This is a genomic window from Microbacterium sp. Marseille-Q6648 (genome assembly GCF_943181415.1).
Lineage (GTDB): Bacteria > Actinomycetota > Actinomycetes > Actinomycetales > Microbacteriaceae > Microbacterium.
The window spans coordinates 1,422,847-1,538,189 of record NZ_CALPBZ010000001.1 but is presented as its reverse complement, the minus strand read 5'-3'; the positions used below and the strand labels follow the sequence as shown (position 1 = coordinate 1,538,189).

The following is a 115,343-nucleotide window of genomic DNA, read 5'->3' as shown; positions in this document are numbered from 1 at the left end:
CCCCCGACCAGCCTCCGGTGTCGGCGAACCCGCCCGCGAGAGCCATCGCAGCGCTGACACCCCAGAGGATCCCGACGGCGTAGAGGTACCTCCCTACGCCGTTCCGTGGACGCGTCATCAGGATGATCGCGCCCACGATCGGGAATCCGCTGAAGCCGAGAAGGCCCGTGACCGCACCGAATCCGACCGCGAGAGCGGCGTTCAGCGCGAGGAGCACGCCCACTCCCACCCAGATGGCCGCTCGACGAGCATTGTCGCGCGCACCGCGGGGGATCATGATGGCGCGCTCCCCGCCGCCGGCCCCATCACCGGATCCATCAGGTCGCCGTCCCTGTTCGACGAAGGCGGAGCGGCGCGGTCACAGCGTGGGTGAGCGTGCGGATGCCCGCGTTGTGACGCACATTCCTCCAGTTCGCCCAGAGCCGCCGGCGGTCGACGCAGATCGTCTGCTCGCCGACCTCGACCTCTCCGACACCGTGGGCGGCGGCAAGGTTGCGCAGGACACCCGGCCAGAAGACGTCCTCGCCCCGTCGTGCGAGCGGCCACATGCTCTCGAAGAGCGGGTCCGAGCAGCGCAGGAGCATCCGGATCTGGGCGATCGTGCGGCCCGTGCCGTCGGTCTCGGCGGAGAAGGTGATCATCGCCGCGAACATGTGCCCCTCTGGTGTGAGGAAGGTGAAAGAGGTGTCGTCGGCGTAGAGCACCATGATGCCGGTCGTCATCCCGCCCGCCGTCAGCGCCGTGACATCGCCCGGTTCGATCGCAGACACCGAGCCGTGGAATCGCCCCATTCGCGGCCAGTACCGGCCGAAGTGCGCGCGCCAGTCGGCGATCAGGGTCTCGGGGGTGACCGAATCGCCGAGGTCGGCGACGTAGGTGCGCTGCCATAAGCGGCCGAAGCCGTTCATGGGGCCTGCGACGCGCTTGCCCTGAACGTTGTAGCCGTGCGGTTCGGTGGGGTCGCTCACCTGCAGGCGATCCACCTTCGCGGCCCAGAAGGCCGCGTCCCGAGGTACCGCACCGTTCTGTTCTGCCATGCTCATCCTCCTTGTGTGGAGAGCGCCCGGATCGCCGATTCGGTGTCGTCATGGAGCGCGATCGCCTCGTCGAGCCGGGTGAGCTCGAAGATCTGCCGGTAATGATCGGTCAGGCCGACCGCGGCGATCCGCTGCTGTCGGCGCTGTCCGCGGACGAGCAGCGTCACGAGCATGCCGATCCCGCCGCTGTTCATGTAGGCCATGCCCGAGAAGTCGAGGACGATGAGTTTCGCGCCGCGGTCGGATGCGCTCTCGTGCGCCGCCATCAGGTCGTCCTCGCACGCTGCGGTGACGTCGCCCGCGATGGTGATCGCCGCCGCCCCCGGTGCGGGGTGAGTGACGTCCATGCGCGCTGCGGATGCCATGACGATTCCCTACCCCTTCACCGGCTGCACGATGTCGATGAAGTCGCTCAGCCGGGTGATCTCGAAGATGTGTCGGTAGTGCTCGGTGAGGCCCGAGGCCCGCACGCCGATCCCCTCCGCGCGTGCCCGCGCCAGAAGGCTGACGATGAGGGCGATCCCCGTCGAGTTGATGTAGTCGACGTCCGTGAAGTCCAGCTGAATCGACGCGGGCGAGTCGATGGATGCCGCGGAGAACGCCGCGTCCAGATCCGTCGTCGCGTCCCTGTCGATCCTGCCCACCAGGACGACATCGACACGATCGCCCTTTCGACGAATTTCATGAGTCATTCCCATGGTTCCCTCCGCCCCGCGCGACCGTGGCCGCCGCATCCGTTCCATCCACACGCATCACGAGTCGGACGACGTGCCGATCGCCGTCGCCGAACTCCTCGACGTGGTCGACGAGCTCGCGCACGAGGAACAGCCCCCACCCACGGGGTCGCTGCAGTCCGGCCAGCTTCAGGTCCAGGTCCGGCGTCTCGGCATCCTGCCGAAGTCCCCGGCCGAAGTCGGACACCTCGACGGTCACGTACTCCGAGGTTCGCCGGGCGGTGATGAGCACGTCGAGCGCGGCGTCTGCGCGGTTGCCGTGCTCGATGGCGTTCATCACCGTCTCGCTGACGGCGGTCTTGAGGGCGTCCAGGCGCGCACCCTCCAGCGCCGTGGCCGCGATCGAGGCGACCTTGTCCATTGCATCGCGCTCGTTGCCCGGCTCGCTCGCAACAGAGAACGACAGCGAATCGGCGACTCCGCCGCGGCGACCTCGCTGGAGTGTCACCAGGGTGATGTCGTCCTCCTGGTCGACGCCCGCGGAGAACGCACCCAGGGCGTGGACGGCGTCGTCGACGAGCTGCTGGCCGGTGTCGGCCCCTGCGACCAGCGCTGCGGTCCGCCCGAATCCGAACATCTCACCATCGGCGCGGTGCTGCTCGGTGATGCCGTCGCTGTACAACAGCACGATCTCGCCCGGCCCGATGACGGTCTCGTGCTCTTCGTAGACGCTGCCGGACATCAGTCCCAGCGGCATCCCGCGCGCGTGCAGCTGGACGACCCGTTCGCCGCGCTGCACATACGGCAGATTGTGTCCCGCGTTCGCGAAGTGCGTGCGGCCGGACTCGAGGTCGAGCACCAGCACGAGGCACGTCACGAACATGTGGGTGGGGATCTGCGGAATGAGCAGTTCATTCACGCGGCGAAGCACCTCGCCCGGTGAGGTCACCGCGGAAGCCGCCGATCGCAGCAGCGCGTGCGTGCTGGCCATCACGAGCGCAGCCGGCACGCCCTTGTCTGTGACATCGCCGGTGACGACCATGATCCTGCCGTCGGGCAGCTCGATGAGGTCGTAGAAGTCCCCGCCGACCGTGCGCGCGGGCCGGTAGAAGGCAGCCACATTCCACCCGCCCAGTTCCGGCAGCTGGGCCGGAAGGAACTGCTGCTGGATGAGCTGAGCGACATGCAGCTCCTGCTCGATGCGTTCCCGCTCCCGGGCCTCACGCTCCTGCACCCGCATCAGCTGGCCCAGCCGCAGGGCCGGCGCCGCGTACCGTGCGAGGCTGTCGAGCAGTCGGCGGTCGTTGCGGGAGTACGTCCTCTCCGAGAGCCGCTGTCCCAGAGCGAGGATGCCGACGAGTTCGCCGCTCGTGACGAGCGGCACGACCAGCTGCACTTCCTGGGCGATCATCCTCGCCACCGCGGGAGAGTACGCGGGCAGCGCGCCGATGTCGACGGGTCCCGAGGCGGACTGCAGATAGACCAGCAGCGGATCACCGGGTTCGATCTCGATCTCGATCCGGCGAGCCCGCGACGGAACCGCACTCTGGTGACCGCGACGGGCAGCCCTGGACGTCCTTCGGTCTCCGGCCCGTCGGCGCCCGCGCTCGCCGCCGTCCGGCCCGTCCTGCACGTCGAGCCGCTGCGGATCCGCCGCCGTCTGCGTCGCTGTCTCGAGCGTGTCGGTCATCCGATCCTCCTCGACCGGACCGCTGCACAGCGGCCGGTACTGCAACGATGATGCTCCGGCCGGCGTTCCGAAAGCGTTACGGATTCGAGTTGATCTGCGAACTCGGAACGCTGTGGATGCCCTCACACCGTTACGGTGTCCTCAAAGGGGTGATCGTGTCCGTGCGACTGGAGCTGCTGGGACCGCCTCGCGTGCGGCGGGACGGCGCAGACGTGCGGTTCGACACGCGCAAGGCAGTCGCTCTCCTGGCCCTGCTGGCGGTCACGGGGCGGGAGTTCGGCCGAGACGCGCTCGCGGGAATGCTGTGGCCGGACCTGGAGAGGACGCGCGCTCGCGCCGCTCTGAGGCGCACGCTGTCCGTCGCGGCCGCCGTCGGTCCATCGCTCGTCGTGCACGCCGATCGCGTCGGTATGGATGCCGGGGCGGTGGACTGCGATGTGGTCGAGTTCCGCCGACTCGCCGCGTCGCCCGACGCAGCCGATTGGCGCCGCGCTGCAGACTTCGCAGCCGAACGGTTCGCGGAAGGCTTCGCGCTGCGAGACAGCCCGCCGTTCGACGATTGGATGCTGGGCGTCGCCGACGAGCTGCGCAACGAGCTTTCTCGCACCCTTGCCCGGCTCGTCGCCACGGCCACCGACGGCGGCTCGTGGCCCGAAGCGGTCGAATGGGCCCGGAGGCGCGTACAGGTGGATCCGCTCTCGGAACCCGCACACGCCGACGTCATCCGGGTGTCGGCATGGGCCGGTGACCGGCCCGGGGCGCTGCGCGCCTACCGGAGTCTGGTGCGACTCCTCGACCGCGAGCTCGGGGTGGCGCCCCTCCCCGAGACGTCGGCGCTGCACGAAGACATCCGCGCCGATCGACTCGCGCGACCCGCGACGGCATCCGTCCCCGAAGCGCCGCAGCCCACCGTCACACCGGACGCGTCCCCCGCTCAGCCGGCGACGAGGCTCGTCGGGCGAGAGGATCACCTGGCGCGACTGGCCGATGCGTGGAGTGCGGTGCCGGCATCCGGTCGCCTCATCGGCATCGTCGGCGAACCTGGACTCGGCAAGACCGTCCTGGCTGCGGCGGTAGCGGAGCATGCGGGGGGCCGGACCATCCGGATCGCCGGACGGGCGTCGGAATCGATGCTCGCCTACGCAGCCGCTAACGACCTGGTGCGCTCACTGCTGACCGTGGAGCCGGATCTCGTGGTGACCCTGGGGTCGTCCGCGGCGCCGTTGGCGGCTTTGGCCACACAGGTCGACGGTCCCGCACCGCGAACGATCCGTACCCCTGGCGACCTGCAGCGCGTGCACGAGGCCGTCCGCACAGCGATCGAGAGACTGACGGTCGGGGAGCCCCTGCTGCTCGTGGTCGATGACGCGGAACTGCTGGACAGGCCCTCTGCGGCGCTGCTCGGGTACATCGCGCGGCGGCTTCCGGCGGGCGTGCTCCTTGTCGTCGCGTGGGCACCGGGGCTCACGGACGGGCCTCTCCAGCAGGCGGTCGCGGAGTCCGGCGAGACGATCCTGCTGCAGCCGTTCGACGAGCGTCAGATCGTCGAACTCGCCGGACAAGGCGTCGACGCGGCGGAGGTCCTGCGCCGAACCCGGGGCGTCCCGCTGCTCGTGCGAGAAGTGGTCGCAGCGCCCTCGGAAGCGGAGGGCGGCCAGGTGCGCGACATCGTGTCGGCTCGCTTCACCGCGGCGTCCGAAACGGCACGACAGGTCGTAGCGGCATCCGTCGTGATCGGCTCGGTCGCCACGCCGGAACTGCTGCGCGCGGTGAGTGGGCGCGACGAGACCGAGACCGTCGAAGCGATCGAGGAGGCGGTCGCCCGGGGCCTTCTCGTCGAGCACGACGACACGCCCGGCTACGACGCGCCGCACGACCTCGTGAGGAGCGCGGCGTTGCAGGGGCTGTCGCTGGCTCGGCGTCGCCTCCTGCACGCCCGCGTCGCCGACGTCCTCGCGCGGCGGCACGCGGTCGATCCGCGTGCCACGCCTGCCGGTTCGGTAGCCCAGCATCTCGCGGAGGCGGGTCGCGAAACGGAGGCGGCATCGTGGTTCCTGAAAGCGGCGGCTGAGTCGGCGAGCGTGTCCGCCCACGAGGAATCGATCCTCCAGCTGCGGGCAGCGCTGGCCCTGGGCCGAGGCGGTGTCGACGAGTACTCGGCGATCGGAGCCGCTCTCGTCCGACTCGGTCGCTATCCCGAGGCGCTCATCGCGCTCGACCAGGCCTCGGCCATGGCCGAGGGCGAACCTCGACGTCGATCCGAGATCGAGCACGCCATCGCAGGGGTGCACGACCGTCTCGGTGACTGGGCACTGGCTCAGGCCCATCTGGAGGCGGCACGCGATCTCGCCGCAGAGGGGCCGGGGGGTCGCCGAGCGCGGGTGTCGGCAGACCTCGCACTCGTACTGCATCGCCGGAGTCACGACCTCGAAGCGAGGGAGGCCGCGAGTGCGGCCGAGCGCGCCGCCGTCGCATCGGGTGACGATGCGGCACGCACGCAGGCCGGCAACGTCCTCGGGATGATCGCCCTGGCCGACGGGCAGGTCGTGCGCGCCGAAGAGCATCTGCGGGATGCCGTCGCGCGCGCTCGCGCCCACGGCAACACCGATCTGCTGATCGCCGCGCTGAACAATCTCTCACGGGCGCTCGCCGCCGCCGGTGACGGTCCGCTCGCGCTGGACGCGGCGCGCGAGGCCCTGGTGCTCGCCGAGCGGCAGGGCGACCGTCACCGTCTCGCGGCTCTGCATTCGCAGACCGCCGACCTGCTGCACGCCGCCGGTCGAAACGATGAGGCGGTTGCGGAGCTCAAGCTCGCGGCGGCCGCCTTCGCCGACGTGCAGGGCGCGGCGGTGCGGCCCGAGGTGTGGACCCTCACCGAGTGGTGAGGGGAGCGACGGAGGCTCCGCGCGGCCCCTGTGCGCTACCGGTAGTTGATGAACTGAAGGTCGACGTCGAGGTCGGCGGCCTTCAGCAGACGCTGCACCTCTTGCAGGTCGTCGCGCGACTTCGACTGCACGCGCAGTTCGTCGCCCTGGATCTGCGACTTGACGGACTTGGGCCCCTCGTCGCGGATGATCTTCGAGATCTTCTTCGCGTTCTCGGAGGAGATGCCGTCCTTGATCGTCGAGACGATCCGGAACTCCTTGCCGCTGGCGGCCGGCTCGCCGGACTCGAGGCTCTTGAGCGAGATCCCGCGCTTGATGAGCTTGGTCTGGAAGACGTCGAGAACCGCCTTCGCGCGCTCTTCGGAGTTCGCCTTGATCAGGACGCTCTCGCCGGACCACTCGATCGAGGCGCCGGTGCCTTTGAAGTCGTACCGCTGCTCGACCTCCTTGCGCGCCTGATTCAGGGCGTTGTCGGCCTCCTGGTGGTCCACCTTGCTCACGATGTCGAACGAAGAATCAGCCATGCGGGGAAGTCTAGCGACGCGGACGCCGCCACCACCCTGCTGTGGCCGCGACGCCTCTGTAAGCGGTTCCAGCATCCATCAAAGGTCACGGCCTGATATCGAAGCGAACGTACTGTTTGCGCGATCGGCTTCGGTGACGTAAAAATGTAAGCGCTTGCAGTCATTGCTGCGGGCTTGAAGAACGGACTTCACGTGCCTACCGGCCCGAGAGTCCGGTTACACGCATTCAAGAGAGGCACACACCAATGAAGGTGAACAAGAGGAGCATCGTCGCCTTCGGCGCGATCGCCGCTGTTTCCTCGCTCGCGCTCGCCGGCTGCTCGTCCAGCACCGGTGACAGCGGCAGCGAGACCGAAGCCCCGTCCGCCGACTTCTCGGGCGAGATCACCGTCTGGGTGGACGCGGACCGCGCAGGCGTCCTCGAAGAGGCCGCCGCAGACTTCACCGAGACCACCGGCGTCGAGGTCAACCTCGTGCAGAAGGAGTTCGGCGAGATCCGCGACCAGTTCGTCCAGCAGGTTCCGACCGGCGAGGGCCCCGATGTGGCCGTCGGTGCGCACGACTGGCTCGGCGTGCTCGTCACCAACGGCGTCGTCGCCCCGGTCGAGCTCGGCGACAAGGCCTCCGAGTTCGAGCAGGTCGCGGTCGACGCCTGGGCCTACGACGGCCAGACCTACGCCGTCCCGTACGCCATCGAGAACATCGCGCTCCTGCGCAACACCGACCTCGCGCCCGAGGCGCCGGCCGACTTCGCAGACATGGTCGCGATGGGCGAAGAGGCGGGCACCGAGTACCCGTTCCTGGTCGGTCTCGACCCCGAGGCCGCCGACCCGTACCACCTCTACCCGTTCCAGACGTCGTTCGGCGCTCCCGTCTTCGGCACCAACGAAGACGGCTCGTACAACGCCGACGACCTGCAGATCGGCAACGAAGGCGGCCAGGCGTTCGCCGAGTGGCTGGGCGAGCAGGGTGCCGCCGGCGTGTTCAACACGAACATCACCGGTGACCTCGCCGTCGAGAACTTCACTTCGGGCAACTCGCCCTTCTTCCTCACCGGTCCGTGGAACGTTCCCGCAGCCGAAGAGGCGGGCATCAACCTCGCCGTCGACCCGATCCCGTCGGCCGGTGGCGAGACCGCTCAGCCCTTCGCCGGCGTCCAGGGCTTCTTCCTGAGCGCCGAGAGCGAGAACCGCCTCGCGGCCAACGAGTTCCTCGTGAACTACCTCGGCAGCGAAGAAGTGCAGACCGCGCTCTACGAGGTCGGCGGGCGCACCCCGGCCCTCACCGCAGCCTTCGAGGCCGCTGTCGCCGCAGACCCGCTGACCGCGGGCTTCGGTGAGGTCGGTGCTGAGGCTGTGCCGATGCCGAGCATCCCCGAGATGGGTTCGGTGTGGCAGTTCTGGGGCGTCACCGAGGCGGCCATCATCAACGGCGGCGACCCGGCGTCGCTGTGGGAGAAGATGGCGGCCGACATCCAGACGGCCATCGAGTAACACCCCTCCAGGCGGGGCGGCACCCACAGGGTGTCGCCCCGTCGTTCCGAGCCCTAGGATCCCGACCAAGGAGGCCGCCGATGACGACGCCGACCACACAGGACCGCCCGGCCGCGGTCGATCGCAAGAAGCAGACGCGATCCAAGCAAGCCGCCCGCATGGCGGAGGCCGCCGGAGGGGGCTGGAAGGTCCTCCTCGTCAAAGTCATCGCGCTCGGCATCATCGATGCCCTCGCGCTGTACTCGATCTTCGTGCTCATCCAGAGCGAGCAGTGGATCCCGGCCGCGATCATCGCCGTCGTCACCCTCTACGCCAACTGGATCTACTTCAGCCGCGGCCATCTGCCCGCGAAGTACCTGGTCCCGGGGCTCATCTTCCTCTTCGTCTTCCAGGTGTTCGCCGCCCTCTACACGGGCTATGTCGCGTTCACCAACTACGGCACCGGCCACAACAGCACCAAGGACAGCGCGGTCAACTCGCTGCTGCTGTCGGCGCAGGAGCGCGTCCCCGACTCGCCCGCCTACGGCCTCACCATCGTCGAGCAGCTCGGCGAGTTCTCGTTCCTCGTCACCGACCCCGAGGGCAACGTCGAGATCGGCGGCGACGAGCGTCCGCTGACCCCCGTCGACGGCGCCGAGATGGACGGCGGCAAGGCGGTCGGGCTCACCGGGTACAACACGCTCGACTTCGCCGGGATCGTCGCCAACCAGAACGTCATCGCCGACATGGCCGTGCCGCTCAGCGAGGACCCCAACGACGGCGCCCTGCGCACTCCGGACGGGTCGTCGGCTTACGTCTATCTGTCGAACCTCGTCTACGACGCGGATGCCGACACGATGACCGACACGCGAGACGGTGTCGTCTACACCGACATCGGCACCGGAGCGTTCACGGCCGAGGACGGCACCGAGCTCATGCCCGGCTGGCAGATCTGGGTCGGCTTCGACAACTTCACCCGCGCGTTCGCGGAGGAGTCCATCCGCGGCCCGTTCTTCACCGTGCTCGTGTGGACGTTCGCGTTCGCGTTCCTCTCGGTGGCGACGACGTTCGTCATGGGCCTGTTCGTCGCGATCGTCTTCAACGATCCGCGGATGAAGTCCAAGAAGTACTACCGGCTCATCATGATCCTGCCGTACGCCTTCCCGGGGTTCCTCTCGGCGCTGGTGTGGGCGGGAATGATGAACCAGGAGTTCGGCTTCATCAACAACGTCCTGCTCGGCGGGGCCGACGTCCCCTGGCTCACCAACGAATGGCTGGCGAAGTTCAGCATCCTGCTGGTGAATCTGTGGCTCGGATTCCCCTACATGTTCCTCATCTGCACGGGCGCGCTCCAGGCCATCCCCGATGAGCTGCAGGAGGCGGCCCGCGTCGACGGCGCGACCGCGTGGCAGGTCTTCCGCAACATCAAGCTGCCGCTGCTGTTCGTCGCCGTCGCACCGCTGCTGATCGCCTCGTTCGCCTACAACTTCAACAACTTCAGCCTGATCTACATGCTGACCGGCGGCGGCCCGCGCGATGCGACCGCCGGGGTCAACGTCGGAGCCACCGACATCCTCATCACGATGGTCTACAAGGTCGCGTTCGTCGGCTCCACCGCCGACTACGGACTGGCCAGCGCGTTCTCGATCATCATCTTCATCCTGGTCGCGACGATCTCGGTCATCGCGTTCCGACGGACCAAGGCCCTCGAGGAGCTGAACTGACATGAGCAACCTCCAACCCGGCGCCCCGGCATCCGGAGCCCTCGTCGAATCGGTGGCCACCGCGAAGGACGACACCGTGGCATCCGCCGGCAGCGGCCACAGCGACGCGGGGGTCCGCGGCGAGCACAAGGCACCGCCCCGGCCCTTCAAGCGCTACTTCCGCGAGACCGGCTGGCGACACATCGTCGGCGTGGTCGTGGCGATCTTCGCGATCTTCCCGCTGATGTACGTCTTCTCGGCATCGCTGAACCCCGGCGGCACACTGCTGACGGCGAACGGCCTGTTCCAGAACGTGAACTTCGAGAGCTACGCGACGCTGTTCACCTCGAACCAGCAGCCCTACGGCGCGTGGTATCTCAACACCCTCATCATCGGGCTCGTGACGTCCGCCGGCACCGTGATCCTCGGCGCGCTCGCGGCGTATTCGTTCTCGCGCATGCGCTTCACCGGCCGCCGGTTCGGGCTCACCACCCTGCTGGTGGTGCAGATGTTCCCGCAGATGCTGGCGATGGTCGCGATCTTCCTGCTGATGGTCGCGATCGGCGACATCTTCCCGGCGATCGGCCTGAACTCGCAGATCGGTCTCATCATGGTCTACCTCGGCGGCGCGCTGGGGGTGAACACGTACCTCATGTACGGGTTCTTCAACACGGTGCCCGCCTCGATCGACGAAGCCGCCAAGATCGACGGCGCGGGCCACGCCCGCATCTTCTTCACGATCATCCTGCGACTGGTCGCGCCGATCCTGGCCGTCGTCGGACTGCTGTCGTTCATCGGGACCTCGAGCGAGTTCGTGCTGGCCAGCGTCATCCTCATCGACCCCGACAAGCAGACGCTCGCCGTGGGTCTCTACAAGTTCATCTCGGACGAGTTCTCGAAGAACTGGAGCGTGTTCGCCGCCGGGGCGGTGCTGGCGGCCATCCTCCCGGTCGGTCTCTTCCTCGCCCTCCAGCGCTACATCGTGGGAGGCCTGACCGCCGGCAGCGTGAAATAGCGGATGCCGGGACGTACCGCTTCTCGCATTCGTCGGGTGCGGGGGATGTCAGCCGTCCTCGCGACGGCAGCCGTCCTCGCCGCCTGCACGGCCCCGGTGGGGCAGGAGCCCGCGGCCGCGGCGCCGGATGTCGGCATCCAGCTGTTCCAGCTGCCCTGGACCGCGATCGCCGAGGAGTGCGAGACGACCCTCGGGCCGAACGGCTTCGCGTGGGTGCTGACCTCTCCGCCCCAGGAGCACATCGACCGTGAGGAGTGGTGGGCGTCGTACCAGCCGGTGAGCTACGACCTCGAGTCCCGGCTCGGCTCGCGCGAGGAGTTCGCCGAGATGGTCGAGCGCTGCGACGCCGCCGGAGTGGAGATCATCGCCGACGCGGTCGTCAACCACATGACGGGACAGGACACCCCCGGCGTCGGATTCGCGGGCACCCCGTACGAGCACTACGAGTACCCGGGCCTGTACACCGACGCCGACTTCCACCACTGCGGGCTGACGTCCTTCGACGACATCGAGGACTACACCTCTCGCGAGCAGGTGCAGACGTGCGAGCTGGTGAACCTCGCCGATCTCGACACCGCCAGCACGACCGTCCGCGAGACGATCGGCGCCTACCTCGACGACCTGCTGTCGCTGGGCGTGGCGGGATTCCGCATCGACGCGGCCAAGCACATGCCCGCCGACGACGTCGCGGCGATCGTCGGCGCGCTGCCGGAAGGCACGCGCATCATCAGCGAGGTCATCCGCGGCGGAGGCGAACCCGTCGTCCCCGAGGAGTACACCGCCTTCGGCGAGGTCTTCGAGTTCACCTACGCGCGGGACCTCGCTCCGGCGCTGTCCAACGGCGTGTTCTCGGACCCCGGGCTGGAAGGGGAGCGGCCCCTGCACGTCTCGCCCGACCGCGCCGTCGTCTTCGTCGACAACCACGACACCGAGCGCGGCGAGGCCGACGTGACCTACCGGGACGGCCCGCTCTACGTCATCGCGAACGCCCTCATGCTGGCCGACGACTACGGAACTCCCGTCGTCTACTCCGGGTATGCCTTCACCGACCGCGACGCCGGCGCCCCGACCACCGCCGACGGCGTGGTCGAGGCGACGACGTGCGCCGAGGCGGATGGCCCCGCGGGCGAGTACGAGGACGGCGAGCGCACCTGCGTCCAGTCATGGCCGGCCATCACGGGGATGCTGGAATTCCGCGCGTATGCCGGTGACGCACCCCGCATGCCGGGGGTCGACGACGGCGACGCGTACGGCTTCGAGCGCGAGGGCCGTGGTGTCGTCGCGGTCAACGTCGGCGACGAGACGCACGTGATCGAGATTCCGACGTCCCTCGAAGACGGGTCGTACTGCGACGTCGTCTCCGGCGGCGCCGACCCGGCATCGGGCGACCGCTGCGCGGGTGCCGAATACACCGTCGCGGACGGCGTCGCGACCTTCGAACTGGGGCCCGCTGCGGCCGCGGCCATCCATGTCGGCGCGCGCCTCTGACGGGCTGCGCAGGGTGCGGCATCCATGGCACAATCGTCACCGCCCGCTCGCGGGCACCGTCTACAACTGCACAACAATTCAAGGGCTCTGTCACGGCTTCCCGGCTGTGCAACCACGTCGCATCCACCGGCGGCGCTGCCGCCTGACCTCGTGAAAGGCCCGTCATGACAACCCTTCTTCCGCACCACGACGGCTCGCCGCTGTACGTGTCGAACCTCGAGCCGGCGCTCGGCGAGACCGTCACCGTGCGCCTGCGCGTTCCCGCCGGCTACGGCCCGATCGTTGCGGTGGGCACGCGCTCCAATCCCGATCACGAGCCGGAGTGGACCCGGGCGGTCCGCGCAGGGGAGGTCGACGGCTGGGAGTGGTGGGACGCCCCCGTCACGGTCCGCAACCCCCGCCACGGCTACCGGTGGGTCATGCGGCACGCCGACGGCCGCGTCGAGTGGCTGAACCAGACCGGCATCCACACGCTCGAGACCCTCGACGCCGAGGACTACGCGCTGGTCGCGTCGCCGGCCCCGCCCGCGTGGATGTACGACGCGGTCATGTACCAGGTCTTCCCCGACCGCTTCGCCCGGTCCGCCCGCGCGGACGAGCGCGACGTGCCCGACTGGGCGGTGCCGGCGCAGTGGAGCGATCCGGTCGACCCGATCTTCCCCGGTCGCTCCCAGCAGTTCTACGGCGGCGATCTCGACGGCGTGATCGACAAGCTCGACCACCTCGTGGGCCTGGGCGTGAACCTGCTCTACCTCACGCCGGTCTTCCCTGCGGCCTCCAACCACCGCTACGACGCGTCGAGCTTCGACCGCGTCGACCCCCTTCTGGGCGGCGACGAGGCACTCGTCCGGCTCATCGAGGCGGCGCACGCCCGCGGCATCCGGGTGATCGGCGATCTGACCAGCAACCACTCGGGTGACCGGCACGAGTGGTTCCAGGCTGCGCTCGGCCACCCCGGCGCGCCCGAGGAGGAGTTCTACTACTTCACCGACGAGGCCAACACGCAGTACCAGTCGTGGCTCGGCACGCCCACGCTGCCGAAGTTCAACTGGGCGAGTGAAGAGTTGCGGCACCGCTTCATCGAGGGCCCGGAGTCCGTGGTGGCGAAGTGGCTGAAGGCTCCGTTCCACCTCGACGGCTGGCGCGTCGACGTGGCGAACATGACCGGTCGCCTGGGCGAGATCGACCTGAACGCCGAGGTCCGCCAGCTCATGCGGCGCACGATGATCGAGATCAACCCCGAGACGATCCTGGTCGCCGAGTCGACCAACGACGCCGCGAGCGACCTGCAGGGCGACGGCTGGCACGGCGCGATGACCTATCCGTCGTTCACCCGGCCGCTGTGGGGCTGGCTCTGCGAGCCGACCGAGCAGTCGTACCTGACGGCGGAGGGCGAGACGCGCACCGAGCCGTGGTTCTTCGGGCAGCCCATCGGCGGCATCCCCCGCTACACCGCGCGCGACTTCGCGGGCGCGGTCGTGCGCTTCACGGCCGGCATCCCGTGGCGTGTGCGCCTCGGCAACATGCAGCCGCTGGACACCCATGACACCGGCCGCTTCGCCACCAACGCCGGCCCCGGCACGATCCCCGTCGCCGCGGGCCTGTCGATGACCCTTCCCGGGATGCCGGTGGTCTTCGCCGGTGACGAATACGGTCTCACCGGCATCGACGGCGAGATGAGTCGCACGCCCATGCCGTGGGGGAGCGAGGACGAGCCCGAGACGGCGGAGCGGCTCGCCCTGTACCGCGACCTCATCGGACTGCGGCGCGCGCACCCCGCGCTGGCCACCGGGGGCATGCGCTGGGTGCACCTCGACGACGACGCGATCGTGTTCGTCCGCGAGTCGGCGGACGAGACGATCCTCGTGCTCGCCGCGCGCGGCGACGTCGACGTCGAGCTGACGCCGGGCCTGGTGACCGGCGCCGAGGCGGCCGAGGCGCTGTTCGGCGAAGCCACCCTCGGCGCCGCCGGCGACGGCGCGGTACTGCTCTCGGCCGACGGTCCGGCGTTCGCGGTGTGGCGCCTGAACGGTGTGACGGCGCCCGCTCCCGCACGGGTCGGCGGCCTCGCGGCGGACGACGATCGGGGCGTTGCGGCCGCAGACGCCGCCACCCCGGCCGACGAGGTGGCGGGGGAGTGACCTCGCCCGAGCGGTTCGCGCAGCTGAGCGCGGGCCTGGCCGCGGGTGTGCGCTCGCGCGAGGGGCTCGTCGGGCTGGTCCTCCTGGGCTCCGCGTCGGATGAGGCAGAGGCACGGCGTGACGAGTGGTCGGATCACGACTTCTTCGCCATCACCGAATCGGGAGCGGGCGCGCGCATCCGACCCGATCTGTCGTGGCTGCCCGAGCAGGACAGACTCGTGCTCACCGCGCGCGAGGGCGAGATCGGCTTCGCGGCGGTCTACGACGACGGGCACGTCCTGGAGTTCGCCTTCTCGGACGCCGACGAGCTGGCGGGCGCGCTCGCCGGTGAGGCCACCGTCGTGGTCGACGACGCCGCGGGGACGACAGCCGAGCTGGTGGCCCGGTCCCGCGCGCGCGCCGAGCCCGCAGACCGGTTCGATCCCGCCAACGACGTCCGCCTCGTGCTGGTGAAGCTGCTGATCGGGGTCGGACGCGCTCGCCGCGGCGAGGTGCTCAACGCCAACGGCTTCATCCGGCAGTGGGCGGTGCAGCAGCTCGTGCAGGCGATCCGCGGGCGTTTCGCGGCAGCGTCCACCACCGCCCGCGACACCATCGACCCGCTGCGGCGGTTCGAGCAGGACTTCGCCGAGTGGGGCGCGCGCATCGCGTCCGAGCTCGATCGTCCGCTCGAAGCAGCCGCCCGCGGGCTGTTCGATCTCACCCGCGAGATCCTCGAGCCCGGCTGGTCGGACTTCCCGTCCGCCGCAGCCGACGCCGTCGCCCGGCGCCTCGGCTGGAGCTGACCTCCCCGAGGCCGTCACCCCCGGCATCCGATGACGACGACGGATGCCGGGGGTCGGCCGCGCTCGTACACTGAGGGTCGAGGTGATGCCATGCGTTCGCTGACCGAGGCCGAGATCCGAGAATCGTTCGTCAATGCGATGCCCGAGGAGATGAGGCTCGTCGCGGTGCCGCACGACTTCGCGCTCGTGGAGTGGGATCACCAGGACTTCTACGCGTGGCGGGACCCCCGCACCCGCGGACGCGGCTACCTCGTCGCAGAGGTGGACGGCTCTGCCCGCGGCGTCGTGCTGCGCGCGGCCGAAGGCACCTCCCGGGCGCGGGCCGCCATGTGCAATCTCTGCCACACCATGCAGCCGGCGGATCAGGTCTCGCTCTTCAGCGCCCGCAAGGCCGGTCGCGCGGGTGAGCACGGCGACAGCATCGGCACGTACATCTGCGCCGACCTGTCGTGCCACGAGAACGTCCGCCTCGCGGCGCCCCTCGCTCCCAACGAGGTGCGGGCGAGCGTCGACATGCGCATCGACGGCACCCGCCGCCGCACCGAGGCCTTCGTCGGCCGCGTACTCGAAACAGCAGGGAGCAGGACATGACCGGACCGGTGGTGGTGATCGGCGATGCACTCATCGACGAGCTGCGCGACGACAGCGGCGTCCGCGAGTTCGTCGGCGGAGCCGCCCTCAACGTCGCGGTCGGCCTGTCGCGACTAGGGGTCTCGACCGCGCTCATCGCGATGGTCGGCGACGACGAGGCGGGCGATCACATCCGCAGCTTCCTCGCCGACTTCGGTGTGCGGCTGATCCCGACCGCATCGCCGCTGGGCACCGCGCGCGCCGTGAGCACGCGCAGCGGCGGCGGCGAACCCGAGTACGTCTTCAACGAGGCGTCGCAGCGGCGCCGCATCCGCTACGGCGACGCCGAGCGCGCAGCCATCGCCGAGGCGCCGCTCGTGGCCATCAGCTGCATCGCCCTCGACGACCTCGCACAGACGCGGGAGCTCGGCGAGGTGCTCAGCGCCACGGGCGTCCGATTCGCGATCGACCCGAACCCGCGCACCGGCATGCTGTCGGACCGCGCGGAGTTCGTACGCGGCTTCGAGGGGCTCGCCGCCTCGGCGACCCTCGTCAAGGTCGGCGAGGACGACGCGACGCTGCTGTACGGCGAACCGCTCGACACCCTGCGCGCGCGGCTCATCGACCTCGGGGCAGGAGCGGTCCTGGCGACCTACGGCTCGGCGGGCGCGGCGATCGAGGCCGGGGGCGCGGTCGTGAATCGACCGATCTCGGCTCTGCCCGGGCGCATCGTCGACACGATGGGAGCGGGCGACGCCGCGTTCGCGGCCACCCTCGCGGCACTGCTCGACCGCTCGCCCGGCAACCAGGACGAATGGGGGGACGTGCTGCAGTACGCCATGGACGTCGCCGCCGCGACGTGCCGCTTCGAGGGCGCACTGCTGCGCCTCCCGCGTGCGCTCGAGGACGACGACATCGACCGCATCGGCACCTGACGCCGCCGGGCCGCCTCGATTTCGGAGCACGGGCCGGGACAGAGTAGGATTGTTGATCGCGCCTCTGGTCGACTGAGAAAGCCGGGCGGGTGCGCACCTGGCGAGTTACCCAAGCGGCCAAAGGGATCTGACTGTAAATCAGCCGGCGTAGCCTTCGGGGGTTCGAATCCCTCACTCGCCACCGATTTCGAGGGGCTCCGCATCAGCGGAGCCCCTCGGTCGTTCCCGGGGTTCCGTCGGCGGCATCCCGTCGCGGGGTGGCCGCGTGCCAGGATGGTCGGGCGGGTGACGGCACCCGCGGAAGAGGGAACGCCATGAACGCGCCAGACCACACGACGCCGGTGACCGAACGCTCCGACGCGTCCACGTCGCCGCTGCTGCGCGCCGCGATCTGGGTCGCCATCGGCGCGCTCATCGCCGCCGCGATCGTCTGCGTGGTGTGGGTGCTGATCGGCTCGCAGAACGGGATCGTCGGGCGCGCGTTCCTCACGATCCTGCTGCTCGTCGGCTTCGCGGGCGTGGCGATCCTCGACGCCCACCTGGCGCCCCGGCGCCCCGCATGGTTCGCTCTGGCGAGCATGGCGTCATGGGTGGCGGCCCTGCTCATCGGGGCCGTGCTCATCTGGATGCCGGAGCGCTACTCGTGGGGCGGCTTCACCCGCTTCGTGCAGTTCCTGCTGATCGTGCTCATCCTGCAGCTCGCGCTCCTGCACGTGCGGCTCTACGCCAAGGCGTTCCAGCGCTACGTCACCCCGTTCACGCAGACCGTCGCGATCGTCACGATCTCGCTCGTCGTCGCGCTGGCCGCCCTGCTCATCGTGCCGCTCGTGGTGAACGAGTGGGTCGACTTCCCCGAGCTGTACTGGCGCATCGTCGTGGCCGCGGCGATCCTCGCGGCGGTGGGCACCGCCCTCATCCCGCTGGTCAACGTGCTCTTCGCACCGAAGAAGCCGCAGGCCTTCCCGGGGCCGGCCTACGGTCATGCCCCCGCGGTCCCCGCCACCGCGCACGCGAATCAGCCCGCGGCAGCCGTCCCTGCGACGGCATCGTCCCCGGCGGCGGCGAACCCCGACGACACCGGTGAGCTGCTGCCGTGGCCGACCTTCGTCGACGGCGCCACGCCCCTGCCGATGATGCCCGACGGGTCGCCCGACTGGGGTGCCTACTACACCGGCTACCCGTCCGAGGGCGCCCAGGTCTTCGGATACCCGCAGCCCGCGCCCTACGGATCCCAGTCGGATGCCGCGCCGCCGGTTCCGGCCAGCCCCGCACCGCCCGTCCCGCCCGCCCCCGCGGTGCCGCCGGCGCCGTCGACCGCGGAGGAGCCGGCACCCCGCCCCGCCGCTCCGCCGGCTCCCGCGCCCGAGGGCTTCCGCCCCCCCGCCCTGCCGCCGCGCCGTAACCCGGATCAGCGGTCGAGGATCTCGAGCGCTGCCATCGCGGCGTTGTGTCCGCCGATGCCGCTGACCGCGCCGCCGCGCCGAGCGCCCGATCCGCACAGCAGCACCGTCGCATGTTCCGTCTGCACGCCCCACCGCCGGGCCGGGGAATCCCGCACGTCCGCGTCGTCGGCCCAGGGCCACGACAGGGGCCCGTGGAAGATGTCGCCGGAGGTCATACCGAGGTCGTCCTCGAGGTCCGCCGTCGTGCGCACCTCGATGCAGGGGCTCCCGTCGGGGGCCACGAGGACGCAGTCGTCGATCGGTTCGGCCAGCACGGAGTCGAGCGAGCCACGAGCCGCAGCCAGCAGCTCGCTGCGCGCGGCATCCCGGTCGGCGCGGGCCACCAGGCGGTGCGGCACCTGCAGCCCGAACAGGGTCAGCGTCTGCGCGCCCTGCGCACGCAGGTCGGGGCCGAGGATCGTCGGGTCGGTGAGGGAATGGCAGTAGATCTCGGCCGGCAGCGGGTCGGGGACCCGCCCTGCGGTCGAGGCCGCGTGGGCGGCATCGAGCTGGGTGAGGGTTTCGTTGATGTGGAAGGTGCCGGCGAACGCCGCCTCGGCGGCGACGCGCTCGTCGCGGAGGCGGGGGAGTCGGCGCAGCAGCATGTTGACCTTCACCTGCGCGCCCTCGGGCTGCGCCCCTCCGGTCGGCGCGGTCCCGGCTGAGCCGCCCGATGCGGCATCCGAGCCCCCCAGCAGACGGGCCAGCACCGCCGGGCCGACACCGCTCAGCACCAGCCTCGCGTGCACGTGCTCTCCGCCCGCGAGGGTCACCTCGCCGTCGGGCGTCACCGACTCGACCTCGACCCGGGTCCTCAGCTCTGCGCCGGCCTCGCGCGCGGCCCGGGCGAGCTCGCCGCTGACGGCGCCCATGCCGCCCACGGGCACATCCCAGTCGCCGGTGCCGCCGCCGATCACGTGATACAGGAAGCAGCGGTTCTGGCGCAGGTCCGCCTCGTCCGCGGCGGCGAACGTCCCGATGAGGCCGTCGGTGAGGGCGATGCCCCGCGCGAGATCCGTAGCCAGGGCTCCGCGGACCATGCCGCCGAGCGGCTGCTCGACGAGTTCGCTCCAGAGCCGGTCGTCGCCGAGCCGTTCCCGGATGCTGCGCGCCGACGTCAGCGGCTCGGTCACCGTCGGGAACAGCAGTCGGGCCAGCGGTGCCAGTCGGTCGTAGAACGCCGCGAACCGCCCGGCCTCGGCCTCGTCGCCGGTCGCGCGCATGAAGGACGCGGCCGTGGCTGCGGCATCCTGCGTGTCGACGAGGATGCCGCGCGTGGTGTCGGCCGGATCGGGGGTGTACGAGGAGTAGCGACGCCGCAGCAGGGTGAGGCGCAGGCCGAGGTCGTCGATGATCTGCCGGGGGAGGAGGCTCACGAGGTAGGAGTAGCGCGAGAGGTGCGCGTCGACGTCCGCCCACGGCCGCTCGGACACGGCAGCGCCGCCGACATGGTCGAGACGCTCCAGCACGACCACGGAGCGACCGGCGCGCGCGAGGTAGGCCGCGGCGACGAGGGCATTGTGGCCGCCGCCGACGATCGCGACGTCGTAGGTGCGGCGAGCGGGGGCGGGGGCCTCGGGCATGGTCACACGGTAACAACGGTCGGGCGTAGCGTGGGGGTGTGACCGCACCCGCCGACCTGCAGCAGCTCGCCGTCGAGATCGCCCGCGAGGCCGGTGAACTCGCACGACGCCGCCGATCCGAGGGCGTCTCGATCGCGGCGACCAAGTCCGCCGTCGCCGACATCGTCACCGAGGCCGACCGCGAGGTGGAGCAGCTGATCCGCGACCGTCTCGCTCGCGCGCGGCCCGACGACGGCTTCCTCGGCGAGGAGTCCGGCGCCGAACGAGGCACGAGCGGCATCACCTGGGTGGTGGATCCGATCGACGGCACGGTCAACTACGCCTACGGCATCCCCTCGTACGCCGTCAGCATCGCCGCCGTGTCGGGGGAGCCCGACCCCGCGACGTGGGATGCCGTCGCGGGCGCCGTCTTCAATCCGGTCAGTGGCGAGCTGTTCCGAGCCGCGCGGGGCGAGGGTGCCTGGCTCGGCGACGAGCGACTCGCGGTCAACGCCGAGCCCACCGCTGCCGGCGCGCTGCTGGCTACCGGGTTCGGCTACGACCCCACGACCCACGCCGGCGACCTCGCGCGCGTCGCGCGGGTGATGCCGCTCGCACGCGACCTGAGACGCATCGGCGCGGCATCCCTCGACTTCGCCTTCGTTGCGACAGGACGACTGGACGGGTACTTCGAGCCCGGGCTGCAGCCGTGGGACCACGCCGCCGGTGCGCTCCTGGTCGAAGAAGCCGGGGGCCGCGTGTGGCGCGAAGGGGGAACCGCCGTGCGTCGGCTGTTCGTAGCCGCGGGGCCGGGCCTTTTCGACAGGCTGTGGCGCGCGGCATCCGGAGCCGAGTGAGGGCGTCCGGCGGGGCCGAAGCTGAAAACCCTGTTACCGTTCGGTTTCGTACATGGCATTCCCAGTCGGCCTTGGGTAGTGTTTACCCGATCGTTACTTTCGTCGCCCGCACGGCGTGAGTGATTTCCTCCCTCCGAGTACGCCCCTCGCTCGCCCGAGCGACACGACCCGAGAGCCCCACCCCGCTTTGCCTCTTGATACCCCTCTGGCTGCCCCTGCGCCTACGCGCCGTTCCAGCCGAACCGCCGCCACGCCTGTCCAGGTGACCGTGGAGCGCGTCGAGGTATCGCGAGCCGAACTGCGCCGTCGCGTGGCAGACACCGGCTCCACGGCCTCGCTGCCCGACCGGGTCGACCTCCCGCAGGACGTCGAGCCGGCGACCGCGCCTGTTGCCGAGGCCGCTCCCGCAATCGTCGTGCCCACGTCGCGTCGTGCGCGCCGCGCCGCCGGACCCGCGGTGACAGCGGACCAGCCGGCGCCCCCCGTCGTCGATGAGGTCGACGCCACCGGGCCCGATACGGCGGAAGTGCAGGCCGTCCGCCTGGACGTTCCCGTCGTCGACGCCGACACCGGCGCGATGACCGCACTTCCCGAGCCGACGCTCGGTCGCCGAGCCCGCCGGGTGCGTCCTCAGCCTCAGCCCGCGGCCGCGCGTCCCGACGCCGTCCTGGTTCCGGCCGAGCCGTTCGAGCTTCTCGAGCCCTCGGGCCCGGACGCGCCCGCAGACGAGGCCGCCGCTGATGACCAGGACGCGGCAGCCCCGGCATCCGATGTCGATGCCTTCGCCGCCGCGGTGGCCCTCTTCTCGTTCACCGGTGAGACCCCGGTCCAGGCTCCGGTCTCGGTTCCGGCGGCCCCGGTGTCTGCCCAGACCGTCGTCGCGCACACCGCGCCGCGCACGCTCCGCGGGCGCAAGGTGCTCAAGAACCTCGCCACGGCCTCGTTCTCGGTGGGGGTCATGGGTATCGTCGGGCTGATGACCGTCGGCATGACGACGCCCGCTGAGGCCGTCGCCGCCGCCAACGGCGCTGAATCGGCGGTCACGGTCGTCGCCCCCGGCGACACCGAGGCCGGCATCGCCGCCGACGAGATCCAGGCGTACGTCGCCCCCTCGGGTACCGAGAGCGTCGACCTCACCCGCACCGAGAAGTACGACACGCTCACGATGGCCGAGATCGCGTCGGAGTCGGGCATCCAGAACTTCTCCAACTTCTTCGTCAACGACCCCAACGCCGAGATCCAGTGGCCGTTCGCGGTCGGCGTGCCGATCAGCTACGGCTTCGGCATGCGCTCCGGTCGCATGCACGAGGGCGTCGACTTCACCCCCGGCGCGGGTTCGCCCATCCAGGCGATCGCCGACGGCGTCGTGCGCGAGGCGACGACCGCGGGCGGCGCCTACGGCGTGCACGTGATCATCGACCACGAGATCGACGGCCAGCTCGTCTCGAGCCACTACGCGCACATGGAGTACGGCTCGCTCAAGGTCGAGCCCGGCCAGAAGGTCACGGTCGGCACGATGCTCGGAACGACGGGCAACACCGGGCGCTCGTTCGGCGCCCACACGCACTTCGAGATCCTGATGAACGGCACCACGGCGATCGACCCGATTCCGTGGCTTCGGCAGTACGCCGGAGGCTGACCCGCGATTCAGCAGGATGCCGCGGCTCTGGTATTCTCTTCTAGTTGCCTGCTCGCAGGCAGCACGCCCCGATAGCTCAGTGGCAGAGCACTTCCATGGTAAGGAAGGGGTCGTCAGTTCAATCCTGACTCGGGGCTCGCAGCATCCATCGTCGCGACGCGGATGCCGTGCGGCGGGGTAGCTCAGTTGGTGAGAGCGCACGACTCATAATCGTGAGGTCGCGGGTTCAAGCCCCGCTCCCGCTACAGATTCAAACCCCCGGTTCGCCGGGGGTTTCGTCGTTTGGCGCATCCACGGGCGGCGGAATGACCTGCTGGACCCACCGCGCCTCGGTGCAGATCCGTCGACGGGTGAACAGCCAGCGGCCGTCGATCCGCGCGTACTCGTCCTCGTAGCGGATGAGGAACGCATGGTCGAGATCGAACGGGAATCTGCCGTTCTGATGGTGGTCCCGATAGAGGTGGTGTGCGGTGCAGTAGACGATCCCGGTCGCCGTGTCGCCGTGAAGATCGATCCGCTGCGTCGTGACGAGATGCATCGTCCGGTCGTAGCGGCGCAGCTGATCCTCGGGGATCCGCAGGACGTCCGCGTGACCGCGAACGGTGTCGCCGCTCTCGAGCGCGATGTGCGGGGCGAAGAGCGCGCGCCACCGTGCCCGGTCATCGGTGTCGAGGGCCACCGCGTACTCGTGCGACAGACGCCGGATCGCCAGATCGTCCGCGATGAGTTCGGGCGACTCCTCGGCGTGCTCGTTGGGCATGTCCTGATTCACGCGGCCTGCAGGAGCGACGCGGTGGGGACATGTGCGAGGTCGAGAGCGTCGGCGACGCTGGCATTCGTCAGTACGCCCTCGTGCGTGCTGAGACCCCGCGCGAGCGCTTCGTCCGCGGCCAGGGCGTTCCGCCAACCCCGGTTCGCCAGGGCGAGGACGTAGGGCGCCGTCGCATTCGTGAGCGCCATGGTGCTGGTCTCGGGTACGGCCCCGGGCATGTTCGCCACGCAGTAGAACGTGGTGTCGTGAACGGCGAAGGTCGGCTCGTCGTGAGTGGTGGGTCGTGACCCCTCGAAGCACCCGCCCTGATCGATCGCGATGTCGACGAGGACCGCGCCCGCCTTCATACCCGCGACCATCTCGTCCGTGACGAGCTTCGGCGCGGCGGCGCCGGGGATCAGAACGGACCCGATGACGAGGTCGGCGTCCGCGAGCTGCCGCGCGATCTCGAGATTCGAGGAGTGGCGCGTCTGCACGTGGCCCGAGAGGTCGGACTCGAGTGTCTTCAGCCGATTCAGCGAGAGGTCGATCACGGTGACGTCGGCGCCCAGTCCGACGGCGTTGCGCGCAGCGCTTTCGCCCGCGACGCCCCCGCCGATCACCACGACCTTCGCCTTGCGGGTGCCGGCGACGCCGCCCAAGAGGGTTCCGCGCCCGCCGGCCGGTCGCATGAGGTGGTACGCGCCGACCTGGATGGAGAGTCGGCCTGCCACCGCGCTCATCGGAGCCAGCAGGGGCAGGCTGCCGTCCTGCAGCTGCACCGTCTCGTACGCGATCGCCGTGGTCTTGCTGGCGAGCAGCGCCTGAGCGCACTGTCGAGACGCAGCGAGATGCAGGTAGGTGAACAGCACCTGCCCCTCTCTCATTCGCGGGAACTCCTCCGCAATGGGCTCCTTCACCTTCAGCAGCAGGTCGGCTCGCTCCCACACCTCGTCCGCCGTCGCCACGATCCGGGCGCCCGCGCCCGCGAAGGCTTCGTCGGTGATGCGCGAACCCGCGCCCGCCCCGCTTTCGATCAGCACCTCGTGCCCGTGGCGGGTGAGGGTGTCCACCATCTCGGGCGTCGCTGCCACCCGGTCCTCGTTGTTCTTGATCTCTGCCGGTACGCCGATGCGCATCATCCACGGTCCTTTCCGCTCACAACGAAATGGTGAACGAACGACCGCAGACGCAGTATTCTTTCGACGAAGATTCGCCGAATCTGCAATAACTCGCAGAAAATGCGTTCTGCAATCGAGAGCAGGGTGATGTGATGAAGCATCTGCGCGCCGACGAGGTCGACGACATCGATCGTCGCATTCTGGATGCCCTCGCCGACGACGGGCGCATGACCAACGCAGAACTCGCCGCCCGAGTGGGCATCGCGCCTTCGACGGCCCACGGGCGAATGCGCGGGCTGGTCGAGCGAGGCGTCATCACGGGCTTCGTCACCAGTGTCGACGCAGCCAAACTGGGTCACGGATTCCAGGCGCTCATCGGCGTCACGCTGCGGCCCGGGGCCCGGCAGGAGAGCATCGTCGATTTCGCCGAGCAGACGCGAACGTTTCCGGAGGTCGTGCAGATGTTCTTCCTGGGCGGCGTCGACGACTTCATCGTCCACGTCGCGGTGGAGGACTCGTCTGCTCTGCGGCGGTTCGTCGTCGAGAACATCTCGGGTCATCCTCGTGTGGCCTCGACGAGGACCAACATCATCTTCGACTATCACCGCAACGTCGTCGTCGAGTCCTTCACCTGACGCGCGCGTCTGCCCGTCCCTTCATCAACCCCTGCTCCCGTCGGAGCGGGGGTTGCGTCGTCGTGCACCGTGAACGACTCGCCCGAGGTGGTTGACACGAACGAACGCATAGTGAACACTCGTGCGTACACCGAACACGCACCCATGATGGCGCCAATCAGTCCCGCCCTGCCATCACGCGGCGCTCCGCCCGAACGTCGAAGGAGAAGTCTCGATGAACAGCTTCATCGCACCCCGCCGGATTCTCATCGGCCTCGCAGCCGCTGCCGCGTCAGGCCTCGTCCTCGCCGGCTGCACCAGCGCCTCCACCGGCGGCGACTCCGCTGAGACGGACGCAGCGAGTGTGGAGGTCGCGGGTGTGGTGATCGAGAAGGATGACGACCTCGCCGCGCTCGTGCCGCAGGAGGTCGTCGATCGCGGCACGCTCACGGCCATCCAGTTCGACAACGCGCCGGCCGACACCTTCTTGGGGGAGGACGACGAGATCACCGGGTGGGGACCCGACCTCGGCCGCGCCGTGGCCGGACTCCTCGGGCTCGAATACCAGGCCGAGGTATCGGGGGCGTTCGACACCTTCATCCCCGGCATCGAGAACGGTCGCTACGACACCTCGTGGGCATCGATCATCGCAACGCCGGAGCGACTCGAAGTCGTCGACATCGTCGCGGTGCACGAGAGCACGACGGGCGTGATCACGAAGGAAGGTGCGGGCCTCAGCATCAGCGCGCCGGAAGACCTCTGCGGCCTCCGCGTGGGCGCCCTCGCGGGATCGGCGTTCCTCATCCAGATGGAGGAGATCGTCACCCTCTGCGAGGACGCGGGCGAGTCGGCTCCGACGATCGACTCCTTCCCGCAGCAAGGCGCCGCGCAGCTGGCGGTGAGCTCGGATCGCATCGACGCGTTCATGACGGCTAAGGGCCAGCTCTCGTGGCTCCTGCGCGAGGACAGCAGCGCCGAAGGCTTCGAGATCCAGCCGCTGGACTATCAGCCCAACCTCGAGGGGGTCGCCGTCAGCCGCGATTCCGGCATGACGGAGGCGATCACGGCCGCGATGAACAAGCTCATCGAAGACGGTTCGTACGAGACGATCATGGGCTTCTGGGACATCGACTTCGGTCTCCTCGACGAAGCCGTCGCCAACCCCGACGTTTCCGGCTGACGCCGGTCCGCCTGCATCGACAGTCATGGCATTCGCACGGCCCGCAGGGGCAGACAGAAGATCCTCCAGACTCTCCGGGCGGATCGCGCTCGTCCTCGGAGCGAACCAGGACCGTGGCGTCGCCGCCGCGACCACGCTCGCGAGCCTCGGCGCGCGCGTCGTCGTCGTCGACGGGGACGCCGAACGGCTCGAGGCGTGCTTCGGGGGCGACGCGCGCTTTCGCATCCGCCCGTTCCCCGTGTCATGCACCGAGGACCTCGTCGACCTCGCCGCGGTCTTCCCCGAGACGGACGTCCTGATCCAGTGCGGCGACGATCTTCCTTCGCCCGTCTCGTCGTGTCTGGAAGCGATCCGACCGTTCCTCCCCGCGATGGCGGCACGCCGTCGGGGATCCATCATCTCGATCTCGTCCCCGCGGCCATCCTGTGCAGGTCGCGGGGGCGGGCCCTCGTCGGCGGAGGGGACGCCCAGCGGCATGCTGCGCAGCGTCGCGGCCGACATGCAGCCGTTCGGAGTCCGCGTGAACGTCGTCGAAGCCACCGGTGTGGAGTGCTCCTCCGCCGTGACGTTCCTCGCTTCGGACTCGTCCGCCCATGTGTCGGGCTCCGTTCTCGCGATGGAAGGCGGCTGGACGGCTCTGCGGAGCCTCGACGACAGTCGCGTCCCGACGAGCTCGGCACGTTCGCACGGCGCGGGTTTCGCCATCTCGACGGGACGCGCGGCCGAGCGCCCCGTCCCGTTCCCCCTTTCGCTGCCGGTGGGCCCGCGCGGGATGCGGAACACGACGACCGAGGACCTCTATGAGCGACGACGCGCCTGAGCGCGGGCCCGTCCGCGGCCCGCTCACGACCACGCTCCAGATCGGACGTGAGTCGTCGCGCAAGCAGGTCCGCGTCCACAGCGGCCGCCGCATCGCGGGCCGGATCGGCGGCTGGGCGCTGCGCATCCTGGTCGTGCTCATCGTCCTCGAGATCGTGTCGAAGTTCCTCACCGCCGACGCCATGCGATGGGACGTCGTGGGGGAGTACCTTTTCAACGCCAAGGTGCTGGACGGGGTTCTGCTGACCCTTCTCCTCACCGCCGTCGCGATGATCCTCGGATGCCTCATCGGGCTGATCCTCGCCCTCATGAAGATCTCCAACAGCCTTCTTCTCAACGCCGCCGCCGACGGCTACATCTGGCTGTTCCGGGGTACGCCGCTGCTCGTGCAGCTGCTGTTCTGGTACAACCTCGCGAGCTTCCTCCCGACGCTGTCGATCGGCATCCCCTTCGGCCCGCAGTTCGTCGAGTTCGACACCAACACCGTCATCACGTCGATGGTCGCGGCGATGCTGGGGCTCGGTCTCAACGAGGGCGCGTACATGTCGGAGATCATCCGCGCCGGCATCCAGTCCGTCGACCAGGGGCAGGGCGAAGCGGCCGCGGCCCTCGGCATGTCGCGCCGGCGAGCGATGCGTCGCATCGTGCTTCCGCAGGCGATGCGCGTGATCGTGCCGCCGACGGGCAATCAGGTGATCTCCATGCTCAAGGGCACGAGCCTGGTGAGCATCGTCGCGATCAGCGAGCTCCTCTACACGGTGCAGGTCATCTACGCGCGCACGTTCGAGACCATCCCGCTCCTCGTCGTCGCGTGCATCTGGTACCTCGCCCTCACGACGGTCCTCTCCATCGGCCAGAGCTACATCGAACGGCACTACGCCCGCGGGGCGACCCGGAGCGCGCCCGACACCTACGCCACGAAGCTGAGGCGGATGCTGGTGCGCAGGACGCCGATGCCATACACGCCCCAGGAGGCTCCACGCTCATGAGCACCGTCGCCGACCCGATCATCCGCATCGAGTCCGTCAGCAAGAGCTTCGGACCCCTCGAGGTGCTGCACGGCGTCGACCTCGAGGTCTTCCCTGGCGAGGTCGTCTGCGTCATCGGTCCGTCCGGTTCGGGCAAGTCGACGCTCCTGCGCTGCGTCAACCACCTCGAGCGCCCCGACGCGGGAGTCGTCCGCCTGGACGGCGAGATCGTCGGCGTCCGTGAGAGCCGGGGGCAGCTGGTCGAGATCGCACCCGCCGAGCTGGCGCGTCAGCGCACCGAGATCGGCATGGTGTTCCAGAGCTTCAACCTCTTCGGACACATGACCGTGCTCGAGAACATCGTCGAAGCGCCCACCCAGGTGCTCGGCACACCCCGCGCCGAGGCGCAGGCCCATGCGCAGCAGCTTCTGCAATGGGTGCGTCTCGAGGGCAAGGAGTCGACCTATCCGCGGCAGCTCTCCGGCGGTCAGCAGCAGCGCGCGGCGATCGCACGCGCGCTCGCGATGCGTCCGAAGGTCATGCTGTTCGACGAGCCGACATCGGCCCTCGATCCCGAGACGGTGGGGGAGGTCCTCTCCGTCATGCGCCGGCTCGCCTCGGAGGGGCTCACGATGATCGTCGTGACGCACGAGATCGAGTTCGCACGCGAGGTGGCCGACCGGGTCGTGTTCATGGACGAGGGGCGCATCGTCGAGGTCGGCGCCGCCGCGCAGGTCCTCGACACCCCCCGCGAGGAGCGGACGCGCCGATTCCTCTCGCGGATCCTGGACACCCGCGCCGACGTCGAAAGCTGAGGCCGGGCGCTCCGTCAGCGGTGCGTGCCCATGAGGGCGATGTCGGAGCTGATCTGCGCCGTCGCCTCGAGCAGCGGCTGCAGACAGGTCTCGATCAGCTCCTCGACCGAGACGCGCGATGTCGACACGGTCACGTTGACAGCGCTGATGTACTCACCCGTGCGCTTGTCGACGACGGGCGCCGCGATCGACCGGGCGCCCAGATCGAGCTCCTGATTGTTCAGCGCCCATCCCTGCGCGCGCACTTCGGCGATGCGCTCCCGCAGTTCGCCCTCGTCGGTCACGGTCTGGGGTGTGAACTTCTCCCGCGGATACGTCCGGAAGAACTCGTCCAGTTCGTCCGGTTCCATCGCCGAGAGGAGCACGCGTCCCGTCGAGGTGCAGAAGGCGGGGATGCGGCGGCCGATGCTGACGCGCAGGGGCATGACCGATTCGGCGGCGGCGCGGGCCACGTAGACGATGTCGCCGTCGTCGTACTCGCACGCCGAGCACGACTCGCCCAAGCGCGCGGAGAGCTTGCGGAGATGATCCTGGGTGATGTCGACACTCGACGACGACGACAGGAACGCGTAGCCCAGATCCAGCACGCGGGGCCGCAGGTAGAACCTGTTCTGCTGCATGCCCACGTAACCCAGCGTCTCCAGCGTCAGCAGCGAGCGTCGTGCCGAGGCCCGGCTGAGGCCCGCGATGCGCGCCACATCGGCGAGGGTGAGCATCGTGCGCTCATCCGAGAAGGCCCGGATGACGGCGAGTCCGCGTGCGAGCGATTGGACGAACTCGCCCGAGGGCTGCCGGGGCTCTTCGTCGTTCATGTCGTGCTCCCTCAGGAGTGGTCGCGGCACTGCAGGATCGATTCACCTTACTGAGAAGTGTGCGCAGAACGAACCATCGACACTCTCGGGCGGCCCCTCAGCGGATGTAGGAGGCGCCGTTCACATCGATCGTGGCGCCGCTCAGATGGCGCGTGCGTCCGCTCGCGAGGAGGGCGACCAGCTCTGCGATCTCGGCCGGCGGGACCATCTCCTGCATGGCGAGCGTCTGGAGGAGCGCCTGACGTCCGCCGCGATCCTCACCCGCGGCCGCCGACATCTGCGTGTCGACGACGCCGGGTGCGATGAGGTACGCGAGCACACCCTGCGCGGCATAGGCGCGGGCGATCGTCTTGATCGCGGCGGCGGTGGCCGCTTTGGATGCCGCGTACACGGCGAGGTTGGCGTTGCCCGCACCGCGCTGGGCAGCCCAGCTGCTGAGTCCGACGATCGACCCGCCGCCGGTGTCGAGGAAGTGCGCGACGGAATGCCGCAGGAGTCCGAGCTGGCTGCGGGTGTTCACCTGGAGCGCCTCGTCGAGAGCCGCCTCCCACACGTCGTCGGGTGCGTCGAGTTCTGCCTTCGGCATGACGGCGGCGTTGAGGACGACGACGTCGATGCGGCCGGCCCACGCCGTGGCCGCCCGCCACAGGTCGGTGGAACCGGTGGGCGACGACAGGTCGGCCCTGACCAGATGCGCCGCACCGGCCGGGAACTGCGCCGTTGCCTCGCGCGCTGCGTCCTCGTTCGTGCGATAGTGCGCGACGACGCGCGCACCCGTCGGCGCGAGGCGTTCGACGATCGCGCGTCCGATGCCGGCGGACGCGCCGGTCACGAGGATGGTGCGGCCTGCGAGCTCGGTCATCGGGGTGACGGGATCCGGTGCGCGGCGAGTGCAGAATCCATGAGTGACCTCCAGCGGGGTGGGTGCGAGACGACACCCCCGAGCTTACGCGGTAGTGTTCGTTTTGCGACGAACAGTTCGTACTGCGAACGTGCCGACGGATCGTGAACGGCACCGACGCCCACCCCGAAGAGGAGAGCGCATGCGGGTGACGTCCCCCGGCATCGGTGCCGCCGACGAGTCCGGATCCCTGAAGTACGAAGGCCGTGACGTGCCCGTCGCGGCATCCGACACCGTCGCCTCGGCCATGGTGGCGGCGGGCGAGCTCGGCAATCGCCGCGACGACCGCGGAGACCTTCGCGGCGTGTGGTGCGGCATGGGCGTGTGCCACGAATGCGCGGTCACGGTCGACCACCGCGAAGGCGTCCTCGCGTGCGTCACACCGGCGCGTGCGGGACAGGTCGTCGAGACCCAGGCATCCCGCCGGCGCGTCCCCACCGAGGTGACCGCGCCCCGGCCCGAGTCCGAGCTCACGCCGGACGTCCTCGTCATCGGCGCGGGCCCCGCAGGTCTCGCCGCAGCCCGAGACCTCGCCGCAGGCGGAGTCGATGTGCTCGTCGTGGACGAGCGCAAGAAGCTCGGCGGTCAGTTCTACAAGCAGCCCGACGCCGCCTTCCCCGTCGACCCCGACCGACTCGACGGGCAGTACACCGCCGGCCGCCGGCTGATCGAGGCCGCCCGCGGCGCGGGGGCGGAGATCCTTCTGGGCGTCTCGGTATGGGCCGCGTTCGAGGCCGATCGCCTGATGGCGCGTTCCGACACCGAACGGTGGGTGATCCGCCCCCGCCGCCTCGTGCTCGCGGCGGGCGCCTACGAGCGGGGCGTGCCGATCCCCGGGTGGACGCTGCCGGGGGTCATGACCACCGGCGCCGGCCAGACCCTCCTGCGCTCGTACCAGGTCGCCCCGGGGTCGCGGGTGCTCGTCGCAGGCAACGGCCCGCTCAACATCCAGCTCGCCGCGGAGCTCGCCGCTGCCGGCGTCGACGTCGTCGCGCTCGTCGAGGCCGCCGCGTTCCTCTCTCCGATGCGCGCCGCGGCGGGCATCCGCATGGCGTGGAACGCCCCCGGTCTCACCCGCGACGGAATCGGCTACCTCGCGGGACTCGCCCGCCGGCGCGTGCCCATCCTGCCCGGCTCGGTCGTCACCTCGCTGGAGGGCGATGCCGACAAGGGGGTGCGCCGCGCGACGATCGCGCGACGGGACGCGGAAGGACGCGCCATCGGATCCCCCCGCTCATTCGACGTCGACGCCGTCTGCCTCGGCTACGGCTTCCTGCCGAGCAACGACCTCGCGCGGAGCCTCGGCTGCCGTCACGAGTACGACCTCGCGCGCGGCGCGCTCCGGACGGCGACCGACGAAACCGGCCGCACCTCGGTGCCGACGGTCTGGGCGATCGGCGATTCGGCCGGAGTGCGCGGAGCCAAGTACGCCCAGGTGCAGGGCGCGCTCGCCGCAGCGGCGATCATCGCCGACCTGCACGCGCGTCCGGCGTCGGCGGACAAGCGGGTGCTGCGCGCGGCACGACGCCACCTCTCGTTCCAGGAGGGGGTCAACGCGCTCTTCGCCGCGCCGGTGCTGACCGATCAGCTCGCCGAGCCGTCGACCGTCGTGTGCCGATGCGAGGGTGTGACGCACGGCGACCTCGTCGACGCGATGACGGAGGGGGTCTCGTCGCCCGGAGCCGTCAAGCGGGTCACTCGCGCGGGCATGGGCAAGTGCCAGGGTCGCTACTGCGGGCCGGTGCTCATGGAGATGGAGGCCAGGCTTCAGGGCGCGCCGGTCTCGGAGCGCTCCGGCTTCGCTCCGCAGGCCCCGGTCAAGCCCGTTCCCCTCGGCGACGTCGCAGCGCCGTGAGCGGGGCCGGTGCTCGCGCGCGCCGCGGGCGGTCCGGCATCCGTCGTGGCTCGCCGACCCGCGGCCTCGCCCTAGAACCGGTCGGGCGCGAACGGCGTCAGATCACGGTCCGGGTCGCGTCCCAGCACCAGATCGCTCAGGATGCGTCCCATCAGCGGGGATGCCGTGAACCCCATGTACGGGTAGAAGCCGAGCCATACTCCGGGGTGGCCCGGGACGGCCCCGATGATCGGGCTGTGGTCGGGGGTGCCGTTTCCGATTCCCACCCACGTGCGCAGCAGCGACACATCGGCGATCGACGGGGCGATGCGCGTGGCCATCGCCAGGTTGGCGCGAAGCGACTCCGGGTTGACCACCCACTCGCCGGCGGCGTTCCGGCGGGCCGGCCACCCACCGCCGATGAGGAGGGTGCCGGACTGCGCCTGCTTGAACGTCAGCTTGCCGCCCGCGTAGTACACCAGGTGCGAGACCATGGGGTCGATGCGCTCGGTGACGCTCACCTGGACGGCGCCGCTGGAGATCGGCAGGTCGAGGCCGAAATGCCGGCCGAGCGCCGGCATCCCGTCCCCGCCCGCGAGCACGACCTGGCGGGCGACGACCTCACCCCTCGGGGTGCGGAGGATGTGCAGGCCGCGCTCCTCGCGGAACCCCTCGACCGGCGACCGGGGCATCAGCACGGCGCCCTGCGCGACGGCGCGGCGGGCGAACGCGGGGGCCACCAGGAGGGGATTCGCCTTGCCCTCGATGGGGCACAACTCACCACCCACCACGTCGTCGGTGACCCACGGCGCGAGCTGCTTGACGTCATCCGCGGACAGCATCCGGCTGTCGATGCCCACGCTGTTCTCGAACGCGACCTTGGCCTCGATCGCCGGCAGCTGGTGCTCTTCGTCGGCGATGAGCAGACCGCCCTTCTTGCCGACCTGCAGGTCGGTGCCGAGCTCCTCGCCCAGGGTGTCCCACAGGCGAAGCGAGTCGGCGAGGAAGCGCAGCGCCGGCAGCCACCCGCGCGCCCAATCCTCGCCCTCTTCGAGGAAGGGCTCGTGCTGGATCTGGCCGTGGAGGCTGCCGGCGTTGCGCCCGGACGCCTCGGTGTTCATGTCATGGCGATCGAGGAGCACGACCGAGCGCCCTTCCGCGCTCAGGTGGTACGCGGCGGCCGTTCCGCTCGCGCCACCGCCGACGACGGCGACATCGAAGACTTCGCCGTCGGTCTTTCGATTTGTCATGAGAACACCGTATCCTGGCGTTCACAATACGTACATGTGTGCGCAGAGAGGTCATCCATGGCTGAGAAGTTCACCGGTTCCTATACCGTCGCCGTCACTCCGTTCACCGAGGACCTGAGCGCGATCGACGTCGATCGCCTCAAGGCCTTCCTGGACTGGCAGCTGCACGAGGGTGTGCCGGGAATCATCATGCTCGGCACCACGGGTGAATTCCTGACTGTGACACCCGAGGAGCGGCGCATCCTCATCCGGGAGACGGTGGCTCACATCGACGGACGGATCCCCGTCCTCATCGGCACGGCCGACGCGTCGACGAAGAAGGCCGTGGCGCAGAGCGTCGAGGCGCGTGATCTGGGAGCGGACGGTCTCATGATCATCTCGCCGTACTACTACACGCCCACCGACGACGAGGTCTACCGCTACTTCGAGGCGATCGTCGCCGCGCAGGACCTGCCGATCATGCTCTACAACAACCCGGTCACGTCGAACGTGGACCTGAGCGCCGAGCTGGTCGCCAGGCTGGCCAAGGACTTCGCCACGGTCTCGTACATCAAGGAGTCCTCGCAGGACATCGCGCGGGTGCGGGATGTGATCGATCTCGCAGGCGACGACATCACGGTCTACGCCGGGGAGCGGGTCGTCGACTCGTTCCTGCTCGGCGCCGAGGGCTATGTGAACCCCTACGGCAACTACATCCCGCGGGCGTCGGCGGGCATCTGGAACCTGCTCGAAGCCGGGCGCATCGACGACGCGCGTCGAATCGACGGGCTCATCAAGCGCCTCGACGCGATCATCGCCGCAGGACACCCCACCTATGGGCACCAGTGCTACTCGAAGCGCCTCGCGGCGCGGGCCGGCTACCCGGTCGGCACCGTCCGGCCGCCGCTCACGTCGTTCGCGCAGCTCGGCGCCGAGGGCGAGGAGCGCCTGGCCCGCATCGGCGCGATCATCGACGAACTCGACGTCGTCACCGCGGAGCTCGGACTGTGAGCGCGGCCGATGTGACGTGGCTGCGGGACGCCGTCTACGAGATGTACGACGCCTACATGGCGTCCGATCGCGCGCGCGCCGACTCCTTCATCGCCGATGACGTCACGCTGTAGGACACCGAGCACGAGCCGCTCGTCCACGGCCTCTCCGGTTTGAACCAGCTTCGGGATTCCCGCCCGGCCGGCAGCGTGGCAGCTGTCGCGGGCATCGACGTCACGACGGAGCCGGTGATCGACGTCTTCGGTGACATCGCCGTCGTCCGCCACACCTTCACCGTGCGTTTCACCGACCCCGGCGCATCCGATGAGCGGGTGCGCAACACCGGCGTATGGCAGCGCCGCGACGGGCGCTGGCTCATGGTGCACAACCACGAGGACGTCCTCCCCGGCCCGCCGTCGCACACCCCCCACCAGAAAGAGGATCCGAAATGAAACTGTCCCCCCGGCTGATCGGAGCGGCTGCGATTCTCGCCGCCTCCGCACTGGCGTTCAGCGCCTGTGCCGCCCCTGACATCGAAGGCGACGCCACCGACCCCGACGGTGGTGCCGAGGTCGAGTCGCTGATCATCGACAAGTCGTTCGACCTGGTGACCGCCGACCCGGCTCGCATGTTCGAGACGACGGGCGGCATCGTGCTGCACGCCGTCTACGACAGCCTGCTCACCTTCGAGGACGGAAACGCCGAGGAGCCGCTGCCGAGCGTCGCCTCCGAGTGGTCCGTCAACGATGACGCGACCGAGTACACGTTCACGATCCGCGACGGCATCACGTTCTCGGACGGCACGCCGCTGACATCCGCGGATGTCGTGTTCTCGCTCGACCGCGTGAAGAACATCCAGGGCAACGGCTCGTTCCTCATGGCCGGTCTCTCGGTCGAGGCCCCCGACGAGTCCACGGTGATCATCACGTCGGATGCCCCCAACACCGCCGTGCCCGCGATCGTGACGAGCCCCACGCTCGGCATCGTCAACAGCGCGCTCGTGGAGGAGAACGGCGGCACCGCTGCCGAGGGTGCCGCGGAAGCCGACACCGCCGAGGCCTTCCTGAACGAGACGTCGGCCGGCAGCGGCCCGTACATGCTCGAGTCCTTCGACACGACCACCGAGACGGTCCTCGTCGCCAACCCGGAGTACTGGGGCGAGGCGCCGGTGTACGACCGCGTCGTGCTCCGCAACGCCACCGCCGAGGCGCAGCTCATGGACGTCCAGAGCGGCACCGCGCACGTCGCCCTGGATCTCGGATCCGACCAGATCGCCGGGCTCGGCGAAGACGTCATCGTCAGCACGTCGCAGTCGCCGACGATCTTCTTCTTCTTCCTCAACGCCAACCCCGAGGTGTCCGAGATCACGTCGTCCCCGGACTTCCGCGAGGCGGTCATGTACGGGCTCGATCGCGACGCGATCGTCGAACTCGCCGGTGAGGGCGCGGAGCGCTCGTACGGAATCGTTCCGTCGTTCTACGTGGGCGCCCTCGATGCCGACGCGGCGATCCAGCGCGACGTCGAGCGAGCCACCGCTGCGGTCGAGCGGCTCGGCGGCGATGTCACCGTGGAGCTCGAGTACGCCAGCGACTTCTCGAGCAACGGCCTGAGCATGGGCCCGTTCGCCGAGCGCATCGCGGCGCAGCTGGCCGAGGTCGGGATCACCGTGAACCTCGCGCCCGGTCCGATCTCGACGACCCTCGAGAGCTACCGCGCGGGTCAGGAGGAGATGGGCCTGTGGCTGTGGAACCCGGACTACCCGGATTCCGCCGACTACCTCGCCTTCGGTCCCGGCGGGATCGTGGGCGAGCGCGCCGGCTGGACGGCCGGCTCGGCGCCCGAGCTCGAGGCGGTCATGGCCGAGGTGTCGACCGAGACCGACGCCGATGCCCGCGAGACTCTGTACCGTGAGTTCCAGGAGCTGCACAACGCGGAGGGGGTCATCGTGCCCCTCTTCCAGCCCGCCGCTTCGGTCGTGGCAGCCTCGTCCGTCGGCGAGGTGCGCTACGACCCGGTGTTCTCGCTCGACATCGCCGCCATCGGTCGCTGACGCGCGAGCGGTGCCCCCGGTCCACCACCCGGGGGCACCGCATCCCTCCCCCCACGAGAACGAGGTCGACCTGTGGTGCTCTTCATCGGCAAACGGCTCGGAGCCGCGGCCCTCCTGGTCGTGGGGACGGTTCTCGTCGCCTTCGTCCTCACCGCGGTGCTCCCCGGTGACGCCGCGACGGCGCGGCTCGGCGAGCGCGCCGCCGCAGACCCGGAACTGGTCGCCGCCATGCGCGAGCGGATGGGGCTGGACCGGCCTCTCTGGGAGCAGTTCTTCATCTACCTCGGAGGCATCGTCCGCGGCGATCTGGGCACCTCGATCCAGACGACGCGACCGGTCCTCGTCGACCTCCAGCTGTTCGGCCCCGCCTCTGCGGAGCTGGCCCTCTTCGCGACGCTCATCGCGGTCATCGTGGGCGGCGGGCTGGGCATCGTCGCGGCGCTGCGCGCCAACGGTCCGGTGGACAACGTCCTGCGCGCGGTCAGCCTGGGCGGCGTCTCGATCCCGATCTTCTGGTTCGCCCTCATCGCCACGGCCGTCTTCTCCACGCAGCTGCGCTGGTTCCCCTCTTCGGGAAGGCTGGATGCCGGGGCGATCCCCCCGCCGCGTGTCACCGGATTCTTCACGATCGACTCGCTGCTCGTGGGCGATCTCGACCTCTTCACACAGGCGGTCACCCACCTGATCCTTCCCGCCATCGTGCTCTCGGCGCCCATGGTCGGCCTCCTCATGCGCTTCACCCGGGCCTCCGTGCTCGACGTGCTGGGACAGGAGTACATCCGCGCCGCCGAGGCGAAGGGGCTGAGCTCCCGCACGGTCGTCTTCGGGCACGTGCTGCGCGGCGCCCTCGTGCCCGTCATCACGGTGGTGGGCACCGCGTTCGCCTCGCTGCTGGCCGGTACGGTGCTCGTCGAGCAGATCTTCGCGTGGCCCGGTATCGGGTCCTACGCGTACCGGGCGGCATCCACACTCGACCTGTCCGCCATCGTGGGAGTGACGATCTTCGTCGCCCTCATCTACATCTTCGTCAACCTGATCACCGACATCCTGTACGGGGTCATCGATCCGAGGATCCGCCGCGCATGACCACCACAGAGAAGGCCCTCGAGGCTGTCGACCCGATCCGCGATGTCGAGTCGAGGAAGTGGATGCCGCGCTGGCGGCTGCCCGCCGCCTGGCGGCGCCCGCTGGCCATCCTCGGGATCGTGATCATCGCCTTCTGGGTGCTGGTCATCCTGTTCGGCCCCCTGCTCTCGCCGTACGATCCGCTCGCGCAGGACTCGGCCCGCTTCCTGCCGCCGTCGCTGGCGCATCCCTTCGGCACCGACGGCGTCGGGCGGGATGTGCTGTCCCGCGTGATCCACGGTGCCCGCATCAGCATCCCCATCGCCGTCATGCTCGTCGCACTCTCGCTCCTGATCGGAGCGACGGTCGGAGCGATCGCGGGCTACTTCGGCGGCCTGGTCGACGCCGTGCTGATGCGCATCGTGGACCTCTTCTTCGCCTTCCCGGCGATCATCCTGGCGATGGCGGTGTCCGCCGCCCTCGGCCCCTCGCTGGTCAACGCCGTGCTGGCGATCGTGGTGGTCTCGTGGCCCGCCTACGCCCGCGTGACGCGATCCCTGGTGCTGGGGCTGCGCGACAGCAACTTCATCGCGGCCTCGCGGCTGATCGGCGCGTCGTCCTTCACGACGCTGCGCCGAGACATCGCTCCCAACATCCTGGGCCCGATCGCGGTGATCTGCACCCTCGAACTCGGCAACGCCATCCTGCTGCTCAGCGGTCTCAGCTATCTGGGGCTCGGAGCGGTTCCGCCGACCCCGGAGTGGGGCGCGATGGTGTCGGAGGGCTCGCGCGTGTTCTACAACTACTGGGTGGCGCTCTTCCCGGGCGTGGCCATCCTGAGCGTCGTCCTGGCGTTCAACTTCATCGGCGACTCTCTCAGGGACGCCCTCGATCCGCGCACGTCGCGCGCCGTCCAGGCGATGGAGCTGTGATGAGTGCGCTTCTGGACATCTCCGGTCTCCGCATCGAGCTCGGCGGGCGTGCGCTCGTCGACGGAGTGGACATCACCGTCGGCCCGGGGGAGGTCGTCGGCCTGGCGGGCGAGAGCGGCAGCGGCAAGACGCTGACCGCGCTCACCGCGCTCGGGTTCGTCCCCCACGGTGCCGCGGCGAGCGGACAGGTCCGCTTCGACGGGCGCGATGTCCTGGCGCTCAGTGCGGGCGAACTGCGCCGGCTTCGCGGCGATCGGGTCGCGGTGGTCTTCCAGGACCCGATGACCTCGCTCCATCCCATGCTGACGATCGAGCGACAGCTCACCGAACACCAGAGGGTCCACCGGGCGATGACGCGTCGTCAAGCCCGCGAACGCGCCGTCGAGCTGCTCGACCGGGTGCGCATCCCCGACCCGCATCTGGCGGTGCGCTCCTACCCGCATCGGTTCTCGGGGGGCATGCGTCAGCGGATCGCCATCGCCTCGGCGCTGGCGTGCGAACCCGAACTCCTCATCGCCGATGAGGTGACGACCGCGCTCGACGTCACCGTCCAGGCGGGAATCCTCCGGCTGCTGGAGGACCTCCGGCGGGAGTCGGGGATGGCCATGCTCTTCATCACCCACGACCTGGCGGTCATGAACGTCGTCTCGGATCGCCTGTACGTCATGCGGGACGGGCGGGTCGTGGAGTCCGGGCCGAGCCGCGACGTGCTCGCCGATCCGCAGCATGCCTACACGCGAGCGCTCGTGGAGGCGCTGCCCGATACGGAGGGGGCGCGATGACGGCGCTCGAGGTGGACGACGTCGTCGTCGAGTACAAGGTTCCCGGCCGACCGTCCGTCCGTGCGGTGTCGGGAGTGACCCTCGACGTCGCCGCCGGCGAGGTGCTCGGGCTGGTCGGCGAGTCCGGGTGCGGCAAATCCTCGCTCGGCCGCGCCATCGTGGGACTCAACCCGCTGGCCGCCGGCGAGGTGCGTGTCGACGGCCGCGCCATCGCTCCGCTCGGCCGCCGCGCGCGGCCTCGGGCCGACCGGGCGGTGCAGATGGTCTTCCAGGACCCCTACTCCTCGCTCAACCCCCGCCGACGCATCGGCCGGCAGCTGCAGGATGCCATCGCAGCCCGGAGCGGAGCCGCCGCACGGGTGGGCGAGCTCCTCGAAGCGGTGGGTCTCCCCGCCGCGGCTGCGGCGCGATTCCCTCATCAGTTCTCCGGCGGCCAGCGGCAGCGGATCGCCATCGCGCGGGCTCTCGCGTCCGAGCCGCGCGTGATCGTCGCCGATGAACCGGTCTCGGCGCTCGACGCCTCCACCCGCCTGCAGGTCGCGGGACTGCTGTCCGAGACCGCTTCCGCGCGGGGCGCCGCGCTGCTGATGATCTCGCACGACCTGTCGGGTCTGCGGGTGATCGCCGATCGGATCGCCGTGATGTACTTCGGCCGGATCGTCGAGGTGGGCCCGACCGACCAGCTGTGGGAGCGCCCGCAGCATCCGTACACCCGGGCGCTCATCGGCGCGATCCCGCGGCTCGGTCGCGATGCGCCCATGCCCGCCGAACCCGAGCGCCGGGAGCGGGTCGAGGTCGCGGAGTCCGAGGCCCGCCTGGTGCCGTGCGGGCCGGGGCACTTCGTCGCGGCAGAGGCGCTGGTGGAAGCATGACGTCGGTCGGTGGTGCCGTACCCCGGTGGGCGACGCGGGGGGATGCGGTGCTGCGGAACGTCCGTGTCGTCGACGTCGTCGACGGCACGGTGGGCCCGAGCACGTCCATCCTCGTGCGGGACGGCCTGATCGAGCGCATCGCCGAGGACGCCTCGGAGGGCGCGCAGGTGCCGACCGCCGACCTGGACGGCGCGTACGTCCTTCCGGGGCTCATCAACATGCACACCCACTTCTCGCTGTCTCTGCCGGGTCCCAGCGGCGCCGATGTCGAGGCGTTCGGCGAGGCGGGTCTCGCGCTCTACATGGCCGACGGTGCTCGCCGCACCTTGCACAGCGGAGTCACGACGGTGCGGTGCGTGGCCGAGAAGGGCCATGCGGACTTCGCCCTGCGACGGGCGATCGACGCGGGATGGGTCCAGGGCCCTCGCATCTACACCGCCGGGCGCGCCCTGGCGTGCACCGGCGGTCACGGCAGCGGTTCGGACGACACTCTCGAGTGCGACGGGGCCGATGCGTTCACCCACGGTGTGCGCGCGCAGATCAAAGCGGGTGCCGACCTCATCAAGCTGATGATCTCCGGCGGCATCGCCGGCGAGCACGAGACGATCTCGACGCCCCAGCTCACTCGGGACGAGATGGCCGCGGCCATCTCGACGGCCCATGCCTGGGGACGGAAGGTGACCGCCCACGCCGGTCCCGCGGACGTCATCGCCGAGGCGGTCTCGCTCGGGATCGACGGCATCGAGCACGGCTACGAACTGACACCGGACGTGTGCGCCGCGATGGCCGCGCAGGGCACGGCGCTGGTTCCGACCCTGGTCGTGACACGCGCGAGTGCGTTCTTCGATGAGCTCGGCGTCCCCGCCTGGATGCAGGAGCGCTCACTGGGGGCGGGGGAGCGCCATGTCGCGTCGTACCGGATGGCCCTGGAAGCCGGGGTCGAGGTGCTCCTGGGCAGCGACATGCCGCCGTTCTGGGCGTTCGAGGGCACCACGGCGGTGGTGCGTGAGCTCGAGCACATGCACGCATTCGGCCTCGACCGCGCAGCGACGCTGCGGGCCGCCACCCTCTCGCCCGCTCGCTGGCTCGGGATCGACGCGCAGACCGGGAGCATCGCGGTCGGCAAGCGGGCCGACCTCATCGCGATGCGCGGGAACCCGCTCGATGACATCTCGGCGCTCCGCGGGATCGGGATGGTCATGAAGAACGGCGTCATCGTGCGCGACGACAGGGAGAACGAGTGAGCGAGCCCGACGCCGACATGGAGCTGTTCGACCTCGAGGTCGTCGTCGATCGCGTCGAAGGACGCCCGGTGTGCGGGCTGCACCCGGGGGACCGGTTCACCGTGACCGAGAGCAACCGCGTGCGGATACCCGAGGGCGGGCACTTCTGCCTCTACGCCCTGGCCGCGGTTCTGCCGCTGCTTCCGGCGAAGCAGCGCCGGATGCCGGAGGCCGACTGGCTCGAGCGTGACAGCTTCGTCGCGTGCCCCGACCCGGACGAGAGGCTGATCATGAGGATCGAGCGAACCGGGGTGTCGCGACTGCGCTCGGGTGATCTGACGTGACCGGCGACGGCGTTCCGATCACGCTCGGGCTGCAGACGGACAAGCCGCGCGGAGCCTACGCCCGACTGGCCACCTTGGCAGAGGAGCGGGGATTCTCCGGTGTGACGGTGTTCAGCGATCTGATGTACCAATCGGCCATCGTCCCGCTGATGGAGATGGCATGGGCGACCAGACGCATCCGGCTGGGATGCGCCTGCTGGAACCCGTTCACCCTGCACCCGTACGAGATCGCGAACCAGGCCGCGCTCCTGGACGACCACAGCGGGGGCAGGGCCTACGTCGGCCTCGCACGGGGTTCCTGGCTCGGATCCGTGGGGCTCGAACCGCAGCGGCCGCTCGCTCAGCTGCGCGATGCCATCGGCGTGATCGACGCGCTGCTCGCGGGAGACGGCCGCGGATACGAGGGCGAGCACTTCCGGGTGGATGCCGGTGCGCGCCTGGTCGGCGCAACCCGCCCGCTGCCGATGCTCGTCGGCTCGTGGGGACCCCGGGGAGCGGCGATCGCGGGCCGATTCGCGGACGAGATAAAGATCGGGGGGTCCGCGAACCCGGCGATGATCGGCGTGACCCGGGAGCGGGTGCGGGCGGGCGCTGACGCGGCCGGTCGTCCGGTGAGCGACGTGGGAATCGTCCTCGGAGCGGTGACGGTGGTCGACCGCGATCGCCGGCTCGCCCGACGGGCGGCTCGACGCGAAGTGGCGATGTACCTGGACGTGGTCGCCGAACTCGACGTCACCGTCGAGCTGCCCGAGGGCCTGCTGGACGGGCTCCGCGATCGGCTCCGCGACGGTCACGACGATCCCGGGGCGCTGATCCCGGACGACGTCCTGGATCTCTTCGCCTTCGCAGGCGATCCGGAGGACGTCGCGGCACAGGCGCAGCGCCTCATCGATGCCGGGGTCGATCGCATCGAGTTCGGCACACCCCACGGGCTCGACGAGGGCGAGGGCATCGATCTGCTCGGACGCGCGGTCCTGCCTCGGCTGCGCGGCGCCGCCTACCCTCAGTCGTGATGCGCGACGCCCCGCGGGCTCAACGTAGGAAATGTAACTGCCCCGTTACGGCTTACATTCATAAGTAATTATGGTCGAGAACATTTCACATGCTTCTCAATTGCAGGGTCTGTGGTGCAGACTGGTTCCATGCTGACCACTGACCCCGATACCGACGCCGAAACCCTCCGCGACGCCCCCTTCGACTTCGCATCGCGTCAGGAGCGCCTGTGGGACGGGCTCGACGCCGAGGGCATCGACGTGCTCTTCCTGCCGGCGTCGCAGTCCGACCTCGAATACTTCACCGGCGTCTCGCGCCGGGCGCCCTCGTTCGGCAACATCGGCTACACGAATCACTGGATCTCCGGAGCGTTCATCCGCCCTGGAGAGGCTCCGCTGTTCGTCCTCACCCGGCACTTCCAGGAATTCGACCTTCCCGACGGCGTCGCCGGCGAGGTCGTGACGGCGACCGAGACGGACGACGGCGGCGCCGTGTTCCGCCGTGCGTTCGATGCCTACCGTTCGCGTCCGGGACGGATCGCGGTCGGCGGCCGTCCGATCCAGGAACACTGCGCGCACGAGCGCGACGGGGCGGAACGGATCGCCCTGGCCGGGCGCACGTGGGCCGAGACCACCATCGAGCTGCGCCGACACCGGCCCGACGCCGACCTCGTCGTCGCCGACACCATCCTCAACCGCATCAGACGCATCAAGGACCCGCAGGAGATCGCGTTGATGCGCCACTCCGCAGCCATCGTCGATGCCGTCATGGCCGACGTCGCCCCTCGCGTCGTCGCGGGAGTCACCGAGCTCGACCTCGCCGCAGAGGTCGATCTGCGGATGCGCAGAATGGGTTCGCCGGGCGCCTCCTTCGACACGGGCGTCTGGGCGATGGGTCCCGACCTCGGCCGTGACGCCTCGGTGCGCGTGTCGACGGGCACCCTCGGGCCGGGATCGGGTGTGAGCTTCGACTTCGGGGCCATCACCCGCGGCTACTGCTCGGACTTCGGGCGGACCGTGCACATCGGCGATCCCAACGACGAGTACCTCGAGGTGTACGACATCGTGATGGCCGCGCAGGAGGCGGGGCGTCGCGCCGCCGTCGTCGGTGCGACCGGCGGCGACGTGCATCGCGCCGCCCGTCGCGTCATCGAGGAAGCAGGCTACGGCGACTGGTTCCGCCATCGCACCGGCCACTGCATCGGTCTGGATGTGCACGAGCTGCCGTACATCTCCGAAGAGGACGACACGCCGCTCGAGGCGGGGATGCTGTTCACCATCGAGCCGTCCGTGTTCTGGCCGGGCCGCGTCGGCGTGCGGGTCGAAGACGTCTTCCTGCTCACCGAGGACGGATGCCGGTCCATCAACGATCATCCCAATGACGCCGTCATCAACTGATCCGGCGGGTGCCGGCGCCCCTGTCGGGCTGCGGCACGCGCGACCGGGTCCCGCGGCGTGCGCGTCGCGGGCGCGGCGATAATCGCGCGACCGTATGCTTTGCACGACCGGCGCGACGGCACCACCTCTCTCACAGACAGGACACGGCATGGCTCCATCAGATGCGCAGCGGGATCTCTCCGGCGATCGCCCGCCTCGCTCCCCGATGTCGAACATGACCCGCGAGGTGCAGAAGCCGCGCCCGGTCGTCGAGCTCGACGAGATCGATCGGAAACTGCTGTTCCTCCTCAGCGACGACCCCCGGGTCTCCCAGCGCCAGCTGGCGAAGGCCGTCGGCATGTCGCCACCGGCCGTCGGTGAGCGGATCGCGCGGCTGGAGCGCCAGCAGGTGATCCGCGGCTACACGACGACCGTCGACTGGTCGGCGCTCGGCTATCCCGGACTCGTGTATATCCCGATGACCCTGGCCACCGATGCCGACCTGGGTGAGATCCTCGCCGAGCTGCGCGGCATCGCCGAACTCACCGAGCTGGTCGTCGTCACCGGCAGCTACGACATGATCGCGCGGTTCAGGATCCGCGATCACGCTCACCTCCAGGCTCTGCTCCTCGACCGGATCTGGCCGATCCGGGGGCTGCAGCGCATCGAGACCTTCCTGGGGCTCGGCGAAGTGGTGGGGGAGCGCACCGTGCGCGATCTGCTCGAGAACTCGGTTCAGATCGAGGCCCTTCCCCGCGAAGACTGAGGGCTTCTCGACTTTTCAAACGTTCACTGTTGTGGACTTTGCACCTTTCGTAAGACAATGTCTGAGTCGGAAAAGACTTACACGCGACGGGCGTGACGGGTCGGGCTGGATGAACGCCCATCCGACGACACGGAAGGACGCTCCTTGCCTCACGCCACGACCGCGGCCACGCGTCTGCCGCACTCGGGCATCCGCGAAATCGTCGACCTCGCGATCGCGGCACCGCACCCGGTGATCCGCCTCGAGATCGGCGAGCCGGACTTCGCCACGCCCGCCCACGTCGTGGATGCCGCGTTCGAAGCCGCTCGCGTGCGGACCTCCTACGTCCAGACCGCGGGCATCCCCGAGCTGCGGGATGCCCTGGCCGCCCGGCTGACACGCGCGACGGCGACGTCCGTGCCCATGGAGCGCGTGCTGATCACGCACGGTGCGGTGCAGGCCGTGGACGCGGTGCTCTCGGCCGTGCTCGCGCCCGGGGACGAGGTCCTCGTGCCCGATCCGGCGTGGCCGAACTATCAGATGCAGGCGACGCTCCTCGGCGCCCGTGCCGTGACCTATGCGCTGCGGCCCGACGACGCCTTCCAGCCGGACATCGACGAGATCCGCCGGCTGGTGACACCGCGGACGCGGGCGATCGTGCTCAACTCGCCGAACAATCCCACCGGAGCCGTGCTTCCTCCGCACATCCTCGCTGCCGTGGTCGACCTCGCGGTGGAGCGCGACCTCCTCGTCGTCAGCGACGAGGTCTACGACGAGATCGTCTTCGAAGGCGTCCACTCCTACGCCGCGGCGCTGTCCTCCGACCATGTGGTCTCGGTGCACAGCTTCTCGAAGACCTACGCGATGACCGGGTGGCGGGTCGGATACGCCCTCGTTCCGGCGTGGCTCGCCGACACCGTCACCCGCATCCTGGAGCTCGAGACGTCCTGCGTCTCGAGCGTCACGCAGGCGGCGGCGCTCGCGGCCACCACCGGACCGCAGGACGTGGTGGGTGAGATGCGCGACGCGTACCGGTCCCGCCGCGACGTGGCGGTCGGTGTGCTCGCCCAGGCCGGAATCGACATCGTGGTCCCGCGTGGCGCCTTCTATCTCATGCTCCCGCTGGACCCGCACACGGACTCGCGCGCCGCCGCGCTGGACCTGGTGAACGCCGGCGTGTCCTTCGCCCCGGGTTCGGCGTTCGGGGCATCGGCGCCGCACCACCTCCGGGTGTCGCTCGCCAGCAGCGAGGACCGCATCCGCGAGGGTCTCCAGCGCTTCCTGGCCTGGCGCGCTGCGGGCGGCCTGGCCTCGCCGTTGGCAGGAGCGCACGCACGATGACCGACGGCACCGGAACGCGCTTCTCGCTGCGCGTCAACAACGACCTCGATCTCACTGCGCTGACAGGGCTGGCGGTGGCTGCCGAGGCTGCCGGCATCGACCAGCTGTGGGTGTCGAACGACCTCATGCTGCGCGCCGCACCGGTCCTGCTGGGCGCCCTCTTCGAACGCACGACACGGCTGCAGCTGGGCATCGGCATCATGAACCCCTACACGGTCCATCCGGCCGAACTGGCGATGACGGCCGCGACCCTGCAGGAGATCTCCGGCGGGCGCTTCCTGCTGGGACTCGGCGCGGGGTCGGCGGAGTTCCTGTCGTGGGCGGGCATCGAGCAGGAGCGCCCGCTGACGGCGACGAGAGAGGCGCTGCGCGCCGTCCGCGCGCTGCTCGCGGGGGATCAGCCCGCGGATGTCGCCGGGGCGGGCGACGGCTGGGCCGCGCACGTGCCATGGGGGCTGCCCCCCGTTCACGTGCCCGTCTACATCGGCGCCATGAGTCCGCGGATGCTGGCCTTCGCCGGCGCCGAGGCGGACGGCGTGCTGGCTCTTCTCTTCCCGCCAGAGCACTTCGAGACGGCGTCCGGACTCGTCTTCGACGGCGCCCGCGCGGCCGGGCGCGAGCCCTCGGAGCTCGACATGCCGGCCTGCGTCTGGCTCGCCCTCGATGAGGACCGCGAACGCGCCGAGCGCGCGATGGCGCTGAAGCTCGCATATTACGGGGCCGCATTCTCCCCCTACCTCCTCGCGCGAGCCGGGCTGGTCTCCGAAGACTTCGCGCCGGCGGCCGCAGCTCTCCGACGCGGAGACGAGGACGCCGCCGTCGCCGCTATCACTCCGGCGATGCTGTCGCTGGGCATCTGCGGCGATCCCGACACCGTGATCGCCCGCTGCCGCGCCCTGCAGCGGCAGGGGGCACGGCATCTGTCCTTCGGGCCGCCTCTGGGCCCCGACCCCGTGGCCGCGATCGACCTCCTCGGTCGCCGCGTCCTTCCCGAACTCAGGAGAACCGCATGAGCGTCCCCGACCTGGTGGCACTGTCCGACGACATCGACGAGTGGGCGCGTGACGCCGCCTTCCGGTCGTCGGATGACATCCCGCGTCTGCGCCGGGCATCCGACTGGCTGCCGGAGTTCACCCCGGAGTCGGTCGAGGAGCGCCGTGCCGCACTGAAGGGCTTCCGCGAACGGCTCGCCGGGATCGAGCCCCCCGCCGACGACGTCGCAGCCCAGGTCGATCACCGGATCCTGGGCTCCGTGCTCGATCGCGTGGAATGGGATCTCGATGTGCTGCGCAACTGGGAGCGCGATGCGGTGTTCCTGGTCGGGCAGATCCTCGGACCCTGGTTCGACCTGCTCCTGCCCCTGCCCCCTTACGGGGCGGACGTCGAGCGCGGTCTCGTCGTCGTCGCGCGATCGATCCCGGAGCGGGTCGAGGCGGCACGCCTGAACCTCTCCCGCGCGGGGGTCGCGGACCTGGCGCGCGTGGCGGCGGTCGACCTCGAGGACATCGCCGCGCGCTTCGCGGCGTCGGTTGCCGGCCTGGACGGGGTGGTGTCGGATTCGACGATGCGCGACCTGCGCGCCGTCGCCCCTGCGGCGGGCGAGGCGCTCGAAGCGTTCGCCGCCTGGCTGAACGAGGCCGCACCGGGCCTCTCGCCGTCCGTCCCCGCGGGACGGGAGCGGTTCGTGTGGTTCCTGCGCCGCGTCGCCCTCATCGCCGAAGAGCCCGAGGAGCTCGTGCGCGCGGCGCTGCAGGACTACCGGCGGGCAGTCGTCGCCGAGGTCGTCACGCGCAATCGCTTCCGCGCGGTGCCCACCGATCCGATCGCCGAGAGCATCGAGGCGCAGGTCGCGCGCGAGCGCGACCAGGAGGCCGAGGTCCGCGCCTTCTCGGAGCGGGAGGGGCTGCTGTCGCAGCCCGACTCCCTCCAGCGCTATCACGTGGCGCCCATGCCGCCGTACCTGGAGCCGCTCCAGTTCCTCGGCGTCACCGACGACCTGACCGACCAGGACCGGCTCGACGTGGACAGCGTGTCGTACATGCCGGCGCCGCGACCGGATCTGCCCTACTTCTACGCCGCGAACGCGCGCGACCCCCGACTGGGCATCGTGCACGAGGGCGCGCACTACAAGCAGCTGGCGCTGTCGTGGGCCAACCCCGATCCCGTCCGGCGCCGGTACGTGGACTCGGTCGCCAACGAGGGCATCGCGTTCTACAACGAAGAGCTGATGCTGCTCGCGGGACTCTTCGACGATGCTCCGCACTCCCAGGAGGTCATCCACAACTTCAACCGGCTCCGGAGCCTGCGGGTGGTCGTCGATGTGAACCTCGCCACCGGCGCCTTCACGCTCGACGAGGCGATCGACTTCTTCGTCCGGCTGGTGCCGATGGACGTCGACACCGCGCGAGAAGAGTGTGCGATGTACCTGGCCACGCCCGGCCTGGCCATGTCGTACCACGTGGGCAAGCAGCAGCTGCTGCGTCTGGTCACCGACGCCGTGGTGGCGGACGGGGCGGAGTTCTCGCTCCGAGAGGTGCACGACCGGGTATGGCGCAACGGCAACGTGCCCTTCGCCCTCCAGCGCTGGGAGATCCTCGGAGACCGCGCCGACGTCGACGAGCTCGACGCGTTCGACCGGCCGCTGACCGCGTCCTGAAACGAGTTCGTCTGTTTCATGATCGTAACCTTCTCGATATCGTTTGAAAGGTTAGATTGTGACTAGACTTGGCAAAGCAAAACCCTGCGACCCAATAACTGAGTCTTTCAGCAGTTCCGTTACCGAAGAGACCTTGCACTGGAGCAGGTCTTAAGCGGTGCGACGGATCCCCGGCCCTCGCCGGCCCGCTTGCACTCACCGTTCGAGAGGAAAACTCATGCACTACCGATCACGGCTCGCGCTCTTGGCAGCGACCTTCGCGATCCCCGCCCTCGTGCTGACCGGCTGCGCCGGCGGCGGCGGTGAGGACTCGGGCGACGCCGACCAGGGCGACGGCGACACCGGCGGCACCCTCATGCTGGCCGGCAACTCCGACGTCCTGTATCTCGACCCCGCGGCGGCGTACTCGGCACCGGACTACCAGGTCCACCGGGCCCTCACCCGCACGCTCTTCGCCCATGTGCCCGCAGGGGACGACACGGGCAACACCGAGATCGTGCCCGACCTGGCCCTCGAGATCCCCACCCGCGAGAACGGCGGCATCTCCGAGGACGGCCTGGTCTACACCGTGGAGCTGCAGGAGGGCGTCGAGTTCGACGCGCCGGACGGCGCACGCGCGGTCGTCGCCGAGGACGTCGTGCGGGCGATCAAGCGCATCTGCAACCCCGTCTCGCCGTCGAACGCGCTGGGCTACTTCACCGACACGATCGTCGGTCTCGCCGCGTACTGCGAAGGGTTCGCCGAAGTGGACCCGAGCATCGAGGCGATCAGGGAGTACGTCGAGGGCACGGAGCTGGAGGGCGTGCGGGCCGTCGATGAGCGGACCGTCGAGTTCACCATCACCCAGCCTGCGGCGGACTTCATCGAGATCATGGCGCTGGGCGTCTTCCTGGCGCCGCAGCCGGTGGAGTACCTGGACTACCTGCCCGACTCGCCCGAGCTCCGCCAGAACATCATCTCCACCGGCCCGTACCGCATCGCCGAGTACGTCCCCGAGGAGAGCTTCACCCTAGAGCGCAACCCCGTGTGGGATGCCGACCTCGACCCGATCCGCGAGGCGTACGTCGACGCGATCGAGATCTCGATGGGCCAGGATGCCGCGGCCGTGCAGCAGCAGCTCGAGGCCGGAACGGTCGACATGCAGTGGGCGGACACCGTCACTCCCACCGCCTCGGTGCCCGCGCTCCTCGCCGCGGAGGACGAGCGTCTGGTGATCGGCAGCGACGGCGCCATCCGTCCCTACGTCGTCATCAACACGCTCAGCCCGAACGCGGACGGCGCCTTCGGTAAGACCGAGGTGCGTCAGGCACTGAACTTCGCGATCGATCGCAGCGCCGCCCAGCAGATCCAGGGTGGCCCCGGGCTCGCCGAGGTCGCCACGCAGATCCTCCCGCCGGAGGTCCTCGGCACCGAGCAGGCGAACGTCCTGGACGTGCCCGAGGGCGGCGACACCGAGCGCGCTCAGGAGCTCCTGGCCGAGGCCGGCTACGAAGACGGGCTCCCCGTTCGTCTGCTCTACCGCGAGACCGAGCCCTACGCGTCGCTCGCGACCGCCATGCAGCAGGACCTCCAGGCCGCGGGCTTCGACGTCGAGATGAAGGTCACCACGCAGAACGCCTTCTACGGCGAGTTCCTGCTCAACCAGGACATCACCGAGGCCGGTGAGTGGGACATCGCCATCGCCGCGTGGAGCTCGGACTACTTCGGTGGTCGCCCCTACCTGGTGCCGATGCTGGACGGACGCGGGTACGCCGCCGGTTCGCCGAACTTCGGCGGCTGGAACAACGAGGAGTTCAACGCGCTCGTCGACGAGGCGCTCGCCGCCGAGACGCCCGAGGCGGCGAACGAGGCGTGGATCGCTGCGGATGCCGTCGCGACCGAGGATGCCGCGTGGGTGCCGATCACGTTCGCCCGCACGCCGGTCTTCCACTCCGAGCGGGTGGGTGGCTTCGAGTGGAACGCCTGGACGAACAACGGCGACGTCACGAACGTCTGGCTCGAGGACTGAGTCCCGTCCGCTCGCGGACCGGATGACCTGAACGGAGGAGATGCCACGTGTTGCTGAGTGTCGAGGATCTCGACGTGTCGTTCGACACCGGGGACGGTCGACTCCACGCAGTGCGTGGCATCTCCTTCGAGCTGGACCGAGGGGAGACCCTCGGGGTGGTGGGCGAGTCCGGGTCCGGGAAGTCGGTCAGCACCCAGTCGATGGTGGGGCTGTCCAGCGGCGCCATCGTGACGGGCCGCGCGCTGTTCGAGGGACGCGATCTGCTCACGATGGGCGACGCGGACCTGCGATCGATCCGCGGTCGCGAGATCGGCATGGTGTTCCAGGATCCGCTCTCGTCGCTGCATCCGCAGTACCGCGTGGGTGCGCAGATCGCCGAGGCGATCCGCACCCACGAGCCGACGTCGCCGAAGCTGATGCGATCCCGCGTGATCGACGTTCTCGACGAGGTCGGGATCCCGAATCCCGACAAGCGGGTTGACGATTACCCGCATCAGTTCTCGGGCGGCATGCGCCAGCGGGTCATGATCGGACTGGCGCTCGCCCTGCGCCCATCCCTGCTCATCGCCGACGAACCCACGACAGCGCTGGACGTCACCGTCCAGAAGCAGCTGCTCGAGCTGATGAATTCGCTCCAGCGCGAACACGGCACCGCGATCCTGATGATCACCCATGACCTGGGAGTGGTGGCGGGAGTGGCCGACCGGGTGCTCACGATGTACGCCGGCCGGATCGTCGAGCGCGGTTCCCGAACGGACGTCCTGGCCCGGCCGCATCACCCGTACACGCGCGGTCTGCTCGCCTCGGTGCCCCGCGTCGGCTCGCAGCGCACCGTCCTGCAATCGATCCCCGGCAATCCGCCGAGCCTTCTCGTCGAGCAGCCGGGGTGCCCGTTCGCGAGCCGCTGCACCTTCGCCCGGGACGAGTGCCTGCACGGATTCCCGGACGAGAAGCGCATCGGCCCCGGTCACGGCTCGGCGTGCGTGCTGCCGGCAGAACACGCCGGACCGGTCGTGCTGCCCGCACTCCCGGAGACCGCGCACGCGGCGGCGGCCGGCGACGACCTGATCGCCCGCGTCGAGGACGTCCGCATCACCTTCCCGGGCGCCCGCAAGGGCGTGCTCGGACTCAAGGCCGAAACGGTCGTCGCCGTCGACGGTGTGAGCCTGGACATCCCGCGCGGGGGCACCCTCGGCATCGTCGGAGAGTCGGGAAGCGGCAAGTCCACCCTCGCCCGGGCACTGACCGGGCTCATCCCGCTCACGAGCGGGCGCGTCGAGTTCGAGGGCCGCGACATCACCGGCCTGCGCGGCGCGGACCGACGCGCGCTGCGTCGCAACGTGCAGATGGTCTTCCAGGATCCGTACGGCTCCCTCAACCAGCAGCGCCGTGTGGGATCGATCATCGCCGACCCGCTCGTCATCCACGGTGTCAATGACGGCAAGGGGCTGCGGGCGAAGGTGCAGGAGCTCATGGAGCTCGTCGGCCTCAACCCCGAGCACTACAACCGCTTCCCCGCGGAGTTCTCGGGCGGTCAGCGCCAGCGCATCGGGATCGCGCGAGCCCTCGCGCTCAACCCGAAGCTGGTCGTCTGCGACGAGCCCGTCTCGGCGCTGGACGTATCGATCCAGGCCCAGATCCTCAACCTGCTCGGGTCGTTGCAGGACGAGCTCGGGCTCACCTACGTCTTCATCGCGCACGACCTCGCCGTGGTCGAGCACATCGCCGACACCGTGGCGGTGATGCACCGCGGTGTCATCGTGGAGCACGGCACCGTCGATGAGATCTACCGTTCGCCGCAGCAGGAGTACACGCGCGCCCTGCTGGCCGCCGCGCCCCATGTGGACACCGCGCTCGAACCGGGTGACACCTTCGCGAAGGGAGTGGGCGGATGAGCCGTCCGAACTCGACCGAGCCGCACCCGCCGGCCGAGACTGCGGAGGACGCGGTCGTCGACAAGGGGTCGTCCACACCGGTGGCCGGCATGACAGCCCAGGCCCCGGTCGCCGCGCGGAGCCCGCTTCAGCTCGTCTGGAGCAGGCTGCGCAGCGACCGCACCGCCATGATCTCGGCGGGCGTGATCGTGTTCGTCATCATCGCGGCCGTCGCCGCCCCGCTGGTGGCGCTGTGGACAGGACACGGACCGAACGAACAATTCCGTGAGGCGGGTCTGAGCGAATTCGGCACGCCTGTCGCCCCCAACTCCCAGTTCCTGCTGGGCACCGACAACCTCGGTCGGGACGTCCTCGTCCGCCTGGTCTACGGAGCGCAGATCAGTCTCATCGTGGCCTTCGCCGCGACGTTGGGCGCACTGGGGCTGGGCACCCTCGTCGGCCTGGTCGCCGGCTTCCTCCGCGGCTGGGTCGACACCATCCTCACGTGGCTCATGGACACGACGCTCAGCCTTCCCCAGCTGCTCTTCGCGATCTCGCTCGTCGCCCTGGTCGGGCCGTCGCTGGCCACGACGGTGTTCGTCATCGTGCTGTTCTCGTGGGCACCCATCGCCCGGGTCGTCCGCGGACAGGTGCTCTCGCTGCGCGAGCGCGAGTTCGTCGAGGCGGCTCGTTCGCTCGGCGCCTCGAACTGGCGCATCATGCGCGTGGACGTGCTGCCGAACCTCCTCGTGCCGATCCTCGTCTACGGCACGCTGCTCATCCCGCAGGCGATCGTCTTCGAGGCGACGCTGTCGTTCCTAGGCCTGGGCGTGCTGCCTCCGACGGCGACATGGGGCAACATGCTCTCGGTCGCCTCCACCGGCTCGCTCTACACGATCGCGCCGTGGCTGGTCGTCTTCCCCTCGGCGGCGCTGCTGGCCGTGACGCTCGCCTTCAACCTCCTGGGCGATTCGATCCGCGACGCCCTCGATCCGCGCCAGACCCTCTTCGCGGGTCGCCGACGTCTCGCGCGCCGCCGAGCCGCCCGGCGCGCCGCCCGGAAGGGGGCACGGGCATGATCCGCTTCCTCAGCCGTCGGACGCTCTCCGGCATCCTGACCCTGATCGCGATCAGCGCGCTGATGTTCGTGCTGTTCTACGTCGCCCCCAACGATCCGGCGCGAACGATCGCCGGCGTGCAGGCGACCAATGCCCAGGTCGAGCAGGTCCGGGAGCGTCTGGGACTGGACCTGCCGATCATCGAGCGGTACTTCCTCTATATGGGCGGTCTGCTGCAGGGAGACCTCGGCTACTCCTTCTTCAACCAGCAGCCCGTGCTCGACTCGATCCTGCAGCGGCTGCCCGAGACCGCCTCGATCGCGTTCGGCGGACTCGCCATGGCACTGCTCATCGGTGTCAGCATCGGCATCGGAGCGGCACGGCGCCCGGGATCGATCCTCGATCGCGCCAGCACCGTCTTCGTCCTCAGCGGCCTGAGCGTGCCCACCTTCGTGGTCGGCCTGCTGCTGCTGTACGTGTTCTTCTTCCAGCTGACGGTCATCGGGCTTCCCCTGTTCCCCGCCGCGGGGTACGTCGACTTCGCCGACGATCCCGCGCAGTGGGCGAGGCACCTCATCCTTCCCTGGATCACCGTCGGGTTCGTATCCGCCGCCACCTACGCGCGTCTGACGCGGAGCCAGCTCGCCGGAGTGCTGGGCGAGGACTACATCCGCACCGCCCGTGCGAAGGGGCTCGGTGAGAACGCCGTCGTGTACAAGCACGGAATGCGCAGCGCACTCACCCCGGTGGTGACGCAGATCAGCCTCGACATCGCGGTCCTCATGGGCGGGCTCGTCGTCACCGAGCAGATCTTCGGGATCAACGGCATCGGGCGGCTCGCGATCCAGTCCGTCACCCGGGGCGACCAGCCGGTGATCATCGGGACGATGCTGCTGGCTTCGCTGTTCGTGGTGATCTCGTCCATCCTGGTCGACATCGTGTACGCGCTGCTGGATTCACGCGTCCGCGTCAAGTGACCGCACCCGAGGTGCGATCCGAGAAGGGACATCCGATGCTGGACGAACGAACGCGCGCGCTCGCGAAAGGCGTCAACTTCGCCTCGCTCACCACGCTGCGCAAGGACGGGTCGCCGACCGCGCAGGTGATGTGGGTCGACTGCGACGACGAGCACATCCTCATCAACACCGAGATCCACCGGCTCAAGTTCCGGCACATGCAGCGGGACCCGCGGGTGGCGGTGCTCATCATCGACAGCGCCGACCCGTACCATTACGCGGAGGTCCGCGGCGAGGTCGTCGAATTCATCCACGGCCCGGCCGCACGCGCGCACATCGACGAGCTGTCGCAGCGCTACTTCGGGCGCCCCTACATCCCCGAGCAGATCGAGAGCGAGCGCGTGATCTGCCGCATCCGGCCCTACGCGACCAAGGAGAAGGCATGACCCGCACCAGCGCCCAGCTGGCTTCCGATCTCGGCGGCGACGTCATCCGATGGCGCAGCGTCGGGCCCTCGCGCGGCGGCCGGGTCGTCGCCGTCGCGGGTGACCCGCGGGACCACTCGCGGTTCTGGATGGGCGCGTGCTCGGGCGGCGTATGGATGACCGACGACGCCGGCCAGTACTGGCGCCCGATGAGCGACGGCTTCCTCGACACCGCCTCGATCGGGGCGATCGCCGTCGCGGAGTCGGACCCGCAGGTCGTCTGGGTCGGAACCGGCGAATCGTTCGCACGCAACAACGTCGTCCCCGGAGACGGCGTCTACCGCACCGTCGACGGCGGCCGCACATGGGACCACCTGGGCCTGGAGGCCACGAAGCACATCGCCAAAGTGCGGGTGCACCCCCGCGACGCCGACATCGCCTATGTCGCCGCCACGGGAGACGTCTTCGGACCCAATCCGGAGCGGGGCGTCTACCGCACGCGCGACGGCGGGCGCACCTGGGATCTGGTCCTCCACGTCTCGGACCGAGCGGGAGCCGCCGACCTCGTCATCGACGCCGGCAATCCCCGAGTGCTCTACGCCTCGATCTGGCAGATGGTCCGCCACCCCTGGAACATCATCTCCGGAGGGGAGGACTCGGGCCTGTGGCGCTCGACCGACGCGGGAGACTCCTGGGAGCGCATCTCCGACCGACCCGGGTTCGCCACGGGACTGCTCGGGCGGATCGGCGTGGCCGCCAGCCCGGCCCGGCCCGGACGCGTGTGGGCGCTCGTCGAGGCGATCGGCGAAGAGGGCGGCGTCTACCGCTCCGACGACGCCGGCGACACCTGGGAACACGTCTCACGCGAGCGCTCCGTGCAGGGACGCCCCTGGTACTACAGCCACATCATCGCCCACCCCACCGAGCCCGACACGGTGTGGAGCATGAACACGTGGGCGTGGCGCTCGCGGGATGGCGGCCGCACGTTCCAGCAGGTCCAGACGCCGCACGGCGACAACCACGACCTGTGGATCGACCCCTCCGACCCGCGCCGGATGATCAACGGCAACGACGGCGGCGCGTGCGTGAGCGTCAACGGCGGCATGACGTGGTCGTCGATCTACAACCAGCCGACGGCGCAGTTCTACCGCTTCGACATCGATCACCGCTTCCCGTTCGACCTGTACGCGACCCAGCAGGACAATTCCGGCATCCGCGCGCCCTCCCGCTCGTGGAAGGGGGCGCTGCGCTGGCCCGACTGCGTCGAACTCGGCGAAGCCGAGGCGGGCGATGTGGCCCTGGACCGCTCCGATCCCCGCTTCGTCATGCTCGGCGGAGCGGGCTTCGGCCACCCCGGCCCGCTGCTGCGCTTCGATCAGGTGACCGAGCAGGCGCGCGACGTGGCCGTATGGCCCGAGTACTTCATGGGCATCGGTGCCAGCGAGATGAAGCACCGGTTCGGGTGGACCTACCCGATCGAGTTCTCGCCGCACGAGCCCGGCGTCCTGTACGTCGGCGGGGAGCGACTCTTCCGCTCGCCCGATGGGGGCATCTCGTGGAGCGCCATCAGCCCCGACCTGACCCGCGACGACGAACAGAAGCAGCAGCCGACGGGCGGCCCCATCTCCGGCGACTCCACCGGCGCCGAGGTGTATTGCACCATCTACGCCTTCGCAGAGTCGCCGCTCACCCCCGGCGAGCTGTGGGTCGGCTCCGATGACGGGCTGGTCCACCTCTCGCGCGACGGCGGCGGCGAATGGACGCGGCTGGAGGTGCCCGATCTGCCCGAGTGGGCGACGATCGCGCGCATCGAGCCGTCGGCGCACCGCGCCGGCACCGCATACCTCGTGGCGCACGCCTACCGCCTGCAGGATCCGCGCCCGTTCGTGTATCGCACCGACGACTTCGGGGCGACGTGGGAGGCGATCTCGGACGGCATCCCCGCCACCGAGTGGGCGCGCAGCATCCGAGAGGATCCGTCCTCGCCCGAACTGCTGTTCCTCGCGACCGAGCGCCGGGTGTGGTTCTCGGCCGATCGAGGCGGAACATGGGCGAGCCTGCGGGGGAACATGCCGTCGGTGCCGGTCTACGACATCAAGGTCCGCGCGAACGAGCTCGTCGCCGGGACGCACGGGCGCGCCTTCTGGATCCTCGACGACATCGCGCCGCTGCGCGAGATCGCGCATGCCGACGTCTCCCGCCCCGTGCTCTTCACCCCGCCCGCCGTCTACCGCTACCCGACACCGGACGGCTTCGACATGCCCGGCGAGGGCACGTGGGTCGGGGGCTTCCCCGGAGTGCCGCTCGGCGGCGCGACGTTCACCCGGCGGGCGCTGCCCGACGGCACGCGCGAGACGGTCTGGCTCGACGGCGGGAAGAACCCGCCGAACGGCGCGCAGCTGATCTACCGACTGCCCGCCGATGCGGACCACGTCACGATCACGATCCGGGATGCCGGGGGTCAGACGCTGCGGACGTTCCGGTCGACGGCGCCCGCAGACCGCGATCTGCCCGCCACCGAGGTTCCGTCCACCGCCGCCGGCACTCATGCATTCCTGTGGGATCTGCGGATCGAGCCCGCGCTCACCTCGCCGCGCGACGGGTCCTCACGCGAGGTCGTGCACCCCGGCCCGCGTGTCGCGCCCGGGACGTACTCGGTGGAACTGGCGGCGCTGGGCTCGACGCACGTGCAGGAAGTCCAGGTCGAGCGGGATCCGCGCGGCGTCGCGTCGGACGACGACCTCGTCGAGCAGTACCGGCTGCTCGTGCGGATCCGCGACCTGCTGCAGCGGGTGGCCGACGGCATCGGGTGGTCGGCCTCCGCCTTCGACGCTCTCGAGGGCCTGCGCGCACGCCTCGACGGGCGTCCGTTCGCCGAGCGGATCGGCTCGACGGCCGGCGAGATCGACGCGCTCCGCCGTGTACTGACCAACCCCGACATGAAGGACCACAACGACGCGCTCAAGATGGCGGCGGGGCTCGAGCAGAAGATCGTGCTCCTGCCCGAGATCGTCGTCGAGCTCTCCGACACGCGGCCCGTGCCGGGGGTCTACGAGGTCCTCGACCGATTCGAGGCCGAGGCGGACGCCGCGCTCGCGCGGCTCGATGACCTGAAGAAGACGTCGATCCCCGAACTGGATGCCGCACTCCGGGCCGATCCCGGCATCCCCCTCGTCGCGCCCGCAGAATAGGAGCACCGCCGCACCCATGCATCCCCGCCGTCTCGTCGCCCTCGCGCTCGTCGCCGTCCTCGCGCTCACGGGGTGCGCGACGGGATCGTCCGACGGCGGCGCCTCGGAGCCGGGTGCGGGCGGGGACGGTTCGGCCGACCTCGTGGTCTACGTCGGACGCAACGAGGATCACGTGCGCCCGCTCGTCGAGCGCTTCGAGCGAGACACCGGCCTCGTCGTCGAAGCCCGCTACGGGAGCACGGGCGAGCTCGCCACGACGATCCTCCAGGAGGGGGAGGCCTCGCCCGCCGACGTGTTCTTCGCCCAGGACCCCGCCTACATGGGCGCCGTGTCGGAGGCGGGGCTCCTGAGTGCCCTGCCCGCGGACGTCCTCGACCTCGTGCCGGAGGCGGTCGCCGGGCGAGAGGACGACTGGGTCGGCGTGACCGCGCGCCGGCGCGTGCTCGCCTACGATCCCGCGCAGACCCCCGAGGCGCGACTGCCGTCCTCGGTGTTCGAGCTCACCGGATCGGAGTGGGCCGGGAAGGTCGGTCTCGCGCCCACGCACAGCTCCTTCGTCTCCTTCGTCGCCGCCCTCGTCGCGATGCACGGAGAGGGCCCGACCCTCGCCTGGCTCGAGGACATGGCGGCCAACGATCCGCAGGTCTTCGACGGAAACGAGGAGCAGCTGCGCGCGATCGCAGCGGGCGATCTCGAGGTCGGGCTCGTCAATCACTACTACGTGCACCGGCTTCTGGTGGAGGACCCGGGTTTCCCGGTGCGCAACCACTCGTTCGAGGCGGGGGATGCCGGCGACGTGCTCGTGCCGACGACCATCGGCACGCTCGCCTCGGCTGACCACCCCGCCGTCGCGCTCGACTTCGTCCGCTTCCTGCTCTCCGACGCGTCCCAGCAGCACTTCCTCGAGGCCGTCGGAGAGTACCCGATGCGAACCGGCGTGGGCACGCCCGCGGGGGAGCGCCCGCTGGACGGCGAGCTCATCGGCGACATGAGGCTCGGCGAGGTCGCGGGCAACCTCGACATCGCCGCCGACCTGATCGCCCGATCCGGTCTCATCTAGGCGAGCCGTGGCAGAACCGGCCCAGCGCGCGGCGGCGGTCCTCGCCGTCCTCGTCGTCGTCCTCCTGAGCGCACCGCCGCTGGTCGTGCTCGCGGTGCAGGGCGTGCTCGGGCGCGACGCGCAGACGGTGGGCCCCGAACGGCTCGTCGAACTCCTCGGCAACACGCTCCTCCTCGCCGGGCTCGTCGTCGCCTTCTCGATCGTGATCGGCACCGCCACCGCGGTGGTGACGCAGCGTTCCGCGCTGCGCGCCGGCCGCATGTGGTCGACCCTCGTGATGGTGCCCCTCGTGCTCCCCGCGTACGTCATCGCGGTAGCCCTGTCGGGCATGCTCGGCGGCGACGGCACGCTGACGCGGTGGCTCGGGCCCTTCGGCGTCGACCGGCTCCCGCCGGCTGCCGGGCTGTGGGCCGCGACCGCGTGCCTCACGATCGTCGGGATCCCGATCGTGCACACCCTCGTGTCGGCCGCGCTGTCCCGCCTCGATCCGGCGCTGGAGGAGAGCGCGCGCCTGCTCGGCGACACCTCGACGCGGGTGTTCGCGCGCGTCGTCCTGCCGCATCTGCGCGGCACGCTCGCGCTGGCCGCGTGCATCCTGGCGCTGTATGTGATCTCGGACTTCGGCGCGGTGTCGATGCTTCGGTACGACACCTTCACCCGCGCCGTGTACGCGCAGTTCCGCGGCCGGGCCGACCTCGCGCCCGCGTTCGCGCTGTGCTCGGTCCTCGTCCTCGTGGCCGCGGTCTTCATCGTGGGGCAGGTCGTGCTGCGAGGACGCGAGCCGGCTGCTGCGCCGAATGCGCGACCTGCGGTGTCCCGTCGTGGGAGCGTCGCCTCCCGAACCGCCGGAACGGCCCTCCTCACGCTCGTGGTGCTGTTCTCCAGCATCCTGCCCATCTCGACGCTCGTGGCCTGGACGGTGCGCGGCATCGCCGCGGGCGCGCAGCCGGGGCCGGTGCTGGCCGAAGCGGGGAACGCCGTGCTGTACGGCCTGTACGCGAGCGTGGTGACGACACTCCTCGCCCTGCCCATCGCCCTCGCGGCGCGCCGTCGCCGGCTGCTCGGACGCGTCGTCGAGGCGGTGCCGTGGATCACCCACTCGCTGCCGCACCTGGCGGTCGGGCTCGCGATCCTCGTGCTCTCACTCCTGGGTCCCGCCACGCTGTACCAGTCCACGACGACGCTGGTCCTGGCCTACGCCGTCCTGTTCCTGCCCCTGGCGATCGCTCCGCTCAGCGTCGCGCTCCGGCGCATCGACGACCGGCTTCTCGACGCGTCCCGTGCGCTCGGCCGATCGGATGCTGCGACGCTGGCCCTGGTCGTCCTGCCGCTGGTGCGTCCCGCGGCGCTCACCGGCGCCGTGCTGGTGTTCTTCGCGACCTTCCATGAACTGCCGGCGACGCTCCTGCTGCGGCCGACGGGGGCGGAGACGCTCGCTGTGAGACTCTGGGGGGCGATGGTGGAGGGGCAGTACACGACGGCGAGCATCTCCGCGCTGCTCATGGTGGCGATCAGCGTCCCGCTGCTCTGGCTGCACGCGCGCGCGACGGTGCACGGACCGGGGGCGACATGACGGATCTCGCTCTGGACGCGCGCGGTCTGGGATACCGCTACGGCGCGGTGGTCGCGGTCGACCACGCCGACATCGCGGTGCCGCGGGGGGCTCTCGTCGCGCTCCTCGGTCCGTCGGGCTGCGGCAAGACCACCACGCTCCGGCTCATCGCGGGTCTCGACACGGGCGAGGGCACGATCGACATCGACGGGGTCCGCGTCAGCGGCGGGAGGCATGCCGTCGCGCCGGAAGCCCGCGGCGTGGGGCTCGTCTTCCAGGACAGCGTCCTGTTTCCGCACCTCGACATCGGCGCCAACGTCGCGTACGGCCTGCGCGGACCGGCGAAGAACAGGGATGCCGGGCAGATGCTCGAGCTGCTGGGCATCGCCCACCTGGCCCGACGGATGCCGCACGAGGTCAGCGGCGGTGAGCAGCAGCGCGCCGCCCTCGCGCGCACGCTCGCCCCCCGGCCGTCGCTGGTGCTGCTGGACGAGCCCTTCGCGCATCTGGACGCATCCCTGCGCGAGCAGGTGCGCGACGAGATGCTGCGCGCGATCGCGCGCACCGGCACGTCGGCGCTGCTCGTGACGCACGACCAGGCTGAGGCGCTGGCCATCGCCGATCGCATCGTCGTCATGAACCGGGGCCGCATCCACCAGCACGGGACACCCGAGGAGGTGTACCGGCATCCGGTCGACCGCTTCACGGCGTCGTTCGTGGGGCGCTCGACACTCATCCCGGCGAAGATGACCGGGCCGGGGGAGGCGCGAAGCGCATTCGGCGATCTCTGCGTCGACATGGACACGCCCCCCGGTGAGCGGCTCGCCGTGCTGAGACCCGAATCGGTCCGCATCGCCGAAGGGGATGCCGGGGTCGCGGGTCGGGTCGTGCGCACGTCCTTCCGCGGCGCAGACCGGGCGGTACGGGTCGAGCTGACGGACGGCACGGTCGTCGAGACGACGGATGCGGGCGAGCGTCGCGTCGGCGATCACATCCGCCTCATCGTCCACGGCGTCGTCGCGACGGTCCCGGTCGACGGTCGCTGACGGATCGGCGTCGGGCCGTGCGCGGTCAGTCGGCGAGGAGGAGTGCGCGCAGCGGCGCGAGGCCCATCGGCCCGAGCGCGAGCGCCTCGCGGTGGAAGTCCGCCAGTCGCGCATCCGGGCCGCGGCGCGCGCGCCACGCTTCCCGCGCCTCCGACCACAGCTTGGCGCCGACCTTGAACGCGAGGGCCTGCCCGGGGTAGCCCAGATAGCGGTCGACTTCGAAGCGCGCGAGGTCGGGCTCGACCATGGCGTAGTCCTCGAGGAAGGTGCGGGCGAGCGCGGGCGTCCACGAGGTCTCGGCGGTGAGCGTCGTCGGCGGTATCGGTCGTCCGGTGTGCATGCCGATGTCGGCGACGATGCGCACGGACCTCCAGATCTGGCCGAGGACCATGCCGAGACGCTCGGCGGGATCGCGGATGAGGCCGAGCTCGTCGGACAGGGCCTCGGCGTAATGCGCCCACCCCTCGGCGAAGCCGTGGACCTCGCACAGGTACCGCTGCCACGGGTGCAGGTCGGCGTTCGCGCGATTGACCGTGTGCTCGAGGTGGTGGCCCGGGAGCCCTTCGTGGTGGACGCTCGTGACCTCCTGCCACGTCGCGGCGACGGGCAGGCCGCTCGGGACCGTCCACACGATGCGGCTCGGGACCGTGCCGTCGGGCGGCGCGGGCGTGTAGTACACGACGCCCGCCGACGCCTGCGAGACGACGCACTCGACATCGTCGATCGTCGGCGGCAGGTCGAACGCCTCGGCCCCCAGCACGTCGACGCTCTCGGCGACCCGCCTGCGCAGCCACGTCACGATCGCTTCGATGCCCTCGAGCCGGTAGCGCGGGTCGGCGTCGAGGAGAGCGGCGGCCGACCGGACGGGGTCGCCCCCCGATCCGCCGAGCTGTTCGGCCAGTTCGCGTGAGAGGGCGACGAGCCGCTCGAGCTCGCTCCAGCCGAACCCGTAGACCTCATCGAGGTCGATCGGCGAGCCGAGCATGCTCGCGGCCATCGTCGCGTAGACGGCCTCGCCCATGGCGTCGTCCTCGGCGGCGTCGGCCAGGAGCTCGTCGCGGAGGAACCCGACGAGCTCGGACAGCGCCGCCGTCATGGCGGCCGCTGCGGCGTCCGCACGTGCCGCGACTGCCGGGGACAGATCGACTGCGCGCTCGATCCCGGCGAAGTAGTCGCTGCGCACCCAGCCCGCCACCTGATCGGCGAGGATCCGGATCTGGCGCGCGGATGCGACGCCCGTACCCGTGAACCGGCCGGCTCTGCCGAGGTCGCGCGCCCGCGCGAGCGACCGCATGTATTCGCGCACGGCCGCCGGTCCGGCCTCGAGCCGCTCGAGGACGGCCCGCCCGGCGGCGTCGTCGCCGATCGCGAGACCTTCGATGCTTCCGAGGACGAGGTGCACGGGGGTCGCGAGCCCGGCCACCAGCCGCATCGTGAAACCGGTGTCGAACAGGGCGCGGTCCCCGGCGAGTCGCTCGGCGAGGGCCGCGCGCAGGACTGCGTCCGGCGCGTCGGCGGGGAGGGCCGCGAGGCGATCGAGCACGCCGCCCTGCAGGGCGTACCGCTCTTCGAGCCACTCGGGCGAGAGGTCCGCGAGTGCGCGCGCGGGGCTCGGACGGCCGAGGGCGAGCGCGGCGGAGGGCTCACGCACCGCGAGAGCATGCATGTACTCGTCGGCGATGTCGCGGACGAGCGAGCTCATGCGGGCCGGCCAGACGTCCGGATGCCGCGCGCGGCGTCGACGAGCGTGGTGCCCGCCGCCGAGATCAGCTGGGTGTCGACCGCCACGGCCAGCGTGGTGAAGCCGCGCTCCGAGAGTGCGCGCGCGGCCTCGAGGCTTCCCGCGAAAGCGCCCGCGCGCGTGCCCGCCCGGCGACACGCCGCCACGACCGCGTCCAGCGGGTTCCCGGGCGAGTGGTCGGCGAGGAGATCGGGCACGGACCTGCCGAGGGCGATCGCGAGGTCGAACGGTCCGACGAACACCATGTCGACTCCCGGAGCGGACGCGATGGCGTCGACATCGGCCAGCGCGCGCGAGGTCTCGACCATGACCGCGCACGACACGCTCTCGTTCGCCTCGTCGGGGGGCGTCGTCGATTCACCTCGGTAGGCCGCGAGGGGACCCCACGAGCGCTCGCCCAGCGGTGGGTAGCGTGCGGCGGCGGCGGCGGCGATGGCCTCCGCGACGTTCTGCACCATCGGCACGATGATGCCCGTCGCGCCGGCGTCGAGGGCGCGACCGATGAGGGCGGCGTTGTTCTCGGGTACGCGCACGTGAACCGGGACGGCCGATGCCGCGGGGATCGCGGCGATCAGTCCCGCGTCGTCGTAGAGACCATGCTGCGCGTCGAGCACCAGCAGATCGGCGCCGATGCGCGCCATGAGAGAGGCCGCCGCGGGGGTTCCCAGCATCGACCAGGCTGCGACCTGGATCCCGGCATCCGCTGATTCGCTCACAAGCCACAGCCTATCGGGCGCGGAACGTTCCTCTGCCAGGTTGGTGGACGCCTCTGCTTTACAAAGGCGAGGTGACAGCGGGTGCGGGAGTGGCGAGCGGATTGTCGAAGTGGCGCAGGAGCGACGCGAGGCGGATCATCGCGAGGTCCCGCTCCCGGACGTTCTCCTCCCACGTCGGATGCGGCAGACGCTGCTCGATCTGATGGGCGACGTGCTCGATCGTCTCGGGCGTCCAGGGGTCGTCGGTGCCCCTCTCCACCCCGATCCGCGCGTACACCGGCCCGAGGACCTCGGCATGGCGCCGCAGCCCGCCCCGGGTGTTGAGCTCACTCGTCGTGAAGGGGCCGATGACCGACCAGCGCAGGCCCAGCCCCTTGCGGACGAGCGTGTCGACGTCTCCGGGGGAGATGACGCCGTCGCGCACGAGGCAGTAGGCCTCGCGCAGCATGGCCCCCTGGAGGCGGTTGAACGCGAAGCCCTCGATCTCGCGGTGGAGGACGACGGGTGTGAGATCGATCCTGGTGAGCAGGTCCGTCGCGGCCGCCACAGCGTCGGCCGACGTGAAGGGGGCGGGCACGACCTCGGCGACCCGCAGGAAGTACGGGGGGTTCGCGGGATGCACGACGAGGCAGCGCTCGCGCCCCGGGAGGTCTTCGGCGAATTGAGAGGCGATGATGGTCGATGTCGAGCTCGCCAGAACGACGCGGCGGTCGGTCAGCCGATCGAGCTCGGCGAAGAGCGCCCGCTTGACGTCGACGTCCTCGATGACGCATTCCTGCACGAAGTCCGCGCCCGCGAGGGCGGCCTCGAGCGTCGCGCACATCGTGACGCGCGCGCGCAGCACGTCGACGGGGTCGGCGAGGAGTCCCGCATCCGAGAGCTCGGTCAGCATCGCCTCGACCTCGTCGAGCGCACTCTCGCGCACGCCCTCATGCGTCTCGGTCATCTGCACGTGCACGCCCGCTGAGGCGAAGACGACGGCCCACGCGATCCCGATGCTGCCCGCGCCGATCACCGCGACCGTTTCGGTGGCATGCGGAGCGGGGCTCGTTCCGAGCGGAGGGGGTGAAGTCATGTAACGCGTCCGATCAGGTGTTCTGGTGGCTCTGAAGGTGAATGCCCGGGGGCGGGTGCCGGTGATCCGCGCGGAATCACCGGATGTAGGAGGCCCCGTTGAGGTCGATCGTCGATCCGGTCAGACTCGGACAGCGATCGGATGCGAGGAACGCGGCGAGCTCGGCGATCTCCGAAACGGCGACGTGCTGACCCATCGCGAGTCCTTCCGCAACGGCGCGCACCTCATCCGGATCGAGGTCGGCCGTGCCCATGCCGCCGTCGACGACGCCCGGAGCGATCGTGTACACGCGGACCCCCGATCGCGCGTAGGCGCGGGCGAGGGTCTGGGCGAAGTTGCGCAGCGCGGCCTTGGAGGCCGCGTACCCGCCCAGGTCGGGGATGCGGCTGCCCTGCTCCGCCGCCCAGCTCGAGACCGCGATGATGGAACCGCGCTGACGCTCGGCGAACGCGCTCGCCGCCTCTCTCATGAGCGTTGACGCGGCGATGACGTTCACCTGCAGAGAACGCTGCCAGCCGGCATCCCATTCGGCGTCGTCGCCGACGAGCGGCGTCGACGCCATGGCGGCGGCGTTCACGACGACGGTGTCGACGTCACCCTGCTCGAGAGCGCGTGTCCACAGGTCACGAGCGCTGTCGCCGCCGCCGAACCCCGCCTGCAGGAGCGTCCGGCGTTCCCCGGGGATGCCCGCCAGGGCCGCCTCGGCCGCCTCGCGTCGGCTCCGATACGTGCCGATCACCTTCGCGCCCTCGCGGCCGAAGACGCGGGCCAGTTCTCCGCCGATCGCGCCTGAGACGCCTGTGATGAGAGCTGTGCGCCCTTCGAGTGCCGCCATGGTGGTCTCCTTCAGAGCATTCCGCCGTCGACGGGCAGAAGGTGGCCGGTGATCGCTTTCGAAGCCGGAGACGAGAGGAAGAGCGCCGCCTCGGCCACATCCTGAGCCGTGGCCAGCCGCCCGAGTGCGGTGGCCTCGGCGGCTCGCGCGAGCGCGGACTCCCGGTCGAGGCCGGTGAGGGCTGCGCGGCTGTCGATCCGCCCCAGCAGCGCTTCGGTCTCGACCGGTCCCGGAGCGACGGCGTTCACGCGGATGCCCCGACGGCCGAGCGCCAGCGCCGACGAGCGCACGACGCCGAGTAGAGCGTGCTTGCTCGCCACATAGGAGAGGAGGTGCGGATCGGCTTTCCACGAGTTCAGCGAGCCGATCACGACGATCGTGCCGCCGTCGGGCATGGCGGGGGCGACACTCCTGATAGCCGCCACCACGCCGCGCACGTTCACCGACATCGTCCGGTCGAAGTCATCGAGATCGACGGTCTCGGGGGAGTGCCAGGACGGTACGACGCCGGCGGCGGCGATGAGTCCGTCGAACGGGACGTCGTCGTTCGTCAGAGTGCTCACCGCGGCATCCATCGCCTGCTCATCGGTCACGTCGGCGCTCACGGTCGGCCACGGAGCGGGTGACGCCGGCGGATGGAGGTCGATGATCGCCCCTCGCGCCCCCTGCGCGGCCAGCGCTTCGACGATGGCGGCGCCGAGTCCCCGTGCCCCGCCCGTGACCAGAAAGCGCCGACCCGCGAGCGGGCGCGATGAGGGCGCTGTCGCCGACGTGTCGGCGCCCTGCGGATCCACGTGCGTCAAAAGACCATCCTCCTGATCGGACTGACAGTAATGTACGGTATGCGAACGGATCATCGCAATACGAACGCAATTGTGCGTATTGCGGACAAGTGTGCGTTATGCAAACATCACTCCAACGACCACGGTCGTCCGCGCGTGACCCGCATCACGCAACCGCGACTACGCGAGGACCCCACACATGAACGCACCTGACTACCGGTTCGGAACCCTCCTGGGGCTCGACCACATCGGCATCGGCGTCTCCGACATGGACGCATCTCTGCGGTTCTACGGCGACCTGGGCTTCGTCGACGTCGCCTTCGACTACACCGGCCCCCTGGGCGGGATCGAGGCGCTGACCGGGCACGAGGCGACCGAAGCGCGCGTCGTGTACCTGCGCAGCGCGCATCCGACCGTGCTGGGACGCTCCGGGATCAAGCTCGTCCAGATCACGAACCGGCCGCAGCCGCCGCTTCCCGAGGGCTTCGCCTACGGGGAGCCCGGCATCTGCGAGGTCTGCATCCACGTGCAGTCCTACGAGGACTTCCACGAGCGTCTCGTCGCCGACGGCCACACGGTGCTCATGGAGCCGAACGACCAGATCCTCGAGCCCTACGACACCCACTGCGGCCTCTCCTATGTCGAGGACCCCGACGGCGCCAAGATCGAGTTCATCGAATGGCGCTCGCTGGAGTCGGGGTGGCCCTACCCCGACGGTCCGCAAGGCGTCAACCACGTCGCGTTCGGGGTCGGCAGCTCCGACCGCACCGAGGCGTTCTACCGCTCCCTGGGGTTCACCGCGAAGCTCTTCGACATGGCGGGCGTGAACGAGCCGATGAACCAGTGGTTCCTCGACGTCGGCCGCCAGCCGCCGAGCCAGCGGATGATGCTGCTGATGAGCCCGCACGGCGGGTCGCTCGAGCCCGTCGAGCAGACACCGGCCGGGCCGGACATGCGCGGGGAATGGGGGCACCTCGGCACCTTCGAGTTCTCGATCGGCGCGCGGAACCTCGACCTCGCGATCGCGTATCTCGATTCGATCGGCGTGGACCTCGTGGGCGAGCCGCACGAGATCCGGATGGAGGGCGGGCGCACCTGGCGGTACGCCTACTTCCGCGACCCGGACGGCCTGTACGTCAGCGTCACCGAGGTGCGCGCGTGACCCGGCATACGCTCGCCGCCGACGGCGCCGCGTCCGCGGGGACGCTCGGTCAGCCGCTCATCGCGCTGCGCGGCATCAACAAGACCTACGGCAAGACGCAAGTGCTCTTCGACATCGACCTCACGATCGAGCGCGGTCAGCACGTCGTGCTGTTCGGTCCCTCCGGCTCCGGCAAGTCCACGGTGCTGCGCAGCATCAACCTCTTGGCCGAGCCCGACTCCGGGTCGCTCAAGGTCGACGGTGTCGAGTTCGGGCCGGGGCTTCCGGGCGAATCCGGGGTCAAGCGCGGGGGTCGCCTCGAGCTGCGCCGGCGCGTGGGGATGGTCTTCCAGCAGTTCAACCTCTTCCCGCACCTGTGCGCGCTCGACAACGTGGCGCTCCCGCTGCGCAAGGTGCAGCGCATGAGCAGGCAGAAGGCACGCGAGAAGGCCGCCATCACCCTCCGACGCGTCGGGCTGATCGACCGGGCGGCGAACTATCCGGCAGAGCTGAGCGGCGGTCAGCAGCAGCGCGTGGCCATCGCTCGCGCGCTGGCCCTCGACCCCGAGGTGATGCTCTTCGACGAGCCCACCTCCGCACTCGATCCCGAGCTGGTCGGCGAGGTGCTCAAGACAATGCGCGAGGTGGCCGAGACCGGGATGACCATGGTCGTCGTCACGCACGAGCTCGGCTTCGCGAAGGAGGTCGGCGATCTCAACGTCTTCATGGAGGACGGGCGCATCGTCGAATCGGGTCCGCGCGGGTTCTACGACAACTGCACGAGCGACCGTGCGCGCGAATTCCTGCGGGCGGTGATGTGATGTCGATCCTCGACTACGACTGGAGTCTCATCTGGGACAACCGCGATGCGCTCCTCTCCGGCCTGTGGACGGCCTTCTCGGTCGCCATCGTGGGCCTGGCGATCTCGCTCGTCTTCGGGCTCCTCCTCGCCGTGCTGCGCTCGGCGCCCAAGCCCGTCAACTGGCTCGCGTCGGCCTACATCAACATCTTCCGCGGCGTCCCCGCCCTCGTGAGCGTCATCTGGGTGTACTTCGGTCTCGCCCTGCTGCTCGGGGTGCGGTTCACCGTCTTCCAGGCCGGCGTCATCGCGCTCTCGCTTCTGTACAGCGCCTTCTTCGCGGAGATCTTCCGCTCGGCGCTTCAGGCCGTGCCCGCCGGTCACACCGAGGCGGGCTGGGCCCTGGGCATGCGGTCGTCGCAGATCTTCTTCTCGGTCACCCTGCCGCAGGCGATCAAGATCGCGCTCCCCAACATCGGCAGCATGTTCATCGGCATGGTCAAGGACACCTCGACCTTCACCGTCATCGGCCTGCTCGAAGTGGTCCGCGTCACCCAGAACCTCGTCGCGACGACGTTCCAGCCGTTCGTCCTCTACACCGCGGCCGCGATCATCTACGTGCTCGCCGCGTTCGCGATCGACCTCGTCTTCCGGCTCATCGAGGGCGCGTACGTCCGGCCTCCGCTCGGGATCGTCGGTCGCACCCTGCGTGCGCGTCAGCGCCGAACGGTCGACGCCCTTGCGGGGCGCATCAAGGCGGTCACCCCCGCGACCGGCACCCTCTACACGCCCAAGTGACGGCATCCCGCCATCGCTTTTCCCCCTCCGGCATCACCTCCGCAATCCCGAAGTCACATCGAATGGAGAACACCGTGAACGCACGAATCAGCATGAAGGCACTGCGGGTGCCTCTCGTCGCCGCAGCCGCGGCCGCAGCGCTGGTGCTGTCGGCCTGCAGCAGCGGCGGCAGTGGAGCCGCCGCCCCCGAGGAGTCCGAGGACGCGGCGGCCGACAGCGGGCTCATGACCCCCGGCACGCTCGTGGTCGGCATGAACCTCCAGTACAAGCCCCAGATGTTCCTCGACGGCGACACCCCTTCGGGGTACGACGTCGACCTTCTCAACCTGCTCGCCGAGGAGATGGGCGTCGAGCTCGACATCCAGAACCTCGACTTCAACGGGCTCATCCCCGGTCTGCAGTCCCGACAGTTCGACATGGTCTCGGTCGGTCTCGGGGCGACGGATGAGCGCAAGGAGGTCATCGACTTCAGCCGCGGCTACGTGCCGTACGCCACGATCCTCGGCGTCGCACCCGGATCCGAGCTGGGCTCGAGCATCGAGGACTACGACCAGGAGGGCGTCGTCATCACCGCACTGCAGGGTTCGACGGGCGAGCAGCTCGTGAAGGACACATTCCCCAACGCGACGGTCGCCGGGTTCCCCGACCAGAACGCCGCGCTGCTCGAGGTCGCGACAGGACGCGCGGATGCCGTCGTCGTCGAGGACTACATCCTCGCGGAGTTCGACCGCTCCAACCCGGGGCAGCTGGCGCCGCTCGACCTCAGCGAGCCGTTGAGCCTGTACTACGGCGCGTGGGGCGTGCAGAAGGACAACGCCGCGCTCGTCGAGCAGCTCGATGCGTTCCTGTGCTCGGTGCAGAGCGACGGCACCCTCGAGGAGCTGTACACGAAGTGGATGGCTCCCGAGCTGCCGGCGATGCCGGAGGGCTGCTGATCCATGACCGTCGATGAGCACGTGTACGACGTCCTGATCGTCGGCGGTGGGCCTGCGGGCATGGCCGCGGCGTCGACCGCGGCCGATGCGGGACTGGATACCGTGCTCATCGACGAACGCCCCACTCTCGGCGGCCAGGTGTACAAGCAGCCCGGCCCGGGGATGCGGGTGACGGACGCCCGGCGGATGGGTGCGCAGTACCTCGCCGGCCGCGCGCTGATCGACGAGGTCACGGCCAGTCGAGCGGTCGTGCGGCTGCGCACCAGCGTCGTCGACGTCGAGCCGGACGCGGGCGGGTGGATCGCCATGGTGCAGACCGACGGCGAGCCGGTCTCGTCCGTCCGCGCCCGGCGCGTCGTCGTCGCCGCCGGCGCACACGACAGACCCGTCGTCTTCCCCGGCTGGACTCTCCCCGGGGTCATCACCGCCGGCGGTCTGCAGACCCTCGCGAAGACGCAGGCGTTCGTCCCCGGCGAGCGCATCGTCTTCGCCGGCTCCGGCCCCGTGGCCCTGGCCTTCCCGGCGCAGCTGGCGGGCTTCGGGGCGAACATCGTCACGGCACTCGAAGCGGGCCCGCCGCCCGGCCCCGGCGACCTCGCCCGGATCGCGGCCGCCGCGCCGGGCAATGTGGGTCTGCTCATGGATGCCGCCAAGTACCAGTCCGCGCTCCTCGCCCACCGCATCCCGTTGCGCTACCGTCGCATCGTCGTGCGCGCCGAAGGCGACGGCCGGGTCGAGCGTGTCGTGCACGCACGCGTCGATACGCAATGGCGGGTGATCCCCGGCTCCGAGGAGACGGTCGCCGCCGACGTGCTGTGCGTCGGCTACGGGTTCACCCCCGCTTCCGAGCTGCTGCGCCTCGTCGGCTGCGGTTTCGACACGAGCGAGGACCTCGGCGGACCCGTCGTGCGCAAGGACGAGTGGTGCCGCACGGAGGTCGCGGGGGTGTACGCGGCGGGCGACGGTGCGGGCGTCGAAGGCTCGGCCGTCGCGGCGGACGAGGGCCGCATCGCCGCGCTGGCCGTCGCGCTCGACGCAGGGGTCTCCGCCGACGACGCCGTCGTCGCGGCGGCTCGTCCGCTCCTGCGTCGCCTCGCGCGGCGGCGAGCCCTCACGCGCGCGACGCAGCGCATGTACGGGGTGGGCGCCGGGGTGTTCGGGCTCGCCGAGCCCACGACGATCGTGTGCCGCTGCGAGGGAGTCTCCGAAGCCGAGGTGCGCGTCGCCGTACAGACCGCTCCCGAAGTCAGCGCCGTGAAGGCCCTCACCCGCGCGGGCATGGGTCCGTGTCAGGGCCGGATGTGCGGACGCCACATCGCCGCGATGATCGCCGAGGAGCGGGGTGTGGATGTCGGAGACGTCGCTCCCGCCACACCACGCATGCCGCTGCGCCCGGTGCCGATCGGCGCCGTCGCCGACGCGAACGTCGCCGACCCCGGGCTCTTCGCGGCGAAGGAGGACGACCCGATCGAACCCGAGAGAACGGACCTCAGGCCGTCCGACCTGCCCGGACGCGCCGGCGCCGTCGTCGCCGACACGGACGTCCTCGTCATCGGCGGCGGCATCGCCGGCGCGGCGGTCGCCTACTACCTCGCTAAGGAAGGCGTCGAGGTCGAGCTCGTCGAACGCGGGGAGCTCAACCGGGAGGCATCGGGAACGAACGCCGGCAGCTTCCATTTCCAGCTCGCGATCCACCAGCTCTCGGGCAAGGGGACCGACGCCGATCGTTCGCGGCTCCTCGGTGACGCGCGCGCGAGCGTCGAGGCCTACGGGCTGTGGAAGAAGCTGAGCGCCGAGCTCGGCGCGGACATCGGGCTGCACCAGACCGGAGGCTGGATGGTCGCCGAGACGGACGAGCAGCTCAGCCTGCTGCACGAGAAGCATGTGCTCGAAGAGGAAGCGGGGATCCACACCGAGGTGCTGACCGGAGGACGGCTCCGCGAGCGCGCGCCGTACTTCTCCGATCGAGTGATCGGGGCGACGTACTGCGACCTCGAGGGGCACGCCAATCCGCTCGTCGTCGCGCCGCTCTACGCCCGTCGCGCGATCGAGCACGGCGCGCGCGTGCGGACGGGCGTGGAGGTCTTCGCGATCGATGTCGACGATGCCGCTGGTGCGCATCGCTTCACCGTCCGTACCAGCGCGGGCACGATCCGCGCTCGACGGGTGGTGAACTGCGGCGGCGGGTGGGCGGGCGAGCTCGGCGCCATGGTGGGGCTCCGCTTCCCGATCCGCCGGGAGGGCCTCCATGTCAATGTGACCGAGGCGCGGGCCGAGCTCCTGCCATCGATGGTGCAGCACATCGGTCGTCGACTGACCCTCAAACAGACCCACCACGGCTCGTTCATCATCGGCGGCGGCTGGCCGACGCCGATGATGGGATACCCGCGGCGATACCCCACGACGTGGCGCAGCGCCGCCGGCAACCTGCGTGTCGCCCTCGATGTCGTCCCGCAGCTGGAGGACGTGCGGGTTCTGCGCACGTGGTCGGGCATCATCGCCTTCACCGACGACTACTCGCCCATCGTCGGGGAGTCGGTCCGGGTGCCCGGGTACTACGCGTGCGTCGCGTCGACCGGATTCACCTTCTCGCCCATCTACGCTCGGCAGATCGCCGAGATGATCGTGGCGCCGGCGGCGGCCTCGCCCTTCGACGAGCGCTTCTCGATCGACCGCACGGTCGACCGCGCCCGGGCCTGAACTTCAACGAACGACAGACGAACAGGAGCACTGACTGATGGATCGCAACGACGTCGACTGGGCCGGCTACTTCCCCGCGGTGGTGACGCCCTTCACCGAGAGCGGGGCGCTGGACACCGACACGCTGCACGCCCTGATCGAACAGTACGTCGAGCGCGGAATGCACGGTGTGGTCGTCAACGGCACATGCGGGGAGTGGTTCTCGCAGAGCGTGGATGAGCGTCACGCCGTCGCCGAGACCGCCGTAGCCGCCGCAGCCGGCCGTCTGCGCGTGCTCGTGGGATGCACCTCCAACACCGCCGAGAACGTCGAGGTGCTGGCCGCGCACGCCCTCGGCGCCGGTGCGGACGGCGTCCTCGCCTCGGCGCCGCCGTACATCAAGCTGTTCCCCGACGAGGTCGTCGCCTGGTACGAGGACATCGGCGAGCGCATCGCGGGACCCCTCGTCGTGTACAACTGGCCGCACGGCACGGGCATCGACATCGACAGCGACCTGGCCGATCGGCTCGCCGACGTGAAGGCCGTCGTCGCGATCAAAGACAGCACCCCGGACGCCGATCAGTTCTTCGAGACGTCGCGGCGCGTGCGCGATCGCGTGCGTGTCTTCGGGCCCTACATGTCCACTCGAGGCGTCGAGGTGTTGCGCACCGAGGGCGGGGACGGTTTCGTCGGCGGAGGATCGCTCCACGGACGCCCCGACCCCGCATTCTGGGAGAACCACTGGGCCGGCGACGTCGCGCCGATGCAGGAGTACGCGGAGAAGGCGGACCGGCTCTTTCCGAAGCTGTGGCTGCCAGGGGGCTGGGCGGGCATCTACGGGTCGTATCAGGCCCAGTTGAAGGCGCTCATGCACATGCTCGGTCAGCCCGCCGGACACGTGCGGCGTCCGCGCCTTCCGATCACCGACCCCCGCGACCTCGCTGCCATGCGGGCCGTGCTGGTGGAGGAGGGCCTGCTGCCGTCGGAGAGCGGCACGGCATGAGCGCGGGGAGGGTGCCCGGGCACGGCCTCGAGCGCGGACGACGCGTCGAGATCGTCATCGACGGCCGCCCCGCGGAGGCGTACGAGGGCGAGAGCGTCGCGGCGGCCGTCATGGCCGACCGCGGCCTGGGCCTGCGACGCACCGAGAACAAGGATGCCCGTGGCTATTACTGCGGCATGGGCGTGTGCTTCGACTGCGTCATGGTCGTCGACGGGGTGCCGCAGACACGGACGTGCGTCACCTTCGTGCGCGAGGGGATGACCGTCGCCCACCAGGAGGGTGCGGAACCCACCGCGGCGTCGGACCCGGCGCGCGGTCACTGATTCCCGCGCGCCCGGCCGGTGTCAGGGGATGCTCTCGATGTACTTGGCCCGGTTGTACTGCCACGCCCACGCGAGCTCTCCGCCGAGCGCCGCTGCGGCGCGGAGCGTGAACGTCGGCTCCCGCAGGAACTGACGGGCGACGTAGACGACGTCGGCGTCGCCCGCTCCGAGGGCGGCCTCGGCCTGTTCGGGCGTCGTGATGAGCCCCGCGACGCCGACGGGCACATCGACGGCCGCGCGCACCGCGCGGGAGAGCGGCTGCTGGTACCCGGGACCCGCCGGGATCTGCTGGTCGGGGCTGTTGCCCCCGGATGAGACGCTCACGAGGTCCACCCCCTCGATCCGCTGAAGGGTCGCGATCGTGTCGTCGACCGTGACTCCTCCCGGCACCCACTCGGTGGCCGAGATCCGGACGACGAGCGGCATGTCGGTCGGAATGCGCTCCCGCACGGCCGAGATCACCTCGCGCAGCAGGCGGTCACGGCCGGCCGCGTCGCCGCCGTACTCATCGGTGCGCAGGTTCGATGTGGGCGACAGGAACTGACCGAGCAGGTAGCCGTGCGCCGCGTGGATCTCGACGAGGTCGAAGCCGGCGGCGACGGCGCGCTCCGCGGCGGCGGCATAGTCCGCGACGACCTTCGCAATGCCGGCACGATCGAGCGCGGCCGGGGTCGTGAACGTACCGTAGGCGATGTCGGACGGGCCGAGCGTGGTCCACCCTCCCTCTTCGACCGGGACCGAGCCGCGGCCGCGCGTCGGCGGGTACGTCGCCGCCTTACGGCCCGCGTGCGAGAGCTGGATGCCGATCAGGCTGTCCATGCCGTGCACGAAGTCGACGACCCTGCGCCAGGCGGTGACATGCTCATCGTTCCAGATGCCGGCGTCGTCGGGGCTGATGCGACCCTCGGGCGAGACCGCGGCGGCCTCGGTCATGATGAGGCCCGCCCGCCCGATGGCGAACGAGCCGAGATGCACCAGGTGCCAGTCGGTGGGCATGCCGTCGACCGACGAGTACATGCACATGGGCGCGACCCAGAGACGGTGGGGGATCGTGAGCCCGTTCAGCGTGATGGGCTCGAACAGGCGTGGCGTCAGACGGGGCACTCGGGTTCCTTCTGTCGTGCGGTGAGGGGCGGGGCGCCGTCAGGTCTGACGGCGGCTGAGGTGGGAGAGGTCGGCGCTGATGAGGCCCGTCGCCTCGAGGAGCTGCGGGAGGTAGTCGCCGCGGAGCTGCTCGACCGATACGCGCGACGTCGACACCGAGATGTTGACGGCGCTGACGTAGCGGCCGTCGGCGCCGACCACGGGTGCGGCGATGGAGCGCGCGCCGAGGTCGACTTCCTGGTTGTTCAGCGACCAGCCCTGTGCGCGCACCTCGGCGATGCGGTCGCGGAGCTCCTGCTCGTCGACGATCGTCGCGGGGGACAGCTTCTCGCGCGGGTAGGCCTGGAAGTACGCGTCGAGCCGATCGTCGTCGAACTCCGACAGGAGCACCCGACCCGTCGACGTGCAGAAAGCCGGCAGCCGCCTGCCGATACCCAGCCGGATCGGCATGATCGTCTCCGCTGCGGCGCGCGCGACGTAGACGACATCTCCGTCGTCGTACTCGCATGCCGAGACCGACTCGCCGATGCGGGCCGAGAGGCGGCGCAGATGATCCTGCGTGATGTCGATGCTCGACGACGAGGACAGGAACGCGTAGCCCAGGTCCAGAACGCGCGGACGGAGGTAGAACCGGTTCTGCCGGCTGCCCACGTAGCCGAGCGTCTCGAGGGTCAGCAGCGCACGGCGCACGGACGCGCGACTGAGTCCGGTCACCTTGGCGACGTCCGCGAGCGAGAGCAGGTCGCGCTCGTTCGAGAACGCCCGGACGACGGCCAGTCCCCGGTCGAGGGACTGGATGAACTCGCCAGACCTGCGATCGCTGTCGATGTCGGTCATCGCCGGCGGTCCTCTCCTCAGACGCCCACCGTCGCCCTCGCGGTCACAGGATGCCCTCGATGCAGATGTACTTCAGGTCGGTGTACTCCTCGATGCCGTGGAGGGAGCCTTCGCGGCCGATGCCCGACTGCTTCACGCCGCCGAACGGCGCCCCCTCGTAGGAGATGAGGCCCGTGTTGACGCCGACGACGCCCACCTCGAGAGCCTCCGCGACGCGGGTGATGCGGCCGATGTCGCGGCTGAAGAAGTAGCCGGCGAGACCGAACTCGGTGTCGTTCGCCAGCGCGATCGCCTCCTCCTCGGTCGAGAACTTGAACACCGGCGCGAGGGGGCCGAAGGTCTCCTCGGTCGCGACGCGCATGTCGGCGGTCGCGCCCACGAGGAGCGTGGGCTCGAAGAACGTGCCCCCGAGCTCGCTCACTCCGCCACCGGACACGATGCGCGCGCCCTTGGCCGTCGCGTCCGCGATGTGCGACTCGACCTTCTCGACGGCCGAGCGCGAGATGAGCGGGCCCTGCGTCGTCCCGGGCTCGCGGCCGTCCCCGACGCGCAGCTTCGCGACCTCGCGCGAAAGGGCCTCGACGAACGCGTCGTGGATGCCCTCCTGAACGATGATGCGGTTCGCGCACACGCACGTCTGGCCCGCATTGCGGAACTTCGAGTCCATGGCGCCCTTGACCGCGTTGTCGAGATCGGCGTCGTCGAAGACGATGAGCGGCGCGTTGCCGCCGAGCTCCAGCGCGAGCCGCTTGATCGTGCCGGCCGACTGCGCCATCAGCATCCGGCCGACCTCGGTCGACCCCGTGAAGCTGATGGTGCGCACGAGCTCGTGGCTCGTGAGCACGCCGCCGATGACCGGGCCGGAACCGTTGACGACGCTGAGCACGCCGGCGGGGATGCCGGCCTCTTCGGCGAGCGCGACGAGGGCGAAGGCCGTGAGCGGCGTCTCGCTCGCGGGCTTGATGATCATCGTGCAGCCGGCCGCGAGAGCCGGGGACGCCTTGCGGAGGATCATCGCCGCGGGGAAGTTCCACGGCGTGATCGCGGCGGTGACGCCGACGGCGGTGCGGGTCGTGAGCATGCGCCGATCGGGGTTGTTGGTGGGGATGACCTCGCCGTAGAGCCGCTTGGCCTCTTCGGCGAACCACTCGATGAAGCCGGCGCCGTAGAGGACCTCGGCGCGCGCCTCGGCGAGGGGCTTGCCCTGCTCGGCGGTGAGGATCTCGGCGAGGTCGTCCGCGCGTTCGACGACGAGGTCGTACCAGCGCCGCAGGATGCGCGAGCGCTGCGGAGCGGGCACTTTCGACCAGGTCTTGAACGCAACCGCGGCAGCCTCGACGGCGGCCTCGACGTCCTCCGCCGTCGCGATCGCGACCTGCGCGATCTCCTCGCCCGTGGCGGGATCGGTGACGGGGTGGCGGTCACCCGTTGACCCGTCTCGCCACTGTCCGTCGTAATAGAGCTGAGTGCGCAGGAGATCGCTCGCGAGCAGCTCGGAACGGGTGGTCGTCATGGGTCGCCCTCAACTTTCTGACTCGGATCCCGGCATCGGGTTTGAACCAGGTCCAGCATAGAGGGTAATGTGCGAAGTGCGACCATCAGTGCGTATTGCGAACGAACAAAGGTGTACGACATGCACGTCGAGGAGCTGGATCGGAACTTCCTCTTCCACCCGATGACCAACCTGGCGGCTCACGCCCAGAACGGTCCCCACATGACGATCGTCTCGGGGAAGGGTTCCACCGTCACCGACCGCGCGGGGCGCGACTATCTCGACGCGATGGCGGGACTGTGGTGCGTCAACGTCGGGTACTCGCATCCCGAGATGGCCGAGGCCCTGCGCGAGCAGGCGCTGAAGCTGCCGTACTTCCATGCGTTCTCGTCGATGGGGACCGACCTGCCCGCCCGTCTTTCGGAGCGGCTCATCTCGATGGCGCCCGTGCCCATGAGCAAGGTGTTCTACGGCAACTCCGGATCGGACGCGAACGACACCCAGGCCAAGCTCGTCTGGTACTACAACAACGTGCTCGGTCGTCCGCAGAAGAAGAAGATCATCGCGCGCCGCCGGGGCTACCACGGCGTCACCGTGCTGTCCGGCGGTCTCACCGGACTCCAGAACCTGCACGACGGATTCGACCTGCCGCTGCCCATGATCCGCCACGTGCGTCCGCCCCACCGGCTGTGGGAGCGCGAGCCGGGGCAGACCGACGACGAGTTCGCCACGGCCCTGGCGACCGAACTCGACCGATTCATCGTCAACGAGGGACCCGGGACGGTCGCTGCCATGATCGCCGAACCCGTGATGGCTGCGGGCGGTGTCATCGTGCCGCCCGAAACCTACTTCCCGAAGATCCAGGCGGTCCTCGACAAGCATGACGTGCTCCTCATCGCGGACGAGGTCGTCACCGGATTCGGCCGCCTCGGAGTGCCCTTCGGCAGCACCGCGGTCGACATGCGCCCCGACCTCATGACGGTCGCGAAGGGCATCACATCCGCTTACGTGCCCCTCTCGGCCGTCCTCGTGAGTGAGAAGGTGTGGCAGGTGCTCCTGGAGGGATCGGCGAAGTACGGCAGCTTCGGGCACGGCTACACCTATTCGGCGCACCCGCTCGCGGCAGCGGCTGCCATGACGAATCTCGACATCATCGAACGCGAGGGGCTCGTCGACCGCGTGGCGGAGAACGGCCGGCTCCTGCACGAGCTGTTGCACGATGCGTTCGGCGAACACCCGCACGTCGGAGAGATCCGCGGGCGCGGACTCATGGCCGCCGTCGAGTTCGTCGAGTCACGCGAGCCGCTGCGCCCCTTCGCCGCGCAGGGCGCGTTCGCGGGGGTCGTCACGCGGGGTGCCCTCGCGGAGGGTGTCATCACGCGGGCGCTGCCCGCAGCCGACACCGTCTCGTTCTCACCGCCGTTCGTCACCACGCCCGACGAGCTCGAGCGCATGGTCGCCGGCGTCCGCCGCGGTCTCGACCGCGCCGTCGAAGAACTGCGCGACGCGTAGGGCCGTGACGGTGCGTGTGGGCGTGGTGCTGAACCCGATTGCGGGTTTCGGCGGCACGCGCGCGCTCCACGGCACCGATGAGCTTCCGCTGGACCGTTTCGACGAGGCGGTGCGGGCCGGCCACGCGGCACGTCGACTCGTTCGGGCACTCGACCGGGCCGCCGTCGGAGGCTCCGGGCTCGAACTGGTCGCGGCGCCCGGACCGATGGGCGCCCACGCGCTCGCGGATGCCGGCATCCCTCACACCGTGCTCGACATGCCCGTGCCCCCCGCGCGCACGACGCGGGAACACACCGTCGCAGCGGCGCGGTCGTTCGCCGCCCACGGCGCGGACCTCATCGTCTTCGCCGGAGGTGACGGGACGGCGACGGACATCGCCCGCGCGATCGCACAGGACGTTCCCGTCGTCGGCGTGCCGTCGGGGGTCAAGATGCACTCCGAGGTGTTCGCGCGTTCGCCCGAGGCGGCGGGGCGACTGATCGCGGCCGTCGTCGACGGTCGTGCGTCGTTCGAGCCGGCGGAGGTCCTCGACGTCGGGGCGGACGGCGGCGCCGGCGTGGTCGGCCTGCTCCGCGCACCCCGTTCGGCCGAGCCGCTTCAGGGCGCGAAGGCAGCAGCGCCGCCCGCATTCTCGGCCGCCGCCGGTCGCGCCATCGCCGAGTCTCTCGTCCCCGCCGCGGACCCGCGAACGACCTGGATCATCGGCCCGGGCGCAACGGCGGGTGCGGTGGCGGACAGACTCGGCGTCGTCCCCACGCTGCGGGGAGTCGATGTGCGGCACCCCGACGGCAGCGTCGAGAAGGACGTGGCGGAGAACCGGCTCTTCGCCGTCGTCTCGGCGGCGGAGCATCCCGTCCTCGTGCTCGGCGTCGTGGGTGGGCAGGGTTTCCTGCTGGGCCGCGGCAATCAGGAGCTCAGCCCGCGGGTCATCGCCGCGATCGGCGCCCCGCGCATCCACATCATCGCGACCGAGGAGAAGATCGGGGTGCTGTTCCCGCCCGTGCTCCTCGTCGATGCCGACCTCGACGAGCAGTCGTCGCCGCACCCGCTGCTCGGCTACCGTCGCGTGCGCACGGGTCCCCGGCAGAGCACCGTCCTCCGCGTGGTCGACGCGGCGGCGTGACGGACCCCGAGACATGCACCTCATGACACGCACCGCATGACACGCACCCCCAGGATGAGCGAGAGCAGGAGACAGACATGAGTCCATCGCACCCGTACATGGCCAACTCCGCGGAGGGGAGCCGGCAGGCGCTTCTGGACGCGATCGGCATCTCGGACGCCGAAGAGCTCTTCGCCCAGATCCCGGGCGACCACCGTTCGGACGACCACGTGGCGTCCGTACCCGGCATCCGCTCGGAGTTCGAGCTGCGGCGGATGCTCGAGGGACGCCTTCGCGGGGGAATCTCCACCGACACCCACATCTCGTTCCTCGGCGGCGGGTACTGGAAGCACCACGTGCCCGCGCTCTGCGACGAGATCGTCGGACGACCCGAGATCTCGACCTCGGTGTGGGGCACTCCCAGCTCCGACCACGGGCGCAATCAGGCCTGGTTCGAGTTCGCATCCGAGCTCGGTGCGCTCCTGGACCTCGAGTTCGTCGGCCTGCCCGTCTACAGCTGGGGCTGTGCGGCCGGACACGCGCTGCGCATGGCCGGGCGGATGACGGGGCGCAGCGTCGTGGTGCTCCCCGACAACATCGACCGGGAGCGCCGGCTCGTCATCGAGACGTACGCCGGCTACCGCGAGCTGGGAGGTTCGCTCGAGATCCGCGAAGTGCCCGTCGACCCGGCGTCCGGCACCGTGTCGCTCGAGGCGCTGCATGCCGCCCTGGGGGACGACGTCGCCGCGGTGTACGTCGAAACCCCCAACGCATGGGGTGTGATCGAGCACGACATCGCCCGCATCGTCGATGCCGCCCATGCAGCGGGCGCCGAGGCGATCGTCGGCGTCGACCCGATCTCGCTCGGCGGCCTCGCCTCGCCCGCCGCCTTCGGTGCGGACATCGTCGTGGGGTCGATCCAGCCGCTCGGCATCCACCTCAACGCCGGCGGCGGCGTCGGCGGGTTCATCGCCAGCCGCGATGAGGAGCGGTACGCGCGCCAGTTCCCGACGCTGCAGGTCAGCATCGCCCCGACCATCCGCGAAGGCGAGCGCGCCTTCGGCATGACGCTCTTCGGTCAGAGCTCCTACGGCGCACGCGAACTGGGCAACGACTGGACGGGCAATTCCGTCTACCTCTGGGCCGTGCGCGCCGCGATCTATCTCGCGCTGCTCGGCCCTTCGGGCATGAGGGAGCTCGCCGAGACGGTCGCCGCCAACGCGCGCCGCACGGCGCAGCTCATCGCCGAGATCCCCACCGTGTCGGTCCGCTACGCGGACCGCATCTTCAAGGAGTTCGTCGTGGACTTCTCGGACACCGGTCGTACCGTGGCCGACATCAACGCGGCACTGCTCGAGCGCGGCATCCTCGGCGGCCACGACCTCACCGGCAGCCACCCCTCGCTCGAGGGCTGCGCCTTGTACTGCGTCACCGAGGTGATCTCGGAAGACGATGTCCGACAACTGATCTCCGCCCTCGAGGAGGTGGTCGCGCGATGAGCGCCATCCGCAGATTCCACGCCGCGTCCTGGGACGAGCCCGTCGTCTACGAGCTCGGTGCGCCCGGCCGTCGCGGCATCGTGCCGCCGGCGTCGTGGGCGCCCGAAGCCGGCGTCTCGGCGTTCCCCGACGGGCTGCGGCGGGAGAAGGATGCCGAGCTGCCCGAGCTCGCGGAGTACGAAGTGCGGCGTCACTTCACCCACCTGTCGCAGCAGACGATGGGCATGATGGGCATCAGCCTCTTCGGCACGTGCACCATGAAGCACAACCCCACGGTCAACGAGCAGATCACGGCACGATCGGAGGTCGCCGCCGTGCATCCCCGTCAGGATCCGGCGACCTACCAGGGTCTGCTCGGCATCGTGCACTCCCTCGAGGAGCAGCTGTGCAACCTCTCGGGCATGCATGCGTTCAGCTTCCAGCCGGGCGGCGGGGCGGATGCGGCGTATCTGCACGCCGTCGTGACGCGGGCCTACCACGCCTCACGCGGCGAGCTGGCCCAGCGCACGCAGATCGTGACGACGGCACAGGCCCACCCGTGCAACCCCGCGACGGCCAAGGCGGCCGGCTTCGACGTCATCACGCTCCCGATCGAAGAGGACGGCTACCCGTCCGTGGCGGCGCTCAACGCCGTCATCGGCCCGCACACGGCGGCGCTCATGCTCAACAACCCGGACGACATGGGGATCTACAACCCCCACATCAAGGAGTTCATCGAGGCGGTGCACGGCGTCGGCGCGCTCGCCTTCTACGACAGCGCGAACTTCAACGGGGTCATGACGCGGCTGCGTGCGCGCGACCTGGGCTTCGACGCCTGCATGTACATGCTACACAAGACGTTCGGTGTGCCCAAGGGCGGCAACGGCCCCTCCGTCGGAGCGTACGGATGCTCGGAAGAGCTGGCCCGCTTCCTTCCCGGCCCGCGCGTGGTCGAAGACGGCGGGCGCTACGACCTCATCGAGCCGGCCGACAGCGTGGGTCGGGTGCGCGAGTTCCTCGGCAACGTCCAGCAGCTCGTCAAGGCGTACTCCTGGACGCGGGCGATGGGCACAGACGGGCTCCGGGAGGCCTCCGACCTGTCGGTCCTGGCCAACAACTACATGGAGAAGCAGCTCATGGCGCTGCCGGGTGTCACGATGTCGTTCCCGGGCAAGGCCCTGCCGCGCATGGAGATGACGCGGTACTCGCTCGAGGAGTACACCGCCGAGACGGGGCTGACGACGATCGATGTGCAGAACCGGATGACGGACTTCGGGATCGACGCCTACTGGCTCGCGCACGAGCCGTGGATCATCCCCGAGCCCTTCACACCCGAGGCGGGCGAGATGTGGTCGAAGGAGGATCTCGACGAGTGGATCGCGGTGCTCGCGCACGTGCTCGACGAGGGCCGTCGCGATCCCGAACTCGTACGCACGGCGCCGCACAACCAGGTCGTGGCTCAGATCGACGGCTCCGGTCTCGACGACCCCGACACGTGGGCAGTCACGTGGTCGGCGTACCGGCGGAAGCATGCGGACCGCTGACGAGACGTCGCGCTCAGCGCGGCGCCGGGTCTGCGGCGCAGGCCCCCGCGTCCTCTGCGGGAGTCGGGTCTGCGGCGCACCCGTCGGCCGTCACGGCGAGGCGCCGGTCGGGGTCGAGCTTGTCGAGGATCGCATAGGAGATCTCTGACAGCCGTTCGGCTCCACCGTCACCGAGTCCGTCAAAGATCATGCGGCGAACGGCCTCGTCGTGTCGGGGGCGACTGGCCTCATAGGCGCGCTCGCCGGCGGGCGTCAGCAGTGCGTTGGTGGCGCGGCCGTCCTCCTCGCACGCCGCGCGGAGGACGAGCCCCTTCCGCTCGAGACTCGTCACCACGCGTGAGAGGCGGGGGAGTGTGGCGTTGGTGCGCGCCGCGAGTGCGCTCAGACGCAGCCGACCCGCGTCGGCCTCGTGGAGGGCTTCCAAGAGGGTGAACTCGAAAGACGTGATGCCCTCGGCGGCCAGTTCCCGGTCGAGGGCGGTCGGCAGCAGTTCGAGGAGGGCGCGAAGGCGTGCGACAGCGACGCGTTCGTCCTGCTCGAGCTCCGGCATGCCTCGAGGGTAGCAAAGGTTGTACATACAAGCTTCTCGTGTTAGTTTCATGTACAAGCAAACCGAAAAGACGCCATGACCGCCGAGACAGACGACCGCATCCTTCACCCCGAGACCTCGATGGGCGCCGTCACGCTGCGCGTGGGGGACCTCGAGGGGATGTCGGAGTACTACTCCCGCGCCTTCGCGATGGAGCCCCTCGAGGAGCGCGCCCGAGCCCGCGAAGTGCATCGCGTTCTCGGGCGGGGCGACACTCCGCTGCTCCGGCTGATCCACACGCCCGCCCTCCCCGCCGTGGACCCGCGCCAACCCGGCCTGTTCCACACCGCCTTCCTCTTCGGCGACGCCGAGAGTCTGGCAGCGACGGTGTACCGCGCTGCGCGGCATCCGAGAAGCCGCTTCGTCGGATCCAGCGATCACCTCGTGAGCGAGGCGTTCTATTTCACCGATCCGGAAGGCAACGGCGTCGAGCTGTACACGGACCGCCCGCGCGAGCAGTGGTCACGGCGTGGGAACCAGATCCAGATGGCGACCGACTATCTCGATCCCCACGAATACCTGGAGCGCCACCTCACCGAGACCGCGGTGGATGCCGGTCCCGCGCTGTCCGGGAGGGTCGGCCATGTTCACCTCCAAGTGGGAGATCTCCCTACCGCCCGGAAGTTCTATGTGGACGCGCTCGGCTTCGAGACCACGCAGAGCCAGTACCCGGGCGCCCTGTTCGCGTCGGCCGGTGGCTACCACCACCACATCGCGATGAACATCTGGAACAGCGCGGGCTCCGGTCCTCGCGCTGCCGGGCTGGGGCTGGGGGATGTCGCGGTGACCGTGCCGACGGCATCCGAGCTCGATGCCGTCGCCGCGCGACTCGCGTCTCACGGAATCGCCTTCCGCCGGGACGGGCGCTCGGTGATCGTGACCGATCCGTGGGGGACGCAGGTGACCCTGGCGCTTCCGGATCTGTCGACGGAGGAGCTGCTGAGCCGCTGACCCTGCGTGAGCGCCTGTGGATAGCGGCGGCCGGCCGATATACCGCCCCCTAGGCTGTGGGAATGGACTTCCTCGCCACCGTCGGTCTCATCGTCCCCATCGTGATCATCGCCATCGTGGCGCTGGTCGTCTTCTTCATCGGTCTGCTGGTCTTCCGCGCGTGGTATCGCGTGGCCAAGGCCGACGAGGCCCTCGTCATCGTCGGAAAGACCCAGAAGGGCGCGGACGGCGTATCGTCCCGCATCTCCGTGATCACCGGGGGCGGCGCGATCGTCAATCCGATCACCCAGCGCGCCGAGCTCGTCTCGCTGCGCGCGCGGCAGATCAAGATGGAGCCGGTCGCGCAGTCCTCGAACGGCGTCACGGTGACCGTGAGCGGTGTCGCGCTGGTGAAGATCGGGTCGGACCCCGAAGCGGTGCGCCGCGCCGCGGAGCGCTTCGCGTCGCAGGACAAGGCCATCGAGCAGTTCACGACCGAGCAGCTCGAGGGCGCGCTCCGCGGCGTGGTGGCCACGCTCACCGTCGAAGAGCTCATGCGCGATCGCCAGCGCCTGTCGGACCAGATCGCCGAGGGCATCAAGAACGACCTCTCGAGTCAGGGCCTCATCCTGGACTCGTTCCAGATCCAGGGCATCACCGACTCGAACGGGTACATCTCGGCGCTGGGAGCGACGGAGGTGCAGCGCGTCAAGCGCGAGGCCGAGGTCGCTGAGATCGACGCCCGCCGCGAGATCAAGCGTCGCGAGCTGTCGACGAGCGAGGCGACCCTCGTCGAGCAGACCGCCTACGACAAGAACACCGCCGCATCACAGGCCGAGGTCGGTCGCGCGAACGCCGAGGCCGAGCAGGCCGAGGCGCTGGCCAAGGCGCAGGCGGAGCAGGGCGTCCTGCAGCAGCGTGCCGAGAACCGGCAGGCCGAGCTGGACGCCGAGGTCAAGCGCGTCGCCGATGCTCGACTGTACGAGCGTCAGCGGGCAGCCGACGCCGAGGCCTACGAGCAGGTGAAGGCCGCCGAGGCTCGCGCCCAGATCGCCGAGGAGGAGGCCAAGGCCACGCGCCTGCGCGCGGAAGCCGACGCCGAGGCCGTGCGGCTGGCCGGACAGGCCAAGGCCGACGCGCTCGAGGCCGAGGCCGCGGCCCTCGCCCGCAACCAGGAGGCGCTGCTGGCGCAGCGCGCCCTCGACGCCCTGCCGCAGGTCATGGCCGAGTACGCCAAGGGCTTCGACAAGGTCGGCTCGATCACCGTCCTCGGCGGTGACGGGGCGTCCTCGCACCTGGCGGGCGAGTCGGCCACGGGTCTGCGTTCGGTGTTCGACTCGGTGAAGGCGGCGACCGGTCTCGACATCGCCGCGATCATCCAGGGCCGCACCGTCGGCGAGGGGATCGGCGCGGGCATGGCGGCCGAGCGCGCGACCGTCGGTGCCGGCGCCGGGGCGGCCGCGCCGGCGAATCCGGCGTCCTCGGAGTGACGCACATCACCTCGAACGGGGCGCCGGACCCCGCACGCCCGGTCACGGTGATCGGCGCGGGAATCTCGGGTCTCGCGTGCGCGCGGGCGCTGCGGGCGTCGGGCACGCCTGTCCGCGTGCTCGATCGCGGGAGACGGGTCGGCGGTCGGATGGCCACCCGCACTGTCGGCGGTCGTCCGGTCGACATCGGCGCCGCCTACCTGACGGCCCCGGACGACGACGGCTTCGCCGATATCGTGGGCGGCTGGACCGAGCGCGGTCTCGCCCGGGAGTGGACGGACACCTTCGCCGTGGCGACGGCATCCGGCGTCTCCGGTACGACCACCGGGCCGATGAGGTACGCGGCGCCCGCGGGCCTGCGCTCGCTCGTCGCGGACCTCGCCGCGGGGCTGGAGGTCGTCAGCGACCGCGTCGTCTCAGCGGTGGCTCCCGGATCGGTGGACGGCGCGTCGGTCGCCGACGTGGTGCTCGCCATGCCCGCCCCTCAGGCGCGGCGGCTCCTCCCTGACGACTCCCCGTTCGCGCCCGTGCTCGACGCGCGCGCATTCGAGCCGGTCATCGCGGTGGTGCTTTGCTGGGACGAGCGACGATGGGCCGCCGACCTGCACGGCGCGTTCGTCGACGGCGATCCCGACGTGTCTTTCATCGCCGACGACGGCGATCGCCGTGGGGACGGGGCCGCAGTGCTCGTGGTGCACACCACGGCCGAGCGCGCGCGGCGACACCTCGCCGCGCCGGACGGCGCCATCGCTCCGGCGGTCGCGGCAACCCGCCGCATCCTCGGGATCGACCGCGACCCCGACGCCGTATTCGCCCACCGCTGGACGTTCGCCCGTCCGGCGGACAACGGCGACGAGCCGTACCTGTGGCACGACGGCATCGGGGTGTGCGGCGACGCCTGGGGCGGGCCCACCGCGGTGCGCACCGCCTGGTCGTCGGGCGACGCCCTCGGCCGGGCCATCGGGGCAGGGGCCGCAACGCCCGGGCGATAGGGTTGCGCTCATGACTACGACGCCTCCCGGGTGGTACGACGACGGACACGGCGCTCTGCGCTGGTGGGACGGCGCGCAGTGGACCGAGCACGTCGCCCAGCCCGACGCGCCCGAGGCATCAGGGTCGCACGAGGATGCCGGGACGCAGACCGACACCGCCGGCGACACTCAGGTGGCTCCCCCCGAGGCGGCCGGACCGCTCGACCCCGCCGCCGCGATGGCGACCGGAATGCCGTCGCCCGCCGAGACGCCGGCGTACGGGCCCTACACCGGCGTCGACGGCGGAGCGGACCCGGGGGCGCAGCTGTTCACCGGCGCCTACCCGGGGTACCCCGCCGCCCCGTCCGGCGCGTTCGTCGCCGCGACCGAGCCGAAGAAGTCCAAGCTCTGGATCCTCTGGGTCGTGCTCGGCGTCGTGCTCCTGGGGATCGTGATCGCCGCGGCCGTGGTGATCCCCCTGCTGTTCTTCGGTCTCGCTGCCGGGCAGAGCCAGAGCGGAGGCTCGTCGCAGGCGCCCGCTCCCATCGAGATCGAGGAAGGCGCTGAGGCCGCCGGCGCCGACGAAGAGGCCGCGATCGCGGCGGTGGAACTCTACGACGAGGCCTGGCAGACCGTCGACTGCGACAAGTTCTTCACCGCGACCACCGAGGCCTTCCGCGAGGGCGTGCTCGATCTGACCGACTGCGAGTCGTTCGAGACCGACGCGAGCCTGTTCGCCACCACCGTGCAGGACTACGCCGTGACGGTCACGGCGCTCGAAAGCGATGCGGACAGCATCCGGGTGTCGACGTCCGAGACGTACGCGAGCATGTACGACGAGAACGGCCAGCAGACCGACAGCCTCGAACAGTACGAGGACCGCCTCGAGTACGTCCTCGTGCCGGCGGACGGCGGCTGGGCCATCGACGACGCCTCGTTCTTCTGATGCCCGGAACGACGGACGAACGGGTCCTGCCTGCCCGAAACGCGCGGTTCTTCGTCACCTGCGTCGGTGTGGGCCTGCTCGCAGGTCTTCTGTCGGGGCTGTTCGGCGTCGGGGGCGGCACGGTCATCGTGCCCCTGCTCGTCCTCATCCTCGGCTTCGATCAGCGACTCGCCGCCGGGACCTCGCTGGCCGCCATCGTCCCGACGGCCGCGGTCGGCGTCGTCTCGTACGCGCTCACCGGATCGGTGGCCTGGGTCGCTGCGCTCATCCTGGCGGCCGGCGCCGTCGTGGGAGCCCAGTTCGGCACGTGGCTGCTCGCCCGGCTCAGCCAGACTCTGCTGCGCTGGTGCTTCATCGGCTTCCTCGCGGTCGTCATCGTCACCCTGTTCTATGTGATCCCCTCACGCGAGGTCGGGCTGGAGCTCACCTGGATCACCGGGATCGGCCTGGTCGTGCTCGGGGTGATCACCGGCGTCCTCTCGGGGCTCCTCGGCGTGGGGGGCGGCATCGTCGTCGTGCCGGCCCTCATGATCCTGTTCGGCACGAGCGACCTCGTGGCCAAGGGCACGTCGCTGCTGATGATGATCCCGACGGCGATCTCGGGAACCGTGGGAAACATCCGTCGCCGGAACGTCGACCTCGTCGCCGCAGCCGTCGTCGGCTTCTCGGCGTGCACCACGACCGCGCTCGGAGCCTTCATCGCCACGCGCGTCGACCCCTTCGTCGGCAACGTGCTCTTCGCCGCCTTCCTCACCTTCATCGCGGGACAGATGGCATGGAAGGCCGTGCGCGCGCGGCGCCGATGAGGATGAGCGAGCCGGAGCGCGGCACCCACGTCGCCGACGCGGGGCAGACGATGAGGTCGGGCTGTCCCGTCAACGCGGCGGCGGAAGCGCTCGGGGACGCCTGGTCGCTCGTCATCCTGCGCGATCTCATGCTCGGTCGGCCGCTGAGGTTCAGCGAGCTGGCGGGCAACTCGCTCGAAGGGATCCCCCGCGGCATCCTCGCCGCTCGGCTCCGGCGGCTGGAGGCGGGCGGCCTCGTGACCAGGACGCGGGTGGCCGGGTCTCGCGGTGAGCACTATGCGCTGACGGATGCCGGGATCGACGTCCTGCCGATCCTGGTGCAGCTGGGCAACTGGGGCATCAAGCACCGGCCGACCTCCCCGCTGCTGCGCGTGCGCACCGAGGTCCTCGCACGCGGCGGCGCCCCGTTCGTCGCGGCGATGATGGCGGAGCTGCGCGAGGCCTATCTCGGTGTTCCCCGGCCCGACCCCACCGAACCTCGCCCGATCGGCCGGATCGCCGAGGCCTACCTCGATGCGAGCATGCGGCTCGCCGACGAGCCGGGTCTGATCGACCGGGCCGCGGATGCCGCCCCGGAGGGCACCGGGGCGCCCGGAGCCCGCTACCTCGTCGTGCCGTACGCGCTGCCGGCGGAGCCGGCTCTGGCCGAGGTGGCGGAGTGGGCCATCGCGCACCTGTCCAGCGGCATCGGCGTCCGGGATCTCGCGGCGGCCGCCCATCTGAGCGAACGTCAGCTGCGTCGTCGTTTCATCGCGGTGTACGGGCGCAGTCCCGGCGATTGGCTGACGGGTGAGCGGGTGCGCATCGCCCGCCACCTGCTGACCTCGACCGGGCTCCCGGTCGACGAGATCGCCTCGCGCGTGGGGTTCGCGACCACCGCGGGCCTGCGGACCGCCTTCACGCGCGCCGGACTCATGTCGCCGCGGGCCTACCGGCGCGCGGCCGAGAGCGAGATGACCGCGGATCGCTCCTGAGCGACCGTCCGACCGCAACGGATCGGACGACCCGCGACGCCGAGCGGGCGCGGCGACGGCGGCATCGGCCACGGTGGAGACGACGGGGCACCACGCCCCCGGAGAGAAGGTTCCCGCATGACCGACCTGACCCTGTACGTCTGGTTCCCCGGCAACGCCGCCGAAGCGCTGACGTTCTATCGCGACGTGTTCGACGGACGGCTCGAACTCCACACGTACGAGGAGTTCGGCCGCACCGACGGTCCGGCCGAGGCCATCGCCCACGGGATCCTGGGCGGTCCCGTGCGGCTGTACGGCACCGACGCCGCAGGCGACGAGCCTTCGGTGTCGCAGACCGGCGTCAGCATGGCGCTTCTGGGCACCGCCGACCCCGAGACGCTGACACGGTGGTTCGACGGGCTGTCGGACGGGGGCACGGTTCTGGACCCGATGCAGAAGCGGCCGTGGGGCTCGACCGACGGCCAGGTCGTCGATCGATTCGGCATCCGCTGGCTCATCGGCTACGAGGACTGATCTGCTCCCGGGGGCGGCGCGGAGCCGCTGGGTAGGATGGCACGGTGCCAGTGAACCCCGAGCTCGTCGGACGCGTCTTCCCCGCGACCGCGCCGTACCTCGTCGGCCGTGAGAAGGTGCGGGAGTTCGCCCGCGCCGTCTTCGCCGACGACCCTCAGCACACCGATCCGGCTGCGGCCCGCGCGCTCGGCTACGCCGACGTCGTCGCGCCGCCGACCTTCGCGATGGTCGTGCAGGACCTCACGCTGCAGCAGCTGCTGGCCGAGCCCGACTCGGGCATCGAGCTCTCGCGGGTGCTCCACGCCGAGCAGCGGTTCCGCTACTCCCGCCCGATCGTCGCGGGCGACGAGCTCACGGCGCAGCTGACCGTCACCGGCATCCGAACGCTCGGCGGCAACGCGATGGTCACCAGCGACGCCGAGGTCCTCGACGCCGCGGGCGCGCATGTCGTGACCGCGACGTCGGTGCTGCTGGTGGGAGAGGGCGAGAAGTGACCGACCTGAACGTGGGCGACGTCGTCGCCGAACGCACCGTCCACCTCACCCGCGAGTCGCTCGTGCGCTACGCGGGCGCGTCGGGGGACTTCAACCCCATCCACTACCGCGACGACGTCGCCGCCGCCGTCGGTCTGCCCGGCGTCCTCGCGCACGGAATGCTGACCATGGGACTCGCCGTCGAGACGATCGTGCCGTGGCTCGGCGACGCCGGCCGCATCCTCGAGTACGGGGTGCGGTTCACGCGCCCGGTGGTCGTCGATCCTGAGACCGGCGCCGATGTCACGGTGGTCGCCAAGGTCGGGGCGATCGAGGACGAGGCGGTGCGCGTGGACCTCACCGTCACTCACGCCGGCACGACCGTGCTCGGCAAGGCGCAGGTGCGCGTCCGGCCCGCAGCCTGATGACGGAGATCTCGCCGGTCGAGCTGAAGACCCTCACGACCCTTCGCACCGGAGCCGCCCCGGCGCGCATGTTCGAGGCGACCTTCCGCGACGAGCTCGTGGCCACGCTGCGACAGCTCTGGGACGAGCGGGAGCCGTGGCTCGTCCTCGGCGGAGGATCCAACCTGTTCGTCGGGGACGAACCCTTCGACGGTGCCGTCGTCCGCGTTCGCACGTCCGGCATCGAGCGGATGCCGTCTCCTCGCCCCGGCTTCGTCCGGCTGAAGGTCGAGGCGGGACACGACTGGGACGCGCTGGTCGCGTACGCGGTCGGCGAAGGGCTCGCCGGCATCGAGGCGATGGCGGGGATCCCCGGCACCGTCGGTGCGGCGCCGGTGCAGAACATCGGCGCCTACGGGCAGGAGATCGTGCAGACCCTGGTCGAGGTGGAGCTGATCGACGAGGCCACCGGCGAGGTCTCGACGGTTCCGGCGGCAGAGCTCGGGCTCGGCTTCCGCACGTCGGTGCTCAAGCATCACTACGGTCAGGCTCCCGCCCGCCAGGCGGTCATCCTCACGGTGACCCTGGAGCTGGCCGACGTGGGGCGCACCGAGCGGACGATCGAGGGGCAGCAGCTGCGGACGGCGCTGGGACTGGCGGAGGGCGACGCCGTCGCGGTGGCATGGATCCGCGACCACGTGCTGGCCACACGCCGCCTCAAGGGCATGGTGCTCGATGACGGCGATCCCGACACCTACAGTGCCGGCTCGTTCTTCCAGAACGCGATCGTCTCGGCATCCTTCGCGCGCACCCTGCCGGATGCCTGCCCGCGCTGGCCGGTCGCACCCGACCTCGACCCGGTCCTCGTGATCCCGCTCGCCGCGTTCGACGGGTACGTACCGCCGCCGTCCGCCGTCGCGTCCGACGTGAAGGTGAGCGCGGCGTGGCTCATCGAGCACTCGGGTCTGCGCAAGGGCTTCAAGCTGCCGCGTTCGCGCGCCGCGCTGTCCAGCAAGCACGCCCTGGCGCTGACCAACCGGGGCAACGCCACCGCGGGAGAGGTCGCCGAACTCGCCCGTTTCATCCAAGGGCGCGTGCAGTCCGAGTTCGGTCTCATCCTGCAGCCCGAGCCCGTGCTGGTGGGCGTCGAGCTGTAGCGCCGCACCGTCTTCAGCCGCGCTTCAGGCGCGCTACAGGTTTCGTCGGCCACGATGGACCCATGCGCGTGCTGGTGGTCGACGACGAAGTGCGCCTCGCCGAGGGCTTGAAGCGCGGGCTCGAGGCTGAGGGCTTCGCCGTCGACGTCGCCCACGACGGCGTCGAGGGTCTTTGGTACGCGCGCGAGAACACGTACGCGGCGATCCTGCTCGACCTCATGCTGCCGCGCCTGAGCGGATACGCGGTGTGCCGGACGCTGCGCGACGAGCAGAACTGGACGCCGGTGCTGATGCTCACCGCCAAGGACGGCGAATGGGACCAGATCGAGGGTCTCGACACCGGAGCCGACGACTACCTGACCAAGCCGTTCTCGTTCGCGGTGCTGCTCGCCCGGCTGCGGGCGCTCACCCGCAGGGGGTCGACGCCGCGCCCCGTGCAGCTTGCCGTCGACGACCTCGTCCTCGATCCCGCCGCGCGGACGGTGGCGCGCGGGCGCACCCCGATCGAGCTGACCAGCCGCGAGTTCGCCGTGCTGCACTTCCTCATGCGCCGGGCCGGAGAGGTCGTGTCGAAGTCCGACATCCTCGACGGCGTGTGGGACTTCTCGTTCGAAGGCGACCCGAACATCGTCGAGGTCTACATCGGACACCTGCGCGCCAAGGTCGACCGGCCCTTCGGTCGCTCGTCGATCCGCACCATCCGCGGCGCGGGCTACCGCATCGGCTCCGAAGATGAGTGAGTCGGCGGAGCGACCCGCCCGCCGACGCGGCGGCATCCGCCTGCGCATCACCGTCGTCGCGGTGGCCGCGGTGACGATCGCGCTGATCGCCGGCGCGGTCGGGTTCTGGCTCGTGCTGCGGGCGTCGCTGCTCGGCCAGCTCGACACCGCCGCGAACCAGGATGCCGCCGCCTTCGCCGAGCAGCTCGACGAGGGCGACGTCGACGCGCTCCCCGATGTCGACGACGACCGCCTGTGGCAGGTCATCGACGACGAGAGCGGCGCGGTTCGGGGCGCCAGCGATGTCGCCGAGGATCTCGGGGCGCTCGCCGCGGCGGACGGCAGCGTGCCGGACCTCATGCGCGTCGACGACGGCACCGTCTACGCGATGGCGGCCGAGCGCGACGGTGACGTGGTCGTCGTGGCCGGCCGCTCGACCGAGGAGGTCGACACCACCCTCAGCGCCGTCGGGGTGCTGTTGGCGGTGGCGGTGCCGATCGTCGCGGGAATCGTCGGGGTGACCACCTGGGTCGCGGTGGGCGGAGCGCTCCGGCCCGTGGAGCGCATGCGGCGCCAGGTGGACGCCGTGAGCGCGACCGATCTGTCGCGACGTGTGGACGAGCCCGGGACCGGCGACGAGCTCGCGGGCCTGGCCACCACCATGAACGGGATGCTGACGCGGCTGGACGACGCGCAGCGGGCGCAGCGGCGCTTCATCTCGGACGCCTCGCACGAGCTGAAGTCGCCGCTGGCCGTGCTGCGGCAGTTCGCCGAGGTGGCGCGGGACCACCCCGAACGCGTCACCCCCCGGGAACTGACCGACACCGTCCTCGACGAGGGCGCGCGATTGGAGCGCCTGGTCCAGGGGATGCTGGTGCTCGCCCGCGCCGACGAACGCGCGCTCACGATCACTCCGCAGGAGGTCGACCTCGACGACGTCCTGCTGGCCGAGGCGCAGCGACTGCGCCCCGCGGCTGTGTCGGTGGACGGCTCGGCGATCGCCCCCGTGCGCGCCCGCGTCGATCCGGGACTGCTGCGCCAGGCGGTCCGGAACCTCGTCGACAACGCCGCCCGCCATGCGCAGGGGCGGATCGCGCTGGCGTGCTCCGAGCGGGACGGGTGGGCGGTCATCACCATCGACGACGACGGACCGGGGGTCGCCGAAGCCGAGCGGGAGCGCGTGTTCGACCGCTTCGTCCGGCTGGACGACGCCCGCTCCCGGGATGCCGGGGGAAGCGGCCTGGGGCTTGCCATCGTCCGCGAGATCGCGGTGCGACACGGCGGCTGGGCGCGCATCACCGGGTCGCCCTGGGGCGGCGCCCGCGCCGAACTGCGCCTGCCGCTCTGATCTGGAGGCGCTTCAGGCTGGCTTCAGCATCGGATCGGCACAGTGGAGTCGTACCCGAGGAGGACACCATGAACAAGCGCACCATCACCATCACCGCTCTCGCCGCCGCCGGCGCCGTCGCTCTGGCAGGCGGGGCCGCGGTGCCCCTGACCCCGGCGACCGCGCCCACCGCGACCGCGACGCCGACGGCCACCCCGACGTCGCCCGCGAGCGACGACTCGTCGAACGACCCGGCCGTGTCGGACGCGGATCTGGATCGCGCGATCGCCGCCGCGCTCGAGGCCGCCGGTTCGGGAACCGTCGTCGACGCGGATGCGGACGACGACGCCTCGCACGCCTACGAGATCGACATCCGCCTCGATGCGGGCGGCTATGCGGAGGTCAAGCTCGACGCCGCCTTCGACGTCGTCTCGATCGAGAACGACGACCGCGGGGGAGACGCGCGTGACGACGGCTCGCGTGACGACGACTCGAGTGACGACGCCGACGACCGCGACACGGACGACCTCGCGGCCGACTCCGAGGACTACAGGGCCGCCGCCGCTGCCGCGCTCGAAGAGGTCGGCGAAGGAACCGTCACGAGCGTCGAGCGCGAGGACGACGACGCCGACGACGACCACGCGTACGAGGTCGAGGTCGAGCTGGCGAACGGCGACGACGTCGACGTCGAGCTCGCGGCGGACTTCACCGTCGTCCGCACCGACTGATCCGCACGACCGGGCCGCACGTGGCAGCCCGGTCCGCCGGACGAGCGGCGTCTGTCAGGAGAAGAGCTCCTGCAGGCGCCGCACCCCTTCGAGCAGGGCGTCGTCGCCGAGGGCGTACGACAGGCGCAGGTAGCCGCTGGGGCCGAACGCCTCGCCCGGTACGACCGCGACCTCGGCCGCTTCGAGGATGAGGTCGGCCAGCTCGAGCGTCGTGGTCGGCGTGGTGCCCCGCCACTCACGGCCGAGCAGCCCCTGGACGTCGGGGTAGACGTAGAACGCACCGAGGGGGTTCGGCACCGTGACGCCGTCGATCTTCGCCAGTTCCGACACGATGAGCTTGCGGCGTCGGTCGAAGGCGACGCGCATCTGCTCGGCTTCGGTCTGCGGGCCCGTCAGCGCGGCGAGGGCTGCCCGCTGGGCGATGTTGTTGACGTTGCTCGACAGGTGCGACTGCAGGTTCGCGGCCACCTTGATCGCGTCCTTGGGGCCGACCATCCAGCCGACGCGCCAGCCGGTCATGGCGTACGTCTTGGCGACGCCGTTGACCAGGATCGTCTGCGCCGCGGCCTCGGGCACCGCCTCGACGATCGAGACCGCGCGCACGCCCTCGTAGACGAGGTTCTGATAGATCTCGTCGGTGATGATCCAGATGCCGTGCTCGAGTGCCCACTCGCCGATCGCCTTGGTCTCTTCGGGCGTGTAGACCGAGCCGGTCGGGTTCGACGGCGACACGAAGACCAGCGTGGTGGTGCGCTCGGTGCGCGCGGCTTCGAGCTGTTCGACGGTGACCTTGTACTCCTGGTCGGCGCCGGCGAACACCTCGACGGGAGTGCCGTCCGCCAGCGCGATCGCCTCGGGGTACGTCGTCCAGTACGGGGCGGGCAGGAGGACCTCGTCGCCGGGGTTCACCACCGCCTGGAACGCCTGGTAGACCGCCTGCTTGCCGCCGTTGGTGACGATGACCTGCGACGGGTCGACTTCGAGACCCGAGTCGCGGAGGGTCTTCGCGGCGATCGCCTCGCGGAGCACGGGAAGGCCCACCGCGGGGGTGTAGCGATAGTTCGCGGGATCGTGCAGCGCCTCGGCGGCGGCGTCCACGATGAACTGCGGCGTGGGGAAGTCGGGCTCGCCCGCGGCGTAGCTGATCACGGGACGACCCGCCGCCTGCAGGGCCTTGGCCTTGGCGTCCACCTTCAGCGTGGCGGACTCGGCGATGGCGGACAGCTTGCGGGACAGGGGAGCGCGTTCGGTCACACACCGAATCGTAGTCGCGACCGCCGGCGGGTGTCGGCCCGCCGTGGACGTCGACCCGCCCGCGGGCGCGGGTGCGGCATCCACCGAATGGGGGAGGCGGCATCGGACCAATGGCCCTGCCGCGGTGCGGTGCGCAGCGCGAGGCTGGAGTCATGGCAGACAACGTGGTGCAGGTGCGGAACCTGCGCAAAGAGTACGGCGGCCGGGCCGTCGTCGACGACGTGTCGTTCGACATCGCCCGCGGCGAAACCTTCGCCCTCCTGGGTCCGAACGGGGCGGGCAAGTCGACGACGGTCGAGATCCTCGAGGGGTTCCGGCGGCGCACCGCGGGCGAGATCAGCGTGCTCGGGGCCGACCCCGGCCACGCCGCCCTGTCGTGGAGGGCGCGCCTCGGCGTCGTCCTGCAGAGCTCCGGCGAACTCGGCGCACTGACCGTGCGCGAGAACGTGCAGCAGTTCGCGGGCTTCTTCCCGCGGCCGCGCGACGTGGACGAGGTGATCGAGGCGGTCGGCCTCACCCCGCAGGCGACCACCCGGGTCAACAAGCTCTCCGGGGGCCAGCAGCGACGGGTGGACGTGGCCCTGGGCATCATCGGCGGCCCCGAGCTGCTCTTCCTGGACGAGCCGACCACGGGCTTCGACCCGCAGGCCCGACGGGAGTTCTGGACGATGATCCAGGGGCTCTCGGACGGCGGCACGACCATCCTGCTCACCACCCACTACCTCGAAGAGGCCGCCCAGCTGGCCGACCGTGTGGGCATCATCGTCGGCGGGCGCCTGCAGGCGATCGGCCCGGTCGACACCATCGGCGGCGCGGATGCCCGCATCCCGCTCGTGCGGTGGAACGAGGGCGGTCGGGCTCACGAGGAGCGCACCGCGGAGCCGGGCCGCTTCGTCGCCGGCCTCGTGGCCCGCCTGGGCGCCGAGCCGGCCGGCATCGAGATCGTCCGGCCCTCGCTCGAAGACGTCTACCTCGAGATGGTCGGCTACGACGCCGACCCCGCGCCCGACGCATCGACGGATGCCGCGACGACCGCCGCGGCCCCCACCGGAAAGGTTCCCCGCTCATGAGCGTGCTCACCCCGCGGGTCGCGACCCGCCCGTCCGCCGGTCGCGGCATCCTGCGCATGGGTCTGTGGCGTGCGCGGTTCGAGCTCAAGCAGTACTTCCGCAGCGGCGACAGCGTCGTCTTCACCTTCCTGTTCCCCATCCTCCTGCTGGGACTGTTCACCGTCGCGTTCGGTTCGGACGGCGACTTCCAGCCGGCGCCGGGCCTGCCCGCCGTGAGCCTCGGGCAGATGTACCTGCCGTCGATGCTCGCCGCCGGTCTGCTGCTCTCGGGACTGCAGAACATGGCCCTCGACATCGCGGTGGAGCGGTCGGAGGGCATGCTCAAGCGGCTCGGGGCGACGCCGGTGTCGCCGGTCAGCTACTTCATCGGCAAGATCGTGCAGGTCCTCGTCACGGGCATCCTGCAGGCGGCCCTCCTGCTCGCCTTCGCGGCGTTCGTGCTGCGGGTGGAGCTGCCGTCCGAGCCCGAGAAGTGGGGGACGTTCGCGTGGGTGTTCGTCCTCGGGATCACGACGTCGGCGCTGCTGGGCGTCGCCCTCTCGACGGTGCCCCGCACCTCTCGCAGCGCCTCGGCGGTCGTCATCCCCCTCGTGCTCATCCTGCAGTTCATCTCGGGCGTGTACCTCTTCTTCTTCCAGTTGCCGGAGTGGCTGCAGAGCGTGGCAGGGATGTTCCCCGTCAAATGGATGGCGCAGGGGATGCGCGCGGTGTTCCTGCCCGAGGAGTACGCCGTGCTCGAGCAGAACGGCGAGTGGAACCTCACCGGCGTCGCCCTCGCCCTCGGCATCTGGCTGGTGGTGGGGCTCGTGCTCGGGCGGCTGACGTTCCGCTGGAACCGCCGCGACGCGTAGCCTGACTGGCGGCGGGACGACTCCGCGGACGACTGAGGGGGCCGGATGCTGCTGAAGCCGAGATGGTGGGACATCACCGTCGCCGCCGGAGCACTCGTGATCGCCGTCGGAACCGTCTTCGGCTTCGGACCCACCTCACCCGCACGGCAGGCGGTCGCGCTCGCCGCGACCGCGGGGTTCGTCCTCGCCTACGCCCTCATCGCCCGCGGCGGCATCGAGCGCCCCGTGCCGTGGCGCTTCCACGCCTTCCTCGTCGCGGCATTCGCGGTGATCGCGGTCGGATGCGCGGCGGCGGGGTTCATGGCGATGCTGCAGACCCTCGCCTACCCGCTGGTGTGGGTGCTCGGAGACACCCGGCGGCGCGGCATCCTGGGCTCGGTCGTGGTCGCCGCCGCGACGTTCACCGGGTTCGCGATCAACGGCGCCCCGGGCGCCTCCGGGCTGGCCTCGGGAGCGGCGACGGCGGGGTTCTCGCTCGTGTTCGCGATCGCGCTCGGCATGTGGATCGCGAGCATCGCCGAGTACGGCGAAGAGCGTGCGCGGCTGCTCGCCGACCTCACCGCCGCCCAGGCGCAGGTCGAGGCGCTCAGCCGCGATCGCGGGGCGGCGGAGGAGCGCGAGCGCCTGGCCCGCGACATCCACGACACGCTCGCCCAGACCCTCGCCGGTCTCGTCCTGTTGGCCGAGCGCGCGGGGCGCCGATCGCGCGAAGGACGAGCGGATGCCGCAGCCGACGCGATCGGCGAGGTCGAGCAGGTCGCCCGCGAAGCGCTCGGCGAGGCGCGCGCACTCGTGGCCCGCACGGCCGCGGTGCCCTCCGACCAGGCCCTCGACGCCGCGCTCGGCCGACTCTCCGACCGGTTCCGCGCCGAGACCGGCCTCGACATCGACCTGCGCGTCGACACGGCGGGGGCCGAGATCGATCGCGAGCGCCAGGTGGTGATGCTGCGCTGCGTGCAGGAGCTCCTCGCCAACGTCCGCAAGCACTCCGGCGCCTCGCGCGTGGCGGTGCAGGTGACCGGCGCGGCCGACGGCGGGCTCCGGCTCGAGGTCGCCGACGACGGGGCCGGCTTCGATCCGGCCGCACCGCGCACCGGCTTCGGTCTCGACGGCATGCGCGAGCGCGTCGCGCTGGCCGGCGGCACTCTCGTGATGGCGACCGCCCCGGGAGCCGGCGCCCGCGTCGTGATCGAACTGCCGGCCGCGCCGGTTGCGGCATCCGTCATCCGGGGTGCGGAGGCCGCGTCGTGATCCGGCTGCTGATCGCCGACGACCATCCGGTGGTGCGCGCGGGGCTGGCCGGGCTGCTCTCGGACGAGGACGGGCTCGAGGTGGTCGCCGAGGCCGCGAACGGCGACGAGGCGGTGCGGCTGGCCGCGGCCACGCGTCCCGACGTCGTGCTCATGGACCTGCGGATGCCCGGGGTCGACGGCGTGGCCGCCACGGCGCGCATCGCCGGGGGAGAGGCGGGCGATCCGCCGCCGCGGGTGCTGATCCTCACCACGTACGAGACCGACGACCAGATCCTCGCCGCGATCGAGGCGGGGGCGGCGGGCTACCTGCTGAAGGCCGCCCCGCAGGCCGAGATCGTCGCCGGCATCCGCTCGGTCGCCGCGGGGCAGTCGGCGCTGTCCCCGCAGGTCGCGGTACGGCTCGTCGAGCGGATGCGGCGCCCGGCCCCGGAGTCCCCGCTGACCCCGCGAGAGCTCGACGTGCTGCGCCTGGTGGCCTCGGGTCGCAGCAACAAGCAGATCGCCGTCGCGCTGGGCATCGGCGAGTCCACCGTGAAGACCCACCTGCTGAAGGTCTTCGAGAAGCTGGCGGTCACCGACCGCACGCGCGCGGTCACCCTCGCTCTGGAGCGCGGCATCCTGCCCTGACCCCTGCCCCTGCCCCTGCCCCTTCGCTCTGTCCCCTTCCCCCTGTCCGCGAAAGTACAACTGGCGGACGAGGGGCCGGGGTTTCCCCCACCTCTCGTCCGCCAGAAGTACTCTCGCGGTCAGGCTCGGCCGGGCCGGGCCGCGCGGGTGTCAGGAGAACTGGTTCATGGTGTTCTGCTGGCCGCCGGCCTTCAGGGCCGCGGCGCCGGCGAAGTACTCCTTGTGGTTGTCGCCGATGTCGCTGCCGGCCATGTTCTGGTGCTTGACCGTGGCGATTCCCTCGCGGATCTCGCGACGCTGCACACCCGTCACGTAGGCGAGCATGCCCTCGTCCCCGAAGTAGCCCTTCGCCAGGTCATCGGTCGACAGTGCAGCCGTGTGGTAGGTCGGCAGCGTGATGAGGTGGTGGAAGATCCCGGCGCGCGCGGAGCCGTCGCGCTGGAAGGTGCGGATCCTCTCGTCGGCCAGGCGGGCGAGCTCGGTGTCGTCGTAGGCGACGTTCATCAGGTCGCCGCGGTCGTACGCCGAGACGTCCGCGCCCTGCTCCGCGAGGGCGTCGTACACCTGCTGGCGGAAGTTCAGCGTCCAGTTGAACGACGGGCTGTTGTTGTACACGAGCTTCGCGTCCGGGATCACCTCGCGGATGCGGTCGACCATGCCGGCGATCTGCTCGATGTGCGGCTTCTCGGTCTCGATCCACAGCAGGTCGGCACCGTTCTGGAGCGACGTGATGCAATCGAGCACCACGCGATCCTCACCCGTGCCGGGACGGAACTGGTAGAGGTTGCTCGCCAGCCGCTTCGGCCGCAGCAGTGTGTCGCCCCGCTTGATCACGACGTCGCCGTTGCCGAGGTCGGCGTCCGAGACCTCCTCCGCGTCGAGGAAGGAGTTGTAGCGGTCGCCCAGGTCGCCGGGTTCCCTCGTCACGGCGAGCTTCTGGGTGAGACCGGCGCCGAGCGAGTCGGTGCGCGCCACGATGATGCCGTTGTCGATGCCGAGCTCGAGGAACGCGTACCGCACCGCGTTGATCTTGGCCAGGAAGTCCTCGTGCGGGACGGTGACCTTCCCGTCCTGGTGGCCGCACTGCTTCTCGTCCGACACCTGGTTCTCGATCTGGATCGCGCAGGCGCCCGCCTCGATCATCTTCTTGGCGAGCAGGTAGGTCGCCTCGGGGTTGCCGAAGCCCGCGTCGATGTCGGCGATGATCGGCACCACATGGGTCTCATAGGAGTCGATCTGGGACTGGACGAACTCGGCGGCGGTGTCGTCGCCGGCCGCGCGCGCGGCGTCCAGCTGCGTGAAGAGCAGATCGAGTTCGCGCGCATCGGCCTGGCGGAGGAACGTGTAGAGCTCCTCGATCAGCGCCGGTACCGCGGTCTTCTCGTGCATCGACTGGTCGGGAAGCGGGCCGAACTCCGAACGGAGCGCGGCGATCATCCAGCCCGACAGGTACAGGTAGCGCTTGTTCGTGGTCTTGAGGTGCTTCTTGATCGAGATGAGCTTCTGCTGCCCGATGAAGCCGTGCCAGACGCCGAGCGACTGGGTGTAGACCGACGTGTCGGCGTCGTACTCCGCCATGTCGCGACGCATGATGTCGGCGGTGTACTGGGCGATCTCGAGTCCCGTGCGGAAGCGGTTCTGCGCCCGCAGGCGAGCGGCGGACTCGGGATCGATGGCGTCCCACCCGGCGCCGCGCTGCTCTTTGAGGGCTCGGATGCCGTCGATGTCGTCCTGGAATGCAGTCATGTCAGTTCCTCTGTACGTCTGGGTGGGTCAGTCGGTTTCGACGAGATGCCGGGCGTAGGCCGGCAGCGTCAGGAAGGCCGGGAAGTCCGGGCCGAGCGCGACCTCGCGGAAGATCTCCGCCGCATCATCGAAGCGATCGCCGTCACGGCGGTCCGCCTCGGCGAGCACCTGTGCGATCAGGCCCTCGATGTAGTCCCGGGTGATCGGCGTGCCGTCCTCGGTGGACTGGTCCTGATGGATCCACTGCCACACCTGACCGCGGCTGATCTCGGCGGTCGCGGCGTCCTCCATGAGGTTGTCGATCGCCACGGCGCCCAGGCCCCGCAGCCACGCTTCGATGTAGCGGACCGCGACCGACACGTTGCCGTGCACGCCCGCCGCCGTGATCGGCCGTCCGATGTGGACGTCGATCAGATCGGATGCCGAGACCTCGACCTCTGGCCGCTGACGGTCGAGCTGGTTCGGCCGCTCGCCCAGCACCGCATCGAACTCGGCCCGCGCCACCGGGATCAGGTCGGGGTGCGCCACCCAGGTGCCGTCGAAGCCGTCGCCGGCTTCGCGCTTCTTGTCTGCGGCGACCTTCTCGAACGCGCGCGCGGTCACCTCGGGATCGCGCCGGTTCGGGATGAAGGCGCTCATCCCGCCGATCGCGAACGCGCCGCGCTTGTGGCACGTCTGCACCAGCAGCTCGGTGTACGCCCGCATGAACGGCACCGTCATCGTGACCTCGCTGCGGTCGGGCAGGACGAACCGCGCCCCGCGCCCCCGGTACGTCTTGATGATCGAGAAGATGTAGTCCCAGCGGCCCGCGTTCAGACCCGCGGCGTGGTCGCGCAGCTCGAACAGGATCTCCTCCATCTCGAGCGCCGCCGGCAGCGTCTCGATGAGGATCGTCGCGCGGACGGTGCCGTGCGGGATGCCGATGTACCGCTCGCTGAAGGTGAACACGTCGTTCCACAGTCGCGCTTCCTCACTGGACTCGAGCTTGGCGATGTAGAAGTACGGTCCGCGCCCGTTCTCGATCAGCCGCTGCGCGTTGTGGAAGAAGTACAGCCCGAAGTCCACCAGCGAGCCCGACGCGGGCATGCTGCGGCCGTAGCGGTCGGTGAAGCGGATGTGCTGCTCGGGCAGGTGCCACCCGCGCGGGCGCATCACGATCGTCGGGGTCTCGGTGGCTGTGACCTCGTAGCGCTTGCCCTCGGGACTCGTGAACGACAGCTCGCCGCGGATCGCGTCGCGCAGGCTCAGCTGACCCCCGATGACGTTGCCCCACGTCGGGCTGGTGGCGTCCTCCTGGTCGGCGAGCCACACCTTCGCGCCGGAGTTCAGGGCGTTGATGGTCATCTTCGGATCGGTCGGTCCCGTGATCTCGACGCGACGATCCTCGAGACCGGGGCCCGCCCCGGCGACCTTCCACGACGCATCCTCGCGAATGTGCCGGGTGTCGTCGCGGAACTGCGGGTCGTGACCGTTGCCGATCTCGAACCGGCGACGCAGACGGTCGGAGAGCCGGTCCTGCCGCCGGGCGCCGAAGCGGTGGTGCAGCTCGGTCAGGAACGCGAGCGCTGCCGGCGTGAGGATCTCGTCGTAGCGGGGCCCCATGGGCCCGGCGATCTCGATCGAGGGTTCGTGCGTCTGGGTGGGGATCGGCCCCGTGCGAATGCGCATCGGGGTGGCGGTTGCAGGTGTCATATCCCTGTCTTCCTGTGAGCGAGTACGTGAGTGGATGCCGGGGTCCGGGGTGTGTGCCGGGTCGCGGCGTCCTGTGATCTGCGTTCTGGGCCGATCGGGGTGGGGCGTACCCCCACTCTGGGTGAAGTTCCCGGGGTGAACCCGACGAATCCGGGTGTGAACTTGTGGCGTAATTCACGTTTCGTGACAGAATCCCCTCATGACGACACCGTTCACCCGTGATGTGCTGTCGGATGCGGCCGACGATGGAGACGTGGACTCCCTGACCATCGGCCGCCGTATCCGCCAGCTGCGCACCGAGCGCGGCATGACCCTCGATGACCTGGCCGGCGCCATCGGGCGGGTGCCGAGTCAGCTGTCGATGATCGAGAACGGGCGTCGCGAGCCGAAGCTCACTCTCCTGCAGACCATCGCGCGCGCGCTCGGCACCTCGTTGGATGCGCTCCTCGAGTCCGAGCCGCTCGACGAGCGGGCGACGCTCGAGATCGCGCTCGAGCGGGCCATGCGCGGTCAGACGTTCCAGGCGCTCGGGATCGAGCCGTTCCGCATCGGCAAATCGGTGCCCACCGAGGCGCTCAAGGCGATGCTCGCCCTCCAGGGCGAGATCGGGCGCCTCAACGACGAGCGGGCGGCGACGCCCGAAGAGGCCCGGCGGGCGAATCTGGCGCTTCGCCGCCTCATGCGCACGCAGAGCAACTACTTCGCCGAGCTCGAAGCGCAGGCGCGCGGCATCCTGGAGGCCGTCGACCACCCCGGCGGACCACTGACGCAGCGGACGGCGTCCGATATCGCCGCACACCTCGGCTTCACCCTGCACTACGTGCCGGATCTGCCCCAGACCACCCGCAGCGTCGCCGACATCAAGAACGGCCGGCTGTATCTGTCCAGCCGGCTGACCTCGAAGGGGGATCCGCGCACCGCCGTGCTGCAGGCGCTGTCGAGCCGCATCCTCGGGCATGCCGAGCCGACCTCGTACGCGGAGTTCCTGCGCCAGCGGGTCGAGACGAATTACCTCACCGGCGCGCTGCTGATCCCCGAGTCGCACGCCGTGCCGTTCCTGCAGGACGCCAAGAAGGACCGTGCGATCTCGATCGAGGACCTGCGGGACGCCTACTCGGTGTCGTACGAGACCGCCGCGCACCGGTTCACGAACCTCGCCACGGAGCATCTGGGGCTGCCCGTGCACTTCTTGAAGGTGCACGAGTCCGGCACCATCACGAAGGCGTACGAGAACGACGACGTCAACTTCCCGACCGACCGGCTCGGGTCGATCGAGGGCCAGATGTGCTGCCGCAAGTGGACCTCACGCGTGGTCTTCGACGTCGACGACCACTTCAACCCCTACTACCAGTACACCGACACCGGCAACGGCACGTACTGGTGCACGGCGCGCGTGGAGCTGTCGAGCGAGGGGGCGCACTCGGTGTCGGTGGGCGTGCGCTTCGACGACACGAAGTGGTTCCTGGGGCGCGACACCTCGAATCGCGGGGTGTCGAAGCATTCGGTCGAGGTGTGCTGCCGCCGGGCGCCGGCCGACCTCGAGGCGGCGTGGCGGCAGAACGCGTGGCCGAACGTGCGGACGCCGCGGACCCTGCTGGCCACTCTGCCCACCGGGGCCTTTCCCGGGGTCGACACGACGGACGTGTACGAGTTCCTCGAGGCGCACGCCCCGCGCTGAACCGTCAGCGGCCGGCGACGAGGTCGGCGACCGACGCCGGCCACGCGGTGCGCTCGGACGTGCCGAGCTCCTCCAGACGATCGGCGGTGCGATACGCGGCGTAGATGCCCTGCACCGCGAGCCAGCGCAGCGGCTCGGGCTCCCAGCGGCGCGCCCGATGCCCCACCCACGGCAGGCGCACCAGGTCGGTGTCGCGGCCCAGCACGAGGTCGGCGAGGGTCCGCCCGGCGAGGTTGGTCGCGGTCACCCCGGTCCCGACGTAACCGCCCGCCCAGCCCAGACCGGTGGCGCGATCGTGGCCCACCGTGGCCGCCCAGTCCCGCGGGACGCCGAGCACCCCCGACCAGGCGTGCGCGACGGGTGTGGTCGCGGCATCCGGGAAGAAGTCACGCAGAAGGGCGGTCAGCGACGCGATGGTGCGCTCCTGCGTCGCGCCGTCGGTGTCGACGCGGGAGGCATAGCGGTAGGGGATGCCGCGACCGCCGAACGCGATGCGATCGTCCGCGGTGCGCTGGGCGTACATGTACACGTGCGCGAAGTCGCCGAGGGTCTCACGGCCCGACCAGCCCACAGCGTCCCAGAACGACGCGGGGAGCGGTTCGGTGACGATCATGGACGAGTTCATCGGCAGCCACGTGCGGTGCTCGCCCCGCAGGTCGGCCGTGAAGCCCTCGGTCGCGCGGATGATGTGGAGCGCGCGCACGGTGCCGTGGTCGGTCACGGCGCGGCCCGGAGCGATCTGGGTCACCCGCGTGCCCTCGTGGATCGTGACGCCCCGGCGCTCGACGACGGCGGCGAGACCCGCGACGAGCTTGGCCGGATGCACGCGCGCGCAGTGCGGGTGCCAGATGCCGCCGAGGATCCCGTCGACGGCGATGCGGGACGCCGCGGCCCGGCCGTCCAGTTCCTCGATGTCGGTGCCGGGCCAGGATCGCTCGTTCGCGGCCGCGGCGCGAAGGCGGGCCAGCTGGGACGGCGTGCGGGCGATCTCGAACTCGCCGCCCTTGACGATGTCGGCGTCGATGCCCTCTCGCGAGGCGACGGAGATCACCTCGTCGACGGTGTGGTCGAGGGCGCGCTGCTGCGCGATCGCCGCCGTGCGGCCGTGGCTCACGGCGAGCTTCTCGCGCCCGCCGGTGACCGAGTTCGTCAGCCAGCCGCCGTTGCGGCCCGACGCGCCGAACCCGGCGAAGCGCTGCTCCAGCACGGTGATGCGCAGGTCCGGCTGCAGCTGCGACAGGTAGTACGCCGTCCACAGCCCGGTGTAGCCCGCCCCGACGATGACGACGTCCGCGTCGCGATCGCCCTCGAGCCCGGGGCGCTCGGGCGGGCGTCCGCCGAGGTCGCGCCACCACCACGACACGTCGCCGTTCCTCACGGGGTCCGCCCCGCCCACTCAGCAGTCACGAGCTCATCCTGCCCGCGGGCGGCGGTCGCGGCATCCGTCGATCCGTCCCGAATCCCGCCGGTCCCGCACGATCGAGCCGCCCCGGGCGGCGGGAGTCCACGCGCGCCGTCACCCCAGCACGCGCAGCGCCGCCCACAGCTCGGCGCGGGTGGCGAACGAGCCGAGGTCGCGACCGAGGACTCGCTCGGCGAGCGCGAGTCGCGTGCGCACGGTGTGGCGATGGATGCCGAGGGCGCGCGCCGACGCCTCGTGCGAGCAGTCGTGATCCAGCCACGCCCGCAGTGTCGCGACGAGGTGCGTGCCCGCCGCCGCATCGTGATCGCTGAGCGGTCTGACCTCGGCCGCCGCCACGGCGCGGGCCTGGTCCGACAGCGCCGACAGCACGCCGCCGCCAGCGACCTCGGCGAACGCGGTGACACCGCCGCGCCCGCGGTTGCGGGCCACGCGGGCCTGGTCCAGCGCCGTGTCGAAGCCGTCGTACCCGGTCGGCTCCGACACCCCGATCGCGACGTCGAAGCGGGCGGCGACCTCGTCGAGCGTGCCGCGCTCGCCGGCCGCGGTGACGATGACGAGCCCGTCGTCGGCGCGGCCGAAGAACAGCGTCCCGCGGGCGTCGTGCGCACGCCCCTCGAGGAGCTCGGTCATCGCCTCGAGGCGGCTCGCCCGCGCCGGTGTCCCCGCGCTCGCGAGGGCGACCTGGACCGGCGGCGCCGGAAGGGGGCCCCACACCTCGCGTGCGACGCGTCGCGCCAGGGCGGGATCGCCGCCCCGCAGCGACTGCACCAGCCCCGCCCGCAGGTCCGCCCACGCCCGCGAGAGCCCCTGCTGCTGTTCGAGCGCGAGGCCGGCCATCGCGATCACCGCGGTCAGCACGGCGCGGCCCTCCTGGTCGAGCTCGCCGGCGGCGATCGCGATCACGCCGCGCAGGCGCCCGCCGCGGCCGAGCGTCTGCAGCGTGAAGGCGCGCTCGCCGATGTGGAAGGACGATCCGGCGCGGGCGCCGCGGCGGAGGACCGCCTGGACCTCCGCGCGGACGGCGTCCGCCGTGACGGCATCGAGGGAGCCGGTCGGATGCTCGCGAGACAGTTCGCCGGTCGCGTCGAACATGCCGACCCACGCGTCGAGCTGCTTCGCCAGCTCGCCGAGGGTCGCCCCCAGGCCGTCCGGGCGGAGCGCCGCGAGCGAGATGGCGCGCTGGGCGGCGAGTGCCCAGCTGCGGCGCGCGTACGCCTGGGCGGCGATCGCCTCGGCGTTGGCCCGCGCCACCGCGAGGAACGGCGTACGGTACGGCACCTCGAACAGGGCGAGCCCCTCGGCATGGCACGCGGCCGACAGAGCCGGGGGGATGCCGTCGCGGACGACCTCGGTGCCGAAGCCCAGACCGGCGATGCCCCGCCGTGACAGGCGCTCGACGTACGCGCGGTAGGGCCCGGGATCCTCGCCGGACTCGTGGAACTGCGTGCCCGTGGTCAGCAGCACCAGACCGTCCGAGAGGAACGGGGTGGGGTCGGCGAGGTCCGAGCTGTGCACCCAGCGCACGGGGCGATCGAGGGCGTCGTCCGCGGCATCCCCCTCGAGCCTCAGGCGCAGGTCGGGGCGGTTCAGCAGCGACCGCAGGGTGGGGGCGTCGGCATCGGCGGGCATGACACTCCTCGGTGTACGGCCTGTACAGGGCGCTGATGAGAATGTACTTCACGGCGGGTGCCGGCCGCGCGAGCCGCCGCTTACGCTCGCCGCATGACCTCGACCGACACGCTCGACACCCACCCGCTGGGCGGGCCGGCGCTGCCCCAGGAGCGGCGTCTGGTCACGGCCATCCCCGGTCCCCGCTCGCAGCAGCTGCTCGAGCGCAAGGCCGCGGCGGTTCCCGCCGGGGTCGGGCACACCGTCCCGATCGAGGCGGTCGCCGCCGGCGGGGGAGTCGTGGTGGACGCCGACGGCAACTCCCTCATCGACCTCGGATCGGGCATCGCCGTCACCGGCGTGGGCAACGCCCACCCGGCTGTCGTCGCGGCGGTGCAGGCGCAGGCGGCGCAGTTCACGCACACGTGCTTCATGATCTCGCCCTACGAGTCGTACGTCGCCGTCGCCGAGGCGCTCAACCGCGTGACTCCGGGCTCCCACGCCAAGAAGAGCGCCCTGTTCAACTCCGGCGCCGAGGCCGTCGAGAACGCCGTCAAGATCGCCCGCAAGTTCACCAAGCGCCAGGCGGTCGTCGCCTTCGACCACGGCTATCACGGCCGCACCAACCTGACGATGGCGCTGACGGCGAAGGCGATGCCGTACAAGAGCGGCTTCGGGCCCTTCGCGAGCGAGATCTACCGTGCGCCGCTGTCGTACCCCTACCGCGACGGTCTGACCGGCGCCGAGGCGGCCAGGCGCGCGATCTCACTCATCGAGAAGCAGGTCGGCGCGGACAACCTCGCCGCCATGATCATCGAGCCCATCCAGGGCGAGGGCGGCTTCATCGTGCCGGCCGACGGCTTCCTGCCCGCCCTCGTGGAGTGGTGCCGCGACAACGGCGTCGTCTTCATCGCCGACGAGGTGCAGACCGGCTTCGCGCGGACGGGTGCGATGTTCGCCAGTGAGCACTTCGGCATCGTGCCCGACCTCATCACGACAGCCAAGGGCATCGCCGGCGGGCTGCCGCTGGCCGCCGTCACCGGGCGGGCCGAGATCATGGACGCCTCGCACACCGGCGGCCTCGGCGGAACATACGGCGGCAACCCCATCGCGTGCGCCGCCGCCCTCGCCTCGATCGACGCGTTCGAGAACGACGGTTTGCTCGAGCGCGCGCGGCGGATCGGCGAGCTCCTGACCGACCGCCTGCGCGCGCTGCAGGCCACGGACGCCCGCGTCGGAGACGTCCGAGGTCACGGCGCGATGATCGCCGCCGAGTTCATCGACCCGGTGACCGGTGAGCCGGATGCCGCGCTCACCGCCGCGGTCGCCAAGGCGTGCATCGCCGAGGGCGTCATCGTGCTCACGTGCGGCACCTACGGGAACGTGATCCGTTTCCTCCCGCCGCTGTCCATCCCCGACGACCTGCTCCACGAGGGCCTGGACGTCGTCGTCGCCGCGCTCGCCGCGCAGCCGTAGTCGCCCGTCTCACCCCCGGCATCCGCTCGCTCGCTCGCTTCACCCACCCGCCCCGTCCAGATCACGTGATCTCGCCGAGATCACCCGTCGCGCTACGCACGCAACGTGTGCGCTCGCTCACATCACGTGATCCGGACGGCGAGAAAGGCACCCCCATGGATGAGATCACCCGAGACGTCGTCATCGTCGGCGCCGGCGCCGCCGGCCTGACGGCCGCGAACGAGCTGCGCCGCGCCGGACTCTCGGTCGCGGTGCTCGAGGCGCGCGACCGCGTCGGCGGGCGGCTGTGGACGGACGTCGTGGACGGCGCGATGCTCGAAGTCGGCGGTCAGTGGGTCTCGCCCGACCAGGACGCCCTCAAGGAGACCCTCGCCGACCTGGGGCTCGAGACCTATTCGCGCTACCGCGAGGGCGACTCGGTGTACATCGGCCGTCACGGCGAGCGCACGCGGTTCACCGGCGAGATCTTCCCCGTGGCGCCCGAGACCGAGAAGGAGATCGTCCGCCTCATCGCCGTGCTCGACGAGCTCGTCGCCCAGGTCGATCCCGATCGCCCCTGGGAACACCCCGATGCGGAAGAGCTCGATCGCGTCTCGTTCGAGGCGTGGCTCGAGCAGCAGACCGAGGACCAGGAGGCGCGTGACAACATCGCCCTCTTCATCGCGGGCGCCATGCTCACCAAGCCGGCCTACGCGTTCTCGGCCCTCCAGGCGCTGCTCATGGCCGCCAGCGCGGGCAGCTTCAGCCATCTGGTCGACGCGGACTTCATCCTCGACGAGCGCGTCGTCGGCGGACTCCAGCAGGTCCCCCTGCTGCTCGCCGAGCGGCTCGGGGACGACGTGTTCCTCGAGCAGCCGGTCAACACCGTGCAGCGGGGCGAGGGGGGCGTGACGGTGGTGACCGACGGGGGTCTCACCGTCCGCGCGCGCTTCGTCATCCTCGCCCACGCGCCGGTCCTCTACCCGTGGATCGACTTCCAGCCGCCGCTGCCCCGCCTCAAGCAGCAGATGCACCAGCACATCTCCATGGGCTTCGTCATCAAGGTCCACGCCGTCTACGACCGCCCGTTCTGGCGCGAGCAGGGGCTGTCGGGCACCGCGTTCAGCCCGTACGAGATCTCGCACGAGGCCTACGACAACACCAACCACGGCGATGAGCGCGGCACCCTCGTCGGCTTCGTCTCGGACCGCAACGCCGACGATCTGTTCCGCGTCTCGGCCGAGGAGCGCAAGGCGCGCATCCTCGAGTCGCTCTCGCACTACTTCGGTCCCGAGGCGAAGGAGCCGCTCGTGTACTTCGAGAGCGACTGGGGAGCCGAGGAGTGGACGCGCGGCGCCTACGCCGCCAGCTTCGACCTCGGCGGTCTCGCCCGCTACGGCGCCGATCTGCGGACCCCCGTCGGCCCGATCCACTTCGCCTGCTCCGACATGGCCGGCGCCGGATACCAGCACGTGGACGGCGCGATCCGCATGGGTCGCCTGGCCGCGGCCAACATCGTCAGCGAGGTGCGCGCATGACCGCTCCGATCGTCGTCGGCTACCAGGCGACCAAGGCGGGGAAGGATGCCGTCGCCTTCGGCGCGCGACTCGCGCGGTCCTCGGGCGGCGCCCTGCACCTCGTGCTCGTCCTCCCCGCCGACACCCGCAGCGTCATCACGCCGCCCAAAGCGGGCTACGACCGCTATCTGCGGACGCAGGCCGAGGCGTGGCTCTCGGATGCCGCGGCGACGGTCCCCGGCGATGTGACGCACGCGGAGCACGTGCGCTTCGCCGACTCGTTCGGCGAAGGCCTGCTCGCGACGGCGGCGGAGCTGGGCGCCGGGCACATCGTCGTCGGGGGTGCCGACGGCGCCCACCGCGGTCGGCACCGCCTCGGCACCACCGCATCGGAGCTCCTGCACACCGCCGACGTCCCGGTGGCCCTCGTGCCGCGCGGTGCGCGGAAGACGGCCGTGGACACCGGCATCCCCCGTCTCACCGTCGCTCTCGGCACCCGACCGGGCGCGCAGGCGCTCCTGGACGAGGCGGTGTCGCTCGCCCAGACCACCGGCGCGCGCATCCGCCTGCTCTCCTTGGTCACGGTCGACCTTCCCGCCACCCTCGACACCGGCGTCATCCGCATCGCCGGTGCCGCCCACGCCGAGGACGTCCTCGCCAAGGCGCAGGCCGCGCTGCCGGAGGGCGTGGACAGCGAGGTCGTCATCGGCGGCGGCGAGAGCATCGAGCAGGCCGTCGCCGAGCTCTCATGGGAGCCCGGTGAGGTGGTGCTGGTCGGCTCGAGCCGCCTGGCGCAGCCGCGTCGGCTCTTCCTCGGCTCGACGGCGGCCAAGATGCTGCACGAGCTGACCGTCCCGATGATCGTCGTCCCGCGCGAGCGAGCACTCACAGAAGGGGGCGTCCGATGAGCGAACGCACCAGTGTCGGGACCGGAGACCCGGTCGACGGCGGCCTGTCGAAGAAGGGGCTAAGCGCCGGCACGGTCGGGCTCATCGGCGCCGTCGTGATCGGCATCTCGTGCATCGCGCCGGCGTACACCCTGACCGCCGCGCTCGGGCCCACGGTGTCGGAGGTGGGCTTCCAGGTGCCGGCGATCATCCTGCTCGGGTTCATCCCCATGCTCCTGGTCGCCTTCGGCTACCGCGAGCTGAACCGGACGATGCCGGACTCCGGGACGTCCTTCACGTGGGCGGCGCGGGCCTTCGGCCCTTGGGTGGGGTGGATGGCCGGATGGGGCCTCATCGCGGCGACCATCCTGGTGCTCTCGAACCTCGCCGGCATCGCCGTGGAGTTCCTCTTCCTCCTCATCGACCAGCTCGCCGGCAGCCCCGGCACGATCGCGGAGCTGGCGTTCAACCCGTTCATCAACGTCGCGGTGTGTCTGCTGTTCATGCTGGGGGCGACCTTCGTGTCGTACCGCGACATGCAGACGACGCAGAAGCTGCAGTACGTGCTGGTGAGCTTCCAGGTGCTGGTGCTCGTGATCTTCTCGGTCGCCGCGTTCGTGCACGTCGCGAACGGCTCCGCCTTCGACGCCAGTCCCGTGGAGGCGTCGTGGTTCAATCCGTTCTCCGTCGCCACGCCGCTGGCGGTCGTCGCCGGGCTGTCGCTGTCGATCTTCATCTTCTGGGGATGGGACGTCACCCTGACGATGAACGAGGAGACGAAGAACCCCGAGAAGACCCCGGGGCGCGCTGCCACGCTCACCGTCGTGACCATCGTCGTGCTCTACCTCCTCATCTCGCTCTCGCTCCTGGCCTTCGCGGGCACCGGCGAGGACGGGCTGGGCCTGGGCAACCCCGACATCCAGGCCAACGTGTTCTTCTACCTCTCGGGTCCGATCCTCGGACCCCTCGCCTTCCTGGTCTCGCTCGCGGTGCTCACCAGCTCGGCGTCGTCGCTGCAGTCCACGTTCGTCTCGCCCGCGCGCACGCTCCTCGCGATGGGGCACTACGGCGCCCTGCCCCCGAAGTTCGCGCAGGTGACACCGCGCTTCTTCACGCCCGGCTACGCCACCATCGTCTCCGCCGTCGTGGCTTCGGTGTTCTACGCGGTGATGCGCTTCGTGAACGAGAACGTGCTGTGGGACACCATCACCACGCTCGGCATGATGATCTGCTTCTACTACGGCATCACCGCGTTCGCGTGCGTGTGGTACTTCCGCAAGCAGTGGACCGACTCGGTGCGCAGCTTCTTCTTCACCCTGCTGTTCCCCCTCGTGGGAGGCATCATCCTCGTCGCGCTGTTCGTCATCACCCTCGTCGAGAGCCTCGACCCCGACTACGGCAGCGGCACGGAATGGTTCGGTCTCGGCAGCGTCTTCGTGCTGGGCGTCGGCATCATCGGACTGGGCCTGGTGATCATGTTCTGGCAAGCCGTGAAGCGTCCGGCATTCTTCCGCGGCGAGACACTTTCGCTGGATGCGCCCGAGAGTCTTCGCCGCACGCGCCGCTGACGGCAGACTTGACCCACAACCGACCGGAGAGAGAACGCAATGAGTGACTACGCCGTCGTCAACCCCGCCACCGGTGAGACCCTGGCCACCTATCCCGTCGTGAGCGACGCAGCTCTCGACGAGGCCATCGCGAACGCGGATGCCGCCTACCGCACCTGGCGGGACGTGCCGGTCGCCGAGCGCGCCGCCAAGATCCGCCGCGTCGCGGAACTCCACCGCGAGCGACGCGACGAGCTGGCGGCCATCATCGTCCGCGAGATGGGCAAGCCGCTCGCGGCCGCCGAGGGAGAGGTGGACTTCGCCGCCGACATCACGGAGTTCTACGCCGACAACATCGACAAGATCACCGGCGATCAGCCGCTGGAGATCCTGGGCGAGGGCACGGCCGTCATCCGCCGCTCTCCGATCGGCGTGCTCCTGGGCATCATGCCGTGGAACTTCCCCTACTACCAGGTCGCCCGCTTCGCGGCGCCCAACATCGCCGTCGGCAACACCATCCTCCTCAAGCACGCGCCGCAGTGCCCGGAGTCGGCGGCGGCGATCGAGGACATCTACCGCGAGGCCGGACTCGAGGGCGTCTACACGAACATCTTCGCCACGAACGAGCAGGCGGCAACGGTGATCGCCGATCGCCGGGTGCAGGGCGTGTCGGTGACGGGCTCCGAGCGCGCGGGATCGGCCGTCGCGGCTCTGGCCGGGCAGCACCTCAAGAAGGTCGCGCTCGAGCTGGGCGGCTCGGACCCGTTCATCGTGCTGTCGACCGACGACCTCGACGCCACCGCGGCCGCG

103 protein-coding genes and 3 tRNA genes (2 of these 106 only partly in view) are annotated in these 115,343 nt (G+C 70.4%); 78 read left to right on the top strand and 28 right to left on the bottom strand.

Going from position 1 to position 115,343, the window contains the following annotated elements; genetic code table 11:
- The 5 genes in view from NFR93_RS07345 to NFR93_RS07325 are tightly spaced (at most 40 nt apart) and all read right to left on the bottom strand, a layout consistent with a single transcriptional unit that may run on beyond the window.
- Positions 1-277, bottom strand: partial view of a hypothetical protein gene (locus tag NFR93_RS07345; RefSeq protein WP_251451300.1) — the 5' end (the start) only. It extends 911 nt beyond the left edge of the window; 277 of the gene's 1,188 nt are visible here — the first part of the coding sequence; its start codon is at positions 275-277; the stop codon falls past the left edge of the window.
- Between the two features lie 40 nt (positions 278-317).
- On the bottom strand, positions 318-1,037 hold the full coding sequence (locus NFR93_RS07340) for a hypothetical protein (protein WP_251451298.1): 720 nt from the start codon (positions 1,035-1,037) through the stop codon (positions 318-320).
- 2 nt (positions 1,038-1,039) lie between these two features.
- The gene (locus NFR93_RS07335) at positions 1,040-1,402 is read right to left on the bottom strand and encodes an STAS domain-containing protein (protein WP_251451296.1); all 363 of its coding nucleotides are present in this window, start codon (positions 1,400-1,402) and stop codon (positions 1,040-1,042) included.
- Between the two features lie 9 nt (positions 1,403-1,411).
- A complete protein-coding gene (locus NFR93_RS07330; protein WP_251451294.1) occupies positions 1,412-1,729 on the bottom strand; it encodes an STAS domain-containing protein in 318 nt (105 codons plus the stop codon).
- Positions 1,719-3,401, bottom strand: coding sequence for an ATP-binding SpoIIE family protein phosphatase (locus NFR93_RS07325; protein WP_251451292.1), 1,683 nt, complete (start codon positions 3,399-3,401; stop codon positions 1,719-1,721). Before NFR93_RS07325 ends, NFR93_RS07330 begins: the two co-directional genes overlap by 11 nt.
- Before the next feature lie 155 nt (positions 3,402-3,556).
- On the opposite strand from NFR93_RS07325, the gene NFR93_RS07320 reads away from it, so the two are divergent.
- Complete coding sequence (locus tag NFR93_RS07320) at positions 3,557-6,286, top strand: ATP-binding protein (protein WP_251451290.1); 2,730 nt, start codon at positions 3,557-3,559, stop codon at positions 6,284-6,286.
- Between the two features lie 35 nt (positions 6,287-6,321).
- Here the strand turns inward: NFR93_RS07320 and NFR93_RS07315 are convergent, their stop codons facing one another.
- Positions 6,322-6,810, bottom strand: coding sequence for a YajQ family cyclic di-GMP-binding protein (locus NFR93_RS07315; protein ID WP_251451288.1), 489 nt, complete (start codon positions 6,808-6,810; stop codon positions 6,322-6,324).
- 245 nt (positions 6,811-7,055) lie between these two features.
- Here NFR93_RS07315 and NFR93_RS07310 point away from each other — a divergent pair, with 245 nt between their 5' ends.
- The 9 genes from NFR93_RS07310 to NFR93_RS07270 all read left to right on the top strand — a co-directional run bounded on the left by NFR93_RS07310 (position 7,056) and on the right by NFR93_RS07270 (position 17,100).
- On the top strand, positions 7,056-8,303 hold the full coding sequence (locus NFR93_RS07310; RefSeq protein WP_251451286.1) for a sugar ABC transporter substrate-binding protein: 1,248 nt from the start codon (positions 7,056-7,058) through the stop codon (positions 8,301-8,303).
- An 80-nt stretch (positions 8,304-8,383) separates the two neighbouring features.
- Entirely contained in the window at positions 8,384-10,006 is a 1,623-nt protein-coding gene (locus NFR93_RS07305) for an ABC transporter permease subunit (protein WP_251451285.1), read from the top strand.
- A gap of 1 nt (position 10,007) precedes the next feature.
- Positions 10,008-11,000: a sugar ABC transporter permease gene (locus NFR93_RS07300; protein WP_251451283.1), complete on the top strand. Its 993-nt coding sequence runs from the start codon at positions 10,008-10,010 to the stop codon at positions 10,998-11,000.
- Positions 11,001-11,045: 45 nt separating this feature from the next.
- Entirely contained in the window at positions 11,046-12,488 is a 1,443-nt protein-coding gene (locus tag NFR93_RS07295) for an alpha-amylase (protein ID WP_251451281.1), read from the top strand.
- A gap of 164 nt (positions 12,489-12,652) precedes the next feature.
- A complete protein-coding gene (locus NFR93_RS07290) occupies positions 12,653-14,629 on the top strand; it encodes an alpha-amylase family glycosyl hydrolase (RefSeq protein ID WP_251451279.1) in 1,977 nt (658 codons plus the stop codon).
- Positions 14,626-15,414 (top strand): hypothetical protein, encoded by a 789-nt coding sequence (locus NFR93_RS07285; RefSeq protein ID WP_251451277.1) that lies wholly within the window; start codon positions 14,626-14,628, stop codon positions 15,412-15,414. The genes NFR93_RS07290 and NFR93_RS07285 overlap by 4 nt, the downstream gene beginning before the upstream one ends.
- Positions 15,415-15,504: 90 nt before the next feature.
- Complete coding sequence (locus tag NFR93_RS07280) at positions 15,505-16,005, top strand: FBP domain-containing protein (protein WP_251451275.1); 501 nt, start codon at positions 15,505-15,507, stop codon at positions 16,003-16,005.
- Positions 16,002-16,919 (top strand): PfkB family carbohydrate kinase, encoded by a 918-nt coding sequence (locus tag NFR93_RS07275; RefSeq protein ID WP_251451274.1) that lies wholly within the window; start codon positions 16,002-16,004, stop codon positions 16,917-16,919. Before NFR93_RS07280 ends, NFR93_RS07275 begins: the two co-directional genes overlap by 4 nt.
- Positions 16,920-17,018: 99 nt before the next feature.
- A tRNA-Tyr gene (locus NFR93_RS07270) sits at positions 17,019-17,100 on the top strand.
- A gap of 21 nt (positions 17,101-17,121) precedes the next feature.
- Here the strand turns inward: NFR93_RS07270 and NFR93_RS07265 are convergent.
- The 3 genes from NFR93_RS07265 to NFR93_RS07255 form a co-directional block, all read right to left on the bottom strand.
- Positions 17,122-17,409 (bottom strand): hypothetical protein, encoded by a 288-nt coding sequence (locus NFR93_RS07265; RefSeq protein ID WP_251451273.1) that lies wholly within the window; start codon positions 17,407-17,409, stop codon positions 17,122-17,124.
- Between the two features lie 252 nt (positions 17,410-17,661).
- Complete coding sequence (locus NFR93_RS07260; protein ID WP_251451271.1) at positions 17,662-17,826, bottom strand: hypothetical protein; 165 nt, start codon at positions 17,824-17,826, stop codon at positions 17,662-17,664.
- A 501-nt stretch (positions 17,827-18,327) separates the two neighbouring features.
- Entirely contained in the window at positions 18,328-19,944 is a 1,617-nt protein-coding gene (locus tag NFR93_RS07255; protein WP_251451269.1) for a phytoene desaturase family protein, read from the bottom strand.
- A 38-nt stretch (positions 19,945-19,982) separates the two neighbouring features.
- On the opposite strand from NFR93_RS07255, the gene NFR93_RS07250 reads away from it, so the two are divergent.
- The 4 genes from NFR93_RS07250 (at position 19,983) to NFR93_RS07235 (ending at position 22,664) form a co-directional block, all read left to right on the top strand.
- Positions 19,983-20,780: an inositol monophosphatase family protein gene (locus NFR93_RS07250; RefSeq protein WP_251451268.1), complete on the top strand. Its 798-nt coding sequence runs from the start codon at positions 19,983-19,985 to the stop codon at positions 20,778-20,780.
- 262 nt (positions 20,781-21,042) lie between these two features.
- A complete protein-coding gene (locus NFR93_RS07245; protein ID WP_251451267.1) occupies positions 21,043-22,419 on the top strand; it encodes a peptidoglycan DD-metalloendopeptidase family protein in 1,377 nt (458 codons plus the stop codon).
- 65 nt (positions 22,420-22,484) lie between these two features.
- Positions 22,485-22,556, top strand: a tRNA-Thr gene (locus tag NFR93_RS07240).
- A 34-nt stretch (positions 22,557-22,590) separates the two neighbouring features.
- Positions 22,591-22,664: transfer RNA gene (locus NFR93_RS07235), tRNA-Met, on the top strand.
- Between the two features lie 5 nt (positions 22,665-22,669).
- On the opposite strand, the gene NFR93_RS07230 is transcribed toward NFR93_RS07235, so the two are convergent.
- Positions 22,670-23,179: a nuclear transport factor 2 family protein gene (locus NFR93_RS07230; protein ID WP_251451266.1), complete on the bottom strand. Its 510-nt coding sequence runs from the start codon at positions 23,177-23,179 to the stop codon at positions 22,670-22,672.
- A gap of 8 nt (positions 23,180-23,187) precedes the next feature.
- On the bottom strand, positions 23,188-24,309 hold the full coding sequence (ald, locus tag NFR93_RS07225; RefSeq protein ID WP_251451566.1) for an alanine dehydrogenase: 1,122 nt from the start codon (positions 24,307-24,309) through the stop codon (positions 23,188-23,190).
- 134 nt (positions 24,310-24,443) lie between these two features.
- Between ald and NFR93_RS07220 the strand changes: the two genes are divergently transcribed.
- From NFR93_RS07220 to NFR93_RS07200, 5 genes are all read left to right on the top strand, one after another.
- Positions 24,444-24,926, top strand: coding sequence for an Lrp/AsnC family transcriptional regulator (locus tag NFR93_RS07220; RefSeq protein ID WP_251451265.1), 483 nt, complete (start codon positions 24,444-24,446; stop codon positions 24,924-24,926).
- Positions 24,927-25,140: 214 nt separating this feature from the next.
- Positions 25,141-26,085 carry a transporter substrate-binding domain-containing protein gene (locus tag NFR93_RS07215; protein WP_251451264.1) on the top strand — a complete coding sequence of 315 codons (945 nt, stop codon included), beginning with the start codon at positions 25,141-25,143 and terminating at the stop codon, positions 26,083-26,085.
- Between the two features lie 25 nt (positions 26,086-26,110).
- Complete coding sequence (locus NFR93_RS07210; protein WP_251451263.1) at positions 26,111-26,905, top strand: SDR family NAD(P)-dependent oxidoreductase; 795 nt, start codon at positions 26,111-26,113, stop codon at positions 26,903-26,905.
- Positions 26,886-27,893: an amino acid ABC transporter permease gene (locus NFR93_RS07205; RefSeq protein WP_251451261.1), complete on the top strand. Its 1,008-nt coding sequence runs from the start codon at positions 26,886-26,888 to the stop codon at positions 27,891-27,893. Before NFR93_RS07210 ends, NFR93_RS07205 begins: the two co-directional genes overlap by 20 nt.
- On the top strand, positions 27,890-28,687 hold the full coding sequence (locus NFR93_RS07200) for an amino acid ABC transporter ATP-binding protein (protein ID WP_285814548.1): 798 nt from the start codon (positions 27,890-27,892) through the stop codon (positions 28,685-28,687). The genes NFR93_RS07205 and NFR93_RS07200 overlap by 4 nt, the downstream gene beginning before the upstream one ends.
- Before the next feature lie 14 nt (positions 28,688-28,701).
- On the opposite strand, the gene NFR93_RS07195 is transcribed toward NFR93_RS07200, so the two are convergent.
- Positions 28,702-29,499: an IclR family transcriptional regulator domain-containing protein gene (locus NFR93_RS07195; protein ID WP_251451259.1), complete on the bottom strand. Its 798-nt coding sequence runs from the start codon at positions 29,497-29,499 to the stop codon at positions 28,702-28,704.
- 97 nt (positions 29,500-29,596) lie between these two features.
- Positions 29,597-30,361: an SDR family NAD(P)-dependent oxidoreductase gene (locus tag NFR93_RS07190; RefSeq protein ID WP_251451257.1), complete on the bottom strand. Its 765-nt coding sequence runs from the start codon at positions 30,359-30,361 to the stop codon at positions 29,597-29,599.
- Between the two features lie 181 nt (positions 30,362-30,542).
- Between NFR93_RS07190 and NFR93_RS07185 the strand changes: the two genes are divergently transcribed.
- Positions 30,543-32,255 carry an FAD-dependent oxidoreductase gene (locus NFR93_RS07185; RefSeq protein WP_251451256.1) on the top strand — a complete coding sequence of 571 codons (1,713 nt, stop codon included), beginning with the start codon at positions 30,543-30,545 and terminating at the stop codon, positions 32,253-32,255.
- A gap of 71 nt (positions 32,256-32,326) precedes the next feature.
- Here NFR93_RS07185 and NFR93_RS07180 read toward each other — a convergent pair whose 3' ends face one another.
- Entirely contained in the window at positions 32,327-33,484 is a 1,158-nt protein-coding gene (locus NFR93_RS07180) for an NAD(P)/FAD-dependent oxidoreductase (protein WP_251451255.1), read from the bottom strand.
- Positions 33,485-33,541: 57 nt separating this feature from the next.
- On the opposite strand from NFR93_RS07180, the gene NFR93_RS07175 reads away from it, so the two are divergent.
- The 24 genes from NFR93_RS07175 (at position 33,542) to NFR93_RS07060 (ending at position 62,002) form a co-directional block, all read left to right on the top strand.
- On the top strand, positions 33,542-34,474 hold the full coding sequence (locus tag NFR93_RS07175; RefSeq protein WP_251451254.1) for a dihydrodipicolinate synthase family protein: 933 nt from the start codon (positions 33,542-33,544) through the stop codon (positions 34,472-34,474).
- A gap of 188 nt (positions 34,475-34,662) precedes the next feature.
- Positions 34,663-34,905, top strand: a complete 243-nt coding sequence (locus tag NFR93_RS07170) for a nuclear transport factor 2 family protein (protein WP_251451253.1) — start codon at positions 34,663-34,665, stop codon at positions 34,903-34,905.
- Positions 34,902-36,503 carry an ABC transporter substrate-binding protein gene (locus tag NFR93_RS07165; protein WP_251451251.1) on the top strand — a complete coding sequence of 534 codons (1,602 nt, stop codon included), beginning with the start codon at positions 34,902-34,904 and terminating at the stop codon, positions 36,501-36,503. The genes NFR93_RS07170 and NFR93_RS07165 overlap by 4 nt, the downstream gene beginning before the upstream one ends.
- A gap of 72 nt (positions 36,504-36,575) precedes the next feature.
- Entirely contained in the window at positions 36,576-37,589 is a 1,014-nt protein-coding gene (locus NFR93_RS07160) for an ABC transporter permease (protein WP_251451249.1), read from the top strand.
- The gene (locus NFR93_RS07155; RefSeq protein WP_251451247.1) at positions 37,586-38,500 is read left to right on the top strand and encodes an ABC transporter permease; all 915 of its coding nucleotides are present in this window, start codon (positions 37,586-37,588) and stop codon (positions 38,498-38,500) included. The genes NFR93_RS07160 and NFR93_RS07155 overlap by 4 nt, the downstream gene beginning before the upstream one ends.
- Positions 38,500-39,282, top strand: coding sequence for an ABC transporter ATP-binding protein (locus NFR93_RS07150; RefSeq protein WP_251451245.1), 783 nt, complete (start codon positions 38,500-38,502; stop codon positions 39,280-39,282). Before NFR93_RS07155 ends, NFR93_RS07150 begins: the two co-directional genes overlap by 1 nt.
- Positions 39,279-40,154 carry an ABC transporter ATP-binding protein gene (locus tag NFR93_RS07145; protein ID WP_251451243.1) on the top strand — a complete coding sequence of 292 codons (876 nt, stop codon included), beginning with the start codon at positions 39,279-39,281 and terminating at the stop codon, positions 40,152-40,154. Before NFR93_RS07150 ends, NFR93_RS07145 begins: the two co-directional genes overlap by 4 nt.
- Complete coding sequence (locus tag NFR93_RS07140) at positions 40,151-41,398, top strand: metal-dependent hydrolase family protein (protein ID WP_251451241.1); 1,248 nt, start codon at positions 40,151-40,153, stop codon at positions 41,396-41,398. Before NFR93_RS07145 ends, NFR93_RS07140 begins: the two co-directional genes overlap by 4 nt.
- On the top strand, positions 41,395-41,721 hold the full coding sequence (locus tag NFR93_RS07135) for a TIGR04076 family protein (protein ID WP_251451239.1): 327 nt from the start codon (positions 41,395-41,397) through the stop codon (positions 41,719-41,721). Before NFR93_RS07140 ends, NFR93_RS07135 begins: the two co-directional genes overlap by 4 nt.
- The gene (locus NFR93_RS07130; RefSeq protein ID WP_251451237.1) at positions 41,718-42,734 is read left to right on the top strand and encodes an LLM class flavin-dependent oxidoreductase; all 1,017 of its coding nucleotides are present in this window, start codon (positions 41,718-41,720) and stop codon (positions 42,732-42,734) included. Before NFR93_RS07135 ends, NFR93_RS07130 begins: the two co-directional genes overlap by 4 nt.
- A 129-nt stretch (positions 42,735-42,863) precedes the next feature.
- Positions 42,864-44,111 (top strand): M24 family metallopeptidase, encoded by a 1,248-nt coding sequence (locus NFR93_RS07125; RefSeq protein ID WP_251451235.1) that lies wholly within the window; start codon positions 42,864-42,866, stop codon positions 44,109-44,111.
- A gap of 205 nt (positions 44,112-44,316) precedes the next feature.
- Complete coding sequence (locus tag NFR93_RS07120) at positions 44,317-44,856, top strand: Lrp/AsnC family transcriptional regulator (protein ID WP_251451233.1); 540 nt, start codon at positions 44,317-44,319, stop codon at positions 44,854-44,856.
- A gap of 144 nt (positions 44,857-45,000) precedes the next feature.
- Positions 45,001-46,176 (top strand): pyridoxal phosphate-dependent aminotransferase, encoded by a 1,176-nt coding sequence (locus NFR93_RS07115; RefSeq protein ID WP_251451231.1) that lies wholly within the window; start codon positions 45,001-45,003, stop codon positions 46,174-46,176.
- Entirely contained in the window at positions 46,173-47,189 is a 1,017-nt protein-coding gene (locus tag NFR93_RS07110) for an LLM class flavin-dependent oxidoreductase (protein ID WP_251451230.1), read from the top strand. Before NFR93_RS07115 ends, NFR93_RS07110 begins: the two co-directional genes overlap by 4 nt.
- Positions 47,186-48,832 carry a DUF885 family protein gene (locus NFR93_RS07105; protein WP_251451229.1) on the top strand — a complete coding sequence of 549 codons (1,647 nt, stop codon included), beginning with the start codon at positions 47,186-47,188 and terminating at the stop codon, positions 48,830-48,832. The genes NFR93_RS07110 and NFR93_RS07105 overlap by 4 nt, the downstream gene beginning before the upstream one ends.
- A gap of 217 nt (positions 48,833-49,049) precedes the next feature.
- Complete coding sequence (locus NFR93_RS07100) at positions 49,050-50,840, top strand: ABC transporter substrate-binding protein (RefSeq protein WP_251451228.1); 1,791 nt, start codon at positions 49,050-49,052, stop codon at positions 50,838-50,840.
- Positions 50,841-50,887: 47 nt separating this feature from the next.
- A complete protein-coding gene (locus NFR93_RS07095) occupies positions 50,888-52,735 on the top strand; it encodes an ABC transporter ATP-binding protein (protein ID WP_251451227.1) in 1,848 nt (615 codons plus the stop codon).
- Positions 52,732-53,793, top strand: coding sequence for an ABC transporter permease (locus tag NFR93_RS07090; RefSeq protein WP_251451226.1), 1,062 nt, complete (start codon positions 52,732-52,734; stop codon positions 53,791-53,793). The genes NFR93_RS07095 and NFR93_RS07090 overlap by 4 nt, the downstream gene beginning before the upstream one ends.
- Entirely contained in the window at positions 53,790-54,749 is a 960-nt protein-coding gene (locus NFR93_RS07085) for an ABC transporter permease (RefSeq protein ID WP_251451225.1), read from the top strand. Before NFR93_RS07090 ends, NFR93_RS07085 begins: the two co-directional genes overlap by 4 nt.
- A gap of 35 nt (positions 54,750-54,784) precedes the next feature.
- A complete protein-coding gene (locus NFR93_RS07080) occupies positions 54,785-55,174 on the top strand; it encodes a TIGR03618 family F420-dependent PPOX class oxidoreductase (protein ID WP_251451223.1) in 390 nt (129 codons plus the stop codon).
- Positions 55,171-58,344, top strand: a complete 3,174-nt coding sequence (locus NFR93_RS07075; RefSeq protein ID WP_251451222.1) for a hypothetical protein — start codon at positions 55,171-55,173, stop codon at positions 58,342-58,344. Before NFR93_RS07080 ends, NFR93_RS07075 begins: the two co-directional genes overlap by 4 nt.
- 16 nt (positions 58,345-58,360) lie before the next feature.
- Positions 58,361-59,404: an extracellular solute-binding protein gene (locus tag NFR93_RS07070; RefSeq protein ID WP_251451221.1), complete on the top strand. Its 1,044-nt coding sequence runs from the start codon at positions 58,361-58,363 to the stop codon at positions 59,402-59,404.
- A gap of 7 nt (positions 59,405-59,411) precedes the next feature.
- Positions 59,412-60,977 carry an ABC transporter permease gene (locus NFR93_RS07065; RefSeq protein ID WP_251451220.1) on the top strand — a complete coding sequence of 522 codons (1,566 nt, stop codon included), beginning with the start codon at positions 59,412-59,414 and terminating at the stop codon, positions 60,975-60,977.
- Positions 60,974-62,002 (top strand): ABC transporter ATP-binding protein, encoded by a 1,029-nt coding sequence (locus tag NFR93_RS07060; protein ID WP_251451219.1) that lies wholly within the window; start codon positions 60,974-60,976, stop codon positions 62,000-62,002. The genes NFR93_RS07065 and NFR93_RS07060 overlap by 4 nt, the downstream gene beginning before the upstream one ends.
- Positions 62,003-62,027: 25 nt before the next feature.
- Here the strand turns inward: NFR93_RS07060 and NFR93_RS07055 are convergent, their stop codons facing one another.
- The 5 genes from NFR93_RS07055 to NFR93_RS07035 all read right to left on the bottom strand — a co-directional run bounded on the left by NFR93_RS07055 (position 62,028) and on the right by NFR93_RS07035 (position 67,163).
- Positions 62,028-63,704, bottom strand: coding sequence for a DUF885 domain-containing protein (locus tag NFR93_RS07055; protein WP_251451218.1), 1,677 nt, complete (start codon positions 63,702-63,704; stop codon positions 62,028-62,030).
- On the bottom strand, positions 63,701-64,459 hold the full coding sequence (locus NFR93_RS07050; RefSeq protein WP_251451217.1) for an HpcH/HpaI aldolase family protein: 759 nt from the start codon (positions 64,457-64,459) through the stop codon (positions 63,701-63,703). Before NFR93_RS07050 ends, NFR93_RS07055 begins: the two co-directional genes overlap by 4 nt.
- A 58-nt stretch (positions 64,460-64,517) precedes the next feature.
- Complete coding sequence (locus tag NFR93_RS07045) at positions 64,518-65,534, bottom strand: 3-hydroxyacyl-CoA dehydrogenase (RefSeq protein WP_251451215.1); 1,017 nt, start codon at positions 65,532-65,534, stop codon at positions 64,518-64,520.
- A gap of 76 nt (positions 65,535-65,610) precedes the next feature.
- On the bottom strand, positions 65,611-66,369 hold the full coding sequence (locus NFR93_RS07040) for an SDR family NAD(P)-dependent oxidoreductase (protein ID WP_251451213.1): 759 nt from the start codon (positions 66,367-66,369) through the stop codon (positions 65,611-65,613).
- An 11-nt stretch (positions 66,370-66,380) separates the two neighbouring features.
- A complete protein-coding gene (locus NFR93_RS07035; protein WP_251451542.1) occupies positions 66,381-67,163 on the bottom strand; it encodes an SDR family NAD(P)-dependent oxidoreductase in 783 nt (260 codons plus the stop codon).
- A 187-nt stretch (positions 67,164-67,350) separates the two neighbouring features.
- On the opposite strand from NFR93_RS07035, the gene NFR93_RS07030 reads away from it, so the two are divergent.
- From NFR93_RS07030 to NFR93_RS07000, 7 genes are all read left to right on the top strand, one after another.
- Positions 67,351-68,313, top strand: coding sequence for a VOC family protein (locus NFR93_RS07030; protein ID WP_251451211.1), 963 nt, complete (start codon positions 67,351-67,353; stop codon positions 68,311-68,313).
- Positions 68,310-69,113 (top strand): amino acid ABC transporter ATP-binding protein, encoded by an 804-nt coding sequence (locus NFR93_RS07025; RefSeq protein WP_285814547.1) that lies wholly within the window; start codon positions 68,310-68,312, stop codon positions 69,111-69,113. Before NFR93_RS07030 ends, NFR93_RS07025 begins: the two co-directional genes overlap by 4 nt.
- Positions 69,113-69,889 (top strand): amino acid ABC transporter permease, encoded by a 777-nt coding sequence (locus tag NFR93_RS07020; RefSeq protein ID WP_251451209.1) that lies wholly within the window; start codon positions 69,113-69,115, stop codon positions 69,887-69,889. The genes NFR93_RS07025 and NFR93_RS07020 overlap by 1 nt, the downstream gene beginning before the upstream one ends.
- Positions 69,890-69,963: 74 nt before the next feature.
- Positions 69,964-70,824, top strand: coding sequence for a transporter substrate-binding domain-containing protein (locus tag NFR93_RS07015; RefSeq protein ID WP_251451207.1), 861 nt, complete (start codon positions 69,964-69,966; stop codon positions 70,822-70,824).
- Positions 70,825-70,827: 3 nt separating this feature from the next.
- Positions 70,828-73,524, top strand: coding sequence for an FAD-dependent oxidoreductase (locus NFR93_RS07010; RefSeq protein WP_251451205.1), 2,697 nt, complete (start codon positions 70,828-70,830; stop codon positions 73,522-73,524).
- 37 nt (positions 73,525-73,561) lie between these two features.
- Positions 73,562-74,506 (top strand): dihydrodipicolinate synthase family protein, encoded by a 945-nt coding sequence (locus NFR93_RS07005; protein WP_251451203.1) that lies wholly within the window; start codon positions 73,562-73,564, stop codon positions 74,504-74,506.
- Entirely contained in the window at positions 74,503-74,829 is a 327-nt protein-coding gene (locus NFR93_RS07000) for a (2Fe-2S)-binding protein (RefSeq protein ID WP_251451201.1), read from the top strand. Before NFR93_RS07005 ends, NFR93_RS07000 begins: the two co-directional genes overlap by 4 nt.
- 21 nt (positions 74,830-74,850) lie before the next feature.
- On the opposite strand, the gene NFR93_RS06995 is transcribed toward NFR93_RS07000, so the two are convergent.
- Genes NFR93_RS06995 through NFR93_RS06985 form a run of 3 tightly spaced genes read right to left on the bottom strand, consistent with a single transcriptional unit; the run spans position 74,851 to position 78,283 of the window.
- Complete coding sequence (locus tag NFR93_RS06995; RefSeq protein ID WP_251451200.1) at positions 74,851-75,933, bottom strand: NADH:flavin oxidoreductase/NADH oxidase; 1,083 nt, start codon at positions 75,931-75,933, stop codon at positions 74,851-74,853.
- Between the two features lie 39 nt (positions 75,934-75,972).
- On the bottom strand, positions 75,973-76,770 hold the full coding sequence (locus NFR93_RS06990) for an IclR family transcriptional regulator domain-containing protein (protein WP_251451199.1): 798 nt from the start codon (positions 76,768-76,770) through the stop codon (positions 75,973-75,975).
- Between the two features lie 43 nt (positions 76,771-76,813).
- Positions 76,814-78,283: an NAD-dependent succinate-semialdehyde dehydrogenase gene (locus tag NFR93_RS06985; protein ID WP_251451198.1), complete on the bottom strand. Its 1,470-nt coding sequence runs from the start codon at positions 78,281-78,283 to the stop codon at positions 76,814-76,816.
- Between the two features lie 120 nt (positions 78,284-78,403).
- On the opposite strand from NFR93_RS06985, the gene NFR93_RS06980 reads away from it, so the two are divergent.
- The 4 genes from NFR93_RS06980 to gcvPB all read left to right on the top strand — a co-directional run bounded on the left by NFR93_RS06980 (position 78,404) and on the right by gcvPB (position 83,898).
- Positions 78,404-79,774: an aminotransferase gene (locus NFR93_RS06980; protein WP_251451197.1), complete on the top strand. Its 1,371-nt coding sequence runs from the start codon at positions 78,404-78,406 to the stop codon at positions 79,772-79,774.
- 4 nt (positions 79,775-79,778) lie between these two features.
- Positions 79,779-80,897 carry an ATP-NAD kinase family protein gene (locus NFR93_RS06975; protein ID WP_251451196.1) on the top strand — a complete coding sequence of 373 codons (1,119 nt, stop codon included), beginning with the start codon at positions 79,779-79,781 and terminating at the stop codon, positions 80,895-80,897.
- 77 nt (positions 80,898-80,974) lie between these two features.
- Positions 80,975-82,375, top strand: a complete 1,401-nt coding sequence (gcvPA, locus tag NFR93_RS06970; RefSeq protein WP_251451195.1) for an aminomethyl-transferring glycine dehydrogenase subunit GcvPA — start codon at positions 80,975-80,977, stop codon at positions 82,373-82,375.
- Entirely contained in the window at positions 82,372-83,898 is a 1,527-nt protein-coding gene (gcvPB, locus tag NFR93_RS06965; protein WP_251451194.1) for an aminomethyl-transferring glycine dehydrogenase subunit GcvPB, read from the top strand. The genes gcvPA and gcvPB overlap by 4 nt, the downstream gene beginning before the upstream one ends.
- Before the next feature lie 13 nt (positions 83,899-83,911).
- Here gcvPB and NFR93_RS06960 read toward each other — a convergent pair whose 3' ends face one another.
- Complete coding sequence (locus tag NFR93_RS06960) at positions 83,912-84,448, bottom strand: MarR family winged helix-turn-helix transcriptional regulator (protein ID WP_251451192.1); 537 nt, start codon at positions 84,446-84,448, stop codon at positions 83,912-83,914.
- A 75-nt stretch (positions 84,449-84,523) separates the two neighbouring features.
- Here NFR93_RS06960 and NFR93_RS06955 point away from each other — a divergent pair, with 75 nt between their 5' ends.
- The 13 genes from NFR93_RS06955 to NFR93_RS06895 all read left to right on the top strand — a co-directional run bounded on the left by NFR93_RS06955 (position 84,524) and on the right by NFR93_RS06895 (position 95,925).
- Positions 84,524-85,438, top strand: a complete 915-nt coding sequence (locus NFR93_RS06955) for a VOC family protein (protein WP_251451190.1) — start codon at positions 84,524-84,526, stop codon at positions 85,436-85,438.
- Positions 85,439-85,500: 62 nt separating this feature from the next.
- Positions 85,501-86,907, top strand: a complete 1,407-nt coding sequence (locus tag NFR93_RS06950) for an SPFH domain-containing protein (RefSeq protein WP_251451188.1) — start codon at positions 85,501-85,503, stop codon at positions 86,905-86,907.
- Complete coding sequence (locus NFR93_RS06945) at positions 86,904-87,899, top strand: NAD(P)/FAD-dependent oxidoreductase (protein ID WP_251451186.1); 996 nt, start codon at positions 86,904-86,906, stop codon at positions 87,897-87,899. The genes NFR93_RS06950 and NFR93_RS06945 overlap by 4 nt, the downstream gene beginning before the upstream one ends.
- Before the next feature lie 10 nt (positions 87,900-87,909).
- Positions 87,910-88,824 (top strand): DUF2510 domain-containing protein, encoded by a 915-nt coding sequence (locus NFR93_RS06940; RefSeq protein WP_251451184.1) that lies wholly within the window; start codon positions 87,910-87,912, stop codon positions 88,822-88,824.
- Positions 88,824-89,630 (top strand): sulfite exporter TauE/SafE family protein, encoded by an 807-nt coding sequence (locus tag NFR93_RS06935; protein ID WP_251451182.1) that lies wholly within the window; start codon positions 88,824-88,826, stop codon positions 89,628-89,630. The genes NFR93_RS06940 and NFR93_RS06935 overlap by 1 nt, the downstream gene beginning before the upstream one ends.
- Positions 89,631-89,632: 2 nt before the next feature.
- The gene (locus NFR93_RS06930; protein ID WP_251451180.1) at positions 89,633-90,604 is read left to right on the top strand and encodes a helix-turn-helix domain-containing protein; all 972 of its coding nucleotides are present in this window, start codon (positions 89,633-89,635) and stop codon (positions 90,602-90,604) included.
- A 117-nt stretch (positions 90,605-90,721) separates the two neighbouring features.
- A complete protein-coding gene (locus NFR93_RS06925) occupies positions 90,722-91,117 on the top strand; it encodes a VOC family protein (protein WP_251451178.1) in 396 nt (131 codons plus the stop codon).
- Positions 91,118-91,161: 44 nt separating this feature from the next.
- A complete protein-coding gene (locus tag NFR93_RS06920) occupies positions 91,162-91,611 on the top strand; it encodes an FAS1-like dehydratase domain-containing protein (protein ID WP_251451176.1) in 450 nt (149 codons plus the stop codon).
- Positions 91,608-92,015 (top strand): MaoC/PaaZ C-terminal domain-containing protein, encoded by a 408-nt coding sequence (locus tag NFR93_RS06915; RefSeq protein WP_251451174.1) that lies wholly within the window; start codon positions 91,608-91,610, stop codon positions 92,013-92,015. Before NFR93_RS06920 ends, NFR93_RS06915 begins: the two co-directional genes overlap by 4 nt.
- Complete coding sequence (locus tag NFR93_RS06910; protein ID WP_251451172.1) at positions 92,015-93,151, top strand: UDP-N-acetylmuramate dehydrogenase; 1,137 nt, start codon at positions 92,015-92,017, stop codon at positions 93,149-93,151. The genes NFR93_RS06915 and NFR93_RS06910 overlap by 1 nt, the downstream gene beginning before the upstream one ends.
- Before the next feature lie 62 nt (positions 93,152-93,213).
- Complete coding sequence (locus tag NFR93_RS06905) at positions 93,214-93,891, top strand: response regulator transcription factor (protein WP_251451170.1); 678 nt, start codon at positions 93,214-93,216, stop codon at positions 93,889-93,891.
- Positions 93,884-95,218 (top strand): sensor histidine kinase, encoded by a 1,335-nt coding sequence (locus NFR93_RS06900; RefSeq protein ID WP_251451168.1) that lies wholly within the window; start codon positions 93,884-93,886, stop codon positions 95,216-95,218. The genes NFR93_RS06905 and NFR93_RS06900 overlap by 8 nt, the downstream gene beginning before the upstream one ends.
- A gap of 68 nt (positions 95,219-95,286) precedes the next feature.
- Complete coding sequence (locus tag NFR93_RS06895) at positions 95,287-95,925, top strand: PepSY domain-containing protein (RefSeq protein WP_251451166.1); 639 nt, start codon at positions 95,287-95,289, stop codon at positions 95,923-95,925.
- Positions 95,926-95,979: 54 nt separating this feature from the next.
- Here the strand turns inward: NFR93_RS06895 and NFR93_RS06890 are convergent, their stop codons facing one another.
- Positions 95,980-97,179: a pyridoxal phosphate-dependent aminotransferase gene (locus NFR93_RS06890; protein ID WP_251451164.1), complete on the bottom strand. Its 1,200-nt coding sequence runs from the start codon at positions 97,177-97,179 to the stop codon at positions 95,980-95,982.
- A gap of 152 nt (positions 97,180-97,331) precedes the next feature.
- On the opposite strand from NFR93_RS06890, the gene NFR93_RS06885 reads away from it, so the two are divergent.
- Genes NFR93_RS06885 through NFR93_RS06870 form a run of 4 tightly spaced genes read left to right on the top strand, consistent with a single transcriptional unit; the run spans position 97,332 to position 100,980 of the window.
- Positions 97,332-98,249: an ABC transporter ATP-binding protein gene (locus tag NFR93_RS06885; protein WP_251451162.1), complete on the top strand. Its 918-nt coding sequence runs from the start codon at positions 97,332-97,334 to the stop codon at positions 98,247-98,249.
- Positions 98,246-99,100, top strand: a complete 855-nt coding sequence (locus NFR93_RS06880; protein ID WP_251451161.1) for an ABC transporter permease — start codon at positions 98,246-98,248, stop codon at positions 99,098-99,100. The genes NFR93_RS06885 and NFR93_RS06880 overlap by 4 nt, the downstream gene beginning before the upstream one ends.
- Positions 99,101-99,145: 45 nt before the next feature.
- Entirely contained in the window at positions 99,146-100,351 is a 1,206-nt protein-coding gene (locus NFR93_RS06875) for a sensor histidine kinase (protein WP_251451159.1), read from the top strand.
- The gene (locus tag NFR93_RS06870; protein WP_251451157.1) at positions 100,348-100,980 is read left to right on the top strand and encodes a response regulator; all 633 of its coding nucleotides are present in this window, start codon (positions 100,348-100,350) and stop codon (positions 100,978-100,980) included. Before NFR93_RS06875 ends, NFR93_RS06870 begins: the two co-directional genes overlap by 4 nt.
- A 150-nt stretch (positions 100,981-101,130) precedes the next feature.
- On the opposite strand, the gene NFR93_RS06865 is transcribed toward NFR93_RS06870, so the two are convergent.
- Both NFR93_RS06865 and aceB read right to left on the bottom strand, forming a co-directional pair.
- Entirely contained in the window at positions 101,131-102,726 is a 1,596-nt protein-coding gene (locus tag NFR93_RS06865; RefSeq protein ID WP_251451155.1) for an isocitrate lyase, read from the bottom strand.
- A gap of 27 nt (positions 102,727-102,753) precedes the next feature.
- On the bottom strand, positions 102,754-104,394 hold the full coding sequence (aceB, locus tag NFR93_RS06860) for a malate synthase A (RefSeq protein ID WP_251451538.1): 1,641 nt from the start codon (positions 104,392-104,394) through the stop codon (positions 102,754-102,756).
- Positions 104,395-104,617: 223 nt separating this feature from the next.
- On the opposite strand from aceB, the gene NFR93_RS06855 reads away from it, so the two are divergent.
- Entirely contained in the window at positions 104,618-106,096 is a 1,479-nt protein-coding gene (locus NFR93_RS06855) for a helix-turn-helix transcriptional regulator (RefSeq protein ID WP_251451154.1), read from the top strand.
- Between the two features lie 4 nt (positions 106,097-106,100).
- Here the strand turns inward: NFR93_RS06855 and NFR93_RS06850 are convergent, their stop codons facing one another.
- Positions 106,101-107,474, bottom strand: coding sequence for an NAD(P)/FAD-dependent oxidoreductase (locus NFR93_RS06850; protein WP_251451152.1), 1,374 nt, complete (start codon positions 107,472-107,474; stop codon positions 106,101-106,103).
- Between the two features lie 138 nt (positions 107,475-107,612).
- Entirely contained in the window at positions 107,613-109,148 is a 1,536-nt protein-coding gene (locus tag NFR93_RS06845; RefSeq protein ID WP_251451151.1) for a PucR family transcriptional regulator, read from the bottom strand.
- Positions 109,149-109,241: 93 nt separating this feature from the next.
- Between NFR93_RS06845 and gabT the strand changes: the two genes are divergently transcribed.
- The 5 genes from gabT to NFR93_RS06820 all read left to right on the top strand — a co-directional run.
- The gene (gene gabT / locus NFR93_RS06840; RefSeq protein WP_251451149.1) at positions 109,242-110,603 is read left to right on the top strand and encodes a 4-aminobutyrate--2-oxoglutarate transaminase; all 1,362 of its coding nucleotides are present in this window, start codon (positions 109,242-109,244) and stop codon (positions 110,601-110,603) included.
- Positions 110,604-110,758: 155 nt separating this feature from the next.
- Complete coding sequence (locus tag NFR93_RS06835; protein WP_251451147.1) at positions 110,759-112,120, top strand: flavin monoamine oxidase family protein; 1,362 nt, start codon at positions 110,759-110,761, stop codon at positions 112,118-112,120.
- Positions 112,117-113,007: a universal stress protein gene (locus tag NFR93_RS06830; protein WP_251451145.1), complete on the top strand. Its 891-nt coding sequence runs from the start codon at positions 112,117-112,119 to the stop codon at positions 113,005-113,007. Before NFR93_RS06835 ends, NFR93_RS06830 begins: the two co-directional genes overlap by 4 nt.
- Positions 113,004-114,554: an APC family permease gene (locus NFR93_RS06825; RefSeq protein ID WP_251451144.1), complete on the top strand. Its 1,551-nt coding sequence runs from the start codon at positions 113,004-113,006 to the stop codon at positions 114,552-114,554. Before NFR93_RS06830 ends, NFR93_RS06825 begins: the two co-directional genes overlap by 4 nt.
- Positions 114,555-114,593: 39 nt before the next feature.
- Positions 114,594-115,343, top strand: partial view of an NAD-dependent succinate-semialdehyde dehydrogenase gene (locus NFR93_RS06820; protein ID WP_251451143.1) — the 5' portion only. It continues 612 nt past the right edge of the window; the window shows 750 of its 1,362 coding nt (coding positions 1-750); its start codon is at positions 114,594-114,596; the stop codon falls past the right edge of the window.

Excerpts from the sequence above, each read along its gene's own strand:
- NFR93_RS06885 (WP_251451162.1), top strand. The coding sequence starts at position 97,332 with ATGGCAGACAACGTGGTGCAGGTGCGGAACCTGCGCAAAGAGTACGGC.
- NFR93_RS07215 (WP_251451264.1), top strand. The coding sequence starts at position 25,141 with ATGAACAGCTTCATCGCACCCCGCCGGATTCTCATCGGCCTCGCAGCC.
- NFR93_RS07000 (WP_251451201.1), top strand. The coding sequence starts at position 74,503 with ATGAGCGCGGGGAGGGTGCCCGGGCACGGCCTCGAGCGCGGACGACGC.
- NFR93_RS07155 (WP_251451247.1), top strand. The coding sequence starts at position 37,586 with ATGACCACCACAGAGAAGGCCCTCGAGGCTGTCGACCCGATCCGCGAT.
- NFR93_RS06830 (WP_251451145.1), top strand. The coding sequence starts at position 112,117 with ATGACCGCTCCGATCGTCGTCGGCTACCAGGCGACCAAGGCGGGGAAG.
- NFR93_RS06835 (WP_251451147.1), top strand. The coding sequence starts at position 110,759 with ATGGATGAGATCACCCGAGACGTCGTCATCGTCGGCGCCGGCGCCGCC.
- NFR93_RS07210 (WP_251451263.1), top strand. The coding sequence starts at position 26,111 with ATGGCATTCGCACGGCCCGCAGGGGCAGACAGAAGATCCTCCAGACTC.
- NFR93_RS06875 (WP_251451159.1), top strand. The coding sequence starts at position 99,146 with ATGCTGCTGAAGCCGAGATGGTGGGACATCACCGTCGCCGCCGGAGCA.
- NFR93_RS07140 (WP_251451241.1), top strand. The coding sequence starts at position 40,151 with ATGACGTCGGTCGGTGGTGCCGTACCCCGGTGGGCGACGCGGGGGGAT.
- NFR93_RS07110 (WP_251451230.1), top strand. The coding sequence starts at position 46,173 with ATGACCGACGGCACCGGAACGCGCTTCTCGCTGCGCGTCAACAACGAC.
- NFR93_RS07100 (WP_251451228.1), top strand. The coding sequence starts at position 49,050 with ATGCACTACCGATCACGGCTCGCGCTCTTGGCAGCGACCTTCGCGATC.
- NFR93_RS07340 (WP_251451298.1), bottom strand. The coding sequence starts at position 1,037 with ATGGCAGAACAGAACGGTGCGGTACCTCGGGACGCGGCCTTCTGGGCC.
- NFR93_RS07060 (WP_251451219.1), top strand. The coding sequence starts at position 60,974 with ATGACGGATCTCGCTCTGGACGCGCGCGGTCTGGGATACCGCTACGGC.
- NFR93_RS07330 (WP_251451294.1), bottom strand. The coding sequence starts at position 1,729 with ATGACTCATGAAATTCGTCGAAAGGGCGATCGTGTCGATGTCGTCCTG.
- NFR93_RS07275 (WP_251451274.1), top strand. The coding sequence starts at position 16,002 with ATGACCGGACCGGTGGTGGTGATCGGCGATGCACTCATCGACGAGCTG.
- NFR93_RS06985 (WP_251451198.1), bottom strand. The coding sequence starts at position 78,283 with ATGACGACCACCCGTTCCGAGCTGCTCGCGAGCGATCTCCTGCGCACT.
- NFR93_RS06900 (WP_251451168.1), top strand. The coding sequence starts at position 93,884 with ATGAGTGAGTCGGCGGAGCGACCCGCCCGCCGACGCGGCGGCATCCGC.
- NFR93_RS06940 (WP_251451184.1), top strand. The coding sequence starts at position 87,910 with ATGACTACGACGCCTCCCGGGTGGTACGACGACGGACACGGCGCTCTG.
- NFR93_RS07255 (WP_251451269.1), bottom strand. The coding sequence starts at position 19,944 with ATGCCCGAGGCCCCCGCCCCCGCTCGCCGCACCTACGACGTCGCGATC.
- NFR93_RS07230 (WP_251451266.1), bottom strand. The coding sequence starts at position 23,179 with ATGCCCAACGAGCACGCCGAGGAGTCGCCCGAACTCATCGCGGACGAT.
- NFR93_RS07165 (WP_251451251.1), top strand. The coding sequence starts at position 34,902 with ATGAAACTGTCCCCCCGGCTGATCGGAGCGGCTGCGATTCTCGCCGCC.
- NFR93_RS07200 (WP_285814548.1), top strand. The coding sequence starts at position 27,890 with ATGAGCACCGTCGCCGACCCGATCATCCGCATCGAGTCCGTCAGCAAG.
- NFR93_RS07070 (WP_251451221.1), top strand. The coding sequence starts at position 58,361 with ATGCATCCCCGCCGTCTCGTCGCCCTCGCGCTCGTCGCCGTCCTCGCG.
- NFR93_RS07020 (WP_251451209.1), top strand. The coding sequence starts at position 69,113 with ATGTCGATCCTCGACTACGACTGGAGTCTCATCTGGGACAACCGCGAT.
- NFR93_RS07085 (WP_251451225.1), top strand. The coding sequence starts at position 53,790 with ATGATCCGCTTCCTCAGCCGTCGGACGCTCTCCGGCATCCTGACCCTG.
- gcvPB (WP_251451194.1), top strand. The coding sequence starts at position 82,372 with ATGAGCGCCATCCGCAGATTCCACGCCGCGTCCTGGGACGAGCCCGTC.
- NFR93_RS06845 (WP_251451151.1), bottom strand. The coding sequence starts at position 109,148 with ATGCCCGCCGATGCCGACGCCCCCACCCTGCGGTCGCTGCTGAACCGC.
- NFR93_RS07295 (WP_251451281.1), top strand. The coding sequence starts at position 11,046 with ATGTCAGCCGTCCTCGCGACGGCAGCCGTCCTCGCCGCCTGCACGGCC.
- NFR93_RS07325 (WP_251451292.1), bottom strand. The coding sequence starts at position 3,401 with ATGACCGACACGCTCGAGACAGCGACGCAGACGGCGGCGGATCCGCAG.
- NFR93_RS07090 (WP_251451226.1), top strand. The coding sequence starts at position 52,732 with ATGAGCCGTCCGAACTCGACCGAGCCGCACCCGCCGGCCGAGACTGCG.
- NFR93_RS06865 (WP_251451155.1), bottom strand. The coding sequence starts at position 102,726 with ATGACTGCATTCCAGGACGACATCGACGGCATCCGAGCCCTCAAAGAG.
- gabT (WP_251451149.1), top strand. The coding sequence starts at position 109,242 with ATGACCTCGACCGACACGCTCGACACCCACCCGCTGGGCGGGCCGGCG.
- ald (WP_251451566.1), bottom strand. The coding sequence starts at position 24,309 with ATGCGCATCGGCGTACCGGCAGAGATCAAGAACAACGAGGACCGGGTG.
- NFR93_RS06990 (WP_251451199.1), bottom strand. The coding sequence starts at position 76,770 with ATGACCGACATCGACAGCGATCGCAGGTCTGGCGAGTTCATCCAGTCC.
- NFR93_RS06935 (WP_251451182.1), top strand. The coding sequence starts at position 88,824 with ATGCCCGGAACGACGGACGAACGGGTCCTGCCTGCCCGAAACGCGCGG.
- NFR93_RS06880 (WP_251451161.1), top strand. The coding sequence starts at position 98,246 with ATGAGCGTGCTCACCCCGCGGGTCGCGACCCGCCCGTCCGCCGGTCGC.
- NFR93_RS06930 (WP_251451180.1), top strand. The coding sequence starts at position 89,633 with ATGAGCGAGCCGGAGCGCGGCACCCACGTCGCCGACGCGGGGCAGACG.
- NFR93_RS07045 (WP_251451215.1), bottom strand. The coding sequence starts at position 65,534 with ATGACTTCACCCCCTCCGCTCGGAACGAGCCCCGCTCCGCATGCCACC.
- aceB (WP_251451538.1), bottom strand. The coding sequence starts at position 104,394 with ATGCGCATTCGCACGGGGCCGATCCCCACCCAGACGCACGAACCCTCG.
- NFR93_RS07010 (WP_251451205.1), top strand. The coding sequence starts at position 70,828 with ATGACCGTCGATGAGCACGTGTACGACGTCCTGATCGTCGGCGGTGGG.
- NFR93_RS07075 (WP_251451222.1), top strand. The coding sequence starts at position 55,171 with ATGACCCGCACCAGCGCCCAGCTGGCTTCCGATCTCGGCGGCGACGTC.
- NFR93_RS07335 (WP_251451296.1), bottom strand. The coding sequence starts at position 1,402 with ATGGCATCCGCAGCGCGCATGGACGTCACTCACCCCGCACCGGGGGCG.
- NFR93_RS07305 (WP_251451285.1), top strand. The coding sequence starts at position 8,384 with ATGACGACGCCGACCACACAGGACCGCCCGGCCGCGGTCGATCGCAAG.
- NFR93_RS06980 (WP_251451197.1), top strand. The coding sequence starts at position 78,404 with ATGCACGTCGAGGAGCTGGATCGGAACTTCCTCTTCCACCCGATGACC.
- NFR93_RS07145 (WP_251451243.1), top strand. The coding sequence starts at position 39,279 with ATGACGGCGCTCGAGGTGGACGACGTCGTCGTCGAGTACAAGGTTCCC.
- NFR93_RS07310 (WP_251451286.1), top strand. The coding sequence starts at position 7,056 with ATGAAGGTGAACAAGAGGAGCATCGTCGCCTTCGGCGCGATCGCCGCT.
- NFR93_RS07055 (WP_251451218.1), bottom strand. The coding sequence starts at position 63,704 with ATGAGCTCGCTCGTCCGCGACATCGCCGACGAGTACATGCATGCTCTC.
- NFR93_RS07195 (WP_251451259.1), bottom strand. The coding sequence starts at position 29,499 with ATGAACGACGAAGAGCCCCGGCAGCCCTCGGGCGAGTTCGTCCAATCG.
- NFR93_RS06950 (WP_251451188.1), top strand. The coding sequence starts at position 85,501 with ATGGACTTCCTCGCCACCGTCGGTCTCATCGTCCCCATCGTGATCATC.
- NFR93_RS07280 (WP_251451275.1), top strand. The coding sequence starts at position 15,505 with ATGCGTTCGCTGACCGAGGCCGAGATCCGAGAATCGTTCGTCAATGCG.
- NFR93_RS06910 (WP_251451172.1), top strand. The coding sequence starts at position 92,015 with ATGACGGAGATCTCGCCGGTCGAGCTGAAGACCCTCACGACCCTTCGC.
- NFR93_RS07205 (WP_251451261.1), top strand. The coding sequence starts at position 26,886 with ATGAGCGACGACGCGCCTGAGCGCGGGCCCGTCCGCGGCCCGCTCACG.
- NFR93_RS07005 (WP_251451203.1), top strand. The coding sequence starts at position 73,562 with ATGGATCGCAACGACGTCGACTGGGCCGGCTACTTCCCCGCGGTGGTG.
- NFR93_RS07300 (WP_251451283.1), top strand. The coding sequence starts at position 10,008 with ATGAGCAACCTCCAACCCGGCGCCCCGGCATCCGGAGCCCTCGTCGAA.
- NFR93_RS07175 (WP_251451254.1), top strand. The coding sequence starts at position 33,542 with ATGGCTGAGAAGTTCACCGGTTCCTATACCGTCGCCGTCACTCCGTTC.
- NFR93_RS06925 (WP_251451178.1), top strand. The coding sequence starts at position 90,722 with ATGACCGACCTGACCCTGTACGTCTGGTTCCCCGGCAACGCCGCCGAA.
- NFR93_RS07125 (WP_251451235.1), top strand. The coding sequence starts at position 42,864 with ATGCTGACCACTGACCCCGATACCGACGCCGAAACCCTCCGCGACGCC.
- NFR93_RS07180 (WP_251451255.1), bottom strand. The coding sequence starts at position 33,484 with ATGACAAATCGAAAGACCGACGGCGAAGTCTTCGATGTCGCCGTCGTC.
- NFR93_RS07315 (WP_251451288.1), bottom strand. The coding sequence starts at position 6,810 with ATGGCTGATTCTTCGTTCGACATCGTGAGCAAGGTGGACCACCAGGAG.
- NFR93_RS07120 (WP_251451233.1), top strand. The coding sequence starts at position 44,317 with ATGTCGAACATGACCCGCGAGGTGCAGAAGCCGCGCCCGGTCGTCGAG.
- NFR93_RS07105 (WP_251451229.1), top strand. The coding sequence starts at position 47,186 with ATGAGCGTCCCCGACCTGGTGGCACTGTCCGACGACATCGACGAGTGG.
- NFR93_RS06960 (WP_251451192.1), bottom strand. The coding sequence starts at position 84,448 with ATGCCGGAGCTCGAGCAGGACGAACGCGTCGCTGTCGCACGCCTTCGC.
- NFR93_RS06825 (WP_251451144.1), top strand. The coding sequence starts at position 113,004 with ATGAGCGAACGCACCAGTGTCGGGACCGGAGACCCGGTCGACGGCGGC.
- gcvPA (WP_251451195.1), top strand. The coding sequence starts at position 80,975 with ATGAGTCCATCGCACCCGTACATGGCCAACTCCGCGGAGGGGAGCCGG.
- NFR93_RS06955 (WP_251451190.1), top strand. The coding sequence starts at position 84,524 with ATGACCGCCGAGACAGACGACCGCATCCTTCACCCCGAGACCTCGATG.
- NFR93_RS07185 (WP_251451256.1), top strand. The coding sequence starts at position 30,543 with ATGCGGGTGACGTCCCCCGGCATCGGTGCCGCCGACGAGTCCGGATCC.
- NFR93_RS07080 (WP_251451223.1), top strand. The coding sequence starts at position 54,785 with ATGCTGGACGAACGAACGCGCGCGCTCGCGAAAGGCGTCAACTTCGCC.
- NFR93_RS07190 (WP_251451257.1), bottom strand. The coding sequence starts at position 30,361 with ATGACCGAGCTCGCAGGCCGCACCATCCTCGTGACCGGCGCGTCCGCC.
- NFR93_RS07150 (WP_251451245.1), top strand. The coding sequence starts at position 38,500 with ATGAGTGCGCTTCTGGACATCTCCGGTCTCCGCATCGAGCTCGGCGGG.
- NFR93_RS06895 (WP_251451166.1), top strand. The coding sequence starts at position 95,287 with ATGAACAAGCGCACCATCACCATCACCGCTCTCGCCGCCGCCGGCGCC.
- NFR93_RS07040 (WP_251451213.1), bottom strand. The coding sequence starts at position 66,369 with ATGGCGGCACTCGAAGGGCGCACAGCTCTCATCACAGGCGTCTCAGGC.
- NFR93_RS07290 (WP_251451279.1), top strand. The coding sequence starts at position 12,653 with ATGACAACCCTTCTTCCGCACCACGACGGCTCGCCGCTGTACGTGTCG.
- NFR93_RS06855 (WP_251451154.1), top strand. The coding sequence starts at position 104,618 with ATGACGACACCGTTCACCCGTGATGTGCTGTCGGATGCGGCCGACGAT.
- NFR93_RS07030 (WP_251451211.1), top strand. The coding sequence starts at position 67,351 with ATGAACGCACCTGACTACCGGTTCGGAACCCTCCTGGGGCTCGACCAC.
- NFR93_RS07220 (WP_251451265.1), top strand. The coding sequence starts at position 24,444 with ATGAAGCATCTGCGCGCCGACGAGGTCGACGACATCGATCGTCGCATT.
- NFR93_RS06905 (WP_251451170.1), top strand. The coding sequence starts at position 93,214 with ATGCGCGTGCTGGTGGTCGACGACGAAGTGCGCCTCGCCGAGGGCTTG.